Origin of the sequence: Paenibacillus xylanivorans, from assembly GCF_001280595.1 — a bacterium.
Classification (GTDB): Bacteria; Bacillota; Bacilli; order Paenibacillales; family Paenibacillaceae; genus Paenibacillus; species Paenibacillus xylanivorans.
In genome coordinates this window covers 476504-559441 of sequence record NZ_LITU01000070.1, presented here as the reverse complement: position 1 = coordinate 559441, position 82938 = coordinate 476504, and the positions used below count along the sequence as shown (strand labels likewise).

The 82938-nt window shown below is 48.3% G+C and carries 64 protein-coding genes; 22 read left to right on the top strand and 42 right to left on the bottom strand.

The window, feature by feature from the left end; genetic code table 11:
* The 8 genes from spoIIR to AMS66_RS22160 form a co-directional block, all read right to left on the bottom strand.
* Positions 1 to 629: stage II sporulation protein R (gene spoIIR / locus AMS66_RS22195; protein WP_082350838.1), on the bottom strand; the 629-nt coding region annotated here is incomplete at its 3' end.
* A 292-nt stretch (positions 630 to 921) separates the two neighbouring features.
* Positions 922 to 2481, bottom strand: a complete 1560-nt coding sequence (locus AMS66_RS22190) for a glycosyl hydrolase family 18 protein (RefSeq protein ID WP_236703565.1) — start codon at positions 2479 to 2481, stop codon at positions 922 to 924.
* A 750-nt stretch (positions 2482 to 3231) separates the two neighbouring features.
* Entirely contained in the window at positions 3232 to 4452 is a 1221-nt protein-coding gene (locus tag AMS66_RS22185) for an FtsW/RodA/SpoVE family cell cycle protein (RefSeq protein ID WP_053782836.1), read from the bottom strand.
* 213 nt (positions 4453 to 4665) lie between these two features.
* Positions 4666 to 5886: an FtsW/RodA/SpoVE family cell cycle protein gene (locus AMS66_RS22180; RefSeq protein WP_053782835.1), complete on the bottom strand. Its 1221-nt coding sequence runs from the start codon at positions 5884 to 5886 to the stop codon at positions 4666 to 4668.
* An 85-nt stretch (positions 5887 to 5971) separates the two neighbouring features.
* Positions 5972 to 6856 (bottom strand): peptide chain release factor N(5)-glutamine methyltransferase, encoded by an 885-nt coding sequence (gene prmC / locus AMS66_RS22175; protein WP_082350848.1) that lies wholly within the window; start codon positions 6854 to 6856, stop codon positions 5972 to 5974.
* 25 nt (positions 6857 to 6881) lie between these two features.
* On the bottom strand, positions 6882 to 7949 hold the full coding sequence (gene prfA / locus AMS66_RS22170) for a peptide chain release factor 1 (protein WP_053782833.1): 1068 nt from the start codon (positions 7947 to 7949) through the stop codon (positions 6882 to 6884).
* A gap of 565 nt (positions 7950 to 8514) precedes the next feature.
* Positions 8515 to 9615: a redox-regulated ATPase YchF gene (ychF, locus tag AMS66_RS22165; protein ID WP_053782832.1), complete on the bottom strand. Its 1101-nt coding sequence runs from the start codon at positions 9613 to 9615 to the stop codon at positions 8515 to 8517.
* Between the two features lie 109 nt (positions 9616 to 9724).
* On the bottom strand, positions 9725 to 10195 hold the full coding sequence (locus tag AMS66_RS22160; RefSeq protein WP_053782831.1) for a GNAT family N-acetyltransferase: 471 nt from the start codon (positions 10193 to 10195) through the stop codon (positions 9725 to 9727).
* A 166-nt stretch (positions 10196 to 10361) separates the two neighbouring features.
* Here AMS66_RS22160 and AMS66_RS22155 point away from each other — a divergent pair, with 166 nt between their 5' ends.
* A complete protein-coding gene (locus AMS66_RS22155; protein WP_053782830.1) occupies positions 10362 to 10793 on the top strand; it encodes a hypothetical protein in 432 nt (143 codons plus the stop codon).
* 80 nt (positions 10794 to 10873) lie between these two features.
* Here AMS66_RS22155 and AMS66_RS31945 read toward each other — a convergent pair whose 3' ends face one another.
* From AMS66_RS31945 to AMS66_RS22145, 4 genes are all read right to left on the bottom strand, one after another.
* Entirely contained in the window at positions 10874 to 11047 is a 174-nt protein-coding gene (locus AMS66_RS31945) for an aspartyl-phosphate phosphatase Spo0E family protein (protein WP_144424570.1), read from the bottom strand.
* Between the two features lie 158 nt (positions 11048 to 11205).
* A complete protein-coding gene (locus tag AMS66_RS32825; RefSeq protein WP_160319726.1) occupies positions 11206 to 11343 on the bottom strand; it encodes a hypothetical protein in 138 nt (45 codons plus the stop codon).
* Between the two features lie 6 nt (positions 11344 to 11349).
* The gene (locus AMS66_RS22150) at positions 11350 to 12636 is read right to left on the bottom strand and encodes a transcriptional regulator (protein WP_082350847.1); all 1287 of its coding nucleotides are present in this window, start codon (positions 12634 to 12636) and stop codon (positions 11350 to 11352) included.
* Positions 12637 to 12849: 213 nt separating this feature from the next.
* Positions 12850 to 13221, bottom strand: a complete 372-nt coding sequence (locus AMS66_RS22145; RefSeq protein WP_053782828.1) for a hypothetical protein — start codon at positions 13219 to 13221, stop codon at positions 12850 to 12852.
* 253 nt (positions 13222 to 13474) lie between these two features.
* Here AMS66_RS22145 and AMS66_RS22140 point away from each other — a divergent pair, with 253 nt between their 5' ends.
* Positions 13475 to 13711 (top strand): helix-turn-helix domain-containing protein, encoded by a 237-nt coding sequence (locus AMS66_RS22140; protein ID WP_053782827.1) that lies wholly within the window; start codon positions 13475 to 13477, stop codon positions 13709 to 13711.
* Between the two features lie 204 nt (positions 13712 to 13915).
* On the opposite strand, the gene fni is transcribed toward AMS66_RS22140, so the two are convergent.
* Both fni and AMS66_RS22130 read right to left on the bottom strand, forming a co-directional pair.
* Positions 13916 to 14983 (bottom strand): type 2 isopentenyl-diphosphate Delta-isomerase, encoded by a 1068-nt coding sequence (fni, locus tag AMS66_RS22135; RefSeq protein ID WP_053782826.1) that lies wholly within the window; start codon positions 14981 to 14983, stop codon positions 13916 to 13918.
* Between the two features lie 264 nt (positions 14984 to 15247).
* Positions 15248 to 16321 (bottom strand): MerR family transcriptional regulator, encoded by a 1074-nt coding sequence (locus AMS66_RS22130; RefSeq protein ID WP_236703564.1) that lies wholly within the window; start codon positions 16319 to 16321, stop codon positions 15248 to 15250.
* On the opposite strand from AMS66_RS22130, the gene AMS66_RS22125 reads away from it, so the two are divergent.
* From AMS66_RS22125 to AMS66_RS34585, 10 genes are all read left to right on the top strand, one after another.
* Positions 16320 to 17924: a phospholipase D family protein gene (locus AMS66_RS22125; protein WP_082350835.1), complete on the top strand. Its 1605-nt coding sequence runs from the start codon at positions 16320 to 16322 to the stop codon at positions 17922 to 17924. The two genes, AMS66_RS22130 and AMS66_RS22125, sit on opposite strands and share 2 nt — an antisense overlap.
* A 122-nt stretch (positions 17925 to 18046) precedes the next feature.
* Positions 18047 to 18670 carry a TetR/AcrR family transcriptional regulator gene (locus AMS66_RS22120; RefSeq protein WP_053782824.1) on the top strand — a complete coding sequence of 208 codons (624 nt, stop codon included), beginning with the start codon at positions 18047 to 18049 and terminating at the stop codon, positions 18668 to 18670.
* Positions 18667 to 19008 (top strand): DMT family transporter, encoded by a 342-nt coding sequence (locus AMS66_RS22115; protein WP_053782823.1) that lies wholly within the window; start codon positions 18667 to 18669, stop codon positions 19006 to 19008. Before AMS66_RS22120 ends, AMS66_RS22115 begins: the two co-directional genes overlap by 4 nt.
* On the top strand, positions 19008 to 19322 hold the full coding sequence (locus AMS66_RS22110) for a DMT family transporter (protein WP_053782822.1): 315 nt from the start codon (positions 19008 to 19010) through the stop codon (positions 19320 to 19322). The genes AMS66_RS22115 and AMS66_RS22110 overlap by 1 nt, the downstream gene beginning before the upstream one ends.
* Before the next feature lie 171 nt (positions 19323 to 19493).
* Positions 19494 to 19628 (top strand): hypothetical protein, encoded by a 135-nt coding sequence (locus tag AMS66_RS34430; protein WP_269084568.1) that lies wholly within the window; start codon positions 19494 to 19496, stop codon positions 19626 to 19628.
* A 279-nt stretch (positions 19629 to 19907) separates the two neighbouring features.
* Positions 19908 to 20855, top strand: a complete 948-nt coding sequence (locus tag AMS66_RS22105) for a TetR/AcrR family transcriptional regulator (protein WP_053782821.1) — start codon at positions 19908 to 19910, stop codon at positions 20853 to 20855.
* A gap of 39 nt (positions 20856 to 20894) precedes the next feature.
* Entirely contained in the window at positions 20895 to 24107 is a 3213-nt protein-coding gene (locus AMS66_RS22100; protein WP_053782820.1) for an efflux RND transporter permease subunit, read from the top strand.
* Positions 24108 to 24303: 196 nt separating this feature from the next.
* The gene (locus AMS66_RS22095) at positions 24304 to 24606 is read left to right on the top strand and encodes a hypothetical protein (RefSeq protein ID WP_053782819.1); all 303 of its coding nucleotides are present in this window, start codon (positions 24304 to 24306) and stop codon (positions 24604 to 24606) included.
* A gap of 119 nt (positions 24607 to 24725) precedes the next feature.
* On the top strand, positions 24726 to 25727 hold the full coding sequence (gene moaA, locus AMS66_RS22090; RefSeq protein WP_053782818.1) for a GTP 3',8-cyclase MoaA: 1002 nt from the start codon (positions 24726 to 24728) through the stop codon (positions 25725 to 25727).
* 322 nt (positions 25728 to 26049) lie between these two features.
* Entirely contained in the window at positions 26050 to 26886 is an 837-nt protein-coding gene (locus AMS66_RS34585) for a methyl-accepting chemotaxis protein (protein ID WP_053782817.1), read from the top strand.
* Positions 26887 to 26973: 87 nt separating this feature from the next.
* Here the strand turns inward: AMS66_RS34585 and AMS66_RS22080 are convergent, their stop codons facing one another.
* Positions 26974 to 27582: a LysE/ArgO family amino acid transporter gene (locus AMS66_RS22080; protein WP_053782816.1), complete on the bottom strand. Its 609-nt coding sequence runs from the start codon at positions 27580 to 27582 to the stop codon at positions 26974 to 26976.
* 156 nt (positions 27583 to 27738) lie between these two features.
* Here AMS66_RS22080 and AMS66_RS22075 point away from each other — a divergent pair, with 156 nt between their 5' ends.
* Positions 27739 to 29223: an aminotransferase-like domain-containing protein gene (locus AMS66_RS22075; protein WP_053782815.1), complete on the top strand. Its 1485-nt coding sequence runs from the start codon at positions 27739 to 27741 to the stop codon at positions 29221 to 29223.
* 108 nt (positions 29224 to 29331) lie between these two features.
* On the opposite strand, the gene AMS66_RS22070 is transcribed toward AMS66_RS22075, so the two are convergent.
* The 6 genes from AMS66_RS22070 to AMS66_RS22045 form a co-directional block, all read right to left on the bottom strand.
* The gene (locus tag AMS66_RS22070; protein ID WP_024632759.1) at positions 29332 to 30159 is read right to left on the bottom strand and encodes a carbohydrate ABC transporter permease; all 828 of its coding nucleotides are present in this window, start codon (positions 30157 to 30159) and stop codon (positions 29332 to 29334) included.
* Positions 30156 to 31040, bottom strand: coding sequence for a carbohydrate ABC transporter permease (locus tag AMS66_RS22065; RefSeq protein ID WP_053782814.1), 885 nt, complete (start codon positions 31038 to 31040; stop codon positions 30156 to 30158). Before AMS66_RS22065 ends, AMS66_RS22070 begins: the two co-directional genes overlap by 4 nt.
* A gap of 79 nt (positions 31041 to 31119) precedes the next feature.
* Positions 31120 to 32400, bottom strand: a complete 1281-nt coding sequence (locus tag AMS66_RS22060; protein WP_053782813.1) for an ABC transporter substrate-binding protein — start codon at positions 32398 to 32400, stop codon at positions 31120 to 31122.
* A gap of 144 nt (positions 32401 to 32544) precedes the next feature.
* Entirely contained in the window at positions 32545 to 33645 is a 1101-nt protein-coding gene (locus AMS66_RS22055; protein WP_053782812.1) for a response regulator, read from the bottom strand.
* Positions 33642 to 35432, bottom strand: coding sequence for a sensor histidine kinase (locus tag AMS66_RS22050; protein ID WP_053782811.1), 1791 nt, complete (start codon positions 35430 to 35432; stop codon positions 33642 to 33644). The genes AMS66_RS22055 and AMS66_RS22050 overlap by 4 nt, the downstream gene beginning before the upstream one ends.
* 130 nt (positions 35433 to 35562) lie before the next feature.
* Positions 35563 to 37566 carry a beta-galactosidase gene (locus AMS66_RS22045; RefSeq protein ID WP_053782810.1) on the bottom strand — a complete coding sequence of 668 codons (2004 nt, stop codon included), beginning with the start codon at positions 37564 to 37566 and terminating at the stop codon, positions 35563 to 35565.
* 247 nt (positions 37567 to 37813) lie between these two features.
* Here AMS66_RS22045 and AMS66_RS22040 point away from each other — a divergent pair, with 247 nt between their 5' ends.
* On the top strand, positions 37814 to 38788 hold the full coding sequence (locus AMS66_RS22040; protein ID WP_082350834.1) for an AraC family transcriptional regulator: 975 nt from the start codon (positions 37814 to 37816) through the stop codon (positions 38786 to 38788).
* A gap of 62 nt (positions 38789 to 38850) precedes the next feature.
* Here AMS66_RS22040 and mobA read toward each other — a convergent pair whose 3' ends face one another.
* A complete protein-coding gene (gene mobA, locus AMS66_RS22035) occupies positions 38851 to 39456 on the bottom strand; it encodes a molybdenum cofactor guanylyltransferase (RefSeq protein ID WP_053782809.1) in 606 nt (201 codons plus the stop codon).
* 87 nt (positions 39457 to 39543) lie between these two features.
* Here mobA and AMS66_RS22030 point away from each other — a divergent pair, with 87 nt between their 5' ends.
* A complete protein-coding gene (locus AMS66_RS22030; protein WP_053782919.1) occupies positions 39544 to 40770 on the top strand; it encodes an MFS transporter in 1227 nt (408 codons plus the stop codon).
* Positions 40771 to 41187: 417 nt separating this feature from the next.
* On the opposite strand, the gene AMS66_RS22025 is transcribed toward AMS66_RS22030, so the two are convergent.
* The gene (locus AMS66_RS22025; RefSeq protein ID WP_181014149.1) at positions 41188 to 42927 is read right to left on the bottom strand and encodes a glutamine--tRNA ligase/YqeY domain fusion protein; all 1740 of its coding nucleotides are present in this window, start codon (positions 42925 to 42927) and stop codon (positions 41188 to 41190) included.
* A 190-nt stretch (positions 42928 to 43117) separates the two neighbouring features.
* Here AMS66_RS22025 and AMS66_RS22020 point away from each other — a divergent pair, with 190 nt between their 5' ends.
* Positions 43118 to 43375, top strand: coding sequence for a DUF2164 domain-containing protein (locus AMS66_RS22020; protein WP_144424569.1), 258 nt, complete (start codon positions 43118 to 43120; stop codon positions 43373 to 43375).
* A 32-nt stretch (positions 43376 to 43407) separates the two neighbouring features.
* Positions 43408 to 43956, top strand: a complete 549-nt coding sequence (locus AMS66_RS22015) for a GNAT family N-acetyltransferase (protein ID WP_024632770.1) — start codon at positions 43408 to 43410, stop codon at positions 43954 to 43956.
* A 183-nt stretch (positions 43957 to 44139) separates the two neighbouring features.
* Here the strand turns inward: AMS66_RS22015 and AMS66_RS22010 are convergent, their stop codons facing one another.
* Entirely contained in the window at positions 44140 to 44928 is a 789-nt protein-coding gene (locus AMS66_RS22010) for an SDR family oxidoreductase (protein ID WP_053782808.1), read from the bottom strand.
* Complete coding sequence (locus AMS66_RS22005) at positions 44906 to 45451, bottom strand: GNAT family N-acetyltransferase (RefSeq protein ID WP_053782807.1); 546 nt, start codon at positions 45449 to 45451, stop codon at positions 44906 to 44908. Before AMS66_RS22005 ends, AMS66_RS22010 begins: the two co-directional genes overlap by 23 nt.
* 251 nt (positions 45452 to 45702) lie before the next feature.
* Between AMS66_RS22005 and AMS66_RS22000 the strand changes: the two genes are divergently transcribed.
* Positions 45703 to 46899, top strand: a complete 1197-nt coding sequence (locus AMS66_RS22000) for a MerR family transcriptional regulator (protein ID WP_053782806.1) — start codon at positions 45703 to 45705, stop codon at positions 46897 to 46899.
* A gap of 128 nt (positions 46900 to 47027) precedes the next feature.
* On the opposite strand, the gene AMS66_RS21995 is transcribed toward AMS66_RS22000, so the two are convergent.
* Positions 47028 to 50429, bottom strand: coding sequence for a GH36-type glycosyl hydrolase domain-containing protein (locus AMS66_RS21995; RefSeq protein WP_053782805.1), 3402 nt, complete (start codon positions 50427 to 50429; stop codon positions 47028 to 47030).
* Between the two features lie 190 nt (positions 50430 to 50619).
* Entirely contained in the window at positions 50620 to 51636 is a 1017-nt protein-coding gene (locus AMS66_RS21990; protein WP_053782804.1) for a LacI family DNA-binding transcriptional regulator, read from the bottom strand.
* A gap of 457 nt (positions 51637 to 52093) precedes the next feature.
* On the opposite strand from AMS66_RS21990, the gene AMS66_RS21980 reads away from it, so the two are divergent.
* The 3 genes from AMS66_RS21980 to AMS66_RS21970 all read left to right on the top strand — a co-directional run bounded on the left by AMS66_RS21980 (position 52094) and on the right by AMS66_RS21970 (position 56636).
* Positions 52094 to 53743 (top strand): helix-turn-helix domain-containing protein, encoded by a 1650-nt coding sequence (locus AMS66_RS21980; protein WP_053782802.1) that lies wholly within the window; start codon positions 52094 to 52096, stop codon positions 53741 to 53743.
* Positions 53744 to 53838: 95 nt separating this feature from the next.
* Complete coding sequence (locus tag AMS66_RS21975) at positions 53839 to 54846, top strand: ABC transporter substrate-binding protein (protein WP_053782801.1); 1008 nt, start codon at positions 53839 to 53841, stop codon at positions 54844 to 54846.
* 77 nt (positions 54847 to 54923) lie between these two features.
* Positions 54924 to 56636: an ABC transporter ATP-binding protein gene (locus AMS66_RS21970; RefSeq protein ID WP_053782800.1), complete on the top strand. Its 1713-nt coding sequence runs from the start codon at positions 54924 to 54926 to the stop codon at positions 56634 to 56636.
* A gap of 144 nt (positions 56637 to 56780) precedes the next feature.
* On the opposite strand, the gene AMS66_RS21965 is transcribed toward AMS66_RS21970, so the two are convergent.
* The 15 genes from AMS66_RS21965 to AMS66_RS21895 form a co-directional block, all read right to left on the bottom strand.
* The gene (locus tag AMS66_RS21965) at positions 56781 to 57695 is read right to left on the bottom strand and encodes a class I SAM-dependent methyltransferase (protein ID WP_053782799.1); all 915 of its coding nucleotides are present in this window, start codon (positions 57693 to 57695) and stop codon (positions 56781 to 56783) included.
* Positions 57696 to 57898: 203 nt separating this feature from the next.
* Entirely contained in the window at positions 57899 to 59122 is a 1224-nt protein-coding gene (locus tag AMS66_RS21960; RefSeq protein ID WP_053782916.1) for an MFS transporter, read from the bottom strand.
* A gap of 194 nt (positions 59123 to 59316) precedes the next feature.
* Entirely contained in the window at positions 59317 to 61380 is a 2064-nt protein-coding gene (locus tag AMS66_RS21955) for a molybdopterin-containing oxidoreductase family protein (protein ID WP_144424568.1), read from the bottom strand.
* A gap of 437 nt (positions 61381 to 61817) precedes the next feature.
* Entirely contained in the window at positions 61818 to 62669 is an 852-nt protein-coding gene (locus AMS66_RS21950) for a formate/nitrite transporter family protein (protein ID WP_053782797.1), read from the bottom strand.
* Between the two features lie 246 nt (positions 62670 to 62915).
* Positions 62916 to 64277, bottom strand: coding sequence for an FAD-dependent oxidoreductase (locus tag AMS66_RS21945; protein WP_053782796.1), 1362 nt, complete (start codon positions 64275 to 64277; stop codon positions 62916 to 62918).
* 108 nt (positions 64278 to 64385) lie between these two features.
* Positions 64386 to 64580, bottom strand: a complete 195-nt coding sequence (locus AMS66_RS33240) for a hypothetical protein (RefSeq protein WP_053782795.1) — start codon at positions 64578 to 64580, stop codon at positions 64386 to 64388.
* A 1-nt stretch (position 64581) separates the two neighbouring features.
* On the bottom strand, positions 64582 to 65064 hold the full coding sequence (locus tag AMS66_RS21935) for a glutathione peroxidase (RefSeq protein WP_053782794.1): 483 nt from the start codon (positions 65062 to 65064) through the stop codon (positions 64582 to 64584).
* Between the two features lie 329 nt (positions 65065 to 65393).
* Complete coding sequence (locus AMS66_RS21930; RefSeq protein ID WP_053782793.1) at positions 65394 to 66281, bottom strand: ABC transporter ATP-binding protein; 888 nt, start codon at positions 66279 to 66281, stop codon at positions 65394 to 65396.
* Between the two features lie 428 nt (positions 66282 to 66709).
* On the bottom strand, positions 66710 to 69949 hold the full coding sequence (locus AMS66_RS21925; protein WP_053782792.1) for a GAP1-N2 domain-containing protein: 3240 nt from the start codon (positions 69947 to 69949) through the stop codon (positions 66710 to 66712).
* Positions 69946 to 71205, bottom strand: coding sequence for a TRAFAC clade GTPase domain-containing protein (locus AMS66_RS21920; RefSeq protein WP_053782791.1), 1260 nt, complete (start codon positions 71203 to 71205; stop codon positions 69946 to 69948). The genes AMS66_RS21925 and AMS66_RS21920 overlap by 4 nt, the downstream gene beginning before the upstream one ends.
* Positions 71206 to 71262: 57 nt before the next feature.
* Entirely contained in the window at positions 71263 to 71910 is a 648-nt protein-coding gene (locus AMS66_RS21915) for a hypothetical protein (protein WP_053782790.1), read from the bottom strand.
* Between the two features lie 20 nt (positions 71911 to 71930).
* Positions 71931 to 73214, bottom strand: a complete 1284-nt coding sequence (locus AMS66_RS21910; protein ID WP_053782789.1) for a vWA domain-containing protein — start codon at positions 73212 to 73214, stop codon at positions 71931 to 71933.
* 202 nt (positions 73215 to 73416) lie between these two features.
* Positions 73417 to 75981, bottom strand: coding sequence for a hypothetical protein (locus AMS66_RS21905; RefSeq protein WP_053782788.1), 2565 nt, complete (start codon positions 75979 to 75981; stop codon positions 73417 to 73419).
* Position 75982: 1 nt separating this feature from the next.
* On the bottom strand, positions 75983 to 79372 hold the full coding sequence (locus AMS66_RS21900; protein WP_053782787.1) for a tubulin-like doman-containing protein: 3390 nt from the start codon (positions 79370 to 79372) through the stop codon (positions 75983 to 75985).
* 41 nt (positions 79373 to 79413) lie between these two features.
* Positions 79414 to 81207 (bottom strand): vWA domain-containing protein, encoded by a 1794-nt coding sequence (locus tag AMS66_RS21895; protein WP_053782786.1) that lies wholly within the window; start codon positions 81205 to 81207, stop codon positions 79414 to 79416.
* A gap of 433 nt (positions 81208 to 81640) precedes the next feature.
* Here AMS66_RS21895 and AMS66_RS21890 point away from each other — a divergent pair, with 433 nt between their 5' ends.
* A complete protein-coding gene (locus tag AMS66_RS21890; protein WP_053782785.1) occupies positions 81641 to 82573 on the top strand; it encodes a C1 domain-containing protein in 933 nt (310 codons plus the stop codon).
* Positions 82574 to 82938 lie beyond the last annotated feature (365 nt).

The following is an 82938-nucleotide window of genomic DNA, read 5'->3' as shown; positions in this document are numbered from 1 at the left end:
AATTTCACCGCCATATCCCACAGGAAGAAACGTGCTTCCGGTGTGGCTGCCTGCACAGATGCTTGTGCGTCCCCAGGCTCTGCGGCAGTTGCAGATGCTGTTGTAGGCTTCGCCAATGCATCACCTGTTCCTGCATCTATGAAGCATAATGGTGGAAACAACACACACCACCAGTTTTGTCCTTCACCTTTTCCGAGTGTTATCCGCACTGCTTCGTAATCTCCAGCCGGATATACTGTACCCCCATATAATTTGGTTGGAAACGGAACCACTCCAAGTTCCACCTGATATGAATAGGTTAAGCCACGATTGGCAAGCTCTTCTCCCACACGATCCTCGATTTCAGATAAATGCTGACGAATAACCCCACGCGCTTCTTCCAAACTTTGCGGATTCTCCAGTTCGGTTACCCACTCATTCATTTGGGCAACGACGGCGTCACGAATCTCTCGTTTGACCAACTGATCTCCCGCTGCATCCGAGTTTGCGAGAATACGCAAGCGAATGGATTGTTCCGGAATCGCTGTGGCCGCCACAGCTGCATCCGTTTTCTGACCTTCCCACATCATAATAATCATCATAAGACATACAATAATAAGTCCAATTTGTTTCACGATTCTTCTGCTCATTCCGTTCTCCCCCTCGGCTCCCGTGATCAAGATCCCTGTAACTCTCTCATGTCTATCAGTATGCCCGGAAGAGTCGGAAGTAAACCTGCTAGATTACAAATCTACTAAAATTTTATAGGAGGGTAAGACTTAAAATGAAAGGACTATTATCTCGCTCATGAAACTGACGAAAATCAAAGAAGCGCCTGCCTACGGAACGCTTGTCGGCTGGCACTTCTTTGAAAAATCTAAAATTCTAATCTACCTTTGATGTTCCAATTTGGCATGCTGCATGGATGCCCTTGCTCCTCGGTTACTTATTCACACGAAAAGCTTCCCAGGCCCCGCCAACCGAATTGCGGCTCGCTACAAGCTTACCGCCATTATTCAGATCACAGGTCACATACAGGTTATTGGCGAGTGCCTGCAACGCGATTGTTCCATCACCCAAATCCACACGATTGAACTTCTCCCATTGCTGAATGGTTGCAGCTTTGGCGATCAGGGCACCACCCAAATCAACATCTGCTGTGACATATTTATTATTGATTTTGGACTTGAGGGACACCGTTCCATCGGAGTTCGTGATCCATTCAAAAAGCTCCCAGTCTCCTGCCGTCGTCCGATCGGCGACAAGCTGGTCATTGCCTTGATTCTCGGCAGAAACGATTTGCTGATTGGCTTGAGCAACTAAATAGTTGTACCCGCTTGGATTCGGAGGCTGCACCGTGCCACCACCCGTAACCTCTGAATATACGGCCTGAAGCAGCGCACCTGAGCGGTCGTTGCTGTACTCCCAGAACATGATGCCACCCAGATTGCTATTTTTCACATATTGCACCTTCAGGCTGAGTGATTGTGGGTCGTCATACGAGATGAAAGTATTTCCATTAAACAGATAAGGAGCTTGGGCACTGCTGTCCCAGTACCGTGTATATCCGTTTTTATTCAAATATTGGCTGACAATGGTGTTGTAATCGGGTTCAAAACCACCAGAAGCGGGCCTGTCCAGACCATTGTTCGAATTCTGAACACCAGTCCAAGCCCGGCCGTAAAAGGCTCCGCCAATGACCAGTTTGTTCGCGGGAACACCGCTATTTCTGAACAGATTGACCGCAGACGTTACACTAATATCTCTTCCGGACAGATTCGTATGATGACCTGTTGTTGCATCCCAGGTTCCATGAAAATCGTAAGTCATCAGATTGATCCAATCCAGCAGAGGCGTGATATTATTGATTTCCACACCGTTCAGATAACTGCTGCTCGCTCCTGCGGCAATGGTCAGCAGATATTGTTTGCCATTAATTTGTCCTTGAGCATTCAACTTCTCACGAACCTTCGAGAGCAGTTGTGTGAAATTTTGTTTATCCTGTGGCCGCGCGGTTGTACCGGCAGCAGGGTTGGTCGGATATTCCCAATCCAGATCGACGCCGTCCAAATTGTTGGAGGTTACCAGTTGCACAATGCTGTCGGCAAAGGTTGTACGTGAGGCGTCTGTTAGTGCTGCGTCTGAAAAACCGTTAGCTCCCCAGCCCCCAACAGACAATAATACCTTTAAATCCGGATTTCTGGATTTCAGTCCAACCATCAGTTGCAGTTTGGTACGATCTGAATTTGTAATTGTTGCTTTGCCGTTGGAGATGAGAGCGAAGGAATAATTGATATGAGAGAGCTGTTCTGCCTTGATTTCATTCGCGGTCCAGTTGGCCCAACCAGCCACATAAGCAATAATTTTCTTTGGAAGAGGAGCTGCGTCAGCTTGTTTCGCTGGTCCGATGGCAAATGTTGAAACGGTTAGTGCAAAAGATAAAAACAAGAGCATGAACACTTTCACAAATGAAGGGATCGTACCAACTCGATTTAGGTTCATCACATAACTCTCCTTTGGGGTTTTAATTTTAGGAATTCAGCAGTAGCCTTACGTTTTGGTTAGCAGGAGGATCACGCCCTGTACTCCCTACTGCTTCTCTCGTTAATGCCGCTGAAAGACTATGTTTGTTGATCCACATCGCCTTTTCACCCTTTCTGTTCAAATCAAATTCGAATCAAAGGAAGCGTTTACAATTAAATGTAATCGATTTCATTTATGAGAAAAGGAATCTGGTTCACTGAAATTCATGGATGGAATAAATAGATTCGCAGAAAAAATAGGCTAACACAAGAAGGATCATAGTACGTTGAGCTGAAGGGTAATGGGATATCAAAGGAACTTCGTAGCTGAACAATTTTGATAATCTAGGGAAGAGTACACCAACGATTTACAATTACATTATTCATTGGCATGACTGGGTGTATGGATGAGGAGTAGGTTCATAACCCACTTTCAAAGTATTGATTACTGTCTGACGTGTAGAGTGTAAGTAGGCGGGTAAAATACTTATATAATCTAGTTAAAATTAGGATAATACAGAATTGAAATATTTGTCAATAAAAATTAAATTTGTCACTCTTCCAAAGTCCAAAATTCACACTACCTTAAAAACAAAAAAAGATCTTCACCTGGCTGCGCAGGCAAAGATCGGAATAACAAACAAATCACTTACTGCTCCATAACATACTACAACATCCTATGAATGAGAAGCTGGATGTCCCTAGCAGAGATGAATCACACCCAAGATAATTACGCTGTTGTCTTTTCCTTTTTGACCATACTCCATAAACGTTCCAGCAAGGTAGGTCGTTGTTCTCCCATAAGAAGCTCGTCCTCGTCTTCCTGACCATACAATTTAATGCTCATTACCAGCCCGATACATGCCATATTAATGAGCAACGAGGTGCCCCCATAGCTGATAAACGGCAGCGTAATGCCCGTAAGCGGCATCAGCCCGAGGAAAGCGCCAATATTTTCAAACACCTGATATAACAGCATGCCGATAATCCCTACAATCACGACAGGTCCTGCCCTGTCTCTACATTGTAATGCGATTAACACCATACGATGAATGAGGATAAAATACATTAAGAGCAGAACAGATCCGCCTACAAAACCAAACTCCTCAGCAATGACCACAAAAATGGAATCCGAATATGTATACGGTACACGCCCCGATTGAACGGATGTGCCTTGCATATAACCTTTGCCTGTTATGCCTCCCGAGCCTATGGCAAGACCCGCATTTTTCGTATGCCAGGAAGCTTTCGACGTTGCTTTATCCGGTACAAGCCAGGGGTCAATCCGCTCGGCCCAGTGCTCGCGGTTCGCCTTTTCCAGAAAGGTAAAAATCTCATCGTGATACGACGTATATGCTTTGACGAATCCAAAAAAAGTTACTCCCACAATGGCAAGAGCAATTAGTGCATGCGACAACTTGATATTCCCTATCCATAACACAGCGACCAGAATCACGATGTATCCAAGGGCGTTGCCCAGATCATTCTGAATCATCACGAGTGCAAAGGGAACGAACGTCCATAAACCAATTGGCACGATATCTTTCCAGAAATGAAGCGTAGAATTTTTTCTTTTGACCAATACATGCGCCAGAAACAGAATTAAGATCATTTTAAACAATTCTGCCGGTTGAAAAGAAAGATAATCATTAATCTTTATCCAGCCATTCGCATTATTGATCGTGCCCCCTATAAAATTAACAAGAATCAACAGGACAATCCCAAACCCGTAAATATAAAACGCATATTGGATATACAGTTTATAATTGACTAATCCAATACCAATGAGGGCTACGAATCCAATCCCGTAAAACTGCAAGGTTTTGATATGATGATTGCCCAATTTCGGATCGGACTGAATCGCACTGTACACCGTAAATACACTCATGACCATAAGCAGCAGCAACACAAACAGAATAACCCCGTCCATCTTTTTCAGCATTCTTAGCATGTTCCTACGTATCCCCCTGAGGCTCAATAACCCAATAATTATTTCCAGTAGTCTTCAATATTACCATTGTATATAATTGGAAGACAAATTGGAAATCCGTCAAACAAATAACGAAAAACCCCGAAACCCACAGATCCATCTTGCTCCGATCTGTTGATTCCAGGGTTGGCTTATATCGTATTCACTTGCAAAGAGTCTGTCCTAGGATCAAAACTATTGCTCCTGCTGTGTTGATTTGCGTCTAAATAGTTTCATTACCAGTTCCGTAATGCTTGGCTGTTCTGAGGAACCGAGAATATCCTCGTTCTCTTCCGTATGCACTTTGATACTCATCACAAGTCCCATACTAAGCATGTTGAGAACAAGCGAGGTTCCCCCGAAACTGATAAACGGCAGCGTAATCCCTGTCAGCGGCATCAGACCAATGAACGGACCGATATTGACAAAGATCTGGTAGAGCAGCATCGCTATGATGCCGACAATCAGATAGGGCCCTGCCCTGTCCTTACATTCCAGTGCAATCAACACCAGTCTGTGAATCAAGATAAAGTAGAGCAGCAGCAGCACCGATGCTCCAACAAAACCAAATTCTTCACCAATCTGCACAAAGATCGAGTCCGCGTAGGCCAGCGGCACCCGATTCGACTGAATAGTGGTACCTTCCATGTATCCTTTACCGCTAATACCTCCAGAGCCTATAGCCAACTTGGCATTGTAGGTCTGCCAAAGCACATCCCTTGACGTCTGATCCGGCACGAGCCAAGGATCGAAACGATCTGCCCAGTGAGAGCGACCAATGTCCTTCAGAAATTTCACAACTTCGTCATGGTAATGAATATAGGCTTGTGTCCCACCTATCAAAGCGGCCACCGCTATGACAAAACCAATCAGGGCATGTGTGAATTTGATATTGCCTATCCAAAGAAGCCCTACCAGGATAACAACATAACTCAGCGCATTCCCCAAGTCATTTTGAAGCAATACGAGCAGCAACGGGGGAAGCACACAGAGTGAGATCGGGATGACATCTCGCCCAAAAAACAATGGTCTGTTTTTCTTCCTCGCCAGAAGCGCTGACAGGAAGACAATCAGACATAATTTGAATAGCTCGGCAGGCTGCAAGCTCAGGCCAAATATAGAGAGCCAGCCTTGAGCACCGTAGTACTCCTTACCGATAAACATAACAAGAATAAGCAGTATCATGCCCACGCCATAAATGTATAAGTAATTTTTAATGATCAATTTGTAGTTAATCATGGACATTCCGAAAAACACAATAAAACCGATAATATAAAAAATTACTGCTTTCTGGGGATAAACCTCCCACTTCGGTCTTCCGAAGGTGGTACTATAAATCGACAAGATACTAATGACCATCAGAATGAGCAATATAAAAACAATCGAATAGTCTATTTTTTTGAATTTATGCAGCATGTAGTTATGTTCCTCCAAGCATTCAGCAATCTTCGGTATATCTCATTGTAGAGGATTTCACGGCAAAAAGAAAACCCGTGGAACCTTACATTTTCGTCACCTGTTCCGAAGTGCGAACACCCAGCACATGCCGTTCAATGCCTGCAAGGTCCGGCACGACGATAATTTCCGGCCAATATCCGGCCGATTCAAGCAGAGCTGCGATATCCCCGGCCTGACCCTGACCCAGCTCAAAACCGATGATCTGCGGCGGTGCAGGCAGCAGCGCCAGCTGCTCCAGCATGATGCGGTACGGCCCCAGCCCATCCGGGCCGCCATCCAGTGCCGTGCGCGGCTCATGATCGCGCACCTCGGGCTGCAACCCGGCGATATCTGCCGCCGGGATGTAAGGCGGGTTGGACACCAGGATGTCCACCCGTGCCCCAGCGAACGGGGCCAGCAGATCGCCTTCACGGAAGTCGATTTGCACTCCGTTCGCGGCCGCGTTGCGCGCGGCCACTTGCAGGGCAGCCGCCGAGATATCTCCGGCGCCTACCTGCCAGCGCGGGCGCTGCGAAGCCATCGTCACTGCGATGGCGCCGCTGCCCGTGCCAATGTCGACGGCGAGCGGAGCGCCGCCGGGAAACACGCGGTCGGCTTCGCGCAGCACAGCCTCGACCAGCAGCTCGGTCTCCGGCCGCGGAATCAGCACGGCCGGCGTGACCTCGAACGGCAGCCCATAGAATTCCTGGCTGCCGATGATGTACTGCGCCGGCTCACCCGCAGCCTTGCGCGTGACGGCGTCTTCCCAGCGACTGCGAAGCTCGCTGGGAAACGGCTCCGGCTGCATCATATAGTACTCGGCCCCTTCGCGGCCGAGTACATGCTCCAGCAGCAGCCGGGCATTATTCTGCGGCTCGTACACGCCGCACTTCTCCAAAAAAGAGGAAGCCTCCACGAAGGCTTCCCGACAGCTCTGTTCCGGCGTCATGACAAACTGCGCGCGGCTCACAGCATTATTCTCCTCTATCCATCATATCCGTCTGCTCGGCAATCGTCAGTGCAGATAAGATATCTTCAATCTCACCATTCATGATTTGATCCAGCTTGTGCATCGTCAATCCAATACGGTGATCCGTAACACGGCTTTGTGGGAAGTTATAGGTACGAATCCGCTCACTGCGGTCACCTGTACCCACTTTACTTTTCCGTTCACTCGAAATTTTCGCTTCTTCTTCCTGACGCATCATATCGAAGATACGGGTACGAAGGACTTGCAACGCTTTTTCCTTATTCGAGTTCTGTGATTTACCATCCTGACAAGTCGCCACAATTCCCGTTGGAACGTGCGTTACCCGTACAGCAGATTTCGTCGTATTAACCGATTGTCCACCGGCACCACTGGAACAGAACGTATCTACACGGATGTCTTTATCATGAATTTCGATATCGAAATCTTCCGCTTCAGGCATAACCGCTACAGTCGAAGTAGACGTATGAATACGTCCACCCGATTCGGTTGTCGGGATACGCTGCACACGGTGCGCGCCACTTTCATATTTCATTTTGCTGTAAGCACCACGACCGTTGATGAGGAAAATAACCTCTTTGAATCCGCCCACATCATTCGTATTGGCATCCATCAGTTCCACGCGCCAGCCTTGATTATCGGCATAACGTGTATACATCCGGTACAGATCCGCTGCAAACAGCGCCGCTTCATCTCCACCAGCTGCTCCACGAATTTCCACGATGACGTTTTTATCATCATTCGGGTCTTTTGGCAGCATGAGAACACGAATCAGATCGTCCAGTTCTTTCTTGCGAGTGCTCAGTTCATCAATTTCCATTTTGACCATTTCACGCATCTCGTCGTCCAACTTCTCACCTTGCATCTCTTTCGCGGCTTCGAGATCCTGACTTACTTGTTTGTACTCACTGTATGCTTCATAGGTAGGCTGCAGATCGGATTGTTCTTTGGAATATTCCCGCAGCTTCTTGTTATCACTTGCTACATCCGGGTCACACAGCAACTCACTTAGTTTGTCATAACGGTCGGCTAACGCCTGTAATTTATCCAACATATATAGTCACCTCACGCTTTATTTTCAATTATTACGCTTCGCATCGTTTCAGATGAGCGTTCCATTCGTACCATCTATAATTTACATCGCACAGGGTTTTGGGAAGAACCCCTGACCGTAACGTTCAATTCATGATCGACGTATAACATCGCTACAACGTCATCAAATCCTTTACTTTTAAGTTATATAAAGAAATCGCGTACCCTGTGTGGAAACCCGCTTCAGCTCATCAAGTGGAGCGCGAAATTCAACGTGGGTATACGACTCTTAATTATAGCATATTCTTATGCTCCTGAATAGCGACTGTTCACCGGGCAATGCCCCAACATTTTAATCTGCATAACCAGAACATCAGAGGTAACCAGCCGCAATATCTCATCCTCTGTCTGTTCAAGTACAACACTTCACCATGACTCTACTCTTTTTATTATATCCACCAACTGCAAACAATCCAGCAAAAATAAAGGTTATTTAAAAGGTTCTAGAATATAAAAAGCCCTGCCATCTTCACGAGAAGACAACAGGACTTTGTTAACGGTATATCTAATTGTGGATTAGATATGAATTAAACGTTGAAACGGAAGTGCATAACATCGCCGTCATTGACAACATACTCTTTACCTTCGAGACGAAGTTGTCCGCGTTCTTTCGCACCGTTCATGGAACCGGCAGCAACCAGATCGTTGTAGGAAACCACTTCCGCCCGGATAAATCCACGCTCGAAGTCCGTATGAATGACACCCGCTGCGCCAGGAGCTTTCGTTCCCTGACGGATGGTCCATGCACGAACTTCCTGTACGCCTGCTGTGAAGTACGTGTACAGACCCAGCAATTTGTAAGCGGCTTTGATCAACAGGTTCAGACCGGAATCCTCGATGCCGAGCTCTTCCAGGAACATTTGTTTATCTTCGCCTTCCAGCTCGGAGATCTCTTCTTCGACCTTCGCACTGATTGGCACGACTTCAGCGTTTTCAGCAGCTGCGAATTCTCTTACTTTTTGCACATAGGCATTGTTCGCCACATCGCCGATTTCATCTTCAGCTACATTAGCTGCGTACAGAACAGGCTTCAGCGTAAGCAAGTGCAGATCGCGTACGATCAGACGCTCGTCATCCGTAAGCTCCATACTGCGTGCAGGTTTATCTTCGTACAGAACGGCTTTCACTCTCTCCAGTACTTCCACTTCCTGAGCGGACGTTTTGTTGCCGCCCTTCATGTTTTTCTTGGAACGATCGATTTTTTTCTCCACACTCTCGATATCTGCCAGGATCAGCTCCAAATTAATTGTCTGGATGTCGCTCACCGGGTCAATTTTCCCATCTACGTGTGTGATGTTCTCGTCTACAAAGCAACGTACCACGTGTACAATCGCGTCTACTTCACGAATGTGGGCAAGGAACTTGTTACCAAGACCTTCGCCTTTACTCGCACCACGAACAAGACCTGCGATATCTACAAACTCAAACGCCGTTGGTACCGTTTTTTTCGGCACAACGAGTTCAGTCAATTTGTCCAAACGCTCGTCCGGTACTTCAACGATGCCCACGTTAGGGTCAATCGTACAGAACGGATAGTTTGCCGATTCGGCACCAGCTTGTGTAATTGCGTTAAACAGTGTGGATTTACCAACGTTAGGCAGGCCCACGATTCCAGCTTTCAAAGCCATGTATATGACAACTCCTCATTGATTACTTGTTCGGTATGGATAATCCTATACATTATATATGACAAACCCCAAGGCATCAAGGAACTTTGGATTTGGGTTTATCGTTGTATTATGCGTTCAATTCCTTATACATCGTCAGATCGGTTACCTCATACCCCATCTTGCGATACAGGCTGCTTGCCCGCACATTATGTCCAAAGACATGCAGACCAATGCGATCCACGCCAAGACTCAAGGCTTCCCTTTCAAGTGCTTCCATCGTCTCTGTACCATAACCCTTGCCCCGATAGGCTTCTTCGACCACAATGTCCAGTAAAAAAGCGTCTTTACCACGGCGGTTATCCGTAACGTTAAACCAGATATAACCCACATTCCCGTCCACGGCATGCACCAGATTATAGAGATAAGCACCCGGTGTATTCAGCCCTTCAGGCAAATATTTGTCGTAGGATGCCTCCGCAAGTCCCTGTGCCTCTTCCGCAGCCCAAGTACCTGCCTCCACTTTCTCTTCTGCAAAATCTTTAATCGAGCGAACACGGAAATTTGCATATTCTTCTTGATTCATTGGGATCAGTTCCATTGGTTTCCCTCCTAGTTCGAGTGTTCTATGTATGATCTTTTTGCACTCTATAGTATTGTATCTTGTTATACCACGGTCTGCATGATGCAATTCCAGGCAAATCCTGTACAACTTTTGCTTACCTCGCTTTGTTTATACCTATATGAAAGGAAGGAGCAGATTACTTATGAATACACATCGTCCCTTTTCAAAAAGGAAAATAATCATCCTATCCATAGTGGTTCTCTTCATTGGATTAGTTATTTCTATGGGTTATCAGGCGCTGGACCCGTTTAGACATTTAAGGATCACGATTCATAATCAGTCCGACTATGATCTTTCAAATATTACAGCACGCGTGAGCAGTAGCATTGACTCGTTCAATACAAACAATGAGGGTACTATACACACCTTAAAGAAAGGTGTAGCCAGCGGTGAAAAAATGAAGTTCGCTCCGCAGTTGCGACTTTCCGGTGAAGCATCCATCTATCTGGAATTCACGGACAGTCGTGGTAAAACCTATAACGAAACAGTATGCGGTTATACCGAATACTTGTCTGGCAACTCCTATGTGACTGTAACCAACGAAAAGATAACTGTAAAAGAAGAATGTATGTAATAGCGTACTTCGCTCCATGAACTTATGTTAAAATATAGGGGCGAGCACCCGCCAAAGTTTCTCGCCCAAAGTCGATTGGATTAACCCATCGGCTTTTTTATTTTAACTTGATTGTATTGATTAATTAGATCATCTAGGACCATAGATTGCTTTATAACATGAGGATGAAGCAGATATCCATTATAGTCCATCTTTAGTTGATAAAGCTTTTGTCTCGCTGCTTCGATCTGCAACTTGAGTTCACCACAATCCATATTCACCCCTCCCTGTTGTAACATTTTAGTCCGTTCTGCTAATTAGTAGGAAATTAGGCGAACTCCAACACGAAAAAGCTCCCTTCAAAGTAGGCAATTCACCATTCTACTTGAGGGAGCAGCTCATATTAAAAAAAGCGTATTTTCAGAAATGTTGATTAACTTCCCATGCCATGACCATTAGTTGTCATGATTGCTGGATGATCTATTTCAGCAGGAATAGGTTGAGTAGTAGGAATAATTACTCCTACCGCGATACTACATGTAAATATCAATAGCGCCAATTTCATCTTCATTTTTATTCAAACCTCCCGAATTAATTTTTTGTATCGCAATTTACCTTCTTCATCTGCCCAATACCGAAACTCTTCAAATAATTTTATACACTCCAGAATGCTGTCTTTATTCTTAATTTTAATGGCAAAATCCAAACCTCTAAGGGTCAGCTCAAATCCTCTGTTATAATCTTGATGTTTTAGATAATATGTACCTAGGCTCACAAGCAAAGTACCATATTGATCATTCGTATAATGCTCGCTGATTTTTCCAATACGGCTACTCTGTTCTTGGTACATGAAAAAAGAGTCATACGCTTCAAGAACTGAATCAATGTTGATATCAAATCGATTCGCTGCATTGACAATTGCACATAAAGCAGGGAAGATCTCATTCTCTCTCTCAGAGATGTAGTCCATATAACTTTGGATAACCTCTGTTTTACCTGACATTAATTCATATAGATATCGGTTGCCTTCTGCCCATTCCTCGAACTGACGAATAACAACGATTTCCTCGTCGCTCGGATCATTTACCCAGCTATAATCGGTGTACAAAGAGACATATTGAAGTGCTTTTTCATATTCTTCATAATAGAAACATGCTTCTCCAAGAGCCAAATATGAGTACAAAACGTAAAAAACAAACTGCTTTTTAGGTTTATCCTCCTCTTCTCTCAATGTTTTATACAACTCATAATGGATCATTGCCTTTAACTTTAACTTGTCAGCAAGATTCTTCACCTTATCCCATCGGCGCAACGAAGCATACACATTAATCAGATCGTTCAATCCATCCAGCTGATAAGGCTCGTCAAGCCGATCTACAAAAAACTCAAACTGCGTAGCAAGTGTAAGATTGCTCATCTGATCCTTGGAAAGCCCGATCGTGAACAAACGATACTGACTTAGAGCCAATCGTTCGGAGTGTTGCATTTTCTCACTTTCAGCTACACAACGATATAGGGGCTTGGCCGCTTCCAGCTTCCCTTCACGATATAACTGCTCGGCCAACTCAAATAAAAGGGGTGCGTAGGAAAGATTATCCATAATTAGATTAACGGCTTCTTCCATACAATCGACCTTACCGAGTTCGGCACAACGGTATAGAAAAGGTCCAAGTCTTCGCCAATCCGGGCTTGTATGTACAAAACACTCATTTATGTATAATTCATAGAAGTAACCCTCTGTTAGACCCATCCCGGCAGTAAGTCGATCCAACTGCTGCATGCCAATGGGACGTAGCCCGTTCAGCGTACCACTCAACGTCCCTGAGTTAATTCCCGATATCTCAGAGAATTGATTGAGTGTCATATGGTTAGTTTTTAAGTATTCTGCTAAATGATCACGTATTGTGGCTACTGAGTTCAAAGGTACACCACCTTTCCAAGCAAAATTAAGCAATGGTCAATAAAATAATACTATATTTTTGAATTTAATATCAATATTTTACTTGTAAATAATTTACTTTTAGAATAAAAACACTTATCTGCATTGTCCAACTGCTGTAATGTGGTTCCAAAGGGGCTAGAGAGCCTTTATCATTGAAAAGCGATCAAGCTTCAAGTTCATATCGACACGGTCTGGAGTCCACAATAAGACATCCGTAAGAAATGTCAAAGCATCCATTCCACTTAATCTATCCACAATTAACTCCAACATCTCTTTTGCATTTCCTGTGATATGCTCAGCCAGGATTAGCCCTCCGGTATCTCCATCAATATAAAAATGATCTATATGTGCTACCTTCTGTACATGCCGAAGCCATAAAGTACCTTCATCCACAAAAAAGATATAGCGCTCATTCATGACATATCCTTGGTAAACATACAACTCTTGATCTTGGTCAAAGGGGCCGAGTACTATCGAAGCCAGTTCAAAATAGTTTGAAATTTTCATGACACCATTTCCCTCCCTTAAAAAGAATGAGACTCAATATTCATAATAGTTATGAAGAAATAGCCATTAGGTAAATTCAAAATACTATTGATTTTGATTTAAAACCATGAATGATATAACGAATTTATCGCTCAAAGATTAACGTCTATTGATAATACAATCAGGATTTTATAACGTTTAATGATAAACGTCAAGTGATTATTTTAAAACAATTAACGTTAGGTTATGATTAAAGTGAAAGGTGGAATTGGCTATGTCTATAAAAATAAGATTGGGCTACACTTTAGATGCAGCTAGCGTCACGAAAAATGCACTGGCTAGGGAAGCAAAAGTCAGACCCAATCTTATATATGATTTGTGCGAAGGAAAAACGAAAAGGCTTGATTTAGATACCCTAAATAATATTGTAAACACTCTGCGGGCAATGACAGGAAATGACTACACTCTTACAGATGTGTTAGAGTATATACCGAATGACGATAAGGGGTAAAAAACAAACTGGGCTAAGCATTGTCAATGGAGCGAAATGTCACATTATAAAGAGACACCAAAAAATCCGTCCATTTTTACTTTGGACGGATTTTTTTTGGTTTTTTTACTGACTTCTGATTATGTTAAAACAGCATGAGATAGAGGTGCGAATCCTCCAGAAAAATCATGCGAGCTTGGGGTCACCTTTATTTCAGCCCAATATCTAACGCCGTTCCACCAGACGTGGCGTGCCTTGCAAATCTTCGATCAGTCCGGCGCCGATGCCGAACATGACGGTACGCAGTTCGAATTCGACCTGCTCCAGTCGCTGATCCAGTGCCTCTTCGGAAGCGACGGCGGATTCGAGTAAGGATCGGCCGAACCCAGCCAGGTCCGCACCAAGCGCAAGCGCTTTGGCTGCATCGACACCGTTATATAATCCACCGCTTCCAATGAGAACACCTTCCGGGTTCAGTGTTCTCACTTCCTGAATGCACTCCGCTGTCGGAATGCCCCAGTCAGCAAAAGCTTCAGCTGCCGCACGACGTACCGGATTGGAATTCCGGAACTTCTCTACTTGCACCCAACTGGTGCCACCTGCTCCGGCCACATCGATAAAAGCCACACCTGCTTCGTACATTCGTTGTGCCGTCACTCCATCGATGCCAAAGCCCACTTCTTTCACGCCAACAGGCACATCCAATTGACGACACAAATCCTCGATTCGCTGAAATAATCCGCTGAAGTTGGTATTACCTTCTGGCTGGAAAACCTCCTGCAACGTGTTCAAATGCAGCACCAGCATATCTGCACCAGCAATCTCAACTGCCCGCTGGAAGTCCGAAGTAGTAAAACCGTAATTCAGTTGCACCGCACCGAGGTTCGCGATGACCGGAATATCCGGTGCCCAGCGCCGCACATCAAAGGTAGTTGCCAGTTCGGGCTGTTCCACGGCAGCCCGAATCGAACCTACGCCGAGTGCCCAGCCTCTGGCGTTCGCCACACGGGCGAGCCGCTCATTGATGGCGCCCGTCGTTTTGCTTCCACCCGTCATCGAACTGATGAGCAAGGGTGTACGCACCTTTTTACCAATAAACGCAGTCTCCAGACTTACCTCTTCAAAATTCAATTCAGGTAACGGGTTATGACGAAAAGAATACCGCTCCATTCCGCTGGTTACCCCTTCTCCTGCAACATTCTCTTCAAGACAGAGGCGCACATGCTCCAGCTTCCGTTCCCCCGTAGCCACCTCGGGAAGCAGCCGTTCGCCGGCTCGCTCTTGTTCATTCATGATGAGACCTCCTTATGTGAGAATAGTGCTGATGAACAGGATAATTACCAGTTCCAGATTCCTTGCTTCTATGTAACGTACAAATGATATGAATTGGATCTATGTTATGCATCATGTAAACACATCGCAGGTCAACCCTATCCAGTATACCGTTCCACACTTGCGATGGAAAGGGCACCCCGAAACGGAATTTCGGCTTGAAATTCGGGGCCTGCCTCTCTATGCCTAACAGACTTCATCCTCAAAAGCTTAGATACAAACGAATTAAACTCTCGACCCGGGCGGTCGCTCTGCAAAATACTCACGTTCCATCCACGATTGCCAATCCGCTGAATCTTCGGGCATAATCCACTGCGGATAACGTGCGTTCTCTGCACGCTCATAACCCTGGCCTCCAAGCACAAAGCGCATATTCGGAAACTCATTCACAATCCGCCCTACGAGCTGATCACAACGTTCAAGGAATCCTGAACTGGTAATCGAAAGACAGACCAACTGGATCTTCTGCTCTCGGATGATTGGGAATATCCCCTCTTCCGGCGTGTCGGCTCCGAGATAGAGCACTTCTGCACCATTTTTACGCATAAATAAAGAAAACAGCAGCAAATCGACATCATCATGCTCCCCTTCCGGACACATCGCCAGAACTTTGGGCAGATGCGGATAGATCGGGAACAGATGGAAAAACTGATAGAAGCGCTGTGAGATCAGATGTGTCATGAAATGCTCCTGAGCAACCGAAGCTCTGCCCTGTTCCCATGCATCTCCTACCCGAACGAGTATGGGAACCAGCACATGATAAAACATCGAATCATATCCGTACATTGTGAAGCCAAAATCAATTAGCCCATTGGCCCGTTCACCCTGGAAGTTGTATAGCGAGTCATAGATCTGATCGGCTATACGTACATATGCCTCTTCCATTGTGGGTACTGGGGCCGTTAAAGGGGTGGGCATAGCAGCTTCAGGTGGTGGGCTGGTTTTGTTCACCTTGAGCATGCGAACCGCTTCTGAGATATTGGTCTGATGCTGCTCTACTTGCTCTTTCAACCAGCGCAGATCCGCAACATTCTCATCCGTGTACAAGCGATAACCTGATTCCGTCCGCTCAGGGGTGACCGCACTATACCGATTCTCCCAAGCCCGGAGGGTTACCGTCGAAATACCCAGCATGGCAGCGACTTGTTTGATGGAATACACCTTATTACCCACTTTCTTTCCTGAAATAGCCAGACTTTCGCAGGTTAAACGAATCCTTATCCCGTCCTTGTCAGGTATATGAAAATCCGAACATTCCACAAAAATAATACACTCATTATACACAACGGTCATATCCATGTCGATTGAATTGATCGAATTGGTTTTGCCTTCCCTGATTACATTAAATAATCCGTCAGGCTCTCTGCGTCAATGTTGTCATCAGGGTGGTAATAGAAGTCAGCAAGCACAGAAAGGGGAGTTAGCGTTGTTTTCTTTTCGCCGCCAGACATCAGACCGCAAGTCTTCACGCGGTAAATTTCCATACATACGAACAGGCCTCGGATTACTGGTGTTATGGCTCATCGCCGTCATGCTCTACCAGACCTATAAGCCGTTACCACCCGGCATTTCCTATGAAAGTCCTGAATACCGTGTGGATCAGGTGCAGTTTCTGCATGATCTGACCTATCCCTCCGCCGACGGACAGATGGAGCACGAACAGCAGATCTTCCAGCGCATGCAACAGATTGTCGAAGACGCGGAACAATTCGTCGTCGTTGATATGTTTTTATTCAATAACTACCAGCACAAAGGTCAGAGTTTTCCACCCGTCAGCACAGAGTTCACGGATACAATCGTCGCCAAAAAAAATCAGAAACCGGATATGGACATCTGGTTCATTACGGATGAAGTGAACACCAACTACAACTCTGCACCCAATCCGCTGCTGGAGCGGATGAAACAGGCTGGAATTCATGTAGTCATCACAGATGTAGACCCTTTGCGCGATTCTACTCCCATCTACTCGGCTGTATGGCGTACATTCTTCCAGTGGTTTGGACAATCCGGGAATGGTTGGATTCCGAACCTGATGGCAACCAATGGCCCGGATGTCACGGTGCGTTCCTACCTCAAATTGCTCAATCTGAAGGCCAACCATCGCAAAGTTGTGGTCAGCGAGAAAACGGCCATCGTCTATTCGGGCAATATTCATGATGCCAGCGCCTATCATTCTAACATCGGGTTTGAAATAACGGGACCGATCATTGGAGATATCCTTGAGTCGGAGCAGGCTGTGCTGAATTTCTCGGGCGGAGGAAAGCTCCCTTCCTATAAAGCTCCTTCCACAGACCCGAATAAGGGAGATTTGCGAATTCGCTATCTGACCGAGGGTAAAGTGAATGAAACAGTGCTCCATGAGATCAATCAATCGGTTAAAGGTGACACCTTATGGATGGGCATGTTCTACATCGCTTCACCGAAAGTATTGGACGCCCTATTTGAAGCCTCGAAACGGGGAACCGAGATAAGGCTTGTGCTCGACCCGAACGAAAATGCCTTTGGTCAGGAGAAGACCGGCATTCCAAATCGCCCTGTAGCTGCTGAGTTACATGATAAATCGGATGGTAAAATCCAGATTCGCTGGTATAACACAACCAAGGAGCAATATCATACCAAGATGATGTACATTGCCAAAGCTACCGGGGATCATATCGTTCTTGGAGGATCGACCAACTTTACCCCCAGAAACATGAATGATTATAATCTGGAAAATGACCTCTGGGTTGCTGCGCCACCAGATAACTCATTTACCCAAGATGTCGCGGATTATTTTGATCGAATATGGAATAATGAAGATGCCGAGTTTACCCTGAACTTGGATGAATTTCAGGAGAAGACTACATTTTTGAAAGAAATCGTATATAAGCTGCAACTGATTTTGGGTCTAACCACCTTTTAATTGAAAATGATCTCAAGCATAAACCCGCCTGTACACTATCGTGCAGGCGTTTTTGTGCCTTGACAGCGAATGTAAAATGTGAAAATATAGGTTACCTAACGACCGTTAGGAAGGTGATGTTAATGACTGCACATTTAATTCGGGATGCAGCCCTGTTCCATTTTGCAAGAGATGGATATGAAGGGGCCTCCTTAAGAGCTATCGCTGACGAAGTCGGGATTAAAAAACCGTCCATATATGCACATTTTAGCGGCAAGGATGACCTGTTTTTGCACACCCTTGCGCATGCGTTCAAGGATGTTCAGCGTCGAACGCTGGAATACTTCCGTGATCACGCCGATCTTCCACTGGAACAAAGGTTGAAGGGATTGCTGATATGGTTTGAGCAAGAGTATAACTGTAATGCCTCTGCCCGCTTTATGCTGCGTATGTGCTACTTCCCACCACTTTCGTTATATAGCGAAGTCATGGATATGGTGTACCCGTTTCTGGACGGTATGGAGCGGTCACTGTCACGACTGCTGCAAAAAGCGACATGTAAGGGAGAACTACAGGCTGTTCCGGCTGAACAAGCTGCAATTGCTTTTATGACTTTTCTCGATGGCATCACGGTCGAGATTATCTATGGAAGTTCACGTCGATACAGGAAACGGATTGAAGCGTCCTGGCCTGTCTACTGGTATGGCATTCATCATCTGAAACAAGAGGCACAGCCCTTTGTGCCGAAAGGAGATTTATCATCATGAACCGCAACTGGTTATATGTATTTATCGGAGGAATCATTGAAATTGTATGGGTAAGTGGGCTGAAACACGCCTCCAATGTTTGGGAATGGGCTTTGACAGCCCTAGCCATCATCCTCAGCTTTGGATTAATCATCGCTGCTTCCAAAAGATTGCCTGTGGGTACGGTGTACGCCGTATTTACCGGGATTGGTACCGCAGGTACGGTACTGACCGAAATGCTGCTATTTGGTGAAGCATTCTCACTTGCTAAAGTTTTGCTCATCGGTCTGTTGCTATGCGGTGTGGTCGGACTGAAACTGGTCACGGATCAACAATCGGCAAAAGGAGGTGAAGCATAATGGCTTGGATGGCAATTGTGGGTGCAGGCATATGTGAGATTTTTGGCGTCATCGGCATTAATGGTGCTTCTTCCCGGAAGGGCTGGCCTTATATCGTGCTCATGCTCGTATCCTTCGTGATCAGCTTCTCTCTGTTATCCTATGCGATGACCTCCATTCCCATGGGCACAGCGTATGCGGTGTGGACTGGAATCGGTACGGTGGGCAGTACGTTAACAGGTATGTTCCTGTTCGGTGAGCGGAAGGAAGCCAAGCGGCTGCTGTTTATAGCCATGATTTTGGTGGCGGCGATCGGATTGAAACTGATTACGTAAAAGTTACCGGTTACGTACTCTCCGTTATCAAGCGATTCTTAACTTCACTTCGATAATCTCATATAAATTAATTATTAAAAAAAGACGACTTCGATCAGGAAGTCGTCTTTTTGGGATATGATGTAAATAGGAAACCTCCCAACACTCTGTTACGTAAGAAAGGATGTCGTGATGATGAAGAAATTGTTCGCGCGTATGGGTTCTTTTACCGGATACATCTTTCTGGTCGCTGTGGGAGCCTTTTATCTGATTGCTCTTGTAGCCATTATTCTTCTCGCCATTTACGCCTTTAGGGGCGGAGCCTGAAACAGATCATTTGAAAATCATCATGCTGAGCTTGCTGGCCCTACCTTGAATACTCGTGATTATCATACATATTGCAATGAACATATCGTCACTCATTATATAGTCTTTAAGGTATCTGCATGACGTAAGAAAAATGCTCCAAGCCCCTTATGATATGCCCTCTTCTTTTTCCATTTCTCTCCCATTTGAATTCCATTGTCCATATCGTTTATACTTGGTTTGACCCTTAAGTCAATTCAAGAACTCATAAGTTCCGCAAGTGAGGTGGATGTATCGTTAATGAACCCTATCCATGAAATGAATGAGAAGAAAAAGCTTATTATTACCACAGCACTCCAGCTGTTCTCAGCCAAAGGCAGTGCTGCAACTTCCATGCAGGAGATTGCAGAGATATGCGGGATGTCGAAAGGCAGCCTCTACCTCATGTTCAAATCCAAAGAGGAATTAGAGTCCAGTACGATGGAGTACTGCATATTCACACTTATGGATGAAATGTCCCAGATTGAACATGAAACTGGGCTCACTTCGAGAGAACGTCTGCATAAGCAGACTGAAACATTGCTTGTCCATGTATCCGAGCTGAAGGAATTTTTACGCGTGCAAATGCGCAGCATGATGATGGATGAAGAGCAGCATCGCAAGGAAAGGTGCAACCCGCAGCATAAAGATTTGGAGATCCGTACCCTGCACTGGTTTAAGGACAAACTGGAGGATCTGTACGGACCGGAGATTGAACCCTATACCATAGACCTTATTTTGCTTACACATGGTCTGTTCCTCTCCTACGTCAAAATCTGGTTTACGGAAATGCCTTCCCTTACCGTATCCAAGATGGCAAGCAACATGCTGCAAACGATCGATTATGCAGCTCACGGATTGCTCGACCAGCGCCCTGCGCCTTTGATTCCTCTGGAACAGTGGCCTGCGTGGAGCAGCGATTCAGATACGGATTTCACAGTGATGCGTCATCCCATTCACATCATCAAACAGATGAAGGATATCATTACTTCGGATATGCCACCAGGGCAATTACGCAACGATGCACTAGAGACCATCGCGATACTTAGACAGGAAATGATGGAATTCACACCGCGACGTGCCATTATTCTGGGCATGATGCGCAATCTGGATCATATTCCTGTTATCCAGCCATTGCACTCCGAGCTTCAGCACATTATGGATGCCATGTATAGCCGGTTCATCCAGGCTGACTCGACACAACAATAAAGAAATACAGGGAGAACAGAGAGGAGAAGAAACCATCGTATGAAAGGGATTATTAATTTTTCACTGAACAACAAGTTTGCGATCTGGATTCTGACCATCATCGTTTCCTTCGCCGGTTTGTACAGCGGACTGACGATGAAGCAGGAGACCATTCCAAACATCAATGTGCCATTCCTGAATGTTACGGCCATTGACCCAGGGGCTGCTCCGGAAGGTATTGTGGAGGATGTCACCAAGCCATTGGAACAGACCTTAAGAAATGTAGAGGGAATTAAGACACTCACCTCCACCTCCATGGAGAATGCCTCTTCCATAACCCTCGAATTTGATTATGGTACTGATCTGAACAACGCTACCGCAGCGGTGCGCGAAGCACTGAATGAGGTGCAGTTGCCTGACGGCGTACAGAAACCAACCATCTCGAAGTTCAGCATCAACTCTTTCCCGGTTGTCTCGCTCAGCTTATCCGACAAGGATGGCGGCGATCTGGAACAATTGACTCGACTGGTTGAAACGGATATCCAGCCTGCACTCGAAGATATTGACGGTGTAGCTCAAGTCCAAGTTTCCGGCCAATTTGTTAAGGAAGTTCAACTGAAGTTTGACCAGAAAAAAATGAATGAACTAGGTTTGACTGAAGACACAGTCAACGGCATCGTTCAAGGTTCTTCTGTCCGTGTACCACTGGGACTGTTCGAACTGGACAAAGCACAGAAAGCTGTTGTTGTTGACGGCAATATCATCGATCTGGATGATCTGAAAAATCTAGCCATTCCGGTTGTACCAAGCGGTGCAGGCGCAGGCAGTGGTTCGGCCACAGCACCACAAGGCGCCGGCGCACAAGCTGGTGGAGCCACTCAAGGCTCTGCACAAGGTTCTAATCAGGTTCCGGGACAAGCCGCTGGCGGAAACGCCAGTGTGGGTAGCACTGCTGCCGCTAACGCACCTGGAATTCCAACGGTTAAATTAAGCGAGATCGCCAAAATTGAAGTCATTGGTCAGGCGGAATCCATTTCCCGTACAGACGGTAAGGAATCTATCGGGATTTCGATCGTGAAGTCCAATGATGCCAACACGGTTGATGTCGTCAAGGCGGTTAAAGACAAAGCGGAAGAATTGCAGACGCAGTTCAAAAATGCCGAACTGACTGTCTTGCTCGACCAAGGTAAACCGATCCAGGACTCCGTAAACACGATGTTGTTCAAAGCAATGTTTGGTGCTTTGTTCGCCATTTTGATCATTCTGTTGTTCCTGCGTGATATTCGCTCTACTATTATTTCCATTATCTCCATCCCGCTCTCCTTGCTCATGGCATTGACCGCGCTCAATATGATGGACATCACGCTGAACATGATGACGCTGGGTGCCATGACGGTTGCGATTGGACGGGTTGTCGATGACTCTATTGTCGTTATCGAGAATATCTATCGCAGACTGACACTCAAGGGAGAAAAGCTGAAAGGCCGTGAATTGATCCGGGAAGCTACCCGGGAAATGTTCATACCGATCCTTTCTTCCACGATTGTAACGATTGCGGTATTCCTGCCACTGGCACTGGTGAGTGGTATGGTTGGTGAGCTGTTCATGCCATTTGCCCTGACCATGGTATTTGCCTTGCTGGCATCCCTGATTGTGGCCGTTACGATTGTACCAATGCTGGCACACACGCTGTTCCGCAAAGGTCTGAAGAACAAGCAGAATCATGAAAAACCAGGCAAGATGGCGGAAGGATATAAACGCCTTCTGAACTGGACATTGTCACACAAACTCATTACGGTCGGCGTCGCTGTATTGCTGCTGGTCGGCAGTTTGTTCCTGTATCCGTTCATCGGTGCAAGTTTCCTGCCGGAACAACAGGATAAATATGTGACGATTACGTACAGCCCGGAAACTGGAGCTTTGCGTGAAGATGTTGAGAAAGAAGCGCTCGTAGCCGAGAAATGGTTGCTGACACAGCCAGGTCTGGAGAAAATGCAGTATTCCATCGGCGGCAGCAATCCACTGAGCAGTATGGGTGGCGGAAGCTCCAACTCTGCCCTGTTCTATATTGAATACAACGAAGATACGAAAGACTTTACAAAAGTGAAAGAACAGCTTGTGGAAGGTCTGAAGAAAGAAGTTACTGTAGGAACCTGGAGTGAGCTTGACATGTCCGGGGGTCTGGGAGGCAGCAGCTTGAGCCTTTCCATCTATGGTGACAATGTAGATCAGATCAAACCTGTCTCGGATGAGATTCTGAAACTGGTTGAAGCAGATACCGAATCCTTTGAAAAAGCCGACACCACGCTCTCCGATACCTATGGGCAATACACGCTCGTCGCAGATCAGGAGAAACTGAGCTCGCTGGGTCTGACTGCAGGCCAACTGGCCATGGCGCTTAGCCCTGCACGGGAACGTCCAGTGCTCACGGAAGTGGATATCGACAACAAAACGTATAAAGTCTATGTAGAGACAGACAAAAAGTCATTCAACAGCATTGCTGATATTGAAAACGAAAAAGTTACTTCGCCGCTCGGCATCGAAATACCAATCAAAGATGTCGCGAAAGTGGAAGAAGGCACCTCGCCGAACTCCATCATGCGTATTGACGGCAAAGTCGTCGTTCAAGTGTCAGCCAACATTTTGGCTTCCGATGTGCAAAAAGCTTCATCCAACTTGCAAGCCAACATCGACAAGCTGGATCTGCCGGATGGTGTGGAAGTGAAATTTGGCGGAACGACCGAACAGATTAATGATACATTTACTCAACTCGGTCTTGCTATGGTAGCAGCCATTGCCATTGTATACTTTGTGCTCGTCGTTACATTCGGCGGCGGACTGGCGCCATTTGCCATCCTGTTCTCTCTGCCGTTTACCATCATCGGTATTATGGTCGGCCTGTTCGTGGCTGGCGGTACGCTTGATGTCTCGGCCATGATGGGTGGACTGATGCTTATCGGGATCGTGGTCACCAATGCCATCGTCCTGATCGACCGTGTTATCCACAAGGAAAAAGAGGGTATGCCTACCCGTGAAGCCTTGCTGGAAGCCGGTGCAACACGTCTGCGTCCAATTCTGATGACAGCTCTGGCTACCATTGGTGCCTTGCTGCCACTGGTTACAGGACTTGAAGAAAGCGCAGGAATCATCTCGAAAGGTCTCGGCATTACCGTAATTGGCGGTCTGATCAGCTCCACGCTGCTGACTCTGGTTATCGTGCCAATCGTGTATGAGTTCCTGATGAAGTTCAAAAAGAAAAGAATCGAAGATTAATCGACATTGAAATTCTAACCTAGAACACCTCTTAGTCCATATTAGAATGGTTTGTACATTCTGATATCTGGCTAAGGGGTGTTTTACATTTAGCTACGATTGCTTACCCCTATTCCCGGTAATACATGAACACAGAAGACCCTTCTCCAAACAAAGACGATGTGATGAACAACCAGTACCAGATGCGGGCGTCAAGGTGCTGGCTGAAGGCACCACCCTCGTTCAGGCTGCTTCGCAGTTACTTCAAAGTGCGACGGCTGAAGAACCTCAACGAACACAGGTTGTGGATCAGGTTGTCGTGTTGATGGAGAATATCGCGGCCATTAGCCACAAAAACCGTTCCACGTCTTCCGAGGTGGAAGCCGAGATGGTCGAGCTTATTAACGACATGCTCCACGTTCAGCATTCATCGCACAATGTAGAAGCCATCACGGTCTTTTTGCAACAACTTGTCGGACAATTTCAACTGACCCATCCCGATAAAAACGCGATTACCTGACGTCATCATTGACGCGGATTGGAGAAATAGCTAAAATTTGATGCAACTGTTCGTTTAGACATTGTCGGTTCATTTCATATAGAAGCTTTCCAATCTGAATCAATGAAAGGGTGGTCTGCATGGAAATGCTCCAGGATTCTTTTGGCAGAATACATGACTACATCCGTATTTCTGTTACGGACCGCTGTAATTTGCGTTGTGTGTACTGTATGCCCGAAGAAGGCATGGAATTTGCCCCGCATGACCAAATTATGAGCTACGAGGAAATCGCCCAGGTGCTCAAAGTGTTGGCTCCTATGGGAATGCGCAAAGTCCGCCTGACCGGAGGCGAGCCACTGGTACGGAAAGATCTGCATCAACTTGTAAGTATGATCTCGGCCATTGACGGGATTGACGATATTGCTTTGACGACCAATGCATTGTTGCTGGACAAACAGGCTCAGGCCCTGAAAGACGCTGGACTGAACCGGATTAACATCAGTCTGGATTCCCTGCAGGCGAGCCGTTTCTCCATGATTACTCGCGGCGGGGATGTAAATAAGGTGCTGAAAGGCATTGAAGCCGCCACGGCAGTTGGACTTGCTCCGATCAAGCTGAATGTCGTGTTAATGAAGGGCATCAACGATGATGAGATTAAGGATTTCATTGCCATGACCATAGATCAACCACTGCATGTGCGCTTCATTGAATATATGCCGATTGGGCAGGCTTCCGATTCATGGCGCAAATCGTACTTGCCGCTGGAAGCCGTTACGGATGTATGCGCAGAAGCTGGTTGGACAGTGGAAAATACAGCAGGTCCGGCAGGGAATGGTCCATCGCGAAATATGAAGATTGCCGGTTCTCAAGGTACATTCGGATTAATTCATCCGGTGAGTGACCACTTCTGTGATAACTGCAACCGTCTCCGCCTGACAGCAGATGGGCATATCAAAGCTTGTCTGTACTGGTCGGATGAATACAACGTTCGCCGCTACGTAGATGCCCCCGATGCTATGGCAGCTCTCTTCCTCAAAGCCCTTGGCACCAAACCGAAGAATCATGAAATGGCGCTTGCCCTGGAGCGGAAAATGCAAAGCCATACACCGACAGTACGACGCATGTCCCAGATTGGTGGATAGGCAAACTTTATCTAACAGTCATTCCTGTTCATGTCTGGTACATCAAAGCAGAAGAAAATAACCACGTAAGCTCCCGATATACTTCTCAAAATACAGCCATTATCGATGTATCAAAAGCTGCTGAGGTCAGATGATCCTCAGCAGCTTTTTTGTCATGTATTTATCTTTTATCTAACCTTGTTGATCGATTTTCCTGATTCCATGATTAAAATAAAATTAATCTGCCGTATGCCCTCGCCAAGCCTTCAGGAATCCAGCAATTCTGACGATGTATATACAATACATCAAGATCATACGCACACATATATAGGAGTTGATCCAATTGAATATTGTTGAAGCAGTCGTTGCAGCCAGCCCTTATTTTAAAATCATGCTCAAGGAACACAATCTGATGATTGCTGTAACAGACACCGAGAAATTCTGGTATTATGTGCCCAGCGAGGATCTCGATCTTGGTATCAAGGCAGGGGACCCGATCTCGCTTGAAGATCCTACATTGCGCCGGGCCCTTATCGATGGTGAAACTTCAGCTAATCGTATTGAAGCGCATCACTACGGGACTGCCCTCAATTCGACAGCTACCCCGCTTCGCGATGAAGCAGGGAATATCGTGGGTGCGCTCGCAATCGGATTTTCACTCCAAAATGAGGAACAACTGGGGCACTTTACGGAATTGATCGGCAGCATCAGCGGCAGATTGACGGATATGGTTCAGACCGTAGCTGCTCAGTCCCAGCAGCTGACCGCTTCATCTTCACAGATTTTGGACAACACACGGATGGCGGTGCAAAATTCCAGTGAAGTCACCAAAGTGGCTTCATTCATTCGCGAAATTTCAGAACAGACGAACCTGCTAGGTTTAAATGCTGCCATTGAAGCGGCTCGAGCAGGAGAAGCAGGAGCCGGCTTTGGCGTTGTTGCTACCGAAGTGCGCAAATTATCCACCGGAACCAAAGAAGCCACAGTGAACATTGAACGCTCCTTGAAGGAAGTACAGCATTCCATTCGTCAGATGGAGCAGGAGATTACATCCATCGCCCAGTCCAGCAACCAACAAGCCGAGCTCGTCACCGAGTTCAGCGAGGTGATTGATCAACTGAACAACGCATCCAAGGATCTCAAAGCTTTCATTGAATCCATGCTACTGAAGGCAGAATAATATAGAGTACTCATTTGGCGCATTTAGCATAAAGCCAGCATACCTACAATCCCCACACGTGCAGCGTGAGGGGATTCTTTTCTATTTTTACGAGAAGACCAGCTTCCACAGCATCATGCCCGCCATTCCGACCATGACTACAGCGGACAACCGATTGAAGAAAACACTGACCCGGCCTGTACGATCTGTTCTTCCAATAAGCCTGCCTGCACCTGCTAGTCCCAGAAACCATACCCATGATACCACTGCCGCCGTTATGGCAAAATAAAAGCGTGCCACCCCTTCGTATTGAAGTGAACTGGTGCCAATTACGGCTATCGTGTCCAGCAGGGCATGCGGATTAAGCAAGGAAACGGAAGCAGCAAAGGCGATCTGCCGTCCCGCAGACAGCACGGCTGCTGAACCATTCGCAGGCCCAGATGACCTCCAAATGCTCCATGCCATATAGAGCAAAAACAAGCTCCCTCCTGCATACAATACAGTCGCCAGCAGCGGCCATTGCAGCAAAATGAGGGACACCCCTCCGACCGCTGCTCCAATCAACAACGTATCACTGAGTCCTGCGGTTACTATAGCTGGCAGCGCCCGCGCATAACTTCGCTGACTCATGCCCTGATTAAAAATAAATACATTTTGTACACCGAGTGGCAAGATCAGGCCAAACGCCAGCACCACCGCGTGAATAATTACACCCATCGTTCATCCCCCTTAGACATGTCTCCATAGTAGAGGAGATAACGTCAGGCGTAACCAACCACTTGGATGGCATTGGAACCAACCAAATGATATAGTGTTCGAAATAAGAGAAAACGTAAATACATCACTCATTCCAAAAAGGAGGCAAACCTGCGCATGAATCGTTCCGATACTCTACGTGGGGGTAGCTGGAAGCCGGACCCCTCCCATTCCTTGCCTCTGTACCGTCAGATTGAGGTCTATATCAGCGAAAAAATTACTGCCGGGGAATGGACAGCAGGATATCGGCTTCCTTCACAACGAACATTGGCTCAATCCATGGGTGTGAACCGCAGCACGCTGGTCACTGCATTGGAAAATCTGGCTGCCGCAGGCATGATTGAAGGCAGACATGGAGGCGGAACATATGTCTGCGGCTCCGGCTGGCATGCACTGGCTCACGGAGCCCTGCCCAACTGGGAGGAAGCCATCGAAGAAGGCTGGTATTACCCCAATCTGCCAGAGGTACAGCAGATTAACCGGGCTGAGTTCCAGCCAGGCATCATCAGGCTTGGTACAGGTGAGCTTGCACCTGAGCTGATGCCCCAGAAGGCTTTTAACGACATCCTCCATGCTCTATCCAGTCGTTCTCGTACACTAAACTACCTCGAACCTCAGGGTAGTCTGGAGCTCCGTCAGGCTTTGTCCGTTTACTTGCAAGCAAGCGGCATCCAAGCCTCCCCTGACTCCATTCTGATCGTATCCGGCTCTCTCCAGGCACTGCACCTTATTTCAGTTGGTCTTCTACCCCGCGGATCGGCAGTTCTGCTGGAGAAACCATCTTATCTGTACTCCATTCACGCCTTCCAATCGGCAGGATTGAAAATGAGCGGCATTCCGATGGATGCCGAAGGATTACACATTCCGCGACTGGAAGATGCTGTACAGAACAATACAAACAAGGACAGCATCTCGCTGCTCTATACGATTCCGAGCTTCCACAACCCTACCGGCTCCGTCATGAGTGACAGCCGCCGGGAAGAGCTGCTCGCCACAGCGCGGAACACCGGCATCTCTCTGTTGGAGGATGCCGCCTACACCGACCTGTGGCTGGACGAGCCCCCGCCACCATCGCTGAAGGCGCGTGATAAAGAAGGACGGGTGCTGCATATGGGCACCTTGTCCAAGGCGGTCAGCCCCGGTCTGCGCCTCGGCTGGCTGGTTGGGCCGGAGCCGGTCATCCGTCGCCTCGCAGACATCAAGATGCAGACGGATTATGGCACCAGCTCCCTCGCTCAGGAGGCTGCTGCACTCTGGTTTGCCGATGGATACCATGAGCAGCATATGGATCGTCTACGACCAGAACTTCGAAGACGCAGAGACTTGATGCTTGATCTTCTGCAACGTGATTTCGGTGAATTTGCCGAGTGGAGCGTACCTGCCGGAGGCTTTTATATCTGGCTCCGATTTACTGTTGACCCTCTCTCCATTCGCGAACTGTTCCATGCCTGTCTGGAGAATCATGTGCTGATTCATCCGGGATATCTCTATGACCGCCTGGATGCAGAACACATTCGTCTGTCCTACGCCTATGCTTCACCGGATGAGATGGAGCATGGTCTGCACTTGCTGGCACAGGCAGTCAAGAAGCTGATGGCATGATGAAATGAAAAACCGCCTTGATCGGAAGGGATTACATCCCTCAGATCAAGGCAGTTTGTTCGAACTTTAGTATAAATGAGACCAATACTTCCAGGTCGCAGGTTTTCTTTATCCTTTTACCGCTCCCTCTGCAATGCCCTCCATGATGAACTTTTGGAAGAACGCATAGATGAGAACCACCGGAATCGCGGTAAGTACCAGAGAAGACAGAATCAGCGGCCATTCCTTGTTGTACTCGCCAAACAGCATGTTCGTGGAGAGAATCAACGTATAACGATTCACATCCGTCAGCATGAGCAGTGGCAACAGGAAGTCATTCCAGATCCACAGGAAGTCCAAAATGGCGATGGTGACTGTAATCGGCAGCAACAATGGAAAGATAATCTGGAAGAACGTCTGGAACTCATTGCATCCATCCATCTGTGCCGACTCTTCCAATTCACGCGGGATGGACTTAACAAACCCGTGATACAGGAAGATAGCCATGTTCACACCAAGTCCGATATAGATCAGTGCCAGGCCGTATGTGCTTCCTTGGACGTGAAGTCCTTTGGCTACCCGTGTCAACGGAATCATGATCGAGTGAAAAGGTACGAGCATGGAAGCCACGAACAGGAAGAAGATCAGGTTGCTCAATCTGCCTGAGGTACGCGACAGCTTGTATCCGGCCAATGAAGCGCAGAATACGATACCACCAATGCCCAGGAAGGACACGATTGCCGAGTTCAATGAGCTGCCCAGCAAGTTGATTTTGTTAAACGCATCCGAATAGTTTTCCCAATGAAATGTCGTAGGGAGCGCAATAAAGGACTGGAACATTTCGCCTTGAGTTTTGAATGAGTTCACAATCGCCATGTAGATTGGCAGCATTGCGACGAGGGAGCCCAGCACCAGCAGCAGTCGAATCAAGTAGCTGTTAATTCGTTGCATCCTCATGCTTCCACCTCTTTCTTCTTCATCACCGTAATCTGAATGAGTGTGAAGATGAGCACGATGACGAATAACACAACCGACTTGGCACTGGCATAGCCGTATCTAAAGTTGTTGGAGAATGCCTCTTCATAGATATTCATCGTAATGACCTGAGTGGCTCTGCCTGGACCGCCACCTGTCAGACCGTACACGACTTCAAATACTTTGAAGGCTCCGTTCAGCGTTAGGAAGAAACAGATCGTCACGGCATGAGTAATCATCGGCAATACGACATTACGCAGCACTTGAAATGCATTGGCTCCATCTATTACAGCGGCTTCCTTCAGGCTCTTCGGAACACCTTGCAGGGCAGCCAGATAGATGATCATCATATACCCCACACCATTCCAGAGCGATACGATCAGGATGGAGTAGAATGAGAATTTCGGATCACCCAGCCATTGCTGGTCCAGAAAAGTGAAAGCAAGCTTTTCGGCTAACTGCGGCAGCACTTGTGAGAAGATGAATGTCCACATAAAGGCGCTAATGATCGTACTGATCATATTCGGCATGAAAAACAGTGTCCGGAATAACCCCTTGCTGCGCGTCCGTGTCTCAATGAACACGGCGAGCAGCAAGGCAATCCCGTTTTGCAGAATCAACATAAACACCACATATTTCAGCGTGAACCACAGGGAATTCAGAAAGTCGGGATCTTCCTTGAACAGCTCAACGAAGTTCCCCAGACCGATAAAACTGTAATCCCGGTTCAGACCATTCCAGTCCGTCAAGCTGTAGAACAAGCCGCTAAATGTGGGATACAGCAGGAAAATGGCATAGATGACAAAGGCAGGCGCAGTGAACGCGAGCAGCGACAGATACTTCTTGAACACATTCGTAGCCATTGGTTCTCCCCCTTTTCACTCTAAGCAGACTCGTGTAAACGGGGGAACGATGACCGTTCTGCCCAGCCGTTTCATCTGCTTACTTGTTGACTTTGTTGTAGGATTTCCACGCCTTGTCGAGCGCAGCAATCACCTGCTGCTGATCCAATTGTCCGGAGTAGTAACCTTGCAGCGCTTTGCCTGATTCATCCTTAACAGCTTGAGGAATGGATGGATCCTGATACGCCTTGCCTTCATTTACATATTTCAGGGCATCGTCTACCCAAGGGAAGCTTTTGAAGTCATGGATTTTGGCAACCGGATTGAATTTGAGTGCTTCATAGAATGCACTTGAATCCTTGTCATCCAGAACATAGTTTACGAAGTCGAGTGCCACTTCCTTGTTCTTGCTGGAGGAAGATACGGCCAGTGAAGTCGATGTGCTCAGATTGATTTTGGTATCATCCGGATTGTCATTGATTGGCAGTGGCGCTACACCGAAGTTGATGTCCGGATTGGACTTCAGGATGGTTTCCGCGAACCAAGGTCCTTGAATCCACATTGCTGCTTTGCCTGTTGCAAAGGCTGCCGATCCATCATCGCCGCCCACTTCAAGCGCTTTCTCCGTTCCATTGGCATTGACGAGATCGAAGATGTCGAACAATGCTTTCATATCCGAGAAGGAACCTTGATCCTGATTCATCTTATCCAGGAAGTCTTTGTGTTCTGACTGAGTCAGTGCACCCACGGTAAGTGGCAGGAAAAGTTGTGGAATCCAAGCCTCTTTGTACGACAGTTCAAACGGTGTGATATTGGCTGCTTTCAGCTTTTCCACGACCGCTTTCATTTCCGTCAAAGTGGTTGGTACCTCTAGCCCCTGCTCTTTGAAAATATCCTTATTGTACAGGTACCCCCAAGATAACGTTTCCAAAGGAACGGCCACGACTTTACCCGACGCATCCGTTACGGAAGGTTTGACGGAATCAAGTAATTTATCGACAAAAGGTTGACCCGACAGGTCTTCCAGATAACCCGCTTTGCTGAATGGTGGAATTTCATTCACCGCATGAAGGGCGAACACGTCCGGTGCATCGTTGGAGGCCAGTCGTGTTTTCAGAATCTGCGGCGCATTATCTGCTGGCGGCATCTCCAGCTGCACATTGACCTCAATATTTTTTTCGGCTTTCTCCTTGGCTTTGAACTGTTCTATATATTTATCGTAATGTTCTTTCAGCCGCGGCTGCGCAATGAATACTTTGAGGGACACCGTACTGCCCGAAGCAGCTCCCTCCGTCGAACCATCCGTACCCGCATTGGAACCGCAGCCTGCGAGCAGAACACTCACAAGTACCGCACTTGCTACGCTTTTCCATACTTTCATCTCTTATGACCTCCCGGTGTAACTGGTTTGTCTTTCATAGGATCATTATATATCACGAAATGAAAGCGCTTCATTGGACAAAATTAGACTCGTTTATTGGATTATTTTAAACCTTAATCCAACCATAAACGCTCTGTGAATGAATTAGTCGGGGCTGTTATCTGACACACGAGGCTGTCCCTTTCGCATCTCCCCGGGCGAAACTCCGAAGTGTTTCTTGAATACCCGGTAAAAGTAAGATACATCCTCATAACCTGTCATCTCGGCAATATGCTTGAATGGAATCTGATCATCCAGCACCCATTCCTTTGCTCTTGCCATGCGTAACTGGACAATATAGTCGGTCACATTCACGCCGTATTCTTTTTTGAATACCTTGCTGAGATATTCTTTGCTGACAAAAAAGATCTGGGCGAGCTGCTCCAGCGTAATCATCTCCATGCAGTGCTGCTCGATGTGTTGCTTCACCTCGTCCAGGTTCAGCTTGTTCTTGAATTTGCGCTGCGTAATCAGCTGCTCCAACGAAGTATAGTATGATGCCGATATCCAATCTATCGCCGATGCGATGGACGCCAGAGCCGTCGGCGGCGGGAGCACAGCTGCTACGGGTTGCTCGCATAAGCCGTTGGAAACACACAGCTCACCCAGTAGCGTCTGCAATTCGTATGCGATCCGCCCAAGCTGTTGAGGTCTTTGAATGCCACTGGTATCGAGCCGTTGCTCCAGCTGTTGGAACAGCTCCCGTAATCCCTGAACATTCAAGTCGTTAAAACGCAGGCGTGCCTGATGCTGGAACAACGAGAATTCCCCCGAAAAAGCGGAAGGATATGGTTCCCAGGACTCTGGCCCGGATTCGGTCTTTTCCAATTCTCGTTTACATTTAGCCAGAACGTTATTCAATTCATCAGGATTCACGGGCTTGAGCAGATAATCAGCGGCACGGTGACGAATCGCATGCTTCGCATAATTGAAATCATCATATCCGCTGACTACAATCACTTTGATATGCGGATATTGTGCGCTCAGCGTCTGGAGCAGTTCCACGCCGTCTGTACCCGGCATACGCATGTCTGTAATGATAATATGGGGTTGGTGCTGCTCTACCAGCCGGATCGCCTCTCCTCCATCCTCTGCCTCATCTGCAACCACCATGCCAAGCTCATCCCACGTGCCCAAATTGCGCAAAATATCTCTGTTCCATGGCTCGTCATCCACTATTAACACTCTATAATGATCTTTGTTCACGAGATCTCGCCTCCTGTATGGCAAGGAATTCGAACAGTAACACTCGTTCCCTGTCCTTCCCTACTCTCCATGTTCATGCCGTATGCAGGCCCAAAGTGCATCACAATGCGTGATGCGGCATTGACCAGTCCAATGCTTGTCCCCGAGCTCCATACCCTGTCACCTTGCTGGGACAGCTTGGACAGCCTGGATTGCATCTCGGCCAGCCTCTCTTGATCCATACCCACCCCATTATCGGAAATGCGGATGGTTACTTCATGATCCCGTCGGACAACTTCAATGTTCAATTTCCACTCTCCCTGCTTTCTCTCCAGACCATGGACAAATGCATTCTCCACAATCGGCTGCAGGGACAACTTGGGAATATAGCAGTCTCCCAGCCCGCCTTCAATCTCCAGTTTATATTCAAGTCTGCTGGCAAAACGCTGCTTCTGGATGAGCATATAATGCTCCAGTTGGTCCAATTCGGACTGCAATGGCACGAGACCATCCGGCGCTCTGACAATATAACGGAACATCTCACTTAATGCACGAATCACTTTGTAACTGTCTGCAGGCTTCTGTGAATACACCATACCTCCGATCATCTGCAATGTGTTTTGCAGAAAATGCGGGTGAATCTGGGACTGAAGCGCTTTGAGCTCAGCAGTCTGTTTCTCCAGGTTCATCAGATAATTGTCCCGGATATGTTCCCGGATGCGACTTGCCATACCATGCAGATTTGTCTCCAGCAGACCAATCTCATCCACCCGACCACTGCGCACCACTTCCTTGTCTTTGATCAGTTGGATTCCCTTCATGGAATTTGCCAGTGTAACAATCGGTTTGGATGTTCGCCAAGCCACAAGTGCTGCCAACAACACCGAGACTACGGTAGCCAACCCACCCACAACAAGACCATACTTCATCGTTTCCATCGCACTCTCATTGATGACATGGGAAGGAACAATTTTGATCAGCCGCATTCCTGATGGGTCAATGGCATGATAGAATACATATTCCTTGGCTGTTCGAATGAAACCGGAGCTATCCTTCGTAGCTGCGAGTCTTTCCAGCGCTTCTGCTGAAGGCTGTATCTCTTTGTTTGGCTGATAGACCGGACTTCCCGTACTATCCGCGATGTACACCGCATAATCTCCCCGGCTGTCCAGCAATTCCAGCGTCTGATTGAATTCGGCCCACTTGACTTCCAGACTGATCGCGCCGATCTGCGCCTGATCCTCGAAACGGTTCATGCTGCGGGTCATATGAAACTTCTCTGAATCATTCGGATCGTTAATAATCGTAAAATCCTTATGGTGCTCAAAAAGTTCATCGTATGCCGAAGGAATGTCCGGGACCGATCGGATTCGGCTTTCCATTGAGTTAAAGGTGAACAACGTATCCAGTTCCTTCAGGTATAATTCCACACCAAATACATAGTTACCAGCCGAATAATATACACTGTTCAGCATGTTGAACACCGCCTTCTGCTCATCGAATCGGCTGGCAGCTGGAGCATCCTGATTCAATGCCAAATACTGATGCAGCTCATCACTGATCTGAATGGAATAGATGAGATTGTTCATCCGCGCGAATTGTTCACCCAAATAGATGGAGGCCCAATTCATATTTGCACGGTTGGTCTCCATGATCTCTTCTTCCATCGAAGAACGGGTATTCTCGGCCGCTACAACCGTCATGGCAATTACGGGCAAAATCGTCAGAAACGTCATGGTGAGTATCAATTTGTTGCGAATGCTGCGTTTGAACGGATCAATAAGCTTCCGATATAATTCGGTAAACACGAGGCATCCACTCCTGAGCTATGAGCTAAAATAAGATAAACGCCCCAGCATGAAGCCGAGGGCGCTTTGGTCTTGGTATTCTTTTTATAATCATTGAAAACAGACTTGTCAATTCATTTATGATTTCCCATTATTGCTCAATAATGCAGAACCCCCACGGTTCCAGTTCAATGTTGTGCCCTCCGGACACCGCTGTTCCTGCCAAAAGTTCCGTTCCATCTCCGTAGGCATTCACGAACGAAGTCGCCTGATCGGAGTAGTTAAAGAAATACCGAATCGTATTCCCTTGCTCATTCACTCCGCTCTTCACGATGATTGGAAAAGCCAATTCCTGATCGGCTCCCCACAGTCCGGCTTCCTTCATGACACTTTCCAGCACTTTGCGGATCACCTCGGAGCTGGTATAACATCCAACGTACGTCGCTTTGCCCTTACCATAGGCATTCTGGGTAATTGCCGCATATTCACCCCAGTGAGCATGATCATACCAGGCCAGTACTTCAGCGGTTGTTGGCGTAATGAGCTCCATCCAGGTGTGAATCTGATTCTGTTCCTCTCCAACCTCGAACGGATCATCTCGCAGCGACACATTTTTCGGCTCAACGAACAGGTTGTAACTGATGCCACAAGCCTCACTGATCAGTCCAGGCTGGCGGGTAGAGCGGACCTTAATGTGTTCATTGGCGAACCCGCTCTTAAAGGAGTAAACGACATGCCCACCATCCTGTACAAATTGGTTCAGCCTCTCAAGCAAGGCATCGGAAGCTGCGTACAAAGCAGGCACAACAATTACATCATAGCCTTCATAACTCTCAGCAGACGGATCAATCAGATCACAGCCTATGTTCATTTTGTATAATTCGTCATACATCCAGCGCACAACGTCATTGTATTTTTTGTCACTGGTAAAATTAAACCCGAACCACTTAATTGCAGTCAATGCCTCATTGCTGAACAGCACTGCTACCCGATTTGTTTTCTTCAAATTCACCAGCTGTGGGCTGAGTCTGGCAAAATCCCGGCCGATCGTCTTGGCCTCGTTGTATACCGGATTCGGTTCAAAATCGTGGCTCAGCAATCCTTTCCAATACGTCTCGAACGAATTATGCAAGGAATGCCAGTGCCAATAGGCGACCATGTTGGCTCCGGAGGCCAAGTGGCTAAACGCCTGAAGGCGAAGCTGTCCCGGATAAGGAACCCAGTGCCAGAATGCCTGTGCTTCCGTCTCCAGTACGAGATAGTTTGATTGTTTGGTGGAGCGCGCCACGTCACCGCCGAATGAAATCTCAATGCCTGTCAGCTCATCCTGCGACGGATGATAGATGTCCACACTGGTGATGTCAAAAGGCTTGGATGCGGCAAAATGGTCCACATCCCCCTGAATGCCGTACGAATATCCACGCCAATCGAAGTCAAAGTTCTGGGTAACAAACTGCCCTTCCTGCTTGTACTCATTTACAATTCCGACCTGCCACGCTAGAAAATCGGTTACCAGTTGGCGTTGGAATTTGGCAAATTCAGCTCCGAGACTGCCATTGATCGTACCGACAACCGAAGGGAAGTCCTCCCAGCTATTGATGCGGTTACTCCAATAATCCAGCCCAAATTCCTTGTTCAGTTCATCCAGTGAGCTGAACTTGTTACGCATATATTTGACGAATTGTAATTGTACGTTATCTCCAGCGGTGTTGTAATGCTTCGTTTCATTATCCGTCTGATAACCAATCACGGCAGGGTGTCTGCTGACACGGGAAATCAGCTTGCGAATGATACGTTCCGCATAGAACAGAAACGTCGGATGTGTAATGTCCATAATTTGCCGCGCACCATATTTACCTGGTCCCTGCACCGTTGTTGCCAGAACACCCGGGTGCTCCTTGACCATCCACGTCGGAACAGCATACGTAGGGGTACCAACGATGACCTGAATGCCCGCCGCGTGCATGGCATCCAGTACACGATCTACGGAGGAGAAGTCGAAGACGCCACTCTGCGGTTCATGTGTACTCCAGGTTGATTCCGCAATCCGCACCACATTGATGCCTGCATCCTTCATCATCTGAATATCCTTGTCCAATCGCTCGTAAGGCATATATTCATCATAATAGGCTACCCCGTACAATAACTTGTCCATGTTAAAATCCCCTTATCATATGGAAGTATGGAGCTCTTGGCATTTATACAAAATGAAATAATTCATTTGAAAAATGATAACGTTTACATTAATATCTATTGAAGTACATTAGATGCTCATCCATCTGTCCAAACGCCCTCCTGCTCTGCGATTTTCAATGTTGGCGTTAAACTGATTATAATGAAGTATACTATGGGTGCCGATTGTACAAAGCGAGTTGTTTTTACCCTTTTCCGAGGTGAATCTCATGGATATCCGATCACAGCTTAGAGAAATGCCACATCATACAATGGCTCACTGGCTGCCTATTATCGACTGTAACATTAAATTCTATGGAGCGCACAGCCAACAAGTTCCATACGGTTGGGCGATGCCGGAGGAATCCCATCCGGGCTTTGAAATGATGCTGATTATAAAGGGTACCCAGGAGAGCGTGATTCACGGGTATACCTATACAGTTGAGGCAGGTTCCATTCTGCTGATTCCACCAGGATTCAAGCATACAAACCAATGTGTTTCACCTGAGGGCATGATGTATTTCAGTGCTCATTTTAATGTGGATGATCCTGTATTCACCCTGAAGCTGATGTCACATCACAGCCGAATCTATGAGGCAGGCACCACAGATAACATGCTAATACGTCCCGTCCTGGAGAACTGGATGAACATGATCAGAACATCGGAGGCATACACTTCCACAGACAAATTTATAATGCAGGCACGCATGTTTGAACTATTTGCCCTGTTATCCCAGGCAGCTGACCGTGAACCACAACCCACACGAACTGATGCTTCGCCTAATGCTCCAGCTCCAGCAGCCATGCATTATGCAGGGGCCATCGCAGAAGCCATCAAACAAGCATTCCATACGCAACTTCGAATCAAGGAGGGTAATGTATCCACCGTCAAAGTGGAGCAGATCATATCCTCGTTTGGCATCAGTCCAGGTTATGGGTTGCAGATCTTCCGCAAAGTGTACGGACAATCTCCACGAGCCTATCTGTCCAGCCTGAAACTGCAGGAAGCCAAAGTGCTGATCGAACAGCCGAAGCTCTCTCTGGGTGAAATTGCATGGAAGCTGGGCTATACCCATCTGTCCCACTTTAGTCGGCAATTCAAGCGATGGACTGGCCAGAGCCCGCTTCAATATCGCAATTCCGTTCAGGATATATCCAACGAGTCGGGTCCAGCGCACCAGAGTTCGGGGACCGAATTGGAATGAGGAAGGTATAAGAGAGCTAGATGTTAAATGTGATGATGAATGAACTCATGGTTAGAGACGTCCTATCGGTTACGAATAAGCTCATACTCTTCCGGCGTATTCATATTGCTCAGCTGAATTGCCACATCATGGACGCCAGCGCTTTCCAGCTCATCCACGTCGACATATCGGCAACCGATTTCTTCAAGCCATTGGGTTACCCTTAGTCTGTCATCTATTAAGCGCTGTTCAAGTTCGGGGAGAATACGTTTATGGTAAGCACCTGCAAGCGGATGAACCCGCCCTGCCAATCGCGGAACGATCGCATGATGCTCTTGACCAGATTCGGTGAGCCTCTTCATGCCGTTGAAAAAGGGTAGCTCTAGCAGCGGCATATCACAGGCACAGACAAGGTTCCAGCCCGTCTCCGAGGCTTCAAGCGCAGCGTGCAGTCCTGCGAGCGGCCCTTTCCCTGGGTAATAATCCTGAACGCAGTCGTAGGGCAAAGCGTTGTATGCAGCCGTGTTGTTTCCTGCGGAAACGATAATACGATTCACAGCTGGTGTCATCGCTTGGATGACCTGTTCCAGCACGCTGAAACCATTCCATTCCAATAATGCTTTATTGGAACCCATACGGCGGGATAAGCCTCCTGCCAATATAATACCTGTCCATTCTATTGTGCTCACGGTAGTCCTCCTCGTTCAATAAACGTATTCTATACATTGAATACCCTTTCAACAAATGATACATTGAAGAATATGATTCTGAAAGGAATGGCTCTATTGGATAGATATGCACCCGGAAGAGGCAATCCCTCTTTGGTTTCGCTGAAACTATATAACTTTTTCATTTATGGAGCCATTTCAATCTTCGCCGGTTTTCTTCAGTTGTATTTGCAGGAAATCGGTATGACCAAATTGGAAATTGGCAGTCTGATGGCGATTGGTCCGTTTGTATCCTTGTTCGCCAATCCGTTCTGGGGCTTCTGGAGCGATAAATCACGCAATATTCGTATTATCCTGATGATGATGATGGGTGGCACCTTTGTGCTTGCTCAGGCCGTATTCTATGCGCCTACGTATGCCTGGATCTATGCAGCCATGATCTTTTTTTATTTTTTTCAAAGTCCTTTGTTTGCCCAGACCAACAGCCTGATTCTCGGTTATATTGATGGAACTACTCAGAAATTTGGTACATTTCGGCTTTGGGGATCGCTAGGCTGGGCTCTGACCGCTGCAGCTGCCGGGCCGCTCATTGACCGCATGGGTGCGGGCAGTGTATCGATTGTCTTTGCCTTCATGATTGTCATTGCCTTTATTTTCGCCTTGTTCTTACCCAGACAGCCGATCGCTTCAGATACACCTGTAGTTAGTTTCCGGCGTTTCGGCAGGGTAATGTTCAACCCGTACTTTATGATCTTTATCGGGCTTGGTGTGCTGGTTTCCGTACCCAACGCCATGAACAGTACATTCATGTCATTGTACATCGTCGAGATGGGCGGCGATAAACAGATGGTTGGCTGGGCCATCTTTACATCATCCATACTTGAAGTGGGTGTGTTCCTGCTCCTGGATCGTTTTCTCAAACGTAAAATGAGCATGCTGCTCGCCTCGTTGATATTGATTAGTTTGTTGTTCGCCATCCGCTGGCAGCTCATGGCCCTGGCGAACAATCCGTTAGAGATTGTGTTCATTCAGCTCATGCATTCCGTTACGTTCGGCGGTTATTTCTATGTTGGGACCCAGCTGACGATGCTGTTCATTCCAAGGCCGTACCGCTCCTCTGGTCAGGCCGTGTATACGATGGCCTGGGGTGGCATATCCGGTGTTATTGCCGGCCTGTTCGGCGGCTGGCTGTTCCAGAGCTTCGGTGCTGAAGTGATGTATAACATCGGGGTATTCTTCTCCCTGATTGGTGCCGTTGGTTTTGGCATTATGTGGTTCTCGAACCGCCGCAACGGATATCAGCCAACTGTACTGACAGAGATGGGTGACAGGTAATCTTTTGTTGGTAAAGGTTGAACCTTTCAAGATTTACACTGGAGCACTACGAGGACAGAACAATCTTTCGATCGCTGTTATCTCCGAATTTTTTTGATTCCCTTCTATAAGGGTAAAATTCGGAGATAAGCGTATGCTTCCGATGTAGCTTTCTTTCAGAAAGCTTTTAGGCGAACGCTACGCTTCTTCAGGTTATTTCTGCCCTCTCCGTTATGGTGTAACATCAACGTTTAAAAAACCGAAACAAAAGATTAAGAATAGTAGTAAAAGTAGTAATAAAGAGAAAGGCGTCTCCAGGCTTATTGCCCTGGAGACGCCTTTTACGTTTATAGATTTAAGTTTAGGTTTATAACCTAACTTGTAGCATTGACCTTAAATCTTATACTCTAGCTTTGTATTCTGCCGCTATGTTTAACCTTATGCTTTTGGCAGTTGGAACGAGCTCTTCAGGGATACGACCCGGTTAAATACCGGACGGCCTGGCTCGGAATGTTTCGGATCCACGCTGAAGTAACCATGACGGAAGAACTGGAATTTATCCTGTGCTTGCGCCTCTTTCATCTCTTGCTCCACAAACCCTTGAACTACTTCAAGAGAGTTTGGATTCAATTGATCCAGGAACGTTTTCTCCGGTTGCTCTTCCACAACCTCCACCTCAGCGCCTGCCACGGCCACTTCTGGCTCGGTATCGGCTTCCGGTACTTCTGCGGAGATCAGAGGTTCATACAGACGGAATTCAGCGGGGACCGCTTGGCTTGCTTCCACCCAATGAATCGTTCCTTTGACTTTACGGCCTGTGAAGCCACTGCCGCTCTTCGTCTCCACATCGTAAGTACAATGGATTTCAGTCACATTGCCTTCCGCATCCTTGATCACATCGTTACATTTGATGAAGTACGCATGTTTCAGACGGACCTCGTTGCCAGGGAACAAACGGAAATATTTGTTTGGCGGATTTTCCATGAAATCGTCCTGTTCAATGTAAATCTCACGGGAGAAAGGAATTTGGCGATTGCCCATCTCCGGATTTTCCACATTATTCTCTGCTTCGAGCCATTCGACTTGCCCTTCAGGGTAATTCGTTATGACCACTTTGAGCGGATGCAGGACAGCCATCGTACGCGGAGCTTTCAGTTTCAGATCTTCACGGACAAAGTGCTCCAGCGTTTGCAGATCGATAACCCCGTAGTTTTTGGAAATCCCCGTTTCGTATACGAAATCACGAATGGCTTCCGGTGTATATCCCCGGCGGCGCAGACCCGAGATCGTTGGCATACGCGGATCATCCCATCCATCCACATGACCTTCGTCCACGAGCAATTTCAGCTTCCGTTTGCTTGTCACCATTTGCGACAGGTTCAGACGGCCAAACTCATATTGATGCGGTTGATTCTCCATCTCACATTCGGCAATAACCCAATCATAGAATGGACGTTGGTCCTCAAACTCCAGGGAACAGAGGGAGTGCGTTACCCCTTCAATGGCGTCCTCGAGCGGATGTGCGAATGCATACATCGGATAGATGCACCATTTGTCCCCTGTATTGTGATGATGTGCATGAGAAATTCGGTAAATGACCGGATCACGCAGGTTGATGTTCGGTGAAGCCATATCAATCTTGGCGCGCAGCACTTTCTCGCCGTTCTGGAACTCTCCTGCACGCATCCGTGTGAACAAGTCGAGATTCTCTTCAACGGTACGGTCACGGTACGGGCTGTTCTTGCCCGGCTCGGTGAGCGTTCCGCGCATGGCACGGATTTCGTCGGCGCTTTGGTCGTCGATGTAAGCTTTGCCTTTTTGGATCAGCAAAACCGCGCGGCTGTACATTTCATCAAAATAATCGGAAGCAAAACGTTTCTCGCTCCACTCGTATCCGAGCCATTTTACGTCTTCCTGAATCGATTGTACGTATTCCACATCTTCTTTGACCGGATTCGTGTCATCGAAGCGCAGATTCGTTTTGCCGCCAAATTCGCCACCCAGTGCAAAGTTAATCCAGATCGCTTTGGCATGGCCGATATGCAGATAACCGTTCGGTTCCGGAGGAAAACGGGTAATGACTTCCTGGACTTTCCCTGACCGGAGATCTTCGGTAATAATATTTTTGATAAAGTTAGGTGGGGTTGTACGATTGTCCACAGGTATCAAACCTTTCATGAATTGATTGGAACTTTCAGCATTTACAATGCGTTTCATCTAAATATACCTTTAACGAGGGACGAGTTCAATAAATAACGGCACCAAAGTCATGACGGGCTGTACACAAGATAGGCCCAAAACCATTTTGACGGGTTCGCGCGAATCATGTAGCATGATAGAAAAACAGAATTTAAGGGAGGGTTTCCCATTGAACGCGCTAAAACTGTCCAAAGAACAACAGGATGAAGCCATACGCACCATCCAGTCGTATTTCGAAGAGGAACGCGGCGAAGAACTGGGCGATCTGGCAGCCTGGGGCGTGCTGGATCTTTTCATGACCCAGTTGGCTCCCTACATATATAATCAGGCACTGGGTGACGCCCGTACTACGTTGAATCAACGCATGGCCTCGATGGAAGAAGACCTATTTGCACTGGAGCGCAAGCTACCGAAGACTTCCCGATAATACATTTATTTCAAAGAAAGAAGGTTGCACTCATGTTTACCTATTCATTGGATGAATATACCGAACTCCGCCCACTTGCCATGGAGCACACCAAACCGTTGTTCGAACTCACAGACCGCTCGCGGGATCAGCTGAGACATTGGTTACCGTGGGTGGACCACGTGACCGAGATTGAGCATACTTCGAATTTTATCAGCAATGCACTCAAACAGGGAGCTGACAACGGCGGTTTTACCGCAGGTGTCTGGCTGAAAGGCGATCTTGCAGGCATCATCGGCTTCCACGAAATCAACTGGACCAACCGCTCGGTAAGCATCGGATACTGGCTTGGCAAAGGTTTTGAAGGTCAAGGCTTGATGACCAGCGCATGCCGTGTTCTGGTGGACTACGCTCTGGTCACCCTGGATCTGAACCGTGTTGAGATTCGTTCAGCAACCAACAACAAGCGGAGCCGGGCCATCCCTGAACGACTTGGATTTGTCCTTGAAGGCGTTATCCGTCAGGCCGAGAAGCTGCCTAAGGGCTATGTTAACCATGCGGTGTATGGCATGCTGCAGCATGAATGGGAACTTTTGCGCTAATTAGACTTACATAATTTAATGGTTGGAGGACCAATTCTTACTGCGAAATATGGCCCTCACAATGCATACATCAACTCAAAACCCCTCCTACCCCACAACACGTGGAGAATAAGGAGGGGCTTTATCTTATTTTCGTAGTTATGCATTCGTACTAACTTGGAACCTCCTGATCAGGCTTCTTCCTTAGAGCGCACGCACCATGCCACCATCCACCACAAGGGATGTACCTGTAATATACGTATTCGCTCCTGATAAAAGGAACACGACCGCCTTGGCAAACTCCTCGGGTTGACCATAACGTCCCAATGGAATTTCCTTACGGAATTGTTCGGCAACCTCTTCCTCACTCATTCCGTTCTGCTCTGCACGTGCAGCGTCCAACTCATGTATCCGATCCGTACCGATTCGACCCGGCGCAACCGTATTGATCAGAATGCCATATGGTGCGAGCTCCTGTGACAAGGTCTTGGCCAATCCGAACACACCCGTACGGAACGTATTGGACAGAATCAGACCTGGAATGGGTTGCTTCACAGAGGTTGAGGCAATGTTCACGATATGTCCGCCATTCTCCTTCATGTAAGGAAGCGCACCACGAATCAGTCTTACATAGCTAAGTACATTTAATTCAAATGCTCGTTCCCAGTCTTCATCGGTCAATGACTCAAATGTTCCAGAAGGCGGACCACCTGAATTGTTCACCAAAATATCAATCTGACCGAACAATTCGCCTGTCTTGCGAATCAGGGCATCAATGTCCTGCTTGCTTGTCACATCGGTTGCACAATATTCGACACATCCGCCACCACCAAGCGCCAGCAGCTCCTGCTTCACCACTGCAAGCTTCTCTTCGCTCCGGCTGGCGAGCATGACGTCAGTGCCTTCTGCCGCCAATTGAGCGGCTACCGCTTTGCCCAGTCCTCGACTGGATGCAAGTACCAGCGCCTTTTTACCCCGAAGTCCCATGTCCATTGTTGTTCCTCCTTCTACTCTGTCCTTTGGCCTGGATGAAATAACTCATGAGAATATCGTCCACATACTTGCCTGCGATATAAAATTCCGACATCAGTCTGCCCTCCGTCACGAATCCGCACTGTGTATAAAACGCAATGGCTCCTGGATTGCTGGATAACACCCGCAACCTAAGCTTGATGATCCCTTGTTCAAGGGCATGCTGCTTCATGACATCCATCAGGGCCGTAGCAATACCACAGCGACGATCATGAGGATGAACGGCGATATTAATCTCGTATACATGGCGGTTAACAGGCAAGCCTGTCGCCGGATGAAAGCCCACATAACCACATACCCGCTCTCCTTGAACGGCAATCAACTGACTGCCTGGAGGGCAATGCTGCAAATATTGTTGTCTGGAACGCCAGTTGAGCGGCTCAGGAGAGGTATATTTATCCCATACTAGAGCATCCAGCTCCATAAGCTGCGCCGCATCCTTAAGCTCGGATGGCCGAATCATATACGTATGGCTGGTAAGCATAAAAGTTCAACCTTTCGTGCATTAGTGATAACACTGCGAGAAGCAGCGTTCAAAAAATATGGCTTGTTCGGTTCATATTAACCATTTTGCAGGGTATATCGATGCAAATGCTCCATTGCTATATATTGTAGCATAGCCTCAGGCTTGACTAAAATTTCAATTCGGTGAATGAAATTTTCACTTAACCTTTCCGTAACGTCATCGTTTATACTAATTCGATAATATACTGATTCGATAAGGAGGTGCACGTGATGAACATTAAGGAAGCCGCTGACAGACTCGGCATATCGGCGAGAGCCATCCGCTTTTATGAGGAAAAAGGGCTGATTCAGCCCGCCAAACAGACCAATAACGGATATCGCACATATACCGAGAATGACATCTGGCGGCTGCAAACCATTGCAGCGCTGCGCGAAATCGGGATGTCGCTTCAGGATATCAGCCACGCGCTCGGAGAGATTGACCAAGGCAATCAGCAGCGCCTGGAAGAATATCTGGAGCTGCAGCAAGCCGTGATGTATGCCCAGTGGGTCGAGCTGAAGCGCATGCTGGATACGACCCAGCGCATGATTGACCTGAACCGTCAGGACGGGCCGCTGGACGTCAGCCATCTGCATGATCTTGCAGACAGTGCGCGCCGCCTCAGGGAAGCCCGGCAGAACTGGCATGATCGCTGGAACTACGATACCCAGGCAGCAATCCATGATCAGCGGGTACAGGCGTCGAATGACCGTATGCCAGAACCTAATGGTGATGAAGTTCGCAGGCAGAAGAATAGCTGGACAGCACACATGCCAAACAACGATACAACGTATCCAGAAAATGCAGGATCAAGATTGGAAGCGTTGGGAGTATTGGTAGTAGGTGCAAGACCTTTCAATATATATGACAACTATGACGAAGCGCTGGAGCAGACAGCAAGCTGGATATCTCCTAAGCCCGGCGAAAAAGGACTTGATGTCGGTACAGGCACGGGGAATTTGGCAGGCAAATTGTTAGAACGAGGCGCAACCATGACTGCCATCGATCAATCCCGTGAGATGCTGCGTACATGCCGCATCAAATATCCAGAGATGCATGTAAAGCTTGGTAACTTTCTGGCTTTACCTTTTGCCGACCAGTCCTTCGATTTTGTCGTATCCAGCTTCGCCTTCCATCATCTGAGCACAGATCAGCAACAGTTGGCATTACAGGAGATGCAGCGAGTGTTAACCAGACGAGGACGGATTTGCCTGACAGACCTGATGTTTGCGAATACAACCCACCGCCAAACGTATATCCAACAGGCTGAGGCAGCAGGTCATGAGGAGCAACTACAAACGATAAAAGAACGTCATTTCCCGCTGCTGGACGAGCTGTGCGGCTCGCTGGAGGACGCAGGCTATGTGACGAAGCATGTACGCCATAATGCGCTTCTGCACACGTTGCTGGCCGTTCCTTTGCGTTAGAATGATTATCGTATCGTAAAGGGTTCCCCTGACCTACCAATGAATCTTTCTTAAAATAAAAAAAGGTCACCCTGCCTGTTAAGGAGGATGACCTTCCACTCTAGTGAAACATCGAGCTTGTATTGAATTTACATATAAATTTCAACAATTGTGCGCTCCGAAGCATTACGCGCTTGTTTGAACTCATCCAGCGAGATGCGAGCCCCACCTTGACGGTAACGGTTCACCGTTTGCTCGGTGCGGATATCCTTGCCGTTTACTGTTACACGGTTAACCGAACCTTCGTTTAAATGGTAAACAAACGTTACCGGCTCTCCTGCATATTCAAACTCGAATTGCATGCCATCCAGTTCAGCAGGCAATACAGGGTCAATAACCAGATCTCCGCCTTCCTGACGAATGCCGAGTGCGTTCGAGATCAATTGGTTCATGTAGATTCCGGGACCGCTGGAGTAGATTCTCCATCCACCCTTCACCTGTACCGTTCCTTTGCGAAGCTGGTCAAAATGCTCCTGCGCCTCGTACCGTGTGTTGAACTTGCCGTCGGAACTGCTGAAATACGCGTTCGCCTGACGAATCTCCGCATTAGGTACAACTTCGCCGATACCGACTGGGTTAATCATGGCAAGGCCATTCCACACCTGATCCGTCTTGCCAAGCTTCGCCATCGCTTCCACGTAACGGATATGGGCGTGTACATACTGCAAACCAACCTCACGTCCGAAGTTGGACGCTTGTTCTGCCCGTTTGAAGTGACTGCTCACACCGCCAGCATATTGAGCCGGACGATTCATCAGGCGTACACCATCCGGGCACAGGAACTGCTCACGAATCAGCGCATAATGCGATTCAGCCTGTTCTGCATTCAGCAATTCACCAATCATGCTGCGTGTCATTGGCAGCAAACGATATTGGATGCCTGTTTCTGTGTCCGTTGGGTGAAGCATCAGCTTCGCCTGATCCGCTTCTTCCATGTATACGAAGCCTGGAATCACATCTGTACCCAGCATGTAACGATTAAAGTCTTCACGGATGCCTTGAGCCAGAACGTCCAGCTCCTGTGCAAATGCAGCGTCCTTATGTTGAAGCACCTGTGCGAGTACATTGACAGACTGATACGTCAATGCAACGGTCCAGCTGCTCACCATGTATTGTTTGAGCTGTGCATTGGCTGGCTGGAGTGTATCATCCCAGTCACCATCACCGTAGGAAGACAGGAATGTGTCGTGCAGGAAGTGCGAACGGATGTATTCGATCTCTTTTTTCGCGTGATCCAATACGGTCGCCGTTTCTTCCGTGAAGCCGAAGCTGTGCTTAACGGTATAAGGCACTTTCTCATCCAGAATCGCATAGTCACGAGTTGCTGTCAGGTAGTCCGCCAGCACTTTCAGCGGCCATACGATGATGTCACCGTGGCTCTCTTCCTGCTGAATTGCAAAATACTTGTCAAACATGAACCATTGCGGCCAGTTGCCATCATCTTCATATTGGTGGGTATACACCATTTTGATGATATCGCGAACTTGCTCATATTTTTGCGTTGCCATAAAGTATTCGACCGGACCTTGGCATACATCCCGAGTACCCCATGCCGCGCCGCCGTACTGCTCCAATCCGTGAGGCACGGAGTAGTGAACCAGCATATTGTGTGTGTACCACCAAGCCAGCGCGTTCACTTTGAACAGATCCTCTGCACTTTGACCCTCACCACGAGACAAACGGAAACCGTTCATTACGCCTGCGAAGAATTCGCGGTACGCCTGTACTTCCTCTTCAAAAGTAAGGCTGGAGCCTGCTGCCACGGAGCCGTCTGCTTCGTTTGCTTGACCTTCCAATACGCCTTGTACCTTCAGCGTCCATTCTGCACTCTCTTCCAGACTAAGTGTAACCAGCGATGCAGACCCACTGCGGATACCACTAGCCAGCAACGTCTCGTCTCCAACATTTACGGCTGCGCCATCCACCGACATGCGGTATTGCAGGTCAGGATACGTTCCTGCACTAATCGCTTGCGGGTCAGCCTTGAAGATCAGTGTATTGCCATCCTGCGTCATATGCAGCGGATACTCGTATTCATTTACATTCATCGTAATCTGGTTGGTTACCAGGTAGCGATATGCTTTGCCACTCGTCGAGCGTACGTTCATGCTCACTTCAGTGGTGTGTGCCCCGGTGTAGTTCGTCACGATAATGGTATCGGATTCGGTTTTGTAGATCCAACGCACATAGTTGAAGCCAATCTCGAACAGGGAAGGCATGGTCAGCAGACGATACTGTCCGTCCATTTCCACATAAATGCGTTGTCCAGCCGTCTTCGGCACGTTCAATGCGTTGCGGGCATTACTGATCATTTTATTAAAATTGGTGTTACCAATAACGAGCTGTGAGTTGAAAATACCGTACATATACGATGTCGTCGTAATAACCTGCGCACCAAGCTGTACGTTGCCACCACTCATCAGAATATGACCGTGCGGACGCTCCACGAGCAGTTCTTTCGCTTTCAGGACGATATGTTCATAGCTGCCCGTAAAGAAAGACAACAGCGAGTCACCGCTATGCTCTTCCTGATGACGATCAGGGAACAGATCATTAATCTCATCTTGTGTCAAATCAAGCGCAGCAAGGGGCTTACCCAAGAAGGATGACAGTTTCACCTGTTCCAACGTCTCGCCTTGCTGAGCAGTCAATGCTTGTACTTCGTTCCATGCGGCAGTCACTTCATCTCCGAATTCCAGTGCGGAGATTCCGGCAGGATGATCTGCTTTTGCCAGTCCATAGAAGACCACATGGGCTTCCCCGTCCAAGTTTACGCGCTCTGATTGCAATGCTGTATAGGCAAATTCATACTGATACGTCTCATTTGCCAGTGTATTACGACTCAGGCTCTCAGGCTGGTTGGTTTCCTTGTAGGACAGGCCGAAGAATTGGAATCCGTCTGTGGAGTAACCGACTGCTTTGGTCAGGGAACCTTGTTGCATGTATGGGAAAGCGCCGCCCTGAGGCTGGTTTTGACGGGAACATACCACATATCCCTTCGCTTCATCCTCGAATACTGTATGGTCAATATACTGCGACAGATAGGCCTCATTGCTTCGTACTGCACCTGGATCAGCAAGTCCTACATCCTGTCCATATACCACGTCAACTTGATGTTGTTGTCCTGTGAGCTTCACATCCCAGAACCAAACGCCTTGCTTTGTGGCTGTAAACACAACCTGATAGCCAATGCCTTGTTCTTTGCCTTCAAGCTGTACTGTACCTTCCCAGATCAGTTGATTGCCGGATTGCGCTTTGCTAGTGATCACTTTGCTGTTCGAACGCACACCCAGCAGTGGGAATGAGCTAATTTTCTCTCCCTCGTGTACACGCAGGTACAGGTTATTCAAAGATCCATCGATCTGGTTGCTGAGCAATTGATTCAACATAGTCGTACCCGACTTAGCCTGATACAGGTCCCCACTGTTCAAAAAGGTAAAGGATAAATCCCCGGCAGTCAGCCGGATTGGTTCATTAATCATCGTTGTCATACTCTTCACTCCTTCAATTAGTATAAAATCGAAACGTTTCGATAAATCCGAAAAAGAATAGGGGGCCTCTGCGAAGTGACCTTTGACTGGCCCATTCGGACGATGATCCCCCTCATTCAACTCTCCATTGAAAAGATTCAAACTACTACAAAGCAGCATTTTAGCATATTTAGCTCGAACAATTCACTTCCTATGCTGGCTGGTTTCCCGATTGCACCTCTACCGATCGTACAGACTCACGCTCCACCAGATCAATGGTTAACGTATACGATGGATTCACAGCTTCGCCATTCAGCATCTGGAAGAGCAAATGTCCTGCCAATGAACCCGCTTCATGCTTGGGCTGCCGGACCGTTGTAAGCGGAGGGTGAACATATTCGGACAGTTGAATATCATCAAATCCGATTACCGAAATGTCATTCGGTACCGATATGCCACTCTCTTCAAATGCTTTCAGTCCACCAATCGCCATCTCGTCATTCCCGTAAAATACGGCAGATGGAAGCTCACCCTGCATAACCATCATCTTGGTTGCGCTATATCCGCCCTCACGTACAAAGTTACCGCTTAAACGCCATTTGGACTTCTCTTCAAGGCCCGCCTCCTGCATTGCTCGCAGATATCCTTGATAACGCAGAGCATTATCATAAGAATTGGATGGCCCGCTGATATAAGCGATGGTCTTATGCCCCTTCTGAATGAGGTGACGTGTAGCCAGGTAACCACCTTGCTCCCCATCCACCAGCACGTTGACCAGATGGTTACTCGACAGCTGCCGATCCATCACAATGATAGGGAAACGTTCCCCGGCAGATTCCACCAGGATATCATCATGGATATTGTGAGCCAGGATAATAGCGCCATCCACTCTTTTTTCTCGCAAGAAACGAACCGCTGTGGAGTCGCGTCCTCCCATTGAGCTGCAAGCAATCAGATCATATCCGTTAGCCAACGCTACGTCCTGTACGCTCCGAATCAATTCGGAGTAATACGGACCGGACAGATCTGTAAGAATCAACGCAATCGTGTTCGTCCGGCTCCGCTTCAGGTCCATGGCAAAGCCGTTTTTGCGATAATTCAGTTCCCGTGCTGCCGCCACCACTTTTGCCTTGGTCTTGGCACTCACCTTGCTGTCCCCATTCAGTGCATAGGAAGCGGTCGAGAGCGCCACGCCTGCCAGCTTTGCCACATCCTTAATCGTTGCCATTCCACGTTCGCTCCTTCTAACTTTCTTGTTACCTATCATTTTATACTGTAAATGGTTGCAACAACCACTCATTCCTATTCATTATCCATTAGAAGTTGCATCAATTCCTTATTTATCGAAACGTTTCGAAGTGTTTTCAAAAAAAATCTCTTTTCACGTCTTTTAAGCATCACTGCTGAAACATGTACCCTTTAATCGTAGATATATCTTGGTCGATAGATAATATTCCAGTAATGGACTAGAGGGAGAATTCATTATAAATCACAATGAATACGCCTGTAAACCATAGATTGAAACGTTTCGACATTTTCATTATAGTCGGTGTTGATAGCGATTTCAACCTCTTTATCTATTTTTCACAGAAATATGTGAAGGGAATGATTCGGGGGTCCCCATTACACCTTTGTGGTATTATACTGCATATTAGTCCAATCCTCTATAAGGAGTCCGTTATGTTATGAGCAACCTGGATCTAAACTTTCATAAATCATCCCTGAACACCCCTGGCCGCTTGCAGCAAATCACAACCGTCCCTCCAGCACTGTTCAGGCTTTGTCATCTAGTGCAGCTCCATGATCGAGAAGCCTTCTCCCGTATCGATGAACTGTGGAGCAGCAAGCATATTCTTTATGTCATCACCTCCGGTCAGGCAAGATTGATCAGTTCCAATGGTCAATTGATGGTAAATACCGGCTCCGCTGTCGTACGCCAAGCTGGAACACTGCTTCAGCATGAAAGCAAGCGTGGTTCTCTGTCCCCGGTTCAGGGTATTGCAGTGGCCTTTGATTTTGCAGATAACGAACAAAAGCTCTGGCCATTCGGACATCCTGTTCCCATTACGAGCCGCCTTATTGCCGAGCTGATCTCCGAGTTGGTTCTGTCCAACTCAAAACGCAATGAATCCGGACCATTCAAACCTCATATGCTGTTCTATCAGCTGTTGGATACGTTGCGGGATCATGCTGCCCGTTTGGCTCATGAAGATCATTCCTGGCTGGATATCGTCATCGCGCATATCCATGAGAAGGTTACTCACTCCTTTACACGGGAGCAATTAGCGAGAGAGGCTAATGTGAGTCCGGAGCATTTTTCACGAGAATTCAAGAAGCACACCGGACTTACGTTTGTGGAGTATGTCACCCGGCTAAGAATCCGAATCGCCCAGGAACAGCTGCTTTTTGCTAATCCCACATTGCAGGAACTTGCACAGTTGACGGGTTACAGAGACACCTTTTATCTAAGTCGAAAATTCAAACAAACCGTAGGTTGTGCACCGACCCTCTATCGGAAAACGCCAAAAAAAATCGTAAGTCTTACTTACAACTATACTGCTTCCTTGCTCGCACTGGGCCATATTCCTCATATGGGTGCCGTCGCGGAATGGATGGAAGCGAAAATAATTGAATACGGACCAAAACCATTCAAACAGTATTATGAGCATGAACTTATAAATCGTATGGATCTAATCGCAGATTCCCATCCCGATGTCATCCTTGGTTATGCACCTCATTCGGGCATGGATGATTTACGGCAGATTGCACCCACCATTTTGATGCCCTTTGAAGAACTTGACTGGCAGGAGCAATTCATTCATTTGGGACGCATCACGGGCCTGGAAGCGAAAGCTCGTACGCTGTTAGAACGTTATGATACGCTTCAGCAGGAAGCCAATCGTACACTGGATCAGATGATGGGCGTACGCGGATCAGCAGTATGTATATTCATGATTGGTGAGAGCGGAGCGTACATCTATGGCCACGGGTGGGGCCGAGCTTCTCATATTTTGTATCATTCGCTGGGCTTCGTCCCTCCTGCACGGATGGAGAAGGATGGCCAGCTGCTCACAGGTTACATCCATGTTCCGTTAACAGAGATTCATTTGTATGCGGCAGATCATATTTTTATTGATTATGCCAGGGAATCGTCGGAGCAGAATGCTGTGGACAAGCTGTTCGCTCAGGAGTCATGGAACACCTTAGGTGCAGTTCGTGAAGGGCGACTGTACGAGATTGATGCGGATATGTTTTATGGATTCGACCCGATCTCGGTTATAGAGCAATTACAGCACATCATGCACAAACTGACATCACATTTGTCCATGCATTAGTCATCATAGATGTCCATGTACAAATGTGACGTCATCCTCTATGTTATTAATGAGAATAATAATCATTATTGATTATACATAGGGGGAACAATAATATGTTTGCTGCAAAAAAAAGATTTTCCGGCTTGCTACTTATGCTCGCCATCATCATGATTCTGGCTGCCTGTAGCAGTGGTACGGGTTCAAGCGCAACGGAACAGACAACGGCGGGGTCAGAATCCACAACAGGTTCGACCGAAAAAAACACCAATTCTTCGGATGCTACAAGGATCTACAAGTCATTAAGCGGAGATGTGGAAATTCCGGCTGAACCGAAACGAATTGTTACGGATATGTACGTAAGTGATCTGCTTGCACTAGGAGTGAAACCCGTTGGTTCTATTCAATATTATCTGGAAAACCCGTTCTATGCAGATCAGGTGGAGGGCATAGAAAATATTGGTGATCGGGGTGCTGTATCTCTGGAGAAGGTCGTTGCATTGGACCCTGATCTCATCATTACCTACTCTGATAAAGCCGAAGAAATTGAGAGTTATCAAAAAATCGCACCTACCGTGGTCATTCCCTACGGTACATTTACCAATGTAGAGGATGAAATTCGCGGATTTGGAGATCTCATGAACAAATCCGAAGAAGCCGAAGCCTGGCTAAAAACATATGACGAACGTATTGAAGCCGCTCGCGCCAAAGTAAAATCAGTCATTAAACCCGAGGAGACCTTCTCGATCCTCGAAGTATCAGACAAGAGCTACTATGGTTATGGAGACAACTTTGGGCGCGGTGGACAGGCCGTTTATCGTGCTTTGGAACTTGCACCACTCGAAATCACCAAGAAAGAACTGATGGGTGATACCCAGTGGAAAGAGATTTCACGTGAAGTCGTTGGTGATTATGCAGGAGACCATATCTTCCTAACCGTAGGTGAGAACAATAAAAATTACCAAGGCGACTCCATCTGGCAATCGCTCCCGGCAGTAAAAAACAATCAGGTGTACGAATTACTGGAAGACCGTTACTGGTACTTCGACCCGATTGCAATTCAGGCTCAGGCTGAAGAATTTGCTGACATGATCGTAGAACGTGCACAGCAAAATCGTAAATAACATATGAAAGATGCAAGTGTCTGGTCAGGCTGCGGAGCCTGTCCGGGCATTTGCGTTATATGGAGGAGGACTTACATATGCTTCGCCGTTTCATGGCTTATTATCGTCCTTATCGGGGACTCTTTATATTGGACTTCTCCTGTGCCATTCTGGCTGCACTGCTGGAGCTTGCGTTTCCCTTGGCTGTAAATAAAGTTGTCGATCAGCTGCTTCCCGCAGGCAACTGGTCCATGATATTGGCAGCCTGTGCCGGATTGCTGGGCATCTATCTGCTTAGTTCCTTTTTCCATTATGCAGTCACCTACTGGGGACATAAGCTGGGCATTAATATCGAATCCGATATGCGACGGGAGCTGTTTCAGCGTGTGCAGAAGCAATCATTCCGTTTTTTCGATAACAACAAGACAGGACACCTCGTCTCTCGCATGACCAACGATCTGATGGATATTGGTGAGATTGCGCACCATGGACCAGAGGATCTGTTCATTGCCCTGATGACGTTGGCTGGTGCCTTCGGCATCATGCTGGGTATCAACTGGCAACTGGCTGTGATGACCTTCATTATCGTGCCGCTGATGATCTTCCTGTCCCTCTATTTCAGTCGCAAAATGTCCAAAGCGTTCAAACGCATGTTTGCGGATATTGCAGACTACAACGCACGCGTAGAGAACAATGTGAGCGGAATTCGTGTAGTGCAGGCTTTTGCCAATGAAAAGCATGAAGTGAAACGTTTTGTCGAAAATAATGAACGCTTCCGCCTTACCAAACTGATCACCTACCGGATTATGGCTTGGAATTCCTCGCTCAGCTTCATTCTTATGAAATTCGTATCGCTGTTTGTACTGGTGTGTGGTACGTGGTTTGTCATTCAGGACAGGATGACCTACGGACAATTTATCGCCTTTGTCATGTTGTCGAATGTGTTTCTTGGACCGATTCAGCAAATCAATTCCGTCATCGAGACCTATCCCAAAGGCATCGCCGGATTCAGACGTTACCTGGAGTTGCTGGAGGCCGAGCCCGATGTAGATGATACGCCTCAGGCCAAACCGATTTCACATGTGAAGGGCGACATCGCCTTCCATAACGTCACATTTGCTTACGGGGAGCACAAACCTACCCTGGATCAGGTCAACCTGGAGATTCAGGCAGGACAAACGGTTGCGCTGGTTGGACCTTCGGGTGCAGGCAAATCTACGCTATGCAGTCTCATTCCACGCTTTTACGATGTGGATGCGGGGCATATCTCTATTGATGGGATTCCGGTAAAAGATATGACGCTGGAGTCGCTGCGCTCTCATATCGGGATTGTGCAGCAGGATATTTTCCTGTTTGACGGTTCGATCCGTGAGAATATCGCCTACGGCAAACTGGATGCGCCTGATGAGGAAATCTGGCAAGCCATCCGCCGGGCCCAACTGGAAGAGCTGGTACAATCTCAACCGGAAGGACTCGATACTCTAATTGGTGAGCGGGGCGTCAAATTGTCTGGCGGACAGAAGCAACGTCTGTCCATTGCTCGCATGATTCTAAAAAATCCGCCGATCCTCATTCTGGATGAAGCGACCTCCGCACTGGACACCGAGACGGAAGCGGCCATTCAGCTGGCTTTATCCGAGCTGGCACAAGGGCGTACAACGTTGATCATCGCCCATCGACTGGCAACGATCAGACACGCGGATCGTATTGTGGTTGTGGAGAGCGGCGGCGTAGCCGAACAAGGCAGCCATGATGAACTTTTGGCACGCCAGGGCTCATATAGTCGATTGCATCAAGCCCAGTTCGGATAGAAATTTCGCACGAATAGCTTGTGCTTGATTCGTTAGACAATCAGTATTAACGCCAAAAAGGGATGCCCCGTCATGTTAATGACTATGGGGCATCCCTTTCTTATTCAGATCCTATTCTGTGATGATCACATCAGGAATAGGGTTTTATTTTTTCACCGCATGAATGAAATGGTTTGTTTCGAAGGCTGACAAGTCATCTGTGCGATTGCTGAAATATCGTTCCTGTATGTCCTCCGGCGATAGATGCTCATATATGAGAAGTCCAACATCGGCCAATAACCGCTCCATTTCCTCATAAGTGAAGCAGGATTGCATCGGCTCGCCCCCCATTGCAGCCATCTTAACCATATTTTCAACCCGGTTAAACCTTCCTTTTTCCTCAAAGAGATGTTCATCTGCATAATCCAGGACAATGGAGCTTCCCGTTGGAAGGCCCGAAAATACATGTCGAAGCAAGTTGGAGAGATTTTCTTTCGTCAAATAATACGAAACACCCAGCAGAGTAACCAGCGTCTTCAACTTCTCCAAACCTCCATTAGTCAAACTTTCATACGAAGGCTCACGGGTAAAATCCATTGGCACAAAATGAAGATTGCCCGGAATGATCAGCTTGGCCTGATGCAGCCGCTCCTTCTTGAATTGCTGAGTGGCCGGATAATCCACTTCAAATAGTTCCAGAGTGTCCTCCAATTCCGGATGTCTCAAAGCAAATGTATCCATCCCTGCGCCAAGAATAACAACCTGCTTCAATCCCAAAGCGACTTCATGAAGCAGTACAGGCTCACAATAGGCAGCCCGAGCCAGTGTTATTGGAGATAATTGTACTTGGGTAATCCATTTTAGAATCGTATCCGGGTCGTCCTTGAGCTGGTGAGCCATGTCCGGGTTGAAAAAATGGATGCCTTGAATCATATTCTCTCCGATATCCGAAAACTCGTGAGGAGTGATAAGCTCTTTGGCTATATAATCATCGAAAATAAGAGGTGTGTCGTATTGGCAGTGGTAGGCTCGGCCAAAAGCCGAAATCAAGGATGTAATGCTGGACTCATTTTGCTTCATGTTTTACCCTCCCGTACAAACAAAAATAAGGTCCCCCTGGCCAGGAGAACCTTAGTATATACGGAATTTATTTATATTTAAATTATAGCATAAAAAGATTTTTTTGTCAATTTAAATTTACGGAAAGATCAGACAGATTAAAGTGGCTTTTCCTCCACTCCCACCTGTCTTCTCCCTTCCTTATATCGATTAGTGCAAAGAGGCTAAGCGTCCAATCCGTACTCCTTCACTTCACGATTGCGGTTCAGCACCGCATGAAGTACAAAACCAAGCACCGCAATGCCCGCCGTGACAGTCGCCAGCCACGCTACAGGAATCAATCCCTGTTTGTCGTACATGACGCCCATAGCATACGGTCCGATAACCCGGCCGACCGCACCGATTCCACCGGATATCCCGATGTAGAAGGGTGCCGATCTTCCTGCATGCTCTGAGATGAATGCCGGGGTAGCAGGTGAGATCAGCATTTCCCCAAAGGTAGCCAGTACCATCGCAAGCACCATACCTGGATAGCTGTACATGGTGATCATGACGATGTAGGCCAATCCATAGAACACCGCACTTGCGGTCATCTGAGCGGTCGATGTACGCGCCATCGTGCGCTTCACCCAGTTGGTGAAGGGCTGTCCCACAAAGATCAGTACTCCGTTCAGAGTCCAGAGCAGGCCGTACATTCTTTTCTCCATACCCTCGGAAATAATATACGGGGACACGCCTGTATTCCAGATGGAATTACCGAACAGCAGGAACAGCACGCCCAGGCTCATAAACAGATATAATCTGGTGTTGCCCAGCAGCGCCCAGACGCCTGGTCCACCTTGAACCGTTTTGCGTTTCGTCAGATGCACTTCACCCTGATCCGGATCTACCCGCGACAGATAATACCAGAAGAAGATCGCAAATCCGGCCGAAGTCACCCCGTTCAGTACAAAGCTGAGGTGATAGGAAAAGTCCGCCAGGAAACCACTGAGCGCTGTACCAATCGCCACACCGATATTGTTGGCGACATAGATCACATTGAACAATTCCCCGCGTCGCTCCGCAAACCGAAAGCCGATAAAGGCTTGAATCGCTGGCAGCGACAATGAACTGAACAGGCCGATCCAGCCCATTGCACATATAAATATAACCCAATACGCGCTGATCCACGGCAGAGCAAACAGACCCACAGCGTTTAACGCCAGCGATCCGATGATCAGCTTCTTGACGCCCACCCGGTGGTACAGTGCACCTCCGAGCAATTGCCCAAAGATACCACCCAGCGACTGAATCAGAATGACAAACCCGGCGTTAGCCATCGTGCGCCCAAGCTCGTCAAATACATACATCGTGGTCAACGGCCACATTAAGGCACTGCCTGTCGCATTGACCAGACTTGCCAGCAAAAATATTTTCACTTCTTTTGGATACGTATCCAGCCATCTCATCATCTTGTATATTCTCCTTAGTACTTCAAAAAGCCTATTGCCATAAAAAATAGACCCTTGCCCTGACAGCATGATTAGCCAGAGCGAAGGCCATTTGAATTTTGAATTCTGAATTTTGAATCTTGCTCTTTGCATTCTGCTTACGATCTATCCATTGTTCATCTTACCTGAAATGCCCCTTTGTGCAAGCACAATCATTGACGCTTCACTTCAACAGTGGCCGAGAAGAATGTAGCCCCGTTGCCCATGTCAGACAGTCGATTGGACGTGAGCGAGTTCGCCCGCTGTTTTTTGCCATTGCCATCCCACCATAGGCCTTGGCTGATTACTGTTCCTGGCAGCATGGACTCACTCGCCTTGGCGGTCAGTTCGATCCGGCCACGGTCATTCCATACGACCACCGCATCCCCGTCCTCCACCTGTCTGTGAGCGGCGTCCTCCGGGTGCATTTGCAATAGCGGCATCTTCTCCAAGCGTTGATGTTTGGCCGAATTGGCAAAGGTGGAATTCAAGAAATTATGGTTCGGTGGCGACAGAAACATCAGCGGATAGACGTCCGCAGGTCCAGCCGGGTTCTCCCCGTCATACCCTTCAACCAGTGCACTGTACGTAGGTAACGGAGGCAATCCTCGCTGAGCCATCGTTTCCGAGTACAGCTCGATTTTCCCCGAAGGTGTGGGCAGCTGATCCAAATATGAATTATGTGAAGACATATCCAGCTTAACGAAATGATGCTGCTTCAACCCTTCCAATGTTACTCCGTTCATGTAGGGATTGCCCGTACCCTCGAGCGCTTCCTCTATCATCTGTTCCGGTGTCTCACAGAAAATCTCCGGGTCATAACCCATCGCCTGTCCAAGCAGGGAAAACAATTCAACATTACTCTTGCTCTCACCCAAAGGCGCAATGACTGGCTCTTGCAAATGGACATACTGATGCCAGTAGGACGTATACAGATCTGTCGTTTCGAATGAAGACGTCGCAGGCAGCACAATATCCGCGTACTTCGCCGTATCCGTCAGGAACAGATCATGGACAATCGTGAATAGATCCTCCCGTGCAAAACCTCGCTCCACTCGCTCGGTATCCGGTGCCACCACCAGTGGATTGCTGCAATAGACCATCAACGCCCGGATCGGCTGCTCCGCTTCCAGCAGTGCTTCACCAATCCGGTTCATGTTCACCACGCGCGGCTCCGGGTTCTGACGCAGCTCCGGACGCTCGAGCGCATCGCTATTGGTGCTCGCGTAGCTGTTGGTACGAATGGCGCCACCGCCGCGCTTCAGCCACTGGCCTGTAATGGCAGGCAGACAGGCTACGCTGCGCACGTTCATGCCACCGTTGTCGTGATGCTGTAGGCCATTGCCGATATGAATATGGGCGGCCTGTGCGTTGCCATACAGCTCAGCCAGCTTCACGATGTCCGCTTCCGGTACGCCTGTAATACGTGCAACGCGCTCAGGGGTGTAGCTGCGGACATGATCACGCAGTGCCTCATGGCCGACAGTATACTTTTGCATAAAGGCCTCATTAGTCAGTCCCTGCTCGAACAGTACGTGCATTAATCCGAGTGCCAGTGCGCTGTCTGTGCCTGGGTAGAGTGGAATGAACCAGTCTCCCCATTGGGCGGTCCGATTGCGATGAACATCGATGACGACGATTTGGGCTCCCTTCTTGCGGGCTTTCTCGGCCAGAACAACCTGATGCATATTCGTGCTGACGATGTTGCCTCCCCACACCAAAATGACATCTGCATGCTCCGTATCCTCGGGAAGTGTTCCCCGGTTCGCACCCATCGTATATTTCCAGCCGGTATTTCCGGCCGCATTACAGATCGTCTGTTCCAGCTTGCTTGCACCGAGCGCATTGAAAAATCGACGATCCATGCCATCCACACCAAGAATGCCCATGTTTCCATAGAAGCTGTATGGCAGAATACTCTCCGGTCCGTAGGTATCCGACAGCGAACTGAATTTCGTCGTAATCTCGCTGATGGCTTCATCCCAGCTGATTCGCTCGAACTGCCCCTCGCCCTTGGCTCCGATACGTCGCATCGGATATTGCAGCCGCTCCGGGTGATACACCCGCTCCGTCATATTTCGGACCTTGTTACAGATGGCGCCTTTTGTAATCGGATGGTCCGGGTTACCCGCTACCTTCACGATTTTACCGTTCTCCTTATGAAGCAGCAGGCCGCAAGTATCCGGACAATCAAGCGGGCAAACCGCCGGAAATACGCCATTCTCCTGATCGATCATATACAAGTCCCTCCCCCTTCAAAGCTATCCTCATATCATATCTTCTTCATAGTAATCGCGTAAAGAGAACAATCTTTTTTCATCGCCACAGCCGCTCCAAATTTTCTGAAAAAAATCTTTTTGCCACTTGATTCAATCCCCAAATTCAGGGGTAAATTAAAAATAAGGCATTAGGCTAGTGTTTCCCCACTTCCTCCTCATGCCATATCATGGACCACTCCCGAAATTCGCCATGAACAGGTTTCGTTCCCCCGAACCTTGTCATGGCGAATTTATTTTGCGTGGATATTTTTACATTAAAAAGACGATTCCTTTCCCGTCCATCACAGCAGACCGCCATGACTTGAGCGAGATCAGAATCGCCTTTTGCTGTTTACTTTACACTCGTTTTTTGAACCCGTACCAAGATTATAACTTGGGGACTCGGCAAATTACCGCTACGCCTGCTTGCTCCACATTGGTCTGGCTTCCGTCTCCACAGGTTGGGCCGCTATTGCCACCTCAGGCTTCACTTCCGGCTCATGTTTGCGTAGATACACCATCCAGTAAGCAGCTGCTACAAACAGCGCCCCTCCCGTCAGATTACCAAGCCATACCGGAATGAAATTCATGACATATTGTCCCCAAGAATAATGCCCTTCGAAGATCGCCGCTGGAATCAGGAACATGTTGGCGACAACGTGCTGGAATCCAATAGCCACAAAGGCCATCGTTGGAAACCAAATGCCCAGTACCTTGCCACTCATCGTATCCGATGCATAGGACAGCCACACCGCAAGAGCTACCAGCCAGTTACACCCGATCCCGGATATAAAAGCCTGAAGGAAGCTGTCATCCAGCTTGTGTCCAGCCATATCAACCACTTTGGTCAAATAGGCCCCCTCTCCAGTCAGACCGAGCACATGTCCAAACGCATACGCCACAAAAAGCGCTCCGAGGAAATTACCTATAGTTACTAAGGTGAGATTCTTCAACATGCTGCCTGCGGATAGTTTGCGTGCGATCGTCGCGAGTGGAACAGCCATCATATTGCCTGTCAGCAGTTCCCCGCCGCCAATCAGCACCAACATTAAACCTACCGGGAACACTGCTGCACCAATCAGATTAACCAAACTGCCCCATTCGGCCGGAGCAGAGGCAATGACCCGAATATCCAGCAGAAATCCGAGCGCAATAAAAGCGCCTGCCAGAAAACTGAGTATCAATACGGAGGACACCGGATTTTGAGCTTTCTTCATCCCCGTATGCGCCGTATATTGTGCAACCTCAAGAGGTGTTTTTGCTGCCATAACGATCCTCTCCTTCACAGTTCATAAACATCATAAATCAACTTGTATTGTTGATATGTTCATTGTATCGCGAAGGTTTCAAGAGGTTTGTTACTTTTATCACAAAGTCTGAAAACTGTGCCATCCCTTCCAGCGTGACCACACTTCCATCAGAGAGGATACTACCTCAAGACCTCAAGACAATCTCAGAAAACAAAAAGAACTACCGCAGGATGCGGCAGTTCTCATATATATCAGCAGTATCAGTTATACCATCGCTGGTGTTTTTACATCTACTGGAGGTAACGCCTCAAGACCAGCCGAGTTCAGGAAGTTCCACGGTTTGTTGTAATGTGGCTGGAAGAAGAAGTCGATGAAGGCTAACTCATCTACCGTCATGTTGTTCTGAATGCAGACAGAGATCGTATTGATCGACTGTGTCAGATCTGCCTGTGACATGATCTGTGCGCCAACAATGCGGCGGGTAGCCTGTTCATAGATCACTTTGAGCAGCAGCTTCTCTGCTGTTGGCATGAACTCCGGACGGTAAGCATCTTCAAGCGTTACTGCTTCAACCACCAGACCCTCATCCGCAGCAGATGTTTCCGTCAGACCTGTACCTGCAATATTTTGTTCGTAAATTTTGATACCTGATGTGCCTTGTGTACCCATGTACTGTGTCGTAGGACGAATTAGGTTTCGCGCTACGAGTGTACCCATCCGCACTGCGTTGGTTGCCAGCGGAATGTACGCTGCCTTGCCTGTTGGGTTGTAATGAATTGCACAGCTGTCTCCAGCAGCGAAGACGTCTTTCTGGCTGGTTTGCATATATTTATCTACGATGATTGCGCCGTTAGGCAGCATATCCACCTGGCCTTTGAGCAGTTCGGTATTTGGACGGAAACCAATGCACAGAATAACGAGGTCGGTCTCGAACTCTCCCTTGGATGTAATGACCTTGTTCACTTTACCATTCTCTCCGGTAAATTTCTGCACCGTTTGGCCCAAAGCCAGCTTAATGCCGCGTCCAGTCAACGTTTCTTCAATGGCATCCGTAAACTCGGGGTCCAAATATTTGTTCAGAATCCGGTCCACGCTATCGATCAGTGTAACTTCCTTGCCGTTCATTTGGAAAGCCTCCACCAACTCAATGCCGATGTAACCTGCTCCAACCACGGTAATGCGTTTGGCGCCCTTCGCTTTTTCAATGATGGTATTGGAATGATTGTAGTTTTTGCAAAGTAAAATGTTGTCCATTTCGATGCCTTCCAGCTTCGGTACGACAGGCCATGAACCGGTTGTCACGATCAGCTTGTCGAACGTATCTTCGAATTCTTCCCCAGTTGTCAGGTTTTTAGCCTGAAGTTTGTGACCCGCAGCATCTACTGACGTCACTTCATGAAGCATTTTGGTAACGACTCCGAGCTCGGCCAGTTGATTTGGCGAAGAATAGAACAGTCCGTCCGGATCTTTCACCACACCACCCACATACAGCGCAATACCGCAAGATAAGAAGGAAATATTGTCATTGCGCTCATACACTGTAATTGTAGCATCCGGGTACAATTTGGCGGTGTTAACGATGGCTGCGGTTCCTGCATGTGTACATCCGATAACTGCGATTTTCATAATAAGGTTCCCCCTTGGAGTATATAAATAAGAAATTGAATATAACGTCATTGTGATTGTGAAATATTTCACTTCTAAATGAATACTGAATATGTGATTTATTTCACTTTATACGCTTATTATAATGTGATCTTTTTCACATTGCAATAGATTAATCAAAATAAATTTGTCAAATGTGTTTTTTTTGCGATTAAGCAAGCCTTTAAACTCATCTTCATTAACTTCAGTTTCCCCTGCTTGTGGGTTGTTTATGCTACAAAAAAAGCCTGTCCTCCAATCGTGGAGGCAGGCTTCTTCGTTCATTTTATACACCAAGCAGCTTTTCAATCTCTGCAGTCATGGCTTCAGGGGATTCTTTTGGTTCTACACGTCCTACAACTTCACCTTCACGATTCACGAGGAACTTGGTGAAATTCCATTGGATACTGTTGTCTTCACCAGCGCCAGGTTGCTGCTCACGCAGATACTTGAACAATGGATGAGTATCTTCACCATTTACGTCGATCTTGGCAAACACCGGGAAATTAACGCCATAGTTGATTTGGCAGAATGATTCTGCTTCCTCACTGGTACCCGGCTCCTGGCCGCCAAATTGGTTACAAGGGAAACCCAGTACAACCAAGCCTTGATCACGATAGCGGTCATAGAGCTTCTGCAATTCACCGTATTGTGGAGTCATTCCACACTTGCTGGCAGTATTGGCGATCACCAACACTTTGCCTTGATACAGATCGAGTGGAACTTCCTGATTTGCGGTCGTTACCGCCTGATACGAATATACGGACATGACTGATTCCTCCCATGAGTATGATGTAGGTTGGGCTGCTATATGTACTCTACCGAATGACAAGGTGGCACACAGCCTGTCTCCATATTATAGACCTGAGGCGATCAATTACCAAATCTGTGATTAAACTCTACCCAAGTTCGTACGTAGAAGCATACTTCGTCCACTAACATGGATAAGGCCTTTTAGCCGGATTTTGCAGCCAAAATAGCATCATACCGCTCTTGCCGCTCTGCTTTGGTGAGTTTCCTCCTAGAATGCGAATGAGCCGCGTGCATACTGCACAGCGGCTTCATTCTATAGTTTAGGACCACATAAGGCCCGTTTCATTAACTTCCTGTCGCGTGACGAACGCGTTGCTCTGTCCGTCCTCCAGCATGAACCATTGCACTGTTCAAGACCATTTGTTCAGGAGATGCTGATTGCTGGCGTTCACCCGCAAGGGCGTAAGGCAAGCAGAGCGGTACACCGGAACGCGGATCAATCACGATATCAGCTTCAATGTTAAATACTTCACGAAGCACATCGGAGTTCATAACCTCTACGGGTGAACCTGTAGCGATGGCTTTACCTTTTTTAATCCCAATCATGTGATGCGCATAACGGGAAGCATGGTTCAAGTCATGCACAACCATGACAATCGTACGATTTGCTGTAGCATTCAGTTCCTCCAGCAATTGCAGTACTTCAAGCTGGTGAGCCATATCCAGGAACGTTGTCGGCTCGTCCAGGAACAGAATATCTGTCTCCTGTGCCAGAGCCATGGCGATCCAGGCACGTTGACGCTGTCCACCGGACAGTTGATCGATTGGACGATCATGGAATTCCGTCATGCCTGTCACTTCGATGGCCCATTCAATCATGCGTTTGTCTTCTGCACGCATAGATCCAAAACCTTTTTGATAAGGGAACCGTCCGTAGGACACCAGTTCAGTTACAGTAAGTCCTTCGGGAGCTGTTGGATTCTGTGGCAAAATCGCAAGCTGCTTGGCTACTTCACGCGTGGACTGCTTATGGATGGACTTCCCGTCGAGCAATACACTACCTGCTTTTGGATTCATGATCCGTGCCATCGTTTTCAGGATGGTGGACTTCCCTGAACCGTTGGCTCCAACAAGTGCTGTAATTTTCCCTTGGGGAATTTGAATATTCAGATCTTCAACAATCAGTCTTTCCTCATAAGCGATATCCAACTTGGACGTCTCCAGACGAAACATGCGATCATCCCTCTCTCATTTATCCCGGTTATGTATTCCGGCTATGACAACGAAAACGAAATTTTAATTCAGCGTATTTCCGGCGCAACAAGATCTTATACACTAAAGATACTGATAATCATTATCATTTGTCAACACCAAATACCAAATTCCCTGATGGTTGGGAGCTATTTTTGAAGTGTTTTAATGGAAATCGGTCAGATTGTCCTCACTTCATGTGAGAGCTTTTCTCATCGTGTGCGTGCATTTCGTCGCTTTGCGCATGGTCATTCGTGCCCAACGTCTTAATAATGTGTCCGAATTGTGAAAAATAGGCCTGTATTGAATCAATTTGTATATGTCATTTTTCATCGCTTGAACAAAAACAAAAATACAGCCCCTTCGAAATTCTTCGAGGTGCTGTATTCTGCATTGATACATATTCCTGCTCAGAGCTTCGGTTCCGGGAACAGGTTGATCACGGTCGTCCCACTCTGAACACTCACGATGTTCTCCAGATCGATATCGCCCGGAAGCTCCACTTGGTGCCCATAGGGATACAGGCGATCTGCTTCGGCTACAGTCAGATTTTCCACTGAAGGCGAACCTGCTCCCGTGGACTGAGAAGAATCTGAAGGCGTGCCGCCTGCTTCTCCCTGTGCAGAGCCTTCATCCGTAGTGTCAGAGCTTCTTCCAGTCCCTGCATCCGTAGATGTGCTCCCTGCTGTTGCATCTGAAGTGGTGTCCCCCGTTGTGGCTGAATCTGCCCCTTGTTCGGCTTCTCCGCTCTGCTGAGTGTCATCCGCAGTATTGGTAGAAGAATCTGCGGAGCTTCCTTCAGCTGCGCCCTCTGAGCTGTTTCCAACCGCACCTTCACCATCCGGCTCCTCATTTCGATTGAAACTCTCCCATTCACCCTCAGAATTGAGCTCCTGCTTAGTACCATCTTTCAAGTTCCATTGGAGAGCGTCCGTTTGCAAAGCGTTGTTGTCGGTTTCGCTTCTGTAACGGATCACCAATCGGGCAGGCGTCTGTGTACCGTCGGCCGCTTCGGATGCTGGAACGAGGTAGGCGATCTGTTCAGCGAGCTGTACCTCAGGTTCAGCAGGAACAACGGGCTCCTGTGTCGGTGGAGGTGATGCTGCTGGCGTCTCCGCCTTATCCCCCATCAAAGCATATATGCCTCCGGCAATACCAAGAATCAAGATGACAATGACCGATCCTAGAAAAAGGTTTTTCCTTTTACCTGTTAGCATACGTACCAGCGGAGAAGACAACTCTGTTCTGGCGCGGTCGTAGGCGGGTTTCATCGTCTTGCTTGCTCTCGCATAATAGGGTTTGAAAGCTGATTTTGACTTAAAGGCTTCGCGATCATGGGCCTGGAAATAGGCCACGATTGCATCAGAGTATCCCTTGTGTGCGTTGGAGCCGCGAATGAACAAACGTTGATTCCCTGACCACTCCATAAATTGATACAACACTTCTGTACGTCCTGAACTACTATAGATAAATTCAATAAGGCCTGGATAATCGAGCCTGTTGCTGCTACTGCCACCTCGATAGAAAGCCAGCGGCAGTGCTTCAAATACAGCCGTACTTGGAAGCTCACGCAGCTCTCCGGCAAGCCAGCGGCGAGCCCACCGCTGAAGCTCGTTACGCTCGGACAAGGAGAGTGCTTCCAATTCCTCTTCGTCACGCCCCTCACCGCTAAGCCATGCTCTCGCCGCCAGCATCATATTCGTACGTGCGGATACATCTGAGCCCTGGCGAGCAGCCCAGTCCCGAACCTCGTTTCCGTGCAACAAAATATCAATACTTAGCAGCTGTTCACGATTAACCCGCTCCAGATCGAGATCCTGAATCATAAACAAATTAATGACGTAAGCCAGCTTATCGGCAAGTCGAGTTAAATCCTCCTGATATGCCGGTGGTTGGACAGCCGACTCAGGTCCACCTTTCCGGCTAGCGCGAGTTACAGATCCAGACTGCCCAATTCGGGCGGTAATGCCTGGATCGAAAGAACCTGAGGCGGATACGCGGTCCAGTACACTAACCCGTTTAAGGGCTTCATTGGCAGACTGAACTGGGTTAGGCGCAGAACATAAGCGCTCTCGCAGCTCGGTTGCAGTCCGCTCCAGCAAGAAGCTATTGTGGATGGCAGACGGGTGAGATGTAATCCATCTCTGGATTACTTCCACGACGTCAGCAGCTGATTCCGTGCGTTTCAGCTGATTATCCAGATAGGGCTCGAACAACAGCTTGGTCAGTGATTCGTTCGTCAGCACTTTGTCGAAAAAAGCGCGGCTTAACAGGCTGTCCCGATCCAGCAAGCCATATAGTTCCTGCACAGCACGCATTCGTTTCTGCGAACGGGCGTTATTAACGCCATAGATGAAATATTCCACGATTCGGGACTGTACGACTGGCGCAGCGACCCGGAAATACTCTCCGATGCGTGCAGCGACCGATTCCTCAGGCACATTCTCCCGTTTGACGCTGTCCAGCTCACGGCTAAGCAGTGTAAGGAACAACTCGTTCAAGCGTGAACGTTGCTGCGCTCCGCCTTCCGGTTTTAAGTAGGTGAGCAAGCCACTCAGAACATGGCTTTTGTTATCCAGGTACATATCTTCCCTGCCCTGCTCCAGACGATAGAACATAGAAAGTTCCCCGTATGCTTCAATGGATAGCTCTCGTCCAGGTTCCATCCCGGACAGCATCTCATCCGCAAAAGCGTAAAACGGGTCGGCAGCTGCTGGCTCATGCAGCAGAGACCAGGCAAATTCCGCGTAAGGAAGCTTCGCCACAGATGCATCTGCATGGGTAACTCTGCCTGATACCAGATCGAAGGTGAAATCCTTCTCCGTATTCCGGTCCTTCGGACGCAGTGTACCTCGCTCCACAAACTGGAGGTGGATGCCTTTCTTCGCCTGCGGCTCCTTGGCAAATGTCATGAAGCCGAGTTGCCGCCGGAACGCGTAAGGCAGCGCCGTAAACAGCAAACGCAGCAACCCCTTGGCTCCGGCTGTAACTTCTTCAGCGGGCACATCCAGCGCAATATATACCTTCCGTCGTGTTGCTACAGCTTGCATGACAGCGTAGAGCAGACGTTTGAACACCACTTCGTCCAATTTCAAAGCACCGAGGATCTGGCTTGGAGAAGAACCTGGGCCGAGGCCACCAGCCGGACTTGTCCCGAAGCCCGAGCCTGTCCCTCTGGCAGACCCCTGTCCCACTCCAGCTGTACGCGGCAATTCAGTAAGCGCAGGCAGTATTGTGCCTTGTTCGATGTCATATGACGTGGCGAACACAGCATCCAGCCAGCCGCCTTGTTTCATCTGCTCTTCTGAACATTCCGGAGACAGGACATAGTTATGGGCAAAAAAAGCGCTGCGCAGCCCGGTAAAATCAGCGGACTGGTACACATTTTGCCCAAGGATCGTCTCTCCGCTCTCCAGATGCAGCAAATGAATGGACGGTGGGAACTTCGTCTCATCCTTCTCACTCCGGCCCGTCAGCTCTGCTGGCGCGTCATAGACGCAGTAGGGATGAAGCACTTTTTTGATAAAAGAAGGGTCCAGTCCCGGCGATGCAGCAACCGTATCGAACCCCTCCGTTGTGCGAAACACCCCGCGCCGCTCTCTGGTGTACATCTGTTGTTCAATTGACGGGGTTATGGAAGAACGCATCATCCCACTCTCCCCTCAATGTACTTCAGCTTGTACAGCAGCCAGAGAAATGGCTCATCGACACGGATTGGACTGACCACGCCTTGCAGCTTCATATCCACCGGATTGCTCCCCAGCGCAGACACCGCAAAGTAAGCCGTATCCTTAAAGTACACATCCATCGTGCCTTTGAACGGACGGTCCACCTTCTCGATAAAACGCCGAATCTCTCCGTCGATATTCTCGAATTCGGTCAGGTCGAACCAGTCGCGGTGCACCATGTTGCGGAACACATTACTGTTGGATTTGATGTAATCGCCCTCTTCATCCTTGAGGGAATGCAGCATATCGCTTTTGGTGAGTACAACGGCTGTTGGAATATTCGTCTTGGCTTTGTCCTGGTAAGCGATAAAGTCACCGAACATCGTCAGCACCACATCACGCGGCTCATCGTATCTTGGCGTCCACTCTCCTGGCTCATTGCCGAGGTTGATGCGGATTTTGTCCCGGATGGAACGAATCTGGAGCGGGTCCACCATGAACAGAATGCCCGCCGAGTTCTTGATATGCTGCCCGTGAAGTCCCAGATAGTCCTGCTCCACCATACCTTCACCAGCGACGTCAAAGAACACCAGTGTCAGCGGAGCTTTATCTTCATCCTTAAATACAAACTGGAAAATAAACGGCTCCTGCAGCTTCTCCTTCTGCGTTGAATCCAGCAGATCGCCCCGCTCGAATAATGGTTCCTCATAATCGGCACGGAAGCGTCGACTAATCTCCGCATTCAGCGGCATGCAGGCCGCATCAAAGTGATCAGCAGTGTAATGCTGCAATGTATGAATTAATGAAGTCATGTATACGGATTTACCCACCTGTGATGCGCCTATAATGGAAATAATATTGCTTGGTGCTTTACCCGCCGTAACAGGCAGCTCGTTATGGCACTGTGGACACAGCCGACGCCGTGTAACCACACCGTACCGATCGTTCAGTCCCATCACAATGTTATCCGAGTAGATGCGATGTTCCTCAGGTACATCATGTGGAGCCAGCACGGCCTCCATATCAAATACCGTATCCAACCCAAACCGTTCGCGATACCGATTCAGCTTCGCATCTTCCCCAAGTGCGTAGTCCTCATCATCGTCGCGATGATGCGCAGCCCGGAACACAACCTCCTCCGGTGAAAACTTGCTGAAGCAATATGGACATACGATATCGTAAAACAACGGCCGTACTTCCGGCTGCTGTCTCTTCAAAAACCGACTAAAAAAGCTCATAGCCACTCCCCTCCCCTGATTAGTCAAACTAAGATGATTTACACTTAGTCCAACCATCTAGTCTGAAATAAGCCGATAAGCGGCTCCGTATTTTGGTCCGTCCGTGAAGAATAACCTCACGTAATCGTCCTTGGCTACTTCGACAGGTGGCATCTCATTTCTCCCGGGAGCAAAATCACTCACAAAAGGGTACACCGTGCCATCTTCCTTGTTCAACGGAACCCCGCCTTGCTTGCGGACATAACAGAGCGCCTCCTTCGGAACAGGTGCTTCGGCCGTGACGGTCATCAGCACACTTTTTCGTTTCTGAAAAAAACCACTCTTGTATCGGATGGAAAAACGAATATCCGCCTTGCCTGCGCTTGCAATCACCGTGTTGTCTCCATCACGCTGACGCACCAGAACTGGCCCGTCTTCCTCCATCTGACACACATACACCGTGTACCGAATGGCACCAAAACCCGTAATTCGATCCATATATCCATTGCTCGCCTTATATTCTTCTTTCGTGTATAGCTTCAGCTTGCCCTGTGCAGCCTGTTCTCCGGTACGATCATCGCCCATCATATCGAGCTCCAGCCGTTCAACGTATACAGCTTCCACGCTCTCTGGCCAGAGCCAGCGAAGTGTACACTGGCTCTCGTCCACTGCAAGTGTCAGTCTGCGAATCAGGGGCGCTGAAGGGTCTGCATCCGTAAAACGCATCTATCGCCTACCTCCAGACGTTAAAATCCTTTGCTGCGCGTATCTCTTGCCCGCTGACCGAATCCTTCCACCGAATTGGCTCCTCCACCAGCCTCGCGACGCCCACGAGTCTTGCGCGGTGTATTCTCCTTGATCGGAATGATCCAAGTGAACAGGGTTAACACGGCGGATAAGATGAGCATCGCTCCGAATCTTACAAATGCATCACCAACCGCAGATCCGTCCAGGCCCCATTCAAGCAGGAGTCCTGCCAACAGACCTGATACGGCACCACCTATACCGAAGCTGATCGCCAGATGACGGTTATCGAATACCAGCCCAAGCGATATGCCCAGCGCTACGCCAATCAGAAGCAGGGCAGCCACTCGGAAAATAGCCAGATACGTACTGTGCTCCATCATGCCTGTACGTTCAGTCACCAGTGTTCGTTCGTCAATCGTATCGTAAATTTGCTGGAATGCCAGATTAAGACCCCCGGAATTCGGTACATCATAGTACATACCACCCGTCTGCTGTGCGATATGACGCAGCAAGTCGGTTCCGGAAGGGTCTACCAGACTCAGACCGACCGTATTGACAGCAATCTGTTCATTCGCATACTCAGACAAAATGCCCGAGGTGTCTACATCACTAAATCCATCGGATAGCAGGATCGCCACCGTTCCGCGTTTCGGGTCCTGTTTGCCCTTAACCTGCTCCATCGCTTCGCGCAGCACTGCATCGAAATTGGTGCCGCCCGACGTCGTCACGATGCCGTCAATCTTGCTGTATACCTCATTTTTAGCCGCTTCACTGTCCATCTGGATGAACGGCTGCAACAACTGGGGCTGGTCATCAAAGGTAATGACCGCTACCTGTTTATCGCTCTCCATTTGGCTGATCAGCGTTTTGGCTGCTTCAAACCGACCGTTATCCGGGTCTGTATCACTCATGCTGCCCGAGTTATCGATCATCAGTATAATATCTTTGACTTGCTTCGCACCGCCTGGGTTAATCTGATACAGCAATTGCAGGGCAAGTCCAACGACAAAAAGTAGTGCCAGCGTTGCCGGAACAAGTAGCTTCCAGGACAACCCCAAATATCGCAGCTTCCAGGAAGCTCCATTCAGCTTTGGCGAGATCATTTCTGCGAGTAAGCAGAACAATCCCACGCTAAGCGCCAGCACGCCAAAGTATAATCCCATCAGCAATAGACGAGGCATTTCTCCAAGCCACTGACGAAGCATGATTTCTCCAGCCGCAAAGCCCACAGCTCCGCCAATCAGGCTGAACAGGACCAGGAGAAGATTGATTTTTCGCTGCATGTTTGCATGCATCCTTTCCAAACCAGCCAAGAGTAGGCTGAGTTAATACAAGATGGGTAATCAAAAATGAACGATTCCATATCCCTGACGGAAAACAGATCGACGTTGAGCCATGAAGGAGCAATCAAAATTACACCTGCCCACCTCATAGTTCAACCCCATCTGTACCTCCCTTCCGTCCATAGAGACACGGTCTTATGTTTTAGCGCATGGGTGACAGCTTCTCGGCCAGATCGGAGGGATGGAGCTCATAACCATTCTCCGTGTAAGAATCGTAGTACACTCGGCCATTGCGGTACACCATCAAGTCTTCCAGATGGAAGCCTCCCATCAGATTCAGCTTCTCCACACCACTGCTTCGTTCTTCGTATACCACACCCAGCTTATAGATCCGTGACGTTTCTTCGGCATGCGCCGCATAGTCCATGAAGGCACTATGGTGATCACCAAAGAAATATTTCTCTTCATAACGATGTTCCTGCGTATAGTCGAATACTCTTACCCGAACGACCGCCTGCTCCTCCAGCGTGCGGTACAATCGGCGGAACAGATCATCGCGGGTCAGTACGTTTTTGTCGCCATAGGTAATTGTAACATTTGCCCGAAGCAACAATTCTTCTTCGAAAGGTACCCTGAGCGGTTCTGCTGTAAGCAGCATTGCATGACATACTTCCATCAGACGTTGCAGGAGTCGCTCGTTTCCTTCGGTCGCAAGTCGGTTCATATCCCCCATATGGCGGTCCTCAAACCAGACATCCCGTCCGCGCTTTGCCTCCAAATCGGCGATCAGCGCTTCCGTCACTTTCCCGTAGTATTCCATCACGTTCTGCCCGATGTATTCATCTGCAGCGGCGATGCTCTCTACAGCGGTCTCACGCAAGATACGTTCCAGCGTTGCCAGTGTTTCTGTTACCTTCCGACAGAACGTATGCAGTTGTTCCATTTCTGTGTCGTAGACACGAAGCAGCTGCAATTCATTCTCCAGACGAAGCAATTCAACCTTGGGCACATACACCCGCTCCAACAAACAATCGATAAGGTTGCGCACGTTCTGTTTGTCACGGAACAACGCCCGTTTGAACGACTGATCCTCTACCCGTTCCTGCTGACGCTGCTCAAGCAAGGCACGTGCGGAGTCAAGCTGCACCGATTTATCCCGAATCAGTCCAAGCAATGCCTCTCGCACACTGCCGAACCCGTTGTCACTCCAGGCGGCCCACTGAAAATAGCCAACCTCAGGATGCTCCGTGCGCGATTGCTCGGCTTGGCGGCGAAGGGAGCCTTCTGTACTACGCTGACGCACTCGTTCCTCGACAAGACGGACCACGTTATCACGAAAGTACGCCTCTGCCCCATGACCGAACAGCGCTCTCTCCGCTTCACGTAGCGAGAGCGGCTTCAGATCCGTGAAGCTGACGTTATGCGTCATAATGCCGCTCATGCCACCCACCAGATCCTCACCAGGAAGTATTCCTTCCACTTTGCGCTCTACCGAAGCCCCGTCCAGTCCAAAGAAGGCGAGCTTGTCCTTGATGCTCCATTCGGGTTCCTGCCGCATCCGTTCAAGCAGATAACGATACAGGTGATACAACACCGCGAGAGCAATCGGTTTGTTCGGCCGTCTGATCTCGGCAAAGCCTGCACTGGCATAACCGTGCTGATCCGAAGTGGTGCGTATATTGTTTTTGAACGACGTATTGTTATAGGTGTTGGCTCCTGTGCTTGAAACAGCACCGGAGCTCTCTGCATCCTGCTTCCGGTTCTTGAGCAGACAGATTCGGCAGATGATCTCGGCATTTTCGATCCACCCGCCGGGTACGCCGGTTCCCCGCTCGTTTTTGTCTGACAAAATGTATACGAGATCGAACAATGGCGATGCAGGATGCACAACCGGAATAGAGATACCGTCCTCCGTAACCAGCAGATTACCGCTGAACGTATAGTCCAGCCCTTGCATGTAATCCAGTTCCCGCAAAAAAGCGAGTCCTGCTGCACTTGCATATCCAAAGGAATCGACCTGCTCCATCTCGCTGACCAGCACATGCAGATCGGTCTGTACCGACTTGAAGGATTGAGCCAATATCGTTTCGGTCAGCTTGGTAAGCTCCGGTAACAACACATTCAATGGATCGTCTGCCCGGGTCACGACCGTCACGTAGATTCGATCGAACGACGAATACAAACGTCCGTATTCGGCAATACGATTACTCACCCGCCGCAAGGTGCGATTCAGACCAAACAGGGCCTGATCGGAATCGTGGAAGCTGCGGTGTACATCCTTGCGCAGTGTTTTGGACGGTCGACCGGTCTGTGCACCGGATATCGGAAGCACGTGGCGGGTCACCTGACCGTCATCGAACGAGCTGCGACTCATAGCGTCAGCCGTACGATGCACACCTGGATATGATGGTTGACGGTCATCTCTATGTTCACCGCGGTCAAGCTGAACACGATTATCGTTGTCATGCTTCATTCGTCCGCTGCTGTCATGGTCAAGATGACGGTCATCATCCTGATCTTCCGTCCCAATCTGTACGTAGACTACGCCTTCTCCGTTATCCCATTTCAGCCGATTGATCTCCTGGACAGCAGATACTGCCGGAGCGACCTGATCACCCACGAACAGGAACAGGGCGGGGTAATGGATACTGCTGCGACCATCACCCAGGCTGCCCTGACGCTCCTGCTCTGTTGCATACTGGGCTGCGTACTTCTCCAGATTACGCTTCAGGGCATTGTTCGAGCTGAACTCCATCCCGGCCACCATCTTACTTCAGCCTTCTGCGAATGTCATTCAGTTTCGATGACATCGTTCTGTAGAACTGGTAGATGTCTTCCCCGTTTGCCAGTTCCACTCGCTCGTATTCCAGGCGATCACGGGATTCCATGAACAATGCAGCCAGATCATCCAGCTTGCTAAGCAGTGGCGTAATATCTTCAGAAGCGGTCAGGTCGTTATCACGACGGGAAGCTTTGCGCAGCAATGTACTGCGATCCTTCTCCGCGAGTCCACGGAAGTTACCAAACACTTCATATTCAGCAAAGTTGCGGCTCTTCATCAGGTTCGCAAACGGCTCCCATGCGTCTTCTTCGGGATCACGGTCATAGACGTACAGCGCGCCCTTCTTCACGATGGTATCCGTGTAGAGTGCTTCGATGAAGCGGTCATACCACTGCTCCTCGTCCTGGTGCTGGGCGAGAATGCCTTCCAGTTCAGCGACTTTGGCCGAGATGGCGTTCATTTTCGCCAGTTCTTCACGTACCCGCGCGATCAACTGCGGGGAACGCACGAGGTTTTCTTTGGCCATATCTTCATTAATACTTCCGAAAATGTCCTTCACCGACACCCGCGGCAATCCTTCGGATTGCAGGCGTTTCAGTTCCATAACTGCACGCTTCACTTCACCCAGGTTCGGCGTAGTGGACGTCAGGCGCATGTCGTAGGCACCAAGCTTCGCGGACAAGTCGAACGGTTCTGTCGTAACAACGGCGTAGCGATTGCTTGTGTTTTCGTCAATTGTTTTGGCTGTAACAATCCGGTATCCAACTGCCTGCTCGAATTCAGTGCGTACACGGGCATTGTATTGCTTCACCCGAGCGTTCTCGTACACATCACCCCAGGATTTTTCCGGAATCGGAGACGGCAGATAGGTCCAGTTGTTCTTCTCGGTCTGCACCAGATGGCGGCCGATGCCTTCTTTGTCCAAAATGGTACGTTCATAACTTTCCTCATATACTTTGAGCGGCGTGTACACAAACAGGGGTACCCCGTTGCGAGTGTTCAGCCAGAAGATCCGGTTGCGCACTTCACTTTCCTTGACGGTAAAATGGGATTTGCCCACCGCATTGTTCTGATAGTTGCGAATCCCTCTCAGAATGCCCGGCGCCTGTGCTGGCACCGATACGAATCCCCAGGATGGGAAATGCAGACTGCCTGTGCTGTTGCTCAGATTGAACACCGGTACCGCCTCATCATCCAGTTTGCCTGCAATGAAGCGTTCCACGAATTTCTCGACCGACTCATCCTGTCCATATTTAATAACCAGGAAGTCCTCCATCGAGCGGGTAATCAGATCCCCGAATTTCTCAGTCAGGAAATCAGAGATGGAGCTGACGATATCGATCTCGTTTTCCTTCACCCACTGGCTGGAGTTTTCCAGCAATTCACGGGAGAAGTCACGGATCAGATCATCCGTATCGCGCTTGTCCAGCAGTCCATCCACCACACTGACGATATCTGGCACACTTACAACGTTCCAATAATAAGTCTTGTTGCCTTTGTGATCGGATTGTTCTTCGCCGCGTGTCAGAATATCCCCGTTTTTGGAGAAGATCGAGCTGAGCGCGTTCAGCGTTTCGGTAAATACGTTATAAATGCGGCTGTTTTCCTGGTTCAGCAATTCGTACAGGTCCTCGTAGAACTCGATCATCTGATCATTGCGTTCCACATCGGCATGCAGCCAGTACTCATGAATTTTTGCTTCAATATAAGCATTCTTCTTCTTGTCTTTGGAGACGAAAGCACTCTTCGCATCGCCCAGTTTCTCTTCGGACTGCTCCTGAGCAGCCTCAATATCACGCGGAATGCGGAATGCATTCTCACGCAGGGTTTCAATGTACGACTGAACCATCTTAAGTACACAGAAGCCTTTTTCCGTATAAATCAGGCGTGAGACATAGAACGGACCCTGTTCAGGATGCAAAAACATGCGCCGGATCTGTTCGGTGAACTGACCCGCAATCTCTCCAGGCAGCTGCTTCTTCGCCTTGATATATTCTTCACGGGCACGGGCCAGGAAGTTCTGCTCCAGTTCCGTGTCCATGTTCACGACCTGTGATTTCACCACATTGCCATAGGACAGACGCTCGCTGTTCTGGTAACCTGGCAGCGGCTCCGGCACGCGGGCTTCAAAGGACTTGACCACACTTTCGAGATCAATGCCCAGCTTGCGGGCAAACTTCTCGGTATCCTCCTGATTCGGCGCTTTGGAGAACATGGTGCTCATTTTGTCGAACATACGGTAAGCCAGATAGGTCGTCATTTCTTCAATCGGCAGTACCGCTGAGGATGCACCGATGATGTTGTAATCATAGTTGGCCGGGTACGCCTTGTTCATCTGCGCAATGTTCGTACGAATGTTGCTAATATAGTCGTGAATGGCAAACTCCTCGCCCGACTGCTTTTCCTCACTCGCCATAAAGTTGGTGATGTTCTCGGCGGTAACGTTCATGCAGTAATCATAGGCGTTCTCCAGCAGTTTGCCTTCCGTATTGGTTGCAGAAATCAGATGACACAGGTTGAACGGCGGCAGTGGTGAATTCACCGTCAGAATATTGCCGTATTTCTGGGAGAAACGCTCTCCCCGGCTATCCACGTTCATCCAGTAATCCAGTTCCTTGAGCGCAGCGTAACCATTCTTGCGGATGTACTCACGAGTATGCTCACTCAAACTTTTGTTGGACAGGTTCACGTCTGGTGTGAACAGATATCCAAGCGTGTTCACACGGTCAATCCCGGCGGAGCCGTGATCACGTTCGATAATCCCTCGCACGATATAGGAAATATCGAGGAAGCAACCACTGCCCGTACCACCGGAAAGACCTGTCAGCAGGAACACCATCAGTTTTTTGTTGGTGCCTACAGATAACGTTTTGATCTTTTTGTCGATCGCCTGAACGACCTGGTTAATCTTCGTAAACAACAGCAGACGTCCAGCCTGACGCACCCCTGCGGCGCCGTTCATGCCATCGGTGATGCTCAGCTCCGGAGACAACCAATCCGTAATATATGGCTCCAATACGCTGCGATTCTGAAGCAGTCCACCAATCTCGGCATTGGACAGCAGTACGAATTCATTAATTGGATCGAGTCCGATGCCCTTATACCTTTTCGCGCGATCCTGTTCGTTCGTTTCAAAAGCAAGAAACTCCACGTTGGACGGTTTGTCCATTTTTTTCTTGGATACCGGGTCCTGTGGCAGCTTGAAACGTCGGTTAATCTGGTATTTAAGGCGCAACAGCGCATCAATACCTGTTCCTCCAAGGCCGATAATCAGAATCGGGTTATCAATCGTATCGACTCTGATTTTCTCGCTGACAATCCCTCCGCCAAGCGATACATCCAGTTGCTGAATATGTTCTCTAACAATCGGTTTCATTCCAAGTCCTCCCTTTCGTCATCTGCAAGTGCAAATGCCTGTTATACCAAATATTCAATTAAAATGGTCTTGTCCGCCTGTTGCAGCGGGATGCTCAGTCGGTCACCGTTCTTCAGTTCAACGCCTGAGCTTGCATCAACGGCACGGCCGGATTTCTCCAACGTTCCACCTGCGGTATTGCGAATTATAATTCGATCCCCATTGCTGGGTGTAAATACATATTTCTCGGTTTCCTTCAATTCAGGGTCCAGCTGTAACAGCTGATGCAGATGGAATCTGCCCCGGAAGGAGGCCAGTTTTTTATATTGCGGGTAAGACTTGTCCCCGGTGTTCTCATCACGAATTTCAACAACCATCTGTCCAACAAATCCGCGGTTTTTGCGTTTTAGCCAGCCCATGAGGAACCAGCCTCCAACGGCTACAACGACCAGAGCGATCACACCAAGAATAACGGGTAACCATGGGAATGGTTTATCCTGCTCGCCAGCAGAAGTCGTTGGTTGAGTTCCGCTTCCGGCTGCTCCACCCGCATTGATCGTGATTGGGGCACTTTCCCGGTAGAAGCTGTCCTCCTCTGCCCGAATGACGAGTTCGTATTTATGGTTGTCCGGCACTTCAAACGTTCCGGTGAACTCTGTGCCCGTGTTTTCGATCGGCTGTTCCTCGCTTTTGCCTGTATCCAAATCGTTTACGACCAATGTCGCCTTCATATCGGCATACAGGTCATTATCCTGCAGCGGTTGTCCCCCATTCTCCAGCTTGGCTGTCAGATCGACTTTGTCGCCCTTCGTATAGGACTTGGTCTTAATTGGGTCCACGACGAGCTGGAGATCATAGTTGAACAACAGGTTGATATCGATGCTGTCTTTGGGAGCCCCTTTTACCCGAAGTTTCCAGTCGCCTTCCTGGGGTTTAAGCAGCTTCACCAAGGAATAACTCTTCGAAGTTGAAAGCTTGGCTGCATTTGAATTCAGATCCACGGCCTTGCCGGAAGGATCGGTTAATTCGATCTGCACTTGTTTTGAAGACATGATCGAGATGTTCGCTTCCAGCACACTGTCGTTCGGTACGTTCACGGTAACTTCCTGATAACTGCCGTTTCCTGTAATGGAGGGCAGCTTCACCACATTCAGTTTGGCATGATCCGCAAAAATCTCACTCAGAATCTGCGGCAGATCATCCGGCGTATTCGTAATGAAGGACTTGCCTCCAGTCTGTTGTGCCAGATCTGCCAGTGCGTCCTTGTTGAGTTTACCGTCTGCGTTCAGTCCAATCGTATAGACGGGAATCCCTTGATCCTGTGCTTCCTTGACGGCCTTTGCCAGATCCGCATCAGACTGAGCCTGGGTGCGGCCTTTGGTTTTGTTAAAATCGTTGTTGCCGTCAGCCAGCAGCACGATCATTGGTGAGTGGGATTTGTCAGCCCCATGGCTCAGCACATTCACCGCTTCAGCCACCCCGACAGAAATATCGGTATATGGCCCTCGGCCGAGCTGATCAATAAAATCTTTCAGACTGCTCTTATCCGCATCGGACTGAATCTCCAGCAATGCCTTTTCCCGCTCCACCTGATCGGTGTAAGCGACAATCCCTACCTTGTCCCCCTGGACCGGCAGCATATCAATAAACATTTTCATGGCTTCATTACTGATCTTGTCACGATCACTTGTATTCATTGAATTACTTACATCGGCTACAAGTACCGCATCGATTCCACTTGTCTGTGCCTGAGCCGCTACAGCATGTGGCAGCAACGCCTGAGGTAGCAGCAGCGTTAGAAATGCCAGCAGAACCAGAGTTCCGCTGAGCCAGCGTATTTTGCGTGTCCGCAGCATTAGGTGTACTCCTTCACGTTTGAGATTAAAATGGGAATAGTTTATTATAGGCGTCAAGCCTTAAGGAAATCTTAACAGTCTACTAATAAATTCTGAAAAGCACCCCTATCTTCAGTTACAGTTTTGTAATGAGTGACAAAAATCGACGAATACACGTCATGAACTGGCATGAAAGTTCCAACTATGGAAATATGATATAGTTATTGCCAGCAAACTGCAATATAACGACACTTGATCAGTAAACATTATAACTACGCATATTAACTATGCCTAGAAAGGAACGGATTATGGTTACATACGGATGCCTGGCCATATTGTTTCTTTTTGTCATGATAAAGGGGATTGCGTTCCTGCTTCATCGGCGCAAACCCGTTTCCCGGGAAGATGCAGATCGAACCCTCTACACTATTCTGAATGGCGAGCGTGATTGAGCATGAGTCCTAAACAAGTTGTATCCATCAGACCTTTTATAAGAACGACGCATGCGTTTCAAAAGTTGCGTGTCTGCAAGCGGTGCGGACAGTATACCTGTCTGTGGGAAGATCAGTGTACCGCCTGTGGGCGTGGCACCCTTGCCTCGGCCGAAGAGCGCGCCGCTTCCCGCGTGAAACGTCGAATTGTACGCGACCTGTTCTTTACAGTAATCCTTGGTGCGGCTGCTATCTATTTTGGCGAAAGCATAGACCAAGCGATGGCGGCAGCCAGTGTCTCCCTGGTACTTCTCGCTGCACTGATCTTCATTCAAAGGCGATCCTTCCAGACCGAACAGCAGCGCGAACTTAAACGAATGCTGCGTCAGGACGAGGAAGCGATTCGCCAAGGCATTAACCGGAATTGGGCCCTTGTGGCAGAAGCGCGCAAGCAGGATGAAGCGCTCGCCTACGAAATGCTCCGTGAGATCGGCTCACTCGTCTACAACGACCGGATTCGTCTGCAGCAGGTTGCGCTGCTGCAATCCTTTGTTCTGCGCAGCGATATGGACCTGCAGCTCAAACCTCTGCTGCTGCGCAGCTTCGAGCGACTGCTCGCTGAATATATCGGTGAAATCGCACGGCTGAAGCCGGAATTGGTCCGTGAAGATGCGATTCGGTATATCGCCACGTACGAGGTTAATATTTTGCAGCTGCACAACGGTATTCAGATCCTGACGGCTGTAGCCGCCGCTGCTGTACGCAAAAGTAAATATATAGAGTTGTTCCCCAGTCTTATTACCCGCTATGCCCGCTTTATGCCCAAAGATCGGTTCATGCGACTCTATCGAACTCTGGAGCTGTATCCGGGTAAGGCACGCGGTGGTCTGGCGGAATCGGTTGGTCGGGTGTATAACGAGAAATATCGGGATTCGTACGCAGATGTTCGTGTGTAGCACTGTTGTATATGGACTCGAAACGTAAATTAGTGCAAACTCAATCCCTCTATATAGACGATCCGAAATCCGTTCACCCCTGCATGCGTACTGGAATTACGCGTGACATCGTATCATTTTTATCATATAAGCTTCGACGAAAAAACACCCCATCCTTAGGTCTAGGATGAGGTGTTTTGATGTTTGGAAAATGTATGGCGTTCTTCCAGACTACCTGCCATGAGTTTTTATCTTTTACCGTCCGCGACGAGAATCACGGCGGTCGCTCTTGGCCGGACCGCGTCCTGCGGAATCCGGTCGGCGTGAACCTTCACTGCCGCGCCCGGAGCTGCGCTTGTCGGCGCTACGGCCGCCCCAGCCGCTAC

Bases quoted from the DNA above. Each gene is read 5' to 3' on its own strand.
- AMS66_RS22075 (WP_053782815.1), top strand. From the start codon at position 27,739: ATGAATCGTTCCGATACTCTACGTGGGGGTAGCTGGAAGCCGGACCCC.
- AMS66_RS22030 (WP_053782919.1), top strand. From the start codon at position 39,544: ATGGCTCTATTGGATAGATATGCACCCGGAAGAGGCAATCCCTCTTTG.
- AMS66_RS21995 (WP_053782805.1), bottom strand. From the start codon at position 50,429: ATGACAACGATGATTAATGAACCAATCCGGCTGACTGCCGGGGATTTA.
- AMS66_RS21935 (WP_053782794.1), bottom strand. From the start codon at position 65,064: ATGTCCGTATATTCGTATCAGGCGGTAACGACCGCAAATCAGGAAGTT.
- AMS66_RS21925 (WP_053782792.1), bottom strand. From the start codon at position 69,949: ATGATGCGTTCTTCCATAACCCCGTCAATTGAACAACAGATGTACACC.
- AMS66_RS21955 (WP_144424568.1), bottom strand. From the start codon at position 61,380: ATGATCGATCAGGAGAATGGCGTATTTCCGGCGGTTTGCCCGCTTGAT.
- AMS66_RS22140 (WP_053782827.1), top strand. From the start codon at position 13,475: ATGTCTATAAAAATAAGATTGGGCTACACTTTAGATGCAGCTAGCGTC.
- AMS66_RS22025 (WP_181014149.1), bottom strand. From the start codon at position 42,927: ATGAAAGGTTTGATACCTGTGGACAATCGTACAACCCCACCTAACTTT.
- AMS66_RS21965 (WP_053782799.1), bottom strand. From the start codon at position 57,695: ATGAAGCAAAATGAGTCCAGCATTACATCCTTGATTTCGGCTTTTGGC.
- AMS66_RS21890 (WP_053782785.1), top strand. From the start codon at position 81,641: ATGAGTCCTAAACAAGTTGTATCCATCAGACCTTTTATAAGAACGACG.
- AMS66_RS32825 (WP_160319726.1), bottom strand. From the start codon at position 11,343: ATGAAGATGAAATTGGCGCTATTGATATTTACATGTAGTATCGCGGTA.
- AMS66_RS21975 (WP_053782801.1), top strand. From the start codon at position 53,839: ATGTTTGCTGCAAAAAAAAGATTTTCCGGCTTGCTACTTATGCTCGCC.
- AMS66_RS22155 (WP_053782830.1), top strand. From the start codon at position 10,362: ATGAATACACATCGTCCCTTTTCAAAAAGGAAAATAATCATCCTATCC.
- AMS66_RS21920 (WP_053782791.1), bottom strand. From the start codon at position 71,205: ATGAGCTTTTTTAGTCGGTTTTTGAAGAGACAGCAGCCGGAAGTACGG.
- AMS66_RS22190 (WP_236703565.1), bottom strand. From the start codon at position 2,481: ATGAACCTAAATCGAGTTGGTACGATCCCTTCATTTGTGAAAGTGTTC.
- AMS66_RS22005 (WP_053782807.1), bottom strand. From the start codon at position 45,451: ATGCTTACCAGCCATACGTATATGATTCGGCCATCCGAGCTTAAGGAT.
- AMS66_RS22130 (WP_236703564.1), bottom strand. From the start codon at position 16,321: ATGGATATGACCGTTGTGTATAATGAGTGTATTATTTTTGTGGAATGT.
- AMS66_RS22060 (WP_053782813.1), bottom strand. From the start codon at position 32,400: ATGAAAGTATGGAAAAGCGTAGCAAGTGCGGTACTTGTGAGTGTTCTG.
- moaA (WP_053782818.1), top strand. From the start codon at position 24,726: ATGGAAATGCTCCAGGATTCTTTTGGCAGAATACATGACTACATCCGT.
- AMS66_RS21915 (WP_053782790.1), bottom strand. From the start codon at position 71,910: ATGCGTTTTACGGATGCAGACCCTTCAGCGCCCCTGATTCGCAGACTG.
- AMS66_RS21970 (WP_053782800.1), top strand. From the start codon at position 54,924: ATGCTTCGCCGTTTCATGGCTTATTATCGTCCTTATCGGGGACTCTTT.
- AMS66_RS21930 (WP_053782793.1), bottom strand. From the start codon at position 66,281: ATGTTTCGTCTGGAGACGTCCAAGTTGGATATCGCTTATGAGGAAAGA.
- AMS66_RS22185 (WP_053782836.1), bottom strand. From the start codon at position 4,452: ATGCTAAGAATGCTGAAAAAGATGGACGGGGTTATTCTGTTTGTGTTG.
- prmC (WP_082350848.1), bottom strand. From the start codon at position 6,856: ATGACGCCGGAACAGAGCTGTCGGGAAGCCTTCGTGGAGGCTTCCTCT.
- AMS66_RS22040 (WP_082350834.1), top strand. From the start codon at position 37,814: ATGGATATCCGATCACAGCTTAGAGAAATGCCACATCATACAATGGCT.
- AMS66_RS22015 (WP_024632770.1), top strand. From the start codon at position 43,408: ATGTTTACCTATTCATTGGATGAATATACCGAACTCCGCCCACTTGCC.
- AMS66_RS33240 (WP_053782795.1), bottom strand. From the start codon at position 64,580: ATGAACGAAGAAGCCTGCCTCCACGATTGGAGGACAGGCTTTTTTTGT.
- AMS66_RS21905 (WP_053782788.1), bottom strand. From the start codon at position 75,981: ATGGTGGCCGGGATGGAGTTCAGCTCGAACAATGCCCTGAAGCGTAAT.
- AMS66_RS22045 (WP_053782810.1), bottom strand. From the start codon at position 37,566: ATGGACAAGTTATTGTACGGGGTAGCCTATTATGATGAATATATGCCT.
- AMS66_RS22080 (WP_053782816.1), bottom strand. From the start codon at position 27,582: ATGGGTGTAATTATTCACGCGGTGGTGCTGGCGTTTGGCCTGATCTTG.
- AMS66_RS21895 (WP_053782786.1), bottom strand. From the start codon at position 81,207: ATGCTGCGGACACGCAAAATACGCTGGCTCAGCGGAACTCTGGTTCTG.
- AMS66_RS22160 (WP_053782831.1), bottom strand. From the start codon at position 10,195: ATGGAACTGATCCCAATGAATCAAGAAGAATATGCAAATTTCCGTGTT.
- AMS66_RS21950 (WP_053782797.1), bottom strand. From the start codon at position 62,669: ATGGCAGCAAAAACACCTCTTGAGGTTGCACAATATACGGCGCATACG.
- AMS66_RS21960 (WP_053782916.1), bottom strand. From the start codon at position 59,122: ATGAGATGGCTGGATACGTATCCAAAAGAAGTGAAAATATTTTTGCTG.
- AMS66_RS22000 (WP_053782806.1), top strand. From the start codon at position 45,703: ATGAACATTAAGGAAGCCGCTGACAGACTCGGCATATCGGCGAGAGCC.
- AMS66_RS22100 (WP_053782820.1), top strand. From the start codon at position 20,895: ATGAAAGGGATTATTAATTTTTCACTGAACAACAAGTTTGCGATCTGG.
- AMS66_RS21990 (WP_053782804.1), bottom strand. From the start codon at position 51,636: ATGGCAACGATTAAGGATGTGGCAAAGCTGGCAGGCGTGGCGCTCTCG.
- AMS66_RS22105 (WP_053782821.1), top strand. From the start codon at position 19,908: ATGAACCCTATCCATGAAATGAATGAGAAGAAAAAGCTTATTATTACC.
- AMS66_RS22125 (WP_082350835.1), top strand. From the start codon at position 16,320: ATGTCGATTGAATTGATCGAATTGGTTTTGCCTTCCCTGATTACATTA.
- AMS66_RS22150 (WP_082350847.1), bottom strand. From the start codon at position 12,636: ATGACACTCAATCAATTCTCTGAGATATCGGGAATTAACTCAGGGACG.
- AMS66_RS22065 (WP_053782814.1), bottom strand. From the start codon at position 31,040: ATGGCTACGAATGTGTTCAAGAAGTATCTGTCGCTGCTCGCGTTCACT.
- AMS66_RS34430 (WP_269084568.1), top strand. From the start codon at position 19,494: ATGATGAAGAAATTGTTCGCGCGTATGGGTTCTTTTACCGGATACATC.
- AMS66_RS22145 (WP_053782828.1), bottom strand. From the start codon at position 13,221: ATGAAAATTTCAAACTATTTTGAACTGGCTTCGATAGTACTCGGCCCC.
- AMS66_RS22115 (WP_053782823.1), top strand. From the start codon at position 18,667: ATGAACCGCAACTGGTTATATGTATTTATCGGAGGAATCATTGAAATT.
- AMS66_RS22120 (WP_053782824.1), top strand. From the start codon at position 18,047: ATGACTGCACATTTAATTCGGGATGCAGCCCTGTTCCATTTTGCAAGA.
- ychF (WP_053782832.1), bottom strand. From the start codon at position 9,615: ATGGCTTTGAAAGCTGGAATCGTGGGCCTGCCTAACGTTGGTAAATCC.
- AMS66_RS31945 (WP_144424570.1), bottom strand. From the start codon at position 11,047: ATGGATTGTGGTGAACTCAAGTTGCAGATCGAAGCAGCGAGACAAAAG.
- AMS66_RS22070 (WP_024632759.1), bottom strand. From the start codon at position 30,159: ATGAGGATGCAACGAATTAACAGCTACTTGATTCGACTGCTGCTGGTG.
- AMS66_RS21980 (WP_053782802.1), top strand. From the start codon at position 52,094: ATGAGCAACCTGGATCTAAACTTTCATAAATCATCCCTGAACACCCCT.
- AMS66_RS22110 (WP_053782822.1), top strand. From the start codon at position 19,008: ATGGCTTGGATGGCAATTGTGGGTGCAGGCATATGTGAGATTTTTGGC.
- AMS66_RS21945 (WP_053782796.1), bottom strand. From the start codon at position 64,277: ATGAAAATCGCAGTTATCGGATGTACACATGCAGGAACCGCAGCCATC.
- fni (WP_053782826.1), bottom strand. From the start codon at position 14,983: ATGAATGAACAAGAGCGAGCCGGCGAACGGCTGCTTCCCGAGGTGGCT.
- AMS66_RS21910 (WP_053782789.1), bottom strand. From the start codon at position 73,214: ATGCAGCGAAAAATCAATCTTCTCCTGGTCCTGTTCAGCCTGATTGGC.
- prfA (WP_053782833.1), bottom strand. From the start codon at position 7,949: ATGTTGGATAAATTACAGGCGTTAGCCGACCGTTATGACAAACTAAGT.
- AMS66_RS22010 (WP_053782808.1), bottom strand. From the start codon at position 44,928: ATGGACATGGGACTTCGGGGTAAAAAGGCGCTGGTACTTGCATCCAGT.
- AMS66_RS21900 (WP_053782787.1), bottom strand. From the start codon at position 79,372: ATGAAACCGATTGTTAGAGAACATATTCAGCAACTGGATGTATCGCTT.
- AMS66_RS22180 (WP_053782835.1), bottom strand. From the start codon at position 5,886: ATGCTGCATAAATTCAAAAAAATAGACTATTCGATTGTTTTTATATTG.